Origin of the sequence: Nocardia sp. MH4 (assembly GCF_019266065.1) — a bacterium.
In the GTDB taxonomy this organism is placed as follows: domain Bacteria; phylum Actinomycetota; class Actinomycetes; order Mycobacteriales; family Mycobacteriaceae; genus Nocardia; species Nocardia canadensis.
The window spans coordinates 1-86,753 of the sequence record NZ_LPNR01000115.1 but is presented as its reverse complement, the minus strand read 5'-3'; the positions used below and the strand labels follow the sequence as shown (position 1 = coordinate 86,753).

The following is an 86,753-nucleotide window of genomic DNA, read 5'->3' as shown; positions in this document are numbered from 1 at the left end:
GGGATCGCCTGGGTCGGCGCGGACGGCAGCGGGTAGCCGCTGGCGGGCGGGGCGGGTTGGCCGTACTGCGGCGGCTGCGCCGGATAACCGTTGGCGGGTTCCAGCGGAGCACCGGCGGGCACCGGCGCGGGCTGCACCGGCGGCCACGGCTCGCCGCGCTCGGCGGCCAGCTCGCCCGGGGTCTTCACCGGAGGCTTGTCGGACGGAAGACGGTCACCGAAATCGTTGAACGCGGTGATCCGCGGCCGCTTCTCGACCCCGGCCAGCACCTCTTCGAGATCCTTGCGGTGCAGGGTCTCGCGCTCGAGCAGCGCGGTCGCCAAGGCGTCGAGCTGCTCGCGGTACTCGCTCAGGATGGACCAGGCCTCGGTGTGCGCGGCCTCGATCAGGTTGCGCACCTCCTCGTCGATCTCGCGGGCCACCTCGTGCGAGTAGTCCGACGCGACGCCCATCGAGCGGCCCAGGAACGGGTCGCCCTGCTCCTGGCCGTAGCGGACCGCGCCGAGACGCGCGCTCATGCCGTACTCGGTGACCATGCCGCGCGCGATCTTGGTCGCCTGGTCGATGTCGGAGGACGCGCCGGTCGTCGGCTCGTGGAACACCAGTTCCTCGGCCGCGCGGCCACCCATCGCGAACACCAGCCGGGCGATCATCTCCGAGCGGGTCATCAGGCCCTTGTCGTCCTCGGGCACCGTCATGGCGTGGCCGCCGGTGCGGCCGCGCGCCAGAATGGTGACCTTGTAGACCGGCTCGATGTCGGGCATCGCCCAGGCCGCCAGGGTGTGGCCGCCCTCGTGGTAGGCGGTGATCTTCTTCTCGTGCTCGCTGATGATCCGGCTCTTGCGGCGCGGACCACCGATGACCCGGTCGACCGACTCCTCCAGCGATTCACCGGTGATGACCGAGCCGTGCTCACGCGCGGTGAGCAGCGCGGCCTCGTTGATGACGTTGGCCAGATCGGCGCCGGACATGCCGACGGTGCGCTTGGCCAGACCCTCGAGGTCGGCGTCGGGCGAGATCGGCTTGCCCTGCGAGTGCACCCGCAGGATCGCGCGACGACCGGCCAGGTCGGGGTTGCCGACCGGGATCTGCCGGTCGAAGCGGCCGGGCCGCAGCAGCGCGGGATCGAGGATGTCGGGGCGGTTGGTCGCCGCGATCAGGATGATGCCGGTGCGGTCACCGAAGCCGTCCATCTCGACGAGCAGCTGGTTGAGGGTCTGCTCACGTTCGTCGTGGCCACCGCCGAGGCCGGCGCCGCGCTGGCGGCCGACCGCGTCGATCTCGTCGACGAAGATGATGCAGGGGCTGTTCTGCTTGGCCTGCTCGAACAGGTCGCGCACGCGCGAGGCACCGACACCGACGAACATCTCGACGAAGTCCGAGCCGGAGATGGTGAAGAACGGGACGCCCGCCTCTCCGGCGACGGCGCGCGCGAGCAGCGTCTTACCGGTTCCGGGGGGACCGTAGAGCAGCACGCCCTTCGGGATCTTCGCGCCCAGGGCCTGGTAGCGGGCCGGATTCTGCAGGAAATCCTTGATCTCGTACAGCTCTTCGACGGCCTCGTCGGCGCCGGCGACATCGGCGAACGTGGTCTTGGGCATGTCCTTGGACAGCTGTTTGGCCTTGGACTTGCCGAAGCCCATCATGCCGCCGCGACCACCGCCCTGCATGCGCGACATCACGAAGATGAAGAGGCCGACCAGCAGCACCATCGGCACGATGAACAGCAGCAGCTGGGACAGCCAGCTCTCCTGCTTGACCACCGTGTCGTACTTCGCGCCGGACTTCTGCACCGCGTCGAAGATCTGCGCCGACGTCTCACCGCCGCCCGGGTACTTGGCGACGATCTTGGTGTTGTTGTTCGTCGCCTCGTTGCCATTGTTCAGTTCGATGCGGAGCTGCTGCTCCTTGTCATCGATCTGGACGTTCTTGACGTTGGCTTTGTCGTTCAGCTGGCTGAGCGCCACGGAAGTGTCGACGCTCTCCCAGCCGCGCGTGTCATCGCTGAGGAAGCTGAACAGCCAGATCATCAGCATGATGCCCGAGATGATCGCCAAAGTGCGAAACACTGTCTTGCGGTTCATAGAGCGTCGGCCGGACGGCCCAGTCCTTTCCGGTTATTTCTCCGGGTGTGCCTAGCGAAGCGTCGAGATCGGCGGGTTTCGGATGCGGACATGCCACGTTACCGCGTACGGTCTAGTTCGATACATCGCGCAGTTCGGCTGCTGGTGCAGTTGCACTGGTCAACGTTCAGAGCTGGGGAACGGTTCCCGAAAGCTCCGAACGCGTTGTTGCAAGTGGCCACAATCATGTCATGCCCGCCTTATCGTGGGCGACGACACAACTACAGCGCAGGGGGTATGGACATCGTCGAGCTACGAACACCCACAGCGATTCTGCGCCACGGCAGTGGACGTCTCACCGTTCTGCGGCCGGGTACCGATGGCGAACGGGTTCTCGATGTTCCCATCGCCGACCTGCTCAAGGTGCGGCTGAACCGGCGCGCCGACGACGCGGTGGTGATCGAGATCTACCTGCGCTACCCCACCCCGGTGCTCACCGGCGTGCCCGCCGACCGCACGCCGCTACCGGTCCTCATCGCCGAACACGACGTGCCCGCCGCGCTCGGCATCGTCGACCGGATCAACGACCAGATCATGGCCACCCAGCGCATCGACGTCGCCGCGCCGGACCTCACCCCGCCCGCCCCGGAATGGGGCAAGTCGGGGCCGGTCAGGGCCGATGTCGAGCGCGCGGTGCGCCGGATGGCGCCGCGCAAGGAGGCCCGCTCGGCGATCAACGCGCTGCACCGCTACGTCACCCCCGACGAGTACGTGCTCGAGACCGCGATCGCCGTCGCCGCGCCGCCCGCGGGCAACGGCACCGGTCTGCTCGCGGCGACCACCACCCGGCTGCTGTTCATCTCCATCGGCAGCGGCGAACGCTACGCCCACGAGTTGGCCGTGGCCGCGATCCTCGGTGCCCGCACCGTCGACGGCGCGCGCTCGGCGCCCGGCGAGATCGACACCAGGCACGGCGGCTCGGGCATGGACGTCAGCGACGGCAACCGGACGCTGCATTTCGCCGGCGCCGACCGGGCCGACACCGAACGGGTGACCTGCGCGGTCAACTTCGCCGTGCGCAGGCAGGCCGCCGACGGCGCGGCCGGGCCCGCCGACCCGGGCGTCTCCCAGCTCTACGCGGAGTGGGAACTCCTGGTCGAGCGGCATTCGCTCGGCATGGTCGACGACACCCAGTTCCAGCGCTACGGGCGCGGGATCCTGCGCAGTCTGTAACCGGGGACCGCCCTGCCCCGCCCGACCGCGAGGCGGGGCGGGACCTCAGGGGCGCGAACGCGCCGACGTTGCGAGAACCTCAGCCCTCGTCGGTGTCGGTTTTCTGTTCGGGCTCGTTCAACTCGATCCGGCGCCACGGGCTGGTCGGGCGGGTCCACAGCCGTAGCAATTCCATCCGGCGGTCGACGCCGCCGTTCTTGAGCTCGGCGAGGTCCTCGGTGGCCTGCCAGTAAGTCCAGCCGGCCAGGTAGGCGTCGCCGAACTGGCGCCAGTTGCGGTAGCGGCGCTGGGCGGGCGCGAGGGCGCGCATGCAGTACTCCCACGCGACATCGGCATCGATGTAGCCGGCGGTGAACGCCATCCGGGCGACCGCGACGACGCGGGCCAGGTCCCAGGCGGAGATGTCGTTGGGCAGCGGGCGGGCCAGGTGGTCGGTGAAACCGATCTTGATGGCCTGGGCCCAGATGTCGTAGTCGCGGACCAGCGCCTCGGGGTTGTCCATGCCGCGGAACGAGCCGACCTGGCGTAGGAAGGCGCGATGGCGATCGGCCCGCTCACCGAAGCGGTCGCGTTCGCTGGCGTTGATCGAGGCCATCACCAGCGGATGCACCAGCGCGTAGAGCGGAGCGTGCATGCCATCGAGGAGCTGTTCCATCGACGCGCGCGCCTCGGTGCCGTCGGTGATGCCCCACGCGCCGGTGAGGGTGTCGATGGCGAGTTCGCGGCGATCGCCGAGCGGGTGCTCGCGCTCGGGGCCGAGCAGCATCGCGTCGTGGAAGGCGTCCCAGCGGGTGGAGTAGAAGGCGCCCAGCGCCAGCGCGCGAAGTTCATCGTCGCTCACACCGGCTCCGGACCAGTGGTCTTCCTCGCGGCCGTCCAGTTCCGGGTAGGGAAAGGTGGTCAGCGCTGGTACTCCCCTGGCAGGCATGGGGCCGAGTCTAGTGCGGCAGGTGCCGTCCTGGGCCTAGGAGCGAATCTCCTTTCTTGGCCTGCCGTGACCTGCCACACAGGTCTATGGTTCTGACATGTGTAGAAATATCACCGTCTTGCGTGGTCTGGAGCCTGCCGCCACCGAGCAGGAGATCTACGCTGCCGCCTTGCAATACGTGCGCAAAGTCGGCGGCATCTCCGGGCTGAGCAGCACCACCAAACCCGCGGTCGACAAGGCCGTCGCGGCCATCGCCGCGGCCACCACGACGCTGCTGGCCGAGCTACCCGATCGCCGGGTCCCGCCGCCCACCGAACCGCCGCTGCGCCGGATCGCGGCCAGGGACGGCGCGGTTCAGGAGACCCCGTAGGCGGCGACGCAGTCCAGCGCCACCTCCAGCGCGAGCGCGCGCTCGGACACCGGGTGTCCGAGAATCTCCTCCACCCGGGCGATCCGGTAGCGCACCGTGTTCTTGTGCACGCCCAACGCGCGCGCGGCTTCCTCCGGGCTGCGCTGTGCGCGCAGATAGGCGTGCAGAGTCGCGCGTAGCCGCGTCGCGACCGGGTCGGCGCCGGTGAGCCCGCGCAGTTCGCGCGCGATCAGCCCGCGCATCGCGGCCGTGTCGATCCCGGCCAGATAGGCGATCTCGACCTCGCGGTAACTGGTGACCGCGCCCGTGCCGTGCTCGGCGACCCGCCGTGCCGCGACGGCCTCCCGATGACTGGCCGCGAAACCGTCGACGTGCGCGCCCGGCATCCCGAACGCCACCCGTACCGGCGCGGGCACCTCGCAGCGCGCGATCCGGTCGGCGATCTCGGCGTCGTCCTCGACCGCCGCCCAGGCCCACAGCCCGCTGGCGCTGGCCGCGACGGTGAGCAGGCCGGTGGCGCCCAGCGTGGCGGCGATCCTGCTCGCGGTGCGGTCGAGCAGGCCGCCGGGTTCCTCGCCGCCCGCGTCGCCGATCCAGAGCAGAAACGCCAGATGACGTTGCGAGAGCCGGTACCCGAGGCCGATCGAGGCCTGGTCGACGTCGACCGCGGTGCCCGCCAGCAGCGCGCGCACCAGTTCGGTGCGGGTATTGAGGGCATCGCGCAGTACCCGTTCACGCTCGGCCATGAAGGTGCCGGTGAGCTGCTCGATCGACAGCCCCATCCAGGTGGTCGACCGCTCGAACAGGCGCAGCAGGACCGTGCGTTCCAGATCCGGCGGCACCTGTCCCTCGTCGACGGTCTCGGTCATCACCGCGAGGGTCTCGGCCAGGCCGGCCTGATACGCGCGCAGCAGCACCCGGATGTCGAGACCGCGGCGGGCGATCGTCCTGGCCAGGACGTGCGCTTCCTCGGGCAGGATGAGGTCGTCGCTGTCGGTGGCGAGGCCGCTGAGCACGACCCGGGCGTGCGCGCGGGTGCTGGCGGCCAGGTCGCGGCGCAGATCGGGGTCGTCGAGTTCGGGTGAGGCGGCCAGCACGGCCGCGTCGAGCCGGGCGACGATCCGATCCATGGTCTGCGTGCGCAGCAGATCGAACACGAACTCGGCGAACCAGCCGCGCACCTGTTCGCTGATTTGTTCTCCAGACACCAAAAGACCCGATTTCGTTGACGTGAACGGCCAAGAATCCGCGCTCTCATTGTGCCAGGCTGATAGATGGTGAACTGATTCACACAACGCAGTGGGGAGCACGACAGTGACCGAACTCGACCAGACCGCCGCGGCCGACGCCCAGGTGATCGCGGTGCGCAATCCGGCAACCGGCGAGCAGACCGGCTCGGTGCCGATCGTGGCGCCGGACGAAGTGGCGGCCGCGGTCCGGGAACTACGCCTCTACCAGCCCGAATGGGAGGCCATCGGGCCCGAGGGCCGCAAGAAGTGGCTGCTGAAGATGCAGGACTGGCTCATCGACAACACCGAGCACCTGGCCGCGGTCCTGCAATCCGAGACCGCCAAGCCGCGCGTCGACGCGCTCATCGACCCGGCCTTCGCCGTCGACCTCCTCGGCTACTACGCGCGCCGGGCGGGCAAGTTCCTCGCCGACGAGCATCCCTCCCCGCACAGCCCGCTGGCCCGGGTGAAGTCGCTGACCGTCGCCTACCGGCCGTACCCGGTCGTCGGGGTGATCACGCCGTGGAACTTCCCGCTCGCGATGCCCGCGATCGACGTGTTCCCGGCGCTGGCCGCCGGTGCCGCGGTGATCCTCAAGCCGTCGGAGGTGACGCCGCTGTCGGCGGTCGAGCTGGCCCGCGGCTGGGCCGAGATCGGCGCGCCGCCGGTGTTCAAGGTGGTCACCGGCGCGGGCGCGACCGGCGCGGCTGTCGTCGAGAACGCCGACTACATCCAGTTCACCGGCTCCACGGCGACCGGCCGCAAGATCGCGGCCGCCTGCGCGGAGCGGATGGTGCCCTACAGCCTCGAGCTCGGCGGCAAGGACCCGGCCATCGTGCTGGCCGACGCCGACATCGACCGCGCCGCGCACGGCATCGCCTTCGGCGGCATGTTCAACGCCGGACAGGTCTGCATCTCGGTGGAGCGGGTCTACGTCGAGGCGCCGGTCTACGACGAGTTCGTCACCAAGCTGACCGCCGCCGTCGCCGCCCTGCGCCAGGGCGAGGACGGGCGGGAATCGAACAACGACGTGGGCGCGCTGGCCAACGAGAACCAGGTGCGGATCGTGCAGCGCCACGTCGACGAGGCGATCGCGGCGGGCGCGCGGGCGACCACCGGCGGCAAGCGCACCGGGGTCGGCACCTTCTTCGAGCCGACCGTGCTCGTCGACGTCGACCATTCGATGTCGTGCGTGGCCGAGGAGACCTTCGGCCCGACGCTGCCGGTGATGAAGGTGGCCGACGAGGCCGAGGCGATCCGGCTGGCCAACGATTCCAGCTACGGCCTGTCGGCGTCGGTGTGGACCGGTGACAAGGCGCGCGGCGAACGCGTGGCCCGGCAGCTGAACGCGGGCGCGGTCAATATCAACGACGTGTTCTCGAACCTGTTCAACCCGGCGATGCCGATGGGCGGCTGGGGTCTGTCCGGTGTCGGCGCGCGCTGGGGCGGGGCGGCGGGAGTGCGCAAGTACTGCCGCGCGCAGGCGATGACCAAGCCGAAGCTGCCGACCATGAGCAAAGAGCTGTTCTGGTACCCGTACGACATGAACAAGCTCGTCGTCATGGTGAGTGCGATGCGGGTCGCCGGTGCGCGCGGCCTGCGCCGGATCGACCTGCCCGCGGTGTGGCGACTCAAGAGCGGCAAATGAGCACGGCGGTCCGCGATCTCGTCGTCGTGATCACCGGCGGCGCCCGCGGCATCGGACTCGCCACGGCCACACGGCTGCGCGAGCACGGCGCGCGGGTGGCGATCGGTGACATCGACGAGGCGGCGGTGAAGGCGGCGGGCGATTTCGCGCTGTCGGGCGCCCTCGACGTGACCGATCCGGTCTCGTTCGAGGCCTTCCTCGACGAGGTGGAGCGCACCGTCGGCCCGATCGACGTGCTGATCAACAACGCGGGCATCATGCCGACGGGCCTGCTCGTCGACGAGCCCGACCGGGTGACCCGCCGGATTCTCGAGATCAACGTCTACGGCGTGATCCTCGGTTCCAAGCTGGGCCTGGCGCGGATGCTGCCGCGTGGGCGCGGGCACGTCATCAACATCGCCTCGCTGGCCGGCGAGACCCACATCCCCGGGCTGGCGACCTACAACGCCAGCAAGCACGCGGTGCTCGGCTTCACCGACACCCTGCGCGAGGAGTATCGCGGGTCGGGTCTGCGCTTCTCGGCGGTGCTGCCGACGCTGACGAAGACCGAGCTGGGCGCCGGGGTGCAGACCAACTGGTTGTTGCAGCCGGCCGAACCGGACCAGATCGCCGCGGCGATCGAGGGTTTGATCGGGTCGCCGCGGTCCAAGGTGCGGGTGTCGGCGTTCGCGGGGTATCTGTCCCGGTTCGTGAACCTGCTGCCCGAGGCGGTCGGCGACGCGCTCGGCCGGGCGCTGGGGTCGAGCACGGTCTTCCTCGGCGATGTCGACACGGCGGCGCGGCGGGCCTACGAGGAGCGTGCTCGCGAGAGCTGAGTGGCCGCCATCCGGCCGCCCGCGCACGGCTCGCGGCGGCCGGATTCCACACACCGAAACCTGTTTGTGACGAAACTCACTGCGCGCCAGGCTTTCCTGCGCGGACAGTGGTCAGCGGTCTGTTTTCCCGCTCGCCGCGACCGCTCCGGCGCACGCCACAGCGCGCCGGTTCGTGTGAATCCCGACGCATTTTCGCTGGTCAACCGCCCAGCAAACCCGCGCCGGCCGAGCACGGCCGGTCGATCGCACACAAATGACGTCTCAATGATGCAGCGCACCATGTCAGGCCATATGCTGTGCGATACCAACCTGGTGACTGTTTTGATCCACCTACGCGAACTTCCTTGCCCGTTTTGGCTGGAATTTCCCGACCGATTCTGATAGCAAGGTGCTATGGACCCGCATTTGCGCGATCTGCGGTATTTCGTCGCCGTCGCTGAGGAACTGCATTTCACCAACGCCGCTCAGCGGCTGCACATCGCTCAGCCGACGCTCTCACGCCAGATCCGCCAGCTCGAACGCCAGCTCGACGTGGTCCTGTTCGACCGCAACCAGCGCAGTGTCGCCCTGACCGTCGCCGGTAAGGAACTCCTCGAAGGCGCACGCAAGATCCTGGAGCTGTGGGAGGTGACCAACGTCTCCCTGCAGGAAGCCGGTGAAGTACTGCGCGTTGGCATCCAGTCCGCCCTCGGCCGCGGCCTGCTCAACGACCTGGAGAGCGCCAGCGGCCACCGCCTGGCCCTGCACGCCGCCTCCTGGAACGACCCGTCCAGTGGCCTGGCGGGCCGCCAGGCCGACCTGGCCCTGGTGTGGCTGCCGCTGCCCGACCCCAACCGCTACCGCTGGCAGGTGCTGCGCACCGAGCCGCGCTGGGTGCTGCTGCCCGAGAACCACCCGCTCGCCGAGCAGGAGACGATCGAGTTCGCCGATCTGCTCGACGAGCCGTTCGTCGCCCTGCCGACCGAGGCGGGCGCGGTCCGTGACTTCTGGCTCGGCAACGACGCCCGCGGCGGCCGCGCCGCCAAGATCGGCGCCGAGGCTGCCACCCCCGAGGACAAGCTCGAGGCCGTGAGCCTGGGCCTGGGCGTGTGCCTGCTCGCGGAGAACAACGTGCCGATGTACCGCTGGCCCGGTCTGACCGCGCGTCCGGTCGCCGGACTCACCCCGTGCGAGCTGGCGGTGGCGTGGCGCGCCGACGACACCAGGCCCACCATCCTGGAATTCGCCGGTCGCGCCGTCGACGGCGGGTTCTCCGAACCGCAGCCGCAGCCGCAGCCGATCGCGGTCTAGTTCGACAGTTCCAGTTGGGCGGCGAGGCCGAGCAAGGTGGCCTCGCTGCCCGGCGGACCGGCCAGCTGCGCCGCGAGCGGGGTGTGCGCCTCGGGATGGGTGCCCATCGGCACCGACGCGGCGGGCCAGCCGACCAGATTCCAGATGCCGGTGAACGGCGCGTAGCGCACCGAGCCGAGGACATTCGCGGTCCAGCCGCGCCCACTCCACTGTTTGGCCTTGGGCGGCGGCGCCGCGAGCGTGGGGGTGATCACCACGTCGAAGTTCTCGAAGAAGTCGACCAGCCTCGCCTCGGTCCGGTCGACCTGGTCCGGGCGCACCAACCGCAGCCGCCGGATCAGCCTGCCCACCGCGAGATGCCGCTTCGTACGGCGTTGCAGCAGGTCGGGGTGCGGAAGCCGGGCGGCATCGCCCAGGCCGACGCTGGGCCAGCGCAGCAGCATCATCAGCGCCGCGTCGCCGTAGGGCAGCTCGACCGGTTCCACCAGGTGACCGGCCGCCGCCGCGCGCGCACCCGCCGTGCGCGCTGCCGCCGTCCAGTGTCGATCCACCCGGACCAGTCGCGACGGCGGAGCCACGGCAAGTCCGATGCGTAGTCGCTGGGGCGCGCGTAGCTCGGCCAGATCCGATCGGCCCGCCAGCACCGACAGCGCCAGCGCCGCGTCCGACACGGTCGTCGCGAGCACCCCGTTCTCGGCCATGCCGCCCCAGGAGTCGACGCCGATCTCGGCGGGCACCACCTGTCGACCCGGCTTGATCCCGAAGACACCGCACGCCGCGGCGGGCACCCGGATCGAACCGAGGCCGTCGTTACCGTGCGCGATCGGCACGAGTCCGGCGGCGACCGCGGCGGCCGCCCCGCCCGAGGACCCACCGGCGGACCGGCCGACATCGCGCGGATTGCGGGTGACGGTCCCGTCCTCGTCGGTCGTCGCCCACAGCCCGAGTTCGGGCATCGCGGTCACCCCGACGACGATCGCGCCCGCGGCGCGCAGCCGGGCCACCACCGGATGATCGGCCGACGCCGGTTCCGCCGCGGTCGCGGCGGAACCGGTCCTGGTCGGCACCCCGGTGACCTCGATGTTCTGCTTCACCGCGACCGGCACGCCGGCCAACGGCAGCTCGTCCAGTTCGTCGCGGTCGGTCAGCTCACGCGCCTCCGCGAGTGCCTGTTCGGCGCGCACGACGGTGAACGCGTTGATCTTGCGATTCTCCGAAGAAATACGGGTCAGTGCCTCGGTCACCACGTCGGTGGGCGTGATCGTGCCCGCGCGTACCCGGGCAGCCAGCGCCGCAGCCGGGCCGCCGATGGGGTATTCGTCGGCGGGGGGGCGGGAAGAGTTCATCGCCACCTCAGCGTCCGTCACGCCGTCGTCGTCGACGGACTCCCATGCTACCGCTGTGAGGTCATCGTGCATGTGCGGATTCGCCCCCGTCGCATGGTCGTCGAAATTCGGGTGATCTGCTCTCGAGGCGCAAAGTATCATTCGGGTACGGCTCGGGGGCCGATGGTGTCGGGTGTGGCGGAAGGAATTTCGCTCCGATCCGCGCGAACCTTAGGTCGGTTTGGATGAGCGATAACACCGGAAGCGGTGACGGGCCCGACACGAGCGCCGGTCCGGCAACGAACGTGCGCGCGGACATGGTCGAGGCGTTCGCCGCGGCATGGGGATCGACCGGCCGGCCGCCCGACATCTCCGAGTTCCTGCCCGACGCGATGACCCTGCGCAGGCAGGCACTGCACGCGCTGATCCGCGTCGATCTGCGGCACCGGTGGCTGCAGCACGCCGGCGAGACCGTCGCTCGCAAGCGCCTGGCCGACTACTGCGCGGAGTTCCCCGAACTCGCGCGCACGACCCTGCCCGCCGGGCTGGTCTTCGAGGAATTCGTCATCCGCAGGCACAGCGGCGAACGCGTCGACCCCCGCGACTGCCTGCGCGAATATCCGGATCAGGCGCCGAGTCTGCGTGGTCTGCTCAACACCGATGAGCTCGAGCAGAGCACCCACCGCACCGACGATCCCGACCCGACGGTGAACCAACCGCCCGCGTCGCGTCGTACTACCCAGGTGACCACGCCCGAGCTCGATCTCACCGCGACAGCGACCGCTGCGGCCACCGCCGCGGCGACCGCCGACGCGTCGGGACCCGGCCGGTTCGAGCCGCTGGACCGGATCGAGATCGGCCAGCGGATCGGTGATTTCGAGCTGCTGACCGGGCTCGGTGCCGGCGCGTTCGCGCGGGTCTTCCTGGCCAGGCAGACCTCGATGCAGCGGCTGGTCGCGGTGAAGATCTCCGCCGACCGCGGCACCGAACCGCAGACCCTGGCCCAGCTCGACCACGACTACATCGTGCGCGTGTTCGACCAGCAGCTGCTCGACACCGACTCGGCGCCGTCCGCGGCCCGCCGCCTGCGGCTGCTCTACATGCAGTTCCTGCCCGGCGGCACGCTGCTCGGCCTGCTGCGCTGGGTCCGCGCGACCCCACCCGAGGAGCGCAGCGGCAAGCTGCTGCTCGACGCGGTGGACACGGCGATGGAGGAGAAGGGCGAGATCCGCCCCACCGACTCGAGCGTGCGCACCGAACTGGCCGACCTGACCTGGCCCGAGACCGTGGCCTGGCTGGGCAGGCGGCTGGCCGAAGCCCTCGACTACGCGGCCGCGCACGGCGTGCTGCACCGCGATGTCAAGCCCGCCAACGTCCTGCTCACCGCCGAGGGCGTGCCCAAGCTCGCCGACTTCAACATCAGCTTCAGCCGCACCGTCGCGGGCACCAGCCCGGTGTCGTATTTCGGCGGCTCGCTGTCGTACATGTCGCCCGAACAGCTCGAGGCCTGCCATCCCGGGCTCGGCCGCAGCGCCGCCGACCTCGACACCCGCGCCGACATCTACTCCCTCGGCGTCGTGCTCTGGGAACTGCTGACCGGCGCGAAGCCCTTCGACGACAGCACCGCCGAGGCCGCGGGCGGCGGCGACGAGACCACCCTCGAGGCCATGCTGGAACGCCGCACCGGCGGCGTCGACGCGGCCGCGCTGGACCGGGTGCCCGCGAACTGCCCGGCCGCCCTGCGCCGGGTCCTGCTGACCTGCCTGGAACCCGACCGCTCCCGCCGCTGGCCCGATGGCGCGGTGCTGGCCAAGCAGTTCGACCTGTGCCTGGACGAGCGTGCCCGCGACCTGGTCGACCCGCCGCCGAAGAGCTGGCGGATGATGCTGCGCCGGTTGCCGCTGCTGGTGATGGTGATCGCCATCGGCATCCCGAACGCGCTGGCGTCCTGGTACAACATCGTGCACAACCAGACGCTGGTGGTGAGCAGGCTCAGTGAGACCGCGCAGCAATCGTTCGTGGTGATCACCGCCGGGGTGAACCTCGTGTTCTTCCCCGCGGGCACCGTCCTGCTCATCTACCTGGCCCGATTCGTCCTGTCGGTGCCGCGGGGCATGCGCCACGGCAAGCGCTACGACCCGGCGACGCTACGCCGCACCAGACACGACACCCTGCGCCTGGGCGACCGCGCGGTGGTCGTCGCGTTCTCGCTGTGGGCCCTGTCCGGCATCACCTTCCCGATCGCCCTGCGCCTGGCCTCGGGCGATGTGCCCGCGCACGCGGTCATCCACTTCCTGGCCTCGCTGCTGGTCTGCGGTGCGATCGCGGTCGCCTACCCGTTCTTCCTGGTGACCTTCTACCTGGTCCGCTGCATCTACCCGATCTTCCTGCGGCACGGCGAGATCAGCACCGACGACGCCATCTGGCTGCGCGCGCTCAGCCGTCGGTGCACCTGGTACCTGGCGGTCGCCGCGTCGGTCCCCCTGCTGGCGGTGGCGGGCGTGACCTTCCTGCCGCCCACCGACATCACCCAGGTGATCGTGGCGGTCCGGGTGCTGTGCGTCGGCGGCATCGTCGCCTTCGTCGGCTCCTACCTGCTGTTCCGTCAGCTCGAGGCCGACCTGGCCGCGCTGGAGCGGGTCGTGAGCTGACCGCCGGGATGAACCCTGCGGATGCCCGCGGCCGTACCACCCGTAGTGAGCTCCACACGCACGACCGAGGCGACCCGGCCCGCGCTCGAGACCGCGTACCCGGCCGACCGACGTGGGCTCGACCGGATCGAGGTCGGCGCGCGGATCGGTGACTTCGAGCTGCTCACCGAGCTCGGCACGGGCGCGTTCGCTCGCGTCTTCCTGGCCCGGCAGCGATCGATGCAGCGGCTGGTCGCGGTGAAGATCTCCGCCGACGCGGGCACCGAGCCACAGACGCTGGCCCAGCTCGACCACGACTACATCGTGCGCGTGTTCGACCAGCAGATTCTCGACGATCCCACCGACGGCTCGCCCCGGCTGCGCATGCTCTACATGCAGTTCCTGCCCGGCGGCACCCTGCTCGACGTGCTGCGCTGGGTCCGTGCGACGCCACCCGCCCAGCGCACGAGCGCCCTGCTGCTCGACGCGGTCGACGCCGCCATGAAGGAGAAGGGCGAGATCCGCCCGACCGACTCGGCCGTGCGCACCGAGATCGCCGGCCTGAGCTGGCCGGAAACGGTCGCCTGGCTGGGCAGCCGGTTGGCGTCGGCCTTGCGGCACGCCTCGGCCAACGGCGTCCTGCACCGCGACGTGAAACCGGCGAATGTGCTGCTCACCGCCGAGGGCGTGCCCAAACTCGCCGACTTCAACATCAGCTTCAGCCGCTCGACCGACACCAGTCCGGTCTCGTATTTCGGCGGCTCACTGGCCTACATGTCGCCGGAACAGCTCGAGGCGTGTCATCCCGGCTACGACCGCACCGCCGCCGACCTCGACACCCGCGCCGACATCTACTCCCTCGGCGTGCTGCTGTGGGAACTGCTCACCGGCGCCAAACCCTTCGACGACACCACCGTCCCCGACGACGACCTACGCCCGGAGATCGCCTTGGACGCCGCCCTGGAGCGCCGGGCCGGAGGCGCCACCGCGGCGGCCGTCGACCAGGTCCCCGCCGACTGCCCCGCCGCCCTGCGCCGCATCCTGCTGACCTGCCTGTCCCCCGACCGCGCCGAGCGGTGGGCCGACGGTGCGATCCTGGCCGCCCAATTCGACCTGTGCCTGGATCAGCACGCGCGCGGCCTCGTCGACCCGCCACCGAACAGCTGGCGAATCCGACTGCGGCCGTTCCTGTTTCCCCTCCTGGCGCTGTCGATCGCGATCCCGAACGTGCTGGCCGCCTACTACCAGCGACAGCTGAACACGACCCTGATCCACAGCAGGCTCGACCCCGCCACCCGCGCCACTCAGCGCGACGTCGCCGACCTCACCAACCTGATCTTCTTCTCGGCGGGCGGCGCCACGCTGATCTATCTGGGGCGCCGACTGCTGACCATCCCGCACCGGCTGCGCACCGGACGGCACTGTCCGCCCCGGGCTCTCGAACTGGCCAGACAGGACTGTCTGCGACTCGGCCATCTGGCCATCGCGGTGGTGTTCGTGCTGTGGGTCGCGGCGGGGGTGATCTACGCGATCACCATCGGCGTCGCGGACGGCGACCTGCCGGTCCGCACCGCGGTGCACCTGCTGCTGGTGTCCGCGATCTGCGCCGCCGTGGCGATGACGTACCCGTTCTTCCTGATCACGCTGTACCTGCTGCGCTGCGTCTATCCGATGTTCCTGCACCACGGCCAGGACTTCCGCGACGACGGCGGCTCGCTGACGGCACTGGCCGCCCGGTGCCGTCGGTACCTGGTGGTCGCGGCGTCGATTCCGCTGCTGGTCGTCGCCAGCGCGACATTCCTGCCGGTCCCGGATCTGCTGACCACGCTCACCCCGCTGCGCACGATCTGCGTGGGCGGGATGATCGGTTTCGTCGGCTCCTATGTGCTGTTCCGGATCATCGAATCCGATATCCGCGCGCTGCTGCGGGTGACCGGGTCCGGCTACCCCCGCGCGGGTCCGCCGAGATCGCGATGAACCACCCGACGGTCGCGTCCGTACCCCCGGCGTGAGCTCCACACGCACCGTCGAGGCGACCCGACCCGCGCTCGACCGCACCGGCGCGGCGCATCCGACCGATCGGCGCGGACTCGACCGGATCGCGGTCGGCACCAGGATCGGCGATTTCGACCTGCTCACCGAGCTCGGGTCCGGCGCGTTCGCCCGCGTCTTCCTGGCCCGGCAGCGATCGATGCAGCGGCTGGTCGCGGTGAAGATCTCCGCCGACACCGGCAGCGAGCCACAGACGCTGGCCCAGCTCGACCACGACTACATCGTGCGCGTGTTCGACCAGCAGGTGCTCGACGCGCCCGCTGACGGCTCACCGCGATTGCGGCTGCTGTACATGCAGTTCCTGCCCGGCGGCACCCTGCTCGGGGTGCTGCGCTGGGTCCGCGCGACCCCGCCCGCCGAGCGCACGAGCGCCCTGCTGCTCGACGCCGTCGACACGGCGATGGAGGAGAAGGGCGAGATCCGCCCCACCGACTCGCCTGTGCGCACCGAGATCGCCGGGCTGAGCTGGCCGGAAACGGTCGCCTGGCTGGGCAGCAGGCTAGCCGCCGCCCTGCGACACGCGACGGGCAACGGCGTCCTGCACCGCGACGTGAAACCGGCCAACGTCCTGCTCACCGCCGAGGGCATCCCCAAACTCGCCGACTTCAACATCAGCTTCAGTCGCTCGACCGACACCGACCCGGTGTCCTACTTCGGCGGCTCACTGGCCTACATGTCCCCCGAACAGCTCGAAGCCTGCCACCCCGGCTACGACCGCACCGCCGCCGACCTCGACACCCGCGCCGACATCTACTCCCTCGGCGTGCTGCTGTGGGAACTGCTCACCGGCGCCAAACCCTTCGACGACACCACCGTCCCGCTCGACGAGCTGCGCCCGGAGATCGCCCTGGACGCCGCCCTGGAACGTCGCGACGACGGCATCACCGCCGCCGCGCTCGCGCAGGTGCCCGCCGACTGCCCCGCCGCGCTGCGCCGGGTCCTGCTGACCTGCCTGGCCGCCGACCGCGCGGATCGCTGGCCCGACGGCGGTGTCCTCGCCGCGCAGTTCGACCTCTGTCTGGACCCGCGCGCCCGCGACCTCGTCGACCCGCCGCCGACCTGCCTGCGCGCCCGGCTGCGCCCGTACCTGTTTCCCATCCTGGCGCTGTCGATCGCGCTCCCCAACCTGCTGGCCGCGCTCTACAACGCCCGGCTGAACACCGCGCTGATCGTCGACCGGCTCGACCCCGGCACCAGGTCGACCCTGCTGACGGTCGCGGGCGTGACGAACGTGCTCTTCTTCTCGATGGGCGCCGTGACGCTGATCTACCTGGCCCGGCGGCTGTTGATCGTGCCCCGGCGATTACGGGCGGGCCTGCGGTGCTCGCCGGGCGCGCTCGACCGCGCCCGGCGCGACTGCCTGCGATTCGGCAATCAGGCCGTCGCGGTGGCGGTCGTTCTGTGGCTGTCGGCGGCCGTCGTCTTCGCCGTCACGATCGCGCTGACGGGCAACGGCCTGACCGTGCGCACGGCGGTGCACTTCCTCATCGCGGCGGCGATCAGCGCGGCCATCGCGATGACCTACCCGTTCTTCCTGATCACGCTCTATCTCACGCGCTGCGTCTACCCGCTGTTCGTGCACCACGGACAGGACTTCCGCGCCGACGGCGCGGCGCTGACGGGGCTGGTCGGGCACTGTCACCGCTATCTCATGACGGCCGCGTCGATTCCCCTGCTCGCGATCGCGAGCGCGACCTTCCTGCCGATACCGGATCTGTTGTCGACCACCACCCTGCTCCGCGCCATCTGTGTGGGCGGGGCGTTGGGCTTCGCCGGTTGCTACGCGCTGTTCCGCGCCATCGAGGGCGATATCCGCGCGCTGCTGCGGGTGGTCGGCACCCGGCCTCAGCCCGCCTGACGGCTCAACTCCTCCCACTTCGCGAGTTCGGCCGTGCGGGCCGCGCCGAGGTCGGCGACCATGTCGAAGGCCGCGTCGCCCAGGACGATCCGCTTCGGCGGCGCGTCCATGTCCACCAGGCGGATGACGACGGCCGCGGCCGCGCCCGGGTCGGCGTCCTTCGACTCGCTCCACATCTCCTCGAGCCAGGCGCGGACCGGGGCGTAGGCCGGGTGCTGGTCGGTCATGGTGAGCCCGGTGGTGAACAGACCGGTCTCGTAGCCGCCGGGCTGAACGATGGTGACGGCGATGCCGAACCGTTCCACCTCCATGGCCAGCGCCTCGCTCATCGCGTCGAGGGCCGCCTTGCCCGCGCTGTAGACGCCGGTCGCCGCGAAGCCGCCCGCCGACCCCATCGAGGACACCTGGAGGATGTGGCCGGACCCCTGCTCGCGCAGCAGCGGCACCACGGCCTGGCTCACCCACAGCGCGCCGAAGAAGTTGACGTCCAGATGGTCGCGGGCCTGCTGCTCGGTGAGTTCCTCGAGCATGCCGAGCACCACGCCGCCCGCGTTGTTGACGACCACGTCGAGCCGGCCGAACGCGTCGAACGCCCGCCGCACGCCGGCGAAGACGGCCGCGCGATCGGCGACGTCGAGCGCGAAGGCGACCAGTCGCCCGTCGGCGGCGGCGACCAGATCGTCGAGCGGCGTGACGTCTCGGGCGACGCCGACGACCCGGTCACCGGCGGCGAGGGCCGCCTCGGCGAAGGCCCGGCCGAGTCCCCGCGAGGCGCCGGTGATGAACCAGGTGCGGGCTTCGTTGTCTGCGCGGGTCATGCGAGTCCTCCTCCATGTGCGACGAGACGGTTCGTCTCACTTGCTGATGACGAGGATGGAGCATGATCGAGCGATTGTCAAGACGGAACGTCTCGTTTCATTTCGCGCTAGACTCGCGCCCATGGCACGAACCCCGGACAGCGCCCGCCGCAGCGAACGGTCCCGGTCGGCGATCCTGACCGCGACCCGCGAACTCGTCGGCGAGACCGCCTACGCGAAGCTGACCATCGAGGCCATCGCCGCGCGCGCCGGGGTCGGCAAGCAGACGATCTACCGGTGGTGGCCGTCCAAGGGCGCGGTGGTCTTCGACGCCCTGCTCGCGCAGAGCGAGAACCCCGACGGCGGCGGCGTCGAGCTGCCGGATACCGGTGACATCGCGGCCGACCTGAAGACCGTGCTGCGCGCGACGGTCGCCGAATTCGCCGATCCCGCGTTCGACGCGCCGATCCGCGCCGTGCTCACCGAGGTCATCAACGATCCCACGCTGGCCGCGCTCTATCGCGAGAAACTGGAACAGCCGGTGCACGCGGCCAAGGTCCGACGGCTGGCCGCGGCACAGCGCGCCGGACAGTTGCGGGCCGACGCCGACCTGGATCTGGTCGTCGACCTGCTCTACGGACCGATCACCCAGCGCTGGCTACCGCGCTCCGGCCAGCTGGACGCGTCCTTCGCCGATGCCCTGGTCGAGACGGTCCTGCGCGCCTTCGCGCCGGTGGACTAGGAGTAGACCTTCGGGTCCAGCGTGCCGATGAAGGGCAGGTCGCGATAGCGCTCGGCGTAGTCGAGGCCGTAACCGACGACGAACTCGTTCGGGATGTCGAAGCCCACGTGGGCGACGTCGACCGGGGTGCGCAGCGCGTCGGGCTTGCGCAGCAGGGTCACCACTTCCAGCGAGGCCGGGTTGCGGGTGGACAGGTTGCGCTTGAGCCAGGACAGGGTCAGGCCGGAGTCGATGATGTCCTCGACGATCAGCACGTTGCGGCCCGCGATGTCCTTGTCCAGGTCCTTCATGATGCGCACGACGCCCGAGGACGAGGTGGACGAGCCGTAGGACGAGACGGCCATGAACTCGAGCTGGGTGGGGATCGGCAGTGCCCTGGCGAAGTCGGTCATGAAGAAGATCGCGCCCTTGAGCACGCAGACCAGCAGGAGGTCGCCCTCGGGGGAATCCGGCGGGTATCGCTTCGCGACGATCTCGGCCAGTTCTTCGATCTTGGCTTTGATCTCGTCTTCGGTGATCAGCACCGATGCGATGTCGTCTCCGTACACGGAAGTGGGTTTCCCTTCAGTGGTGTCGATCCCGACCGGGCCGATCCATTATGTGGCATCGTTTCGCGGCTGCGCGCGTACCGTCAGCGTGCCATGCGCGCGCGCCACGACCAACCTGTGGTCCCTGCTGCCGCCGGCCACCGCCACCCCGCCCTGGCCGCGCCAGTTGCTCACGAGTTCGTCGATCGCTTGTAAATGAGCGTTCAGCACGCCGCCGATGCCCTGTTCGGCGAGCCAGGCCCGGATCGCGCGGCGCCGCAGCGCCGGGGCGGCAGTGGCCAGGATCTCGATCGACAGTGCCGGTCGATCAGTGTCGCCGGGGCCACCCTCGGGCACGATCGCCGCGCGCAGCAGGTCGGCGGTGAGCACACCGAGCACCTCGCCGTCGGCCCGCAGCTGGTCGGCCGTGCGCGCCAAGGCCTGCGCCACCCCGCCGCCGAGTACCTCCTCGAGCAGCGGAAGGATTTCGGTGCGCACCCGCACCCGGGTGTAGGCCGGATCGAGGTTGTGCGGGTCTTCCCACGGCTCGATGCCGAGATCGGCGCACATCTGCCGCGTCCGCGCCCGCCGCACCGCCAGCAACGGCCGCCCCCACGGTGCGTTCCAGGCCGCCATGCCCTGGAGCGAACGCCCGCCCGACCCGCGAGCCAACCCGAGCAGGACGGTCTCGGCCTGATCGTCGAGGGTGTGTCCGAGCAGCACCGGCCGCTCCCCGCGCACCGACTCCAGGGCCGCGTACCTGGCCGCCCGCGCCGCCGCCTCGACCCCACCGTCGCGCCCGACCTCGACCGCGAGCACCTCGGCGTCCACACACCCCAATGCCCGCGCCTGCTCGGCCGCCCGTGCGGCCACCTCCCCCGACCCGTCCTGCAACCGATGATCCACCACGACCGCCGTCACGTCTCCCGCCTCGACGACAGCGGCCGCGACCAACGCCAGCGAATCGGCGCCGCCGGAGAGCCCGACCACCACCGGCCTCGGCCCACCCCGCGCCGCGACCCAGTCCCGCACGCCCCGCCGCACGGCCAGCACCGCGGCAGTCTCCGGAAGCCGCCGCCGGCCCGTCATCGAGCACCGCGAGAGCGGCCGACCCCAGGCCGCCCCACCACCACGGCACCACGATGAGTCCGCTCCCCACCCGCGAACAGCCGCCGATTCGGCAACGGCCTGACAGCCCCGGGCATGATCCCCATGCACGCAGGCTACCCAGCCACCCGGCGCAACAGACCATCGCGAGCACCTGGGTGACGCGCCGGGGACGGGCGAACCCGCTCACGGCGGCACCATCGGCCGCCGACGAAACCCCGGTGGCGGACCGGAAATCCTGGAGCGGTGGTTACAGCACGCGAGCGATCCAGCGGCCCGGATCGTCCACCTCGTCCAGACGGGGCAGTGTCTCCGCGTTCGTCCACACCGTGTTGAACTCCGTGACGCCCACCCGCTCGACCACCGCGTCGACGAACTTCTTCCCGCGCACGTACTGGGCGACCTTCGCGTCCACCCCGAGCAGCGCGCGCAGCAGTCGCTGCACCGGGTTGGTCGGCTTCTTCCGGCGCTGGTCGAAGGCGCGGCGGATATCGGCGACGGTCGGGACGACGGCGGGTCCGACAGCGTCCATGACGTGATCGGCGTGGCCTTCGAGCAGCGTGCCGAGCATGAGCAGCCGGTCCAGCGCCTCGCGCTGCGGCGGGGCCTGCGCGGCGCGCAGCAGGCCGACGACGCCACGGCTGTTGGGGTCGTCGGCGGTGTCGCCGTTGCGCCGCTGGCGCACCTCGGCGAGCAGCCTGCTCAGCATCTCGCTCATCGGCTCCTCACCGACCTCGCTGAGGATGTCGACATTGGCGCGCATGTAGTCGGCCAGCCACGGCGCCGAGGAGAACTGCACCCGGTGGGTCACCTCGTGCAGGCAGACCCAGAGCCGGAAGTCGGCCGGGTCGACGCCGAGCGCCCGCTCCACGCCGAGGATATTGGGCGCGACCAGCAGCAGCGTGCCGTCCTCCCCGGTGAACGGGTCGTACTGGCCGAGGATCGCCGTCGACAGGAACGCCAGCATGGTCCCGGCCTGCAACCCCGCCGGCTTGCCGACGAGCTTGCCGGTGGTCGAGACGGCCTCGGTGCCGGTGAGCACGGCCATCGAATCGGCGGCGGCGGCGATCCAGCCGGGCCGATCGACGATCCTGGCCTCCGGCACCGGCCGGTCGTCGAGCAGTCCGCTGACCTCACGCACCGGCCCTTCGGCCCGCACCGACGCGGTGGCCAGCTCGGCGACGACCTGTTCGGCGGTCTGCCGGGAGGTGCGCGGTCCGGCGGGCGCGAGCACGGCGCCGGTGCGGGCGGCGAGCCGCCAGTCCACCGCACCGCTGAATCCGGAGGTCGTGCGCCCGGTCTTGTCCTCGGTCATCGCCACCCGCTCTCAGGAGCATCCGCAGTTGCGCAGGGCACCGGCCACCGCGTCGAGGGCGGGCCTGCTGACCTCCGGCAACCGATCATTGGACATCAGCGCGAAGGTCAGTACCCGGCCGTCGCGGTCGAGCACATATCCGACCAACGCGCTGGCGACACTCAGAGTTCCGGTCTTGGCCCGCACCCAGCCCGCGCCCTGGCGGTTCTGGGTGACGAAGCGCGGCGCCAGCGTCCCGGTACCGCCCGCGACCGGCAGGTCGTCCAGCAGCGGCGCGAGAGCCGCTGCGCGCGGGTCGTTCTCGGGCTTGGCCTGCGTTCCGGCCGGTGCCACGGCGGCGTCGCCGGTGGGCTCGGCGGCGGTGGCGATGATGGCGTCGAGCAGCCGCGGCGGCACCCGGTCGTCGACGGACAGCCCGCTGTTGTCGGCCAGATGCAGTCCGGCGATGTCGAATCCGGCGTTGGTCAGCGCCGCGGTGGTGGCGGCGACGGCCCCGGCGAAGGACGCCTCGTGCCCGGTCGCGACCGCCAGTTCCCGCCCGATCGTCTCGGCGAGCACATTGTCGGAGTGGATCATCATGTCGTGCAACCGGACTCGCAGCGGCGCCGATTCCACCTTGGCGATCTCGGCGCCGTTCTGCGCGGCCGGACCGACCCGCACCGCGGCGGGGTCGACGCCGAGTTCGGCGGCCAGCGCGCGTCCGGCGTCGAGCGCGGGAGTAGAGGTGCGCGGCGAGTAGTCGGCCGACGGATCGAACCGCCCGCCGTCGAGCATGATCGGCTCGATCGGGGTGATCGAGCCCTCGGGGATATCGACCGGGTCCCAGCCCGAGGCCATCGTCGGCCCGCGATAGGCGGAGGTGTCGACGACGATCGCGCTGACCTGCCTGCCGGTCGCCTTGATCCGCGCGGCCAGCTCGGCGATCCGGGCGCCGTCGGTGTAGTAGCCGCCGTCGGCCCTGGTCGTCAGGGTCGGATCGCCGCCGCCGACGAGCACCAGCTCCCCCGGCGCACCGGCGAGGACCCTGGTCGCCACCCGCTGATCGTCGGGCAGCGTGAGCAGCGCGGCCGCGACCAGCATGACCTTCGCCGTCGAGGACGGGATCATCGCCTTGGCCGGATCCTGGCTCCACAGCACCGCGCCGCTGGTCGGGTCGGTCACCTGACCGGCGAAGCTGCCCAGGTCGGGGCTGCCGACGACCGGCGCGAGCGCGGCGGCGATCCCGGCGGACGTCGGCGCGGGCGCGTCCGACTTGGCCGGGGTGACCTCGGCGACGGGCTGATCGGTGGACGGCGGCGGGGCCACGGTGAGCCCGCCGTGGCGGAACTCGGGAGTCCACGGGCGCGCGATGGCGACGAACCCGCCCGCGATCACCAGCAGGGCGACCACCACCGCCGATACCCAGATCCACGTGGACTTGCGTCGGCGCTGCGCCGTCGCTCCCGGATTGTTCTCGCTCGGACCGATCACGACCGTCGTCTCTCCCTCAACGCCGCCCGACACGCCTCGACTGCGCGCTGAGCCGCCTGCCGCACCGGTGTACCAGCACACCACACTATCCTCGTTGCGCAACGGTTCCCCAGAACGATCTGGCGATTCGGCAGAGAAGCACTCGAACGAGCAAGGAGATGGCGTGGAGTTCGACGTCACCATCGAGATCCCCAAGGGCTCTCGGAACAAGTACGAGGTCGATCACGAGAGCGGCCGGGTCAAGCTCGACCGGTACCTGTACACCTCCATGGGCTACCCGGCCGACTACGGCTTCATCGAGAACACCCTCGGCGAGGACGGCGATCCGCTGGACGCGCTGGTGCTGCTGCCCGAGTCGGTCTTCCCCGGCGTGATCGTGGAAGCCCGTCCGATCGGCGTGTACCGCATGACCGACGAAGCCGGCGGCGACGACAAGGTGCTGTGCGTGCCCGCGGGCGACCCGCGCTGGGACCACATCCAGGAACTTGGCGACGTCTCGGAGTTCGAGCTGTCGGCGATCAAGCACTTCTTCGAGCGCTACAAGGACCTGGAGCCGGGCAAGTTCGTCCAGGGTTCGGAGTGGCTGGGCCGCGCCGAGGCCGAGAAGGTCATCGACGAGTCCTTCACCCGCCTGAAGGAAGCCGGCCACTGAGCTGACGGTGCACGAAGAACGGGATGTCCGGAGCAGTTCGGACATCCCGTTCTCGTTGTCCCGGTCCGGGCCGCCGACCCCCCCGGCGACGACGCGGCTCGCTGTCGCGACAACCGGGTACATAGGGCAATCTATCGCGTGAACACTTGTGTTCGCCAGTGCCTCACGAATATTCGCGCCCCGTGATGACGCCGCTATGACGCGGCGATGATGTCCCGGCGGGCACGCAGCGCGGCGAGATGATCGTGCAGCAGCGCCATCACCGGCGCCTCCAGTTCGGCGTCGAGCCGTTCGTGGGTCAGCTGCGGATCCTGCATCGTCTCGAACGACTCCGCCGCGGCGGTGAAGGACTCCTCCGCCTCGCCCGGTTTCCCGGTGGCCTGTTTGATCAGCCCCTGGAGCACCAGCACTCTGGCCCTGGTCAGCGGCCCGATCGCACGGGTGAGCACCTGGATCGCCTCGTCGACGACGGGTTCGGCGTCGGCGGCCCGGCCTGCCATCAGCAGCACGTGCGCCAGCCGTGACAGCGCCCAGCCCAGCCGCAGTTCGATCCCGCCGGCCCGGCCGAGCGCGACCGCCTCCTCGCACAGCCGCACCCCCTCGGCCGTCTCCCCCTGATAGACCAGGGTGACCCCGAGTTCGTGCGTCGCCATCGCCTCGAGCGACCGGTTGCCCAGCTCGGCGGCCAGCGCCCGCGCGGTGACCGCGCGCTCCCTGGCCGCCGGGAAATCGCCCGCGTCGGAGTAGGTCTTCACCTCGTGGACCAGGCACGCGCACTCGATCGCCCGGTCGCCGACCCGGCGGGCCAGCCGGATCGCCCGCGCCGAATGGGCCAGCGGCGCGGCCGTTTCGGTGCCGCGCCGGGTCGAGGACGACAGCAGCTGCGCGGCGAACGCGGTGAGCCGGGCATCGCTGATGGTGCCGCGATCCAGCGACAGCGCGATGCGCTGATGGTCGCGCCCCTGCCGCAGCGCGCCGAGCGAATAGGCGAACAGCGCGCCGAGGGCGACCCGCACCCGACATTCCACCGAGCGGTCACCCGCGCACAACGCGGCGTCGAGCAGTTCCTCCAGCGCCCGTGCGACCTCGATGCAGTTCGCGCCGCCGTCGATGAGTTCGGCGGTGGCCCAGGCGATATCGGCGGCCGGGGCCAGCACCGGGCCACCGGCTTGCGCGCACTGGCGATAGAGCGAGACCAGGTTGTGCCGCTGTCCGGCCAGCCACGCCTGGGCCGCGTGCTCGTCGGCGAACCGGACGCCCGGCGCGGCGGTCGGGCGCAGGTGCTCGGGCAGCCGGGTGCCCGGATTACAGACGGCGACAGCCTGTTTCACAGTGGCGAGGTAGAAGTCGAGCAGCCTGCGCAGCGCGGTCAGCGGCGGGTCGGCGGCACCGGTGACCGGCAGTTCCCTGGCGAACAGGCGCAGCAGGTCGTGATAGGTGTAGCGGCCGGGCGCGGTGGTCTCGAGCAGGTTCAGGTCGACCAGGTCCTCGCACACCTGCTCGGCCTCGGCGACCTCGATCCCGAGGATCGCGGCGGCGCCCTCGGTGCAGATCTCCCCGACCTCGGGCACCGCCAGCATCCGGAACGCGCGCGCGTGACCGGTGTCGAGCTGGTCGTAGCTGATCCGGAAGGCCAGCTCGACGGCGAGTTCGCCGGTGCGCAGGACACTGAGCCGCTGCGCGGTGTCGCGCAACCGCTCGGCCACGATCCGCACCGTCCAAGCCGGGCGCGCGGCCAGCCGGGCACCGACGATGCGGACCGCGAGCGGCAGGCCACCGCAGGCGCCGAGCACCGCGGCGACCGCCTCGGGTTCGGCCGCGATCCGGTCGCGGCCCGCGATCCCGGCGAGCAGGCTGTGCGCCTCGGTATCGGTGAGCACGTCGAGGCGCACCGCGGTGGTGCCCGGTAGCTCGGGCAGCGCCGAACGGCTGGTGACCAGCACCGCCGAGCCGGGGGTACCGGGAATCAGCGGCGCGACCTGGTCGACCGAGCGGGCGTTGTCGAGGACGACCAGCACCCGTTTCCCGGCCAGCCGGCTGCGGAACTGGGCCGCGCGCTCGGCGGCGCCCGCGGCGAGTTCACCCTCCGGCACACCGAGCACGCGCAGGAAGTCGCCGAGGGTGTCGGCGGCGGTGGCGCCGCCGGCGTGATCGGCGGCGAAGCCGTGCAGGTCGACGTGCAGCTGCCCGTCGGGGAATCGCTCGCGCACCCGGTGCGCCACGTGCACGGCCAGTGCGCTCTTGCCGATCCCGCCCATCCCGCCGATCGCGCAGACCGGCACCCCGGTCCCCGTCGCGGTGAGCCGCGCGGCGAGCAGGTCGACCACCTCGGCGCGGCCGGTGAAGTCGACGACGTCGGCGGGCAACTGCGCGACCCGCTGCGGCGCCCGCGGCCGGACCTGCGCGGCAGGCTCGCGCGGCGTGCTCAGCTCACCGGCCAGGATGCGCCGGTGCAAATCGGCGAGTTCGCGCCCTGGTTCGATGCCGAGCTGGTCGACGAGTTCGCGGCGGGTGTCGGCGTAGACGCGCAGCGCCTCGGCCTGGCGACCGGCGTGGTAGAGCGCCGTCATCAGCAGCGCGCGGGGCCGTTCGCGCAGCGGGTGCTCGGCGCACAACGGGGTGAGGTCGGCGACGGCCTCGGCATAGCGGCCCCGGCGCAGGTCGAGTTCGGCGCGCTGTTCCAGCAGGACGAGCCTGCGGTCGGCGAGGTGGGCGCGCTGCCGCTCGGCGAAGGGGCCGGGCAGTCCGGCCAGCGGGGTGCCGGTCCAGAACCGCAAGGCGGCGTCGACGGTGTCGCCCGCGGTCTGGGGGTCGGAGTGCGGGGTGAGCATCAAGTCGTCGACCTGTTCGATGTCGACGCAGCCCACCGGCACCCGCAGCGCGTAGCCGCCGCCGAGCGCGACCAGCACCTGCGGCGGCTCCCCCGCCACGCGCCCTGGTTCGAGGACCCGGCGCAAATGCAGGATGTGATTGCGCAGCGCGCCCACGGCGCTGGCGGTGGGGTTCTCGCCCCAGACGTCGTCGATCAGTTCGTCGACGGTGGCCGAGCGGCCGGTGCGCAGCAGTAGGGCGGCCAGCAGAGCGCGCTGCTGCCGGGAGCCGAGGTCGAGCTCGATCCCAGCGCGCCAGGCACGGATCTCACCGAGCACGGCGAACGTCAGCATGCGCGGCCAATCTCTCTCACTGGGGGAACTCAGACCGACAATCTAGCCGAACACCGAGAAGGGGCACCCGGCGTCGCCGGATGCCCCTGGGTCGGACGATCAGGTAGCTCAGTACCAGATGTAGAGGTCCCAGCCGTCCCAGTTCTCGGTGCACTCCCAGTAGTAGCCGCCGGTGTAGGACGACTCGCCGTCGGCGCGACAGGCGGCGAGGGTGGCGTAGGTGCCGTAGTAGGTGCCGTACGGGCCGGCGGCGGCGTTGCCCGCGGCGACCGTCGACACCCCGGCGACGGTCGCGGCAGCCAGCAGTCCGGCGGCGATGGTGGTTTTGATGCGCATGTCGTTCGCTCCTCTGCGTTCGTTTTCGACGAGATGAACGTTATGGGCGCGCAGCCGCCGAAACAGCCACCCCTAGGGGGACTTCCGCCCCCACCATGGGCGTTTCACCTTCCCCACCCCTGGGTTGGTAGTGCTGGCACCACCTCGGATTCGGGCGCGCGCGGCATGGGCGCGGCGGGCTGGTCTTCCTACGCTCGAAACAGTCAGGCAGGCACCGTCTCAGCAGGAGGAAAGCGCAGCTCATGACCCTATTTCGCAGCAGGTCCCGCCGCATCGTCGCCGCGGGAGCGTGCGCCGTCGCGCTGCTCGCCGTGCCCGCGTGTGGTGGCGAGAGCGCGCCGCCGACGGCGCCGGGGCCCGAGGTGCGACAGGCCCTCGAAACACTGGTGCGGGCGGGCTTCCCCGGCGCCCAGGCCGTGATCACCACCCCGGCGGGCGAACGTACCGTCACCGCGGGCGTCGGCGACATCGCCTCCGGCGCGCCGATTCCCGACGGAGCCTTCGTCCGGATCGGCAGCAATACCAAGAGCTTCGTCGCGACCGTGCTGCTGCAGCTGGTCGCCGAGGGCAAGGTCGAGCTGGACGCGCCCGTCGAGCGCTATCTGCCCGGGGTCGTGCACGGCAACGGCAACGACGGGGATCGCGTCACCGTGCGTCAGCTGCTCCAGCACACCAGCGGCCTGCCCGAGTATCTGGCCAGCGGCGATCCCAGCAAGCCCACCGACCCCGGCTCCCCGCAGCTCGACATCGCTACCGAAGCCGCGCGGCGACAGCATCACAGCCCCGCCGACCTGGTGCGCATCGCGATGACGATGCCGCCGCAGTACGAGCCGGGTGCCCGCGCCGTGTACACCAACACCAACTATGTGCTCCTCGGCATGCTGATCGAGCAGGTCACCGGCCGTCCGGCGGCCGCCGAGATCGCGACCAGGATCATCGAACCGCTCGGCTTGCGCGACACCTACACGCCCGCGTCCGGCGACACCGGCCTGCGCTCCCCGCACTCGCGCGGCTATCAGGACATCGACGGCACTCGAGTCGATTTCACCGAACTCGATCCCTCCTGGGCCGACACCGCGGGCGATATGATCTCGACCGGCGCCGACCTCAATCGCTTCTTCGCCGCCCTGCTGAACGGCAAGCTGCTGGCTCCCGCCCAGCTCGACGAGATGCGCCGCACCGTGCCCTTCGATCGGATGCCCACGGCCGGTTACGGTTTGGGCCTGATCCAGCGCACCGCGTCCTGCGGGGAACAGGTGAGCGGGCACGGTGGCAGCATCCCCGGCTTCGGAACCCACACCGGCACGACCGCCGACGGCGTCGCGGTCGCCCTCATGGTGAACCAGCTGCCCGGCAGCGAGGAACAGGCGAAACTCGTCGACCAGGCCTTCGACGCGATCGTGTGCGCGGCATGAAGCGCCTGACGACGGCCGCGCTCACCGCCGCCACCGTTCTCGGATTACTCACCGCCGCACCGGCTTCGGCCGACCCGCTCGACTCCTTCCGCCGGCAGACGCTGTCCTGGCGATCCTGCGAGGACCCCCGCCTCGACCCGGCGGGCGCGCAGTGCGCCGATGTCACCGTGCCGGTGGACTATTCGGCGCCGGGGGGCGAGACGATGACCGTGGCCATCTCCCGCCTGCCCGCCACCGATCCGGCGCGCCGCCACGGCGTGCTGCTGTCCAACCCGGGCGGCCCGGGTGGCCCCGGCCTGGGCTACCCGATCGACCTGAGCGCCGGGATGACACCCGAGGTCCGTGCCCGCTACGACCTGATCGGCATGGACCCGCGCGGCATCGGCCGCTCCGCCGCGGTGAATTGCCGCTGGCAGGAGGGGTTCTGGATCCAGTCCGCCGGACTCGACGCGGGCGACTTCGCCACGAGCACCGCCCGCCAGGCTGGGCTGGCCGCCCAGTGCGCGGCGAACGAGGGTCCCCGCCTGCGCCACATCACCACCCGCAATACCGCGCGCGACATGGACCTCATCCGCTCGGTGCTCGGCGAGGACCGGATCAGCTATTTCGGCGCCTCCTACGGCACCTACCTCGGCGCGGTGTTCTCTCAGCTCTTCCCCGACCGCGCCGACCGCTTCGTCCTCGACAGCGCCGTCGACCCCGAGCACTACGGCGCGTCGGAAATGCTGCGCGCCATGGGTCCGGTCAACGAGGCCGCCTTCGACCTGTGGGCGGACTGGACCGCGGCGCGCGACGGCGAATACCGTTTCGGCACAGATCGTTCCGCCGTGCGCGAGTCGGTGCAGGCGATGGTGCGCCGGGCGAAGGAGCGGCCGATCCGGATCGGCGAATTCACCGTCGACCAGCACAGCCTGCCGACGCTGCTGTTCGCCGAACTCGACGATCCACGCAAGTATCCGCTGCTGGCCGCACAACTGCGTCAGCTCGCCGACGCCGCCGACGGCGTCACGGTGACCCCGGAACCGGGGCTGGCCGCCTCGCTGTCGTTCATGCTGACGGCCCAGCCGCGCGACCTCTCCACGGCCACCGCCGTGCTCTGCGGCGACGCGGAAGTGCCGCGCGATCCAGACTGGTACCGGCGCAATATCGAGGCGAGCCGGGCCGAGCAGCCACTGTTCGGCGCGTTCGCGAACAACATCACGCCGTGCGCGTTCTGGGCGCCGCCGGTCGAGCCGACCACGGTGATCGACAACGCTGTGCCGAGTCTGATCGTGCAGTCCACCGGCGATACGCGCACCACCTTCGCGGGCGCTCAGGTCATGCACCGGGCACTGCGCGGCTCACGGCTGGTGACCCTGCCGGACGTGCCGATCCACTGGATCTACGGCAACTACCCGAACGGCTGTGTCAGCGCTGCCGTCAACACCTACCTGCTCGACGGGACTCTGCCCGGCACCGACCTGACCTGCCGCGACGAGGCCGGGTCGCCGTCGGAGCGGCCCGGGTCCGGCGCGGTGCGGTGACGCGCGTTCACGGCCGACCGGGACGAGCGTTGAGATAGGCGAGCACCGCGAGCACCCGCCGGTGGCCGGACTCGTCGGCGGCCAGGCCGAGCTTGGCGAAGATGCTGCGAATGTGTTTGAGCACAGCGCCTTCGGTGACGACGAGTCCGGCGGCGATGGCGGAGTTGTCCTGGCCCTCCGCCATCAGCGCGAGTACTTCCCGTTCCCTGGCCGTCAGCGTCGACAGCGGATCGTCGACGCGGCGACGCACCAGCAGCTGCGCGATCACCTCCGGGTCCATCGCGGTGCCGCCGGCGGCGACCCGGTGCAGCGAATCCAGGAACCGGTCGACCTTGCCGACCCGCTCCTTGAGCAGATAGCCCACCCCGCCCGCGCCGTCGCCGAGCAGTTCGGCGGCGTAGCTGTCCTCGACATAGGCCGACAGGACGAGCACCGGCAGCCCGGGGTGCACGGTCCTGGCCCGCACGGCGGCGCGCAGGCCGTCGTCGGTGAAGGTCGGCGGGAGCCGCACGTCGACCACCACCGCGTCCGGGCGGTCGGCGGTGACCACGGCGAGGAAATCGTCGGCATTGTCGACGGCGGCGACCACCTCGATCCCGGCGGTCTTCAACAGCAGGACCAGGCCTTCTCGCAGGAGGGCGTCGTCCTCGGCGATCACGACCCGCACGGCAACTCCACGCGCACCAGCGTAGGCCCACCGGCGGGGCTGGTCAGCGTCATCCGGCCGTCGAGGGCCTCGGCCCTGCGCCGGATGCCGGCCAGGCCACCGCCCTCGGTCACCGTCGCCCCGCCGACGCCGTCGTCGCGGATCGCCACGATCAGCAGTTGCGGCGGTCCGCCCAGTTCGATCGACAGCGTCGCGGCCCCCGAGTGCTTGGTGGCGTTGGTGACGGCCTCGGCGATGACGAAGTAGGCCGCCGCCTCCACCGCCATCGGCCGTCGCGTGATCCCGTTCAGCTCCACCACACACGGGATCGGGCTGCGCGCGGCCAGCGCGGAGACGGCACTGGCCAGGCCGCGATCGGAGAGCACCGGCGGGTAGACGCTGCGGACCACGTCCCGCAGTTCGGCCAGCGCCGCCGACGCGGTGTCCTGGGCGGTGCGCACCATCCGGTCCGCCGCGTCGGGGTCGCGCCCGCGCAATTGCTCGGCGAGCCCGAGCTGCATGATCACCGCCGCGATCCTGGCCTGGGCGCCGTCGTGCAGGTCGCGTTCGATGCGGCGCAGTTCGGCGCCGTGCGCGTCGAGGGCGGCGGCCCTGGTCGCGGTGAGTTCGGCGACCCGGTCGGCCAGCAGGGCGTGCTCGTCCGGCGCCAGCAGCGCTCGCGCGAGCTTCGCCTGCGCCGTCGCCGCCTCGGGCGAGCGCAGGGCGAGGGCGCCGAACACCAGACCGATCAGCACGCTCAGGGCCGCCGTGGGCCAGGAAACGACGACCAGCCCGTTGCTGCCGGGCAACCCGTCCACCCCCGCCCACCAGAGCAGGGGGAGCACCAGATGCTGCACCGCGCTCAACGGCAGGGCCACCGCCAGCGCGGCCAGCGGTAGCCCGATCACGCCGTGCAGCACCAGCCAGGCGAGGTCGCGGCGGTTCGCCGGGTCGGCGGCCAGGGTCGCGAGCTGTTCGCGCAGGTCACCGGTCAGCGGCCGGTAGGCCGAGGTGATCGGGGTGCCGAGGCGGTGCCCCGCCCTGCGCCGTTCCAGGGTGAGCAGGGGGCGGATCAATCTCACCGCCTCCGGCAGCGCCGGGATCCCGATCCCGATCAGGCTCATGGCGGCGACGACGGCCAGCGCGGCCAGCGCGAACAGCGCGGCGAGCCCGGTCGCCCCGCCGATCAGCAGATAGCCGACAGCGGCGGGCAGCAGGCGTACCCGCCGCGCCGCCGCGCCGCTGTCGGTTCGATTCATCCCTCGATCATGCCGGGGGCGCCGCGGCCCGCACCCGGCCGCCCGCGTCGTCGGCGCTGTGGTCGGCGTCCGCGGCACTGGACTGCGCCGCCGTGTCGACCAGCGCGCCCGCGCCGTCGGCGGCCTTGGTGTCACCGGCGGCTTGGATGCCGCCCTGCATCCGCAGCGGGGCCTCCTTCCAGAACAGCACCAGCAGCAGCGCCAGCAGCGCGACCCCGGTCGCCACCAGGAACACCGTCGACATCGAATCGGCGAAGCCCACCTGGAACGGCTTGGCCAGCACCGGATTCAGCTGCTGGACGATCGAGCTGTCCTCGAGCACCTGGCCCGCCGCCGAGGTGTCGTGCGCCAGCAGGCCCTTGGCCAGCGCGGCATCGGCCGGGTTGCCGCTCTGCGCACCCGCGATCACGGCCTGCTGGTAGGCCGGATCGGTGGCCGCCTGCTGCATCCGCTCGGTGATGTTCGGGGTGAGCAGCGAGAACAGGATCGACAGGAAGACTGCGGCGCCGAGCGTGCCGCCGATCTGCCGGAAGAACGTGGCCGAGGCGGTGGACACGCCCATGTCCTCGGGCGGCAACGCGTTCTGCAGCGCCAGCGTCATCGGCTGGAGCAGGTTGCCGAGACCGAAGCCGGCCAGCGCCATGAAGATCATCGCCAGCCACAGCGGGCTGTCGGCGTCGAGCAGGTGCAGCAGGAACAGGCCGAGGGTCAGCACCGTCGCGCCGATCACCGGGAAGGCCCGGTAGCGGCCGGTTTTCGAGATCAGCCGACCCGACACGATCGAACCGGTCATCAGGCCGAGCACCATCGGCAGCATCTGCAGACCCGCCTCGGTGGGTCCCGCGCCCCGCACGACCTGCAGGTACTGCGGCAGCAGCAGCATGCCGCCGAACATGGCGGCGCCGACCACGAACGAGATCACCACGCCGAGCGCGAACGTGGTGTTGGTGAAGATGCGCAACGGGATCATCGCCGCATCGCCCATGACCTTCTCGACCGCGACGAACCCGAGGACGCCCGCGGCGCCGATCAGATAGCAGACCACCGACGCGGTACTGCCCCAACCCCATTCGCGGCCCTGCTCGGCCACGATCAGCAGCGGGACCAGTCCGATCGCGAGCACCAGCGCGCCGCCGAAGTCGATGCGGTGGGTGGCGTGCGGCTTGCGCGGCAGTTGCAGCACCCGGGTCACCACGACCAGCGCGAGCAGGCCCAGCGGCACGTTCACCAGGAACACCCAGCGCCAGCCGGTGACGCCGAGAATGGTGTCCTGCCCGGCCAGCAGACCGCCGAGCACCGGCCCGAGCACGCTCGAGATACCGAACACGGCCAGGAAGTAGCCCTGGTAGCGGGCACGTTCGCGGGGGCTGATGATGTCGCCCATGATGGCCAGCGCCAGCGACATCAACCCGCCGGCACCCAGACCCTGGAACGCGCGGAAGGCCGCCAGCTGGTACATCGACGTGGCGAACGTACACAGCAGCGAGCCGATGACGAACAGTCCGATCGCGGTGAGGAAGAACGGCTTACGGCCGAACATGTCCGAGAGCTTGCCGTAGAGCGGGGTGCTGATCGTCGCGGTGATCAGGTAGGCCGTCGTCGCCCAGGCCTGCAGTGAGTAGCCGTGCAGGTCGTCGGCGATGGTGCGGATCGAGGTCGACACGATCGTCTGATCGAGCGAGGCCAGCAGCATGCCGAGCATGAGGCCGGACAGGATGGTCAGGATCTGGCGGTGGGTGAAGCCGGCAGGTGATTCCACCGGGGCCGCGGTTGTCGTCACGAATCGTTCTCCATCGCGGTAGCGCTGAGCGCGGTCGAGCGGGTCAGCAGGGTCGGGCGGGCCACGTCGTAGTCGTCGACGAAGCGCGTCAGCAGCGCGGCGAAGGTCGCGCGATCCTCGGGCGACCAGTCCTCGGTGACGACGGCGACCGACTCGCGGCGCCGGGTTCGAATCCGCTCGGCGACCTCCCGGCCCTGGTCGGTCACCTCCAGCACGGTGGCGCGGCCGTCGTCGGGGTCGGCGACGCGTCGCACCAGTTCCCGGTCGACCAGCTGGGCCACCTGCCTGCTCACCGTCGACGCGTCCGAGTGCACCGCCTCGGCCAGCGCGCCCGAGCGCATCGGCCCGTCACAGACCAGCCGGAACAGCACGACGAAGCCCGCCGGGTCGATGCCGGAGCGGTCCTTGATCTGGGCCAGCGTCCGGTCCCGCAGCCGGTGCAGCCGGACGAGCTGGACCGCGATCGCGTCGATCGCGGGCTCGTTGTCCACCACTTCAGTTCACCTTTACTTGCATCAATCAATTAGTTGTGTGATGCAAGTATGTAGACAGAACGGTCGCCGGGGCAACCGTTTGTACTGCCTTTACTCGCCCTTGAACTCCGGCGCGCGCTTCTGGAACACCGCCGTGATCGCCTCGGTGAGGTCCTTGGACGGCAGGAACGCCGCGTTCCAGGTCGACACGTAGCGCAGGCCGTCGGCCACCGCCGGAGCGGTCCGATGCTCGAGCACGTCCTTGATGCCCTGCACCACCAGCGGCGGGTTGTCGGCGATCTCGCGGGCCATCGCGTGCGCGGCCGCGACGACGGCCTCCTGATCGGCGAACACCTCGTTGACCAGGCCGATCCGCTCGGCGCGCGCGGCGTCGATGTCCTTGGCGGTGTACGCGAGCTCGCGCAGGTTGCCCTCGCCGATGATGCCGGGCAGACGCTGCAGCGAGCCGATGTCGGCGACGATCGCGACCTTCGCCTCCCGCAGGCTGAACTTGGCGTCCTCGCTGGCCAGCCGGATGTCGGCGGCCGCGATCAGGTCGAGGCCACCACCGATGCACCAGCCGGACACGGCCGCGATCACCGGCTTGGTGCACTCGGCGACCGCGGTCACCGAGTCCTGCATACCGCGCACGACCTTGAGGAACTCGGTGCGCGGCGCGGCCTTGGCATCGTCGGCCAGCACCGGGGCGAGCATGCCGCCCATCGCCGCCAGGTCGAGCCCGAAGGAGAAGTGCTTGCCCGCGCCGGTGAGCACCACGGCCCGCACCTGCGGGTCGGCGTCGAGCTCGCGGAAGATCTCCGGCAGCTCACGCCAGAAATCGGGTCCCATCGCGTTGCCCTTACCCGGCCCGGTCAGTGTGACCTGGGCAACGTGGTCGGCGATCTCGACGGTGAAGGCCTGCCATTCAGTCATGGACCGAGTCTATTGGCGCGCCGCCAGGGATGTGCGCAGCCCCTGGGATGAACCCCAAAATCCCGCTCCCCCGGCATATTTCCCGCAATCGTCCTACTCTGGATTTCATGCGCAGGTCGTCTCTACCGGCGGTCGCATGCCGCGTCGCCGATACGCTCATCGCCCGCGGGCATCACGGCGTCATCGTTTCGCCCGAGACGCCCGCTGCCACCGCGGCCGATGCCGCCCGCGCTCTGGGCGCCCCGCCCACCGCGATCACCACCTCGCAGGTCTTCCTGCTCGACGACGACCCCGTCCTGTTGCTGGTCGCCGACCACCATCAGGTCGATCTGACGCGGACCGGCAAACGCCTGGAGGGCAGGCTCACCCCGGCGCCCACCGCCCTGGTCGAGCGCGTCACCGGCCAGCCGATCGACGGCACCGCCCCCGTCGGCCATCCCACCAATCTGCCCACCTGGGTCGACACCGCCCTGGCCGAGCACACCGAGGTGTGGGCCGCGGGTGGACATCCGAACACGGTGTTCCGCACCAACTTCCGCGAACTCGTCCGGATCACCGCCGGGCTGCCGATCGAGGTCGACTGAGTCCGAGGCGCTTTGCCACGCCGGTGAATCGGTTCGGGCGATTCAGTGTGCGGCGCAGCCGATTCCGTCGAGGACCTGATCGAGACCGGTTTCGAACTGCCATCGCAGGTCGTCTTTGCGGTCCGCCGCCTGGGCGTAACGCTGGAAGGTCGGATAGCGGCCGGTGTCGAGAAGCCACCGCAGGTGTGTGGCGAGACCCGCGCGGGCATCCGCGCCGGTGGTCCAGCCGCGATCGTCCATGAGGTCGCGCAGACCGATTTCGGCGCTGGTCGCGCCCTGGACATACATGGAGACGGTGCGACAGGCCGCCATCGCGGTATCGAGGTCGAGGCCGAGGTCGTCGTGGAGTGCGGCGAGAGCCAGTTCCGTCAGCGCCATGCGATGCGGTGTCAGCTCGTAGACCAGCTGCGGGGCCGACAGGCGGGTGAGCCACGGGTGGCGCAGGATCAGAGCGCGGACAGCCAGTGCCATCTCGCGCAGGGTCGTGCGCCAGTCGATCCCGGCGGACAGGTCGATCTCGCCGTAGACGAGGTCGACCATCAGTTCCAGCACCTCGTCCTTGTTCGCCACGTGGCGGTAGGCGGCCATGGGCGCGACGCCCAGCTCGGCGGCGAGGCGGCGCATGGTGATCGCGTCGAGTCCGTCGGCGTCGGCAACGGCCACCGCCGTCGCGGCGATGCGCTGAGCGGACAGAGCCTTACCCGGTGCGCCGGTGGCCTGCGCAAGCCGTTCCCAGAGGAATGTCACGCCTGATTCTCTCTCGTGTGTACTACGTACGCACAATCCGTGTACGTTGTACACATGAGTATACGTTGTACGCATGCCATGGTGGCGGCGGGTGCGACCGGTCCCGTTCTCTTCGTCCTGACCTATCTCGTCAACGGTGCGGTGCAGCCGGACTACGACTCCTCGCACGACACCATCAGCACGCTCAGCCTTGGCCGGCACGGCTGGATACAAATCGCGAACTTCGTCGTCTACGGCGTGCTGACCCTGTGCTTCGCCGAGGCGCTCCGGCGTTCGGCGGCCATCCGGACTTCGGGATATGTGTCGCTGCTCGTCGCGGGAGCGGGGCTGGTCCTGATCGGCGTTGCCCCCACCGACCCTGCGCTCGGATTCCCCGCCGGTGAGTCCGACGCCGTCACCGCGATCGGCACGGTGCACAGCATGGGCGCGCTGGTGGTTTTCCTGGCGTTCCCGGTAGCCGCGTTCGCCGCCGCGGGTCGCCCCTTCCGCGGCTGGGCAGCCTTCTCGGTCGCCACCGGCGTGCTGTCGCTGGTGGCAGTCGGCGCGTTCTTCGTTGCGTTCGAAAGCACCGTGGCGGGTGCGGATTCCTCCGCCGGGCTCTATGAACGGCTGCCCACCCTGTTCATCGGGTTGTGGCAGGTCGTGTTCGCGTTCCGCGTGCTCACCGAAGACAAGGCCGGCGCGATCGGCGCACAGCGCGACGACCGGGCGATGGGTGCGGTCGCGCCGCAGGCGTAGTTTGGGGCGGTGGGTGATGCGCGACGTATTCCGGCCGAACTGGTCGTCCCCGATGATCTGAGCGGGATCACGGCTGAGCAGTATCGGGCCTCGATGCGGCACTATCCGGCCGGCGTCACCGTGGTGACGATCGGAGCGGACTCGGGCCCCGTCGGCTTCACGGCGACGTCCTTCGCCTCACTGTCGCTGGAACCGCCGCTGGTGTCGTTCAACATCGCCCACACGTCCTCGAGCATCGAGGCCCTGCGCGCGGCCGACTCGGTCGTCATCCACTTCCTCGGCGAACACCAGCACCACCTGGCCCACCGTTTCTCCCGTACCGCCGCCGACCGCTTCACCGACCGCTCCCTGTGGACCACCCTCGACACCGGCGAACCGGTCCTGCACGGCACCCCCATCTGGCTCCGCGCCACCCTCCACCAACTCATCGACATCGGCGACCACACCCTCGCCGTAGGCCTGGTCACCCGAGTCCACGACGACACCAGGGAATCCCCGTCCGCCGCCCCCCTCCTCTACTACAACGGCAGATACCACCGCCCCACCGCCCTCGACACCTGACAGCGCCGCTGCGCGAGCCGGGGCGCCGATCGGCAGGTCAGCCCCTGTCGCAAGCGATACCGTCACCGTCGGCGTCCAAGCCGGATCTGTAGCCGGGCTCGCCACGGTGGAGCGGCGCCGCGCCCGCGGCGCGCGCGGCAGCGCAGTTCTTGCAGGGATCACCGGGGCACATTCCCGATGGGGACAGAGCGGTGCGGCCGGACACGCACGTCCGACCGCACCGTGGCGGCTCAGCCGATGAGGCAGGGGGCGGCGCCGGTGAGGGCGTCGCCGGAGAGGGGGCGGGTTTCGGGAGTGGGGTTCCAGAGGCCGTCGGTGGCGGCGTAGGTCCAGGTGGGGCCGGATTCGACGAGGGTGGCGACGGCGGTGATCAAGCGGTCCACGTCGTCGGCTGTGGTGCCGAGGCCGATGCTGGCGCGCAGGGCGGCGTCGAGGCCGAGGGCCGCGAGGAGGGGGTGGGCGCAGAAGCGGCCGTCGCGGACACCGATGGCGTGTTCAGCGGAGAGATAGGCGGCGACCTCACCGGGGGCATAGCCGGCCACGGTGAAGGCGACGATGCCGACACAGTCCGGGCTGTCGGACCAGATGCGGACCAGCTCGACGCCCGGGATCGCACCCAGCCCGTCGCGCAACCGGTCGGCCAGGAACCGCTCGTGGGCGACGAGCTCCTCCGGATCGATCGCGGCGAGCGCGTCGCAGGCGGCGGCGATGGCGGCCGCGCCGAGCACATTCGGCGAACCGGCCTCGTGCCGCTGCGGCGCCGCGGCCCAGTCGACCTGCGCCACACCGACTTCGCGCACCGCGCCACCACCGGCCAGGTGCGGCTCGCCGGCGTCGAGCCAGTCCCGCCGACCGACCAGCACACCGGCGCCGAACGGCGCGTACAGCTTGTGCCCGGAGAAGGCGAGGTAGTCGACGCCGGTCTCGCGCAGGGAGATCCGGCGATGCGGCGCCAGCTGCGCCGCATCGACGAGAATCCGCGCGCCGCACAGGTGGGCGATGGTCGCCAGCCGCTCCAGCGGCAGCACCTCACCGGTGACGTTGGAGGCGCCGGTCACCGCGAGCAAAGCGGCGGGCTTGCTGCACAATTCGGCGACGACCCGGCGAATCGTCTCCTCGACGGTATCGGCGGCCCGCACGACCCGGCGCCCGTGCGCGGTCCACGGCAGGAAGTTCGCGTGGTGCTCGATATCGAGCACCACGGTCTCGCCGGGCACGCAGCCGGCCAGCAGGTTCAGCGAATCGGTGGTGTTGCGGGTGAACACGACGACCTGGTCGTCGGCGGCGTCGAGGAACCGGGCGACCGCGCCACGGGACGCCTCGTAGCACTCGGTGGAGATCCGCGAGGCGTATCCGGCGCCGCGATGCACGCTGGCGTAGTACGGCAGCAGCTTGGAAATCCGGTCGGTGACCTGCTGCAAGGCCGGTGCGCTCGCGGCGTAGTCGAAGTTGGCGTAGTCCTTGGTCCCGCCCTGCACGAGCGGAACCCGCAGGTCCGCACCGGAGACGGTGGCCAGGGCACAGGTGGGGTCGATTACTGCGGTCATGACGAAATCCCGTCGGCTCAGGGACTCGTTCCCGAAAAGGGTGCTGCGAGTCCGCGCTTGCCGCGCCCACTGCGGACGGCGGCCTGGTCGTCACCCGGAGCACCCCACCGCGGAGGAGGGTTGCCGACCAGCTAGCCGGGGCTTGTCGCTGGTACTCGTGACCTGTTTCGAGAGTGGCAGACGATCCGGCGAGCTGTCAACCACCCACGATCGGCCCGTCGGAACCGGTGGCACCCGCCGCGCTCGCGACGGCGACGACCCACCCCACCGACCCGCGCCGTGACCGGTTCCGACACCCGAAAGGTAATCCTCACGGCCACAAAGGAATCGGACATCCCGGCCGAGACCCGATTGCCGCCGGATTGCCGCCCGCCCGCGAATCGCCCAACAATCTGCCTCATCCATGATGGATGACTCAAATGATTGAGTTCCCCCACTATCTGTTAGGGTTGCCGATCATGTCCACGAACTCGAACCCCGTCCGCGGCCTGCCGCGCTATCCGGTGTACGCGCTCGGACGGCTCACCAAGGCACTGCACGCCGAGATCGACGTCCCGCTGCGCGATCACTGGGTGCTCACCTTCATCGAGGAGAACGCCGACCTGACGCAGAAGAAGGTCGGCGACGCCCTCGGCATCGACCGCAGCGAAGTCGTCCGGCTGATCGACGCGCTGGAACGCGCCGGCCTGGTCGAACGCACCCGCGACGGCAAGGACCGCCGCAAATACCGGCTGCGGATCACCGACGCCGGGCGCAAGCAGTGCAAGCGCACCGACCGCCTCATCGCCGACGCCACCGCACGCGTGCTGGAGCGGCTCGATCCCGAGGAACAGCGCACCCTGCACCGGCTGACGCTGACCGCGCTCGGCGAATCACCGGATTCGCCGTCGTGATCGGCGCCGGCGGCACGCCTCGCGCTGCCGTCCGGCCACACCTTCTCCGAGTACCGTTGGCATCTGGTGACCATCCCGTTTGCCCTCCGGTAACCCGCCCGTGAAACAACAAACACCACCGATGGGGGTCGACCGATGAGAGGTGGACTGAGCGCCATGCTCGAGCCACGCACTGAGGACCCGGCGAGCCGGTTGCGTGATCCACTCCTGCGCGCCGATCTGGCCGCGCCGCCGCGCACCCTGGTAGACATCCTGACCAGCACCGCCCTGGCCCACCCCGACGCACCGGCGATCGACGACGGCACCGTCGTGCTCAGCTACATGGAGCTGATCGCCGCGATCGAGGCCAGGATGACCGAGCTGACCGCCGCGGGGGTGCGCCCCGGCGACCGGGTCGGCGTGCGGATGCCCTCGGGCAGCGCCGCGCTGTACGTCACGATCCTGGCCGTCCTCTACTGCGGCGCCGCCTACGTTCCCGTCGACGCCGACGACCCGGAGGAGCGGGCCCGGCTGGTCTTCGGCGAGGCCAGGGTGAGCGCGCTGGCCACGGCCGCGGGCATCGAGTCGGCCACCGCCGCCGCGGGCCGCACGCCCGCCTCGGACTGGAACACCCTGCCGACTCCCGCCGACGACGCCTGGATCATCTTCACCTCCGGCTCGACCGGCACCCCGAAGGGCGTCGCGGTCACCCACCGCAATGCCGCCGCCTTCGTCGACGCCGAGGCCCGACTGTTCCTGCAGCGCGCCCCGATCGGCCCCGGCGACCGGGTGCTGGCCGGGCTGTCGGTCGCCTTCGACGCCTCCTGCGAGGAGATGTGGCTGGCCTGGCGCCACGGCGCCTGCCTGGTCCCCGCCCCGCGCGACCTGGTCCGCACCGGCGCCGACCTGGGCCCGTGGCTGATGCGCCGCGAGATCAGCATCGTCTCCACCGTGCCGACGCTGGCCGCCACCTGGCCCGCCGAGGCGCTGGACTCGGTGCGCCTGCTGATCTTCGGCGGCGAGGCCGTCCCGCCGGAGCTGGCCGAACGGCTCGCCGGCGGCGCCGATCGCGAGGTGTGGAACACCTACGGCCCCACCGAGGCCACGGTCGTCGCCTGCGCCGCGCTGCTCGACGGCGGCATGCCGATCCGCATCGGGCTGCCGCTGGACGGCTGGGACCTGACGGTCGTCGACCCGCAGGGCAATCCCGTGCCCGAGGGCGAGACCGGCGAACTCGTCATCGGCGGCGTCGGCCTGGCCCGCTACCTGGACCCGGCCAAGGACGCCGAGAAGTACGCCCCGCTGCCTTCGCTGGGCTGGGAACGCGCCTATCGCAGTGGCGATCTGGTTCGCAACGATCACCAGGGTCTGATCTTCCTCGGCCGGGCCGACGACCAGATCAAGATCGGCGGCCGCCGCATCGAGCTGGGCGAGATCGACAACGCCCTCCAGCATCTGCCCGGGGTCAGCGGCGCTGCCGCCGCCATCCGGACCACCAAGGCGGGCAACAAGATCCTGGTCGGCTACCTCACCGGCGCCGGCCCCGACTTCGACGTCAAGAAGGCCAGAGAGATTCTGGCCGAACAGCTTCCGGCCCCGCTGGTGCCCCGCCTCGCGGTCGTGCCCGACCTGCCGACCCGCACCTCGGGCAAGGTCGACCGCGACGCGCTGCCCTGGCCGCTGCCGAGCACCGAGGAACCGGCCCCGTCCGGTCTCGCGGGCACGGCGGCCTGGGTGGCCGGGCTGTGGGACGCCATCCTCGGCGCCGAGGCCGCCGATCTCGACGCCGACTTCTTCGACCTGGGCGGCGGCTCGCTGGCGGCGGCCCAGCTGGTCGGCGCGTTGCGCGAGCGGTATCCGCACGTCACCGTCGCCGATCTCTACGACCATCCGCGCCTGGGCTCGCTCGTCGAACTGCTCGACGGGAGCGCGCCGGTGGCGGCCGTCGACGTACGCGTCGTCGCGCCGACGCCGTTGCGCGCGCAGATCACCCAGGTGCTGGCCACCCTCCCGCTGACCACCCTCACCGGCTTGCAGTGGGTCACCTGGCTGGCCGCGGTGTCGGCGATCGCGGGCTGGTCCGCCTCGCTGCCGTGGCTGCCGCGGCTGTCCTGGTGGTGGATCGTGCTGGCATTCGTGCTGTTCATCTCGCCGCTGGGCCGGATGACGCTGTGCGTGGCAGGCGCGCGCGTGCTGCTGGCAGGCCTGCGCCCCGGCACCTATCCGCGCGGCTCCTGGGTGCATCTGCGCCTGTGGGCGGCCGTACGCCTGTCGGAGGCCAGTGGCGCCGAAAGCCTGTCCGGCGCACCGCTGATGGTGCCGTTCGCGCGGGCACTGGGCGCCAAGATCGGCAAGGGCGTCGACCTGCACACCCTGCCGCCGGTCACCGGCATGCTCGAACTGGGCGACGGCGCCAGCGTCGAACCCGAGGTGGATCTGTCCGGCTACTGGGTCGACGGCGACGTCGTGCACATCGGCGGCATCACCATCGGGGACGGCGCGGTGATCGGCGCGCGCTCGATCCTGCTGCCCGGCACCAAGATCGGCAAGAAGGCCGAGATCGCCCCCGGCTCCGCGGTATCGGGCAAGGTCAAGGCCGAACAGGAATGGGCGGGCTCGCCCGCGACGAAGGCGGGCAAGGCACCACGCCGCTGGCCCGATCACTCCCCCGAACGCGCCAGGCACTGGCTGATCGTCTTCGGCCTGTCCTCGATGGCGCTGGCCGCGATGCCCGTGCTCGGCCTGGCCGTCGGCGGCACCTTCATCGCCTGGTGGGTCCGCGAGGAGACCACCATCGGCGCCGCCGCGCTGCGCGGTTTCGCCATCCTGCCGGTGGCCACCCTGCTCAGCCTCGCCGTCTACGCCGCCGCGACCGTGATCGCCGTGCGCCTGCTCGGCATCGGCCTGCGCGAGGGCTACCACCCGGTGCGCAGCCGGACCGGGTGGCAGGTGTGGGCCACCGAACGCCTGCTCGATTCGGCCCGCACCTTCCTGTTCCCGCTCTACGCCAGCCTGCTGACCCCGCTGTGGTTGCGCCTGCTCGGCGCGCGGATCGGCAAGAACGTCGAGGCGTCGACGGTGCTGCTGCTGCCCAAGTTCACCGTGGTCGCCGACGGCGCCTTCCTGGCCGACGACACCATGATCGCCAGCTACGAACTCGGCGGCGGCTGGCTGCGCATCGGCGAGGCCAAGGTCGGCAAGCGCGCCTTCCTCGGCAACTCCGGCATGACCGCGGTCGGTCGGCGGGTGCCCAAGAACGGCCTGGTGGCGGTGCTCTCGGCCGCGCCGAGCAAGGCCAAGGCAGGCTCGTCGTGGCTGGGCAGCCCGCCGGTGCGACTACGCCGGGCCGCCGAATCCAGCGACACCTCACGCACTTTCGATCCGCCGCTGCGGCTGAAGGTGGCCAGGGCGATCGTCGAGACCTGCCGCTTGATCCCGGTGATGGTGACCTTCGCCATCGGCCTCGGCGTGCTGTTCGTGCTGGCCCTGATCGCCCAGCATTCCGACTACCTGGTCGCGGCGCTGCTGTCCGGCCTGGTCCTGATGGCCGCCGGCGCGGTGGCCGGTGCCATCGCGGTGGCCGCGAAGTGGTTGCTGGTCGGGCGGATTCGGGCCGTGGAGCATCCGCTGTGGAGTTCGTTCGTGTGGCGCAACGAGGTCTCCGACGCCTTCGTCGAGACCGTCGCCGCACCCTGGTTCGCCCGCGCCGCCACGGGTACTCCCGTGATGAATCTGTGGCTTCGCGGACTCGGTGCCAAGATCGGCCGCGGGGTATGGTGCGAGTCCTATTGGCTTCCGGAGGCAGACCTCGTGACACTCGGTGACGGCGCGACCGTGGAACGCGGCTGTGTGGTGCAGACCCATCTGTTCCACGACCGCATCATGTCCATGGACACGGTGACACTGGACGCGGGCGCCACTCTCGGCCCGCACTGCGTCGCCCTGCCCGCCGCCCACATCGGCGCGGGCGCCACCATCGGACCGGCGTCCCTGGTGATGCGCGGCGACGTGGTCCCGCCGTCGACCCGCTGGTGGGGCAACCCCATCTCGCCGTGGACCGGTACCGCCTCGACGTCGGAGTCGAGGCAGCGCGGAGCCGCCTGATGCGGAGCAAGTTCTACGAGGAACCGATCGACGCCTACCTGCCGCAGAACGGCAATCGCGGCTACCGCGTGTCCAGGTACGAACTAGAGCTCGGCTACCGGCCCGCCAGCAATCGACTGACCGGGCGCGCGGTGATCATCGCGGTCACCACCGCGGTGCGGCCCTGGTTCACCCTCGATCTGTCGCAGGCGCTGACGGTGTCGAAGGTGTTCGTCAACGGGGCCAAGGCCGCGAAGTTCAGTCATCAGCAGGGCAAGCTGGCGCTCACCCCGCAGCAGAAGATCCCGGCGGGCGGCGTCCTGGAGATCACCGTCCAGTACGCGGGCACGCCCCGACCGGTACGCGGGCCGTGGGGCGAGGTCGGCTGGGAGGAACTCACCGAGGGCGCGCTGGTGGCCAGTCAGCCCAACGGCGCCGCCTCCTGGTTCCCGTGTGACGACCACCCGAGTTCCAAAGCGTCCTACCGGATCTCGATCACCACCGACAGCCCGTTCTACGCCCTCGCCAACGGCACCCTGGTCCGCAAGCAGGCCAAGGCCAGCCAGACCACCTGGGTGTACGAGGCGCCCGAGCCGATGGCCAGCTACCTGGCGACCATCCAGATCGGCGCCTACCGCAAGCACCGGATCGGCGCGCCCGGGGAGCCGGTGCCGATGCAGGCCGTCATCCCGCAGCGGCTGCGCGCCAACTTCGACCACGACTTCGCCCGGCAGCCCGAGATGATGGCGCTGTTCACCGAGAAGTTCGGCCCGTACCCGTTCGAGAACTACACCGTGGTCGTCACCGACGACGAGCTCGACATCCCGATCGAGGCACAGGGCATCTCGGTGTTCGGCGCCAATCACTGCGACGGCAAGCGCGGGTCGGAGCGGCTGGTCGCGCACGAGCTGGCCCACCAGTGGTTCGGCAACAGCCTGACACTGAAGCAGTGGCGTGACATCTGGCTGCACGAGGGCTTCGCCTGTTACGCCGAGTGGATCTGGTCGGAGGCCGCGGGCGGCCCGACCGCGGACCAGCTGGCCAGGGCGGCGCGCGCGAACCTGGCCCGTCAGCCGCAGGACATCATCGTCGGCGATCCCGGCCCCAAGGACATGTTCGACGACCGGGTCTACAAGCGCGGCGCGCTCACCCTGCACGCGCTGCGGCTGGAACTGCGCGACCACCTGTTCTTCGAACTCATCCGGGAATGGACCGCGCGCTATCGCCACGCCTCGGTGACCACCGAGGAATTCGTGGATCTGGCAGGCCATTACAGCGTGTCGCCGCTGCGTCCGCTGTTCGCGGTCTGGCTGGGCACGAAACCGCTGCCGCAGCTACCGCCGCTGGGCGGCCAAGCGCATCAGAAGACCAGGTAACGCTGCGCGAGTTCCTCGACGAGCGGATCGTCGGACGGCACCATCTCCAGCGCCTCGAGATCGTCGGCCACCGAGATGCTGCGGGAGTCGTCGCGTTCGGGGTCGGGGCCGTCCTCGGCGAGCTGACGCATCAACTTCTGTCGGACTCGATCCTTCAGTGAATCGCGCATGCCTCCAGATTGCCCGCCGATCCGCGCGCGCACCAGTATCAAACGGGGGTGAGCCAGGTTCCCCACGGCGTGTTGCGCAGGACGGTATAGACGGCGAGCAGACCGAAGAACGACCACACCAGCACCGGACTCAGCCCGGGTACGCGCCAGCGTTGTCCGCGCCGGGCGCGCAACAGCCAGTCGACGACGAACACCGCGAACGCGACGACCAGCGGCAACACCAGCAGATTGCTGTGCAGTGAATCGATGATCCGGCCGTCGGTGAGATTGTGCATCGCCCGCATCCCGCCGCACCCGGGGCAGTACACCCCGAGCAGCGCGTACACCGGGCACAGCCCGTAGGAACCCTCGACGTGCGGATCGCGGAAATGCAGCAGCGCGAGCGTGCCGACGCCGAGTCCGGCCGCGATCAGCGGCGGGGCGAAACGCTGCCAGGCCGGGCGTGCCGGTTCCCGGTGCGGGGCGCCGGAGAAATCGGCCATGACGGGCGTGCTGTCCACGCTCCTACGGTAGCCGCGCCCGCCCGGGGCCGCCAGCATGCCCGGATCGCGCTGCCACGCTGTAATTTTCCGGCGATCTCGGGCGATTTCACAATGACGGCGCGGCTGGTGACCCAGTTCACAACAAATGGGACACTGTGACCCGCTAACACTAGCTAGCACCCCAGCTCGCACTGTACGGTGGCCTACGACACAAAGGAGTGCCGACATGCTTGCAAAGTCGATGATGACGGTAGGCGTACTCACCGCACAGTTCCGTGCCGGGCTGCGTACCCGGAGCTTCGCGACAGCGAAACTCAACGCCCCCACCGTGGCCCACCAGGTCGTCCCGGTGACCACCGCGGACGGCGCCGACCTCCGGGTCCACGTCTACGGCCCCGAGACCGCGCCCACCCTGGTCCTCATCCACGGCTGGGCCTGCAGCATCGAATACTGGAACCCGCAGATCACCGCCTTCGCCGGTGAGTACCGCGTGGTCAGCTACGACCAGCGCGGGCACGGCGAGTCCACCCTCGGCACCGTCGCCCCCAGCGAGCACACCCTGGCCGGCGACCTCGCCGCCGTCCTGGACGCGACGCTGCGCCCGGGCGAGCAGGCGGTTCTGGCCGGGCACAGCATGGGTGGTCTCACCATCCAGGCCTGGGCCAAGCATCACCCCGAGCAGGTGTCCGAGCGCGCCGCCGCCGTGCTGCTGGCCAATACCGCCAACGGCGACATCCGCTGGGAAACCGATCTGCTGCCGGTGCTCAACAAGCAGCTCACCGTCGCCGAGTACCCGGTCACCGTCCTGGGCGCGCCGGTGCGCATGCCGCAGCCGGTCAGCGAGTCGCTGCTGTTCGCGCCGCTGCCGATCCCCGGCGGCTGGTTCACCGAGCAGCTGTTCCGCTACCGCATCCTCACCCCCGAGGCCACCGCCGAGGAGATCGACTTCGCGGTCGGCATCATCCGCTCCTGCCGTCCGCTCGCGCGTGGCCGTCACGCCGCCGCGATGGCCGACATGGACCTGTCGGCAGGCACCGCCAACCTGACCGTGCCGACCACGGTCCTGGCCGGCGCGCAGGACCGGCTGCTCCCGCAGCGCATGTCCCGCTCGATCGTCGACATCCTGCGCCGCACCGGCCACCTGGCCGATTTCCACGTGCTGCCGCACGGGCACCTCAGCAATATCGAGGACACCGCCGCCTTCGACGCGATCCTGCGTCAGATCATGCTGTCGGCCACCAACTCTCGGGCCACCCGCCGCAACGTCGCCGCCCGCTGACCCGAGTCGGTTCTCCTGAGCCGGTCAACGGCGCTCGACTCGGGAGAAACTCGAAGAATGGCCCCCGACCACCAGGTCGGGGGCCTTTTTCGAGCCCGGATCGAGTAGTCGACTACGCGGGACCCGCACCGATTCTCCGTGCCACAGTCACAACCCCACGGTTGTTTCGATGAGGAGGATCCGATGCGTACACCCCCCGACCAGGAGCCGCACGGCAACGGTCACCACGAAGAACCCGCCCCGGTCGAGGAGCCCGGCTGCGTGATCCCCGCGCTGCCGACCCGCCTGCTGGAGCGGGCGGCCGAAGTCGCCACGCTGCTCAATCCGGTGAACGCGCCGCTCACCCAGAGCGCGGCCACCGAGGGCGGCCTGCCGCAGGTCGCCGAACTGGCGGTGCTCACCTCGAAGTACTGGGGCATGCAGCGCCGCACCCTGTCGGTCAGCTTCATGGAGGCGACGGCCAGCGACCTGAAACAGCGCATTCTCACCCATATGAACGCCTGGGGCATCGGCGTCACCTTCGTGCTGACGAACGGCACCGGTCAGGTGCGCATTTCCCGCTCCGGCCAGGGCTATTGGTCCTATCTCGGCACCGACGTCCTGCTGATCCCGCAGCACCGCCCCACGATGAACCTGCAGGGCTTCACGATGGCCACGCCGGAGAGCGAGTACAAGCGGGTCGTGCGCCACGAGACCGGCCACACCCTCGGCTTCCCGCACGAGCATCTGCGCCGCGCGCTGATCGGCAGGCTCGACGTCGCCAAGACGATCGCGCACTTCCGTGACACCTACGGGTGGAGCGAGCAGCAGACGCGCTCGAATGTCCTGACCCCGCTGGACGAACGCTCGATCATGGCCACGCCGAACGCCGACCAGGACTCGATCATGTGCTACCAGCTGCCCGGCACGATCACCACCGACGGGCAGCCGATTCGCGGTGGCCTGGACATCAATGCCGCCGATCGCGTGTTCGCCCGTTCCATCTACCCGACGCTGTGGCCGTTCTTCACCGAGACCGCGGACTGGGACGAGGGCGAGGACGTCAGCGTGGAATCCGCGCTCGCACAGGCGCATGCCACGGCTGGTTGATCTGCGCGCTGGTCCGATCGGGACACGGTTGGAGCTCGCGCCCGGCGACATCGCGCTGTTGCCCGCCGCGGGAGCCCGGGCGATCTCGGGCGCGACGGTCGAGGTGCTCGGCGTCTACCGGGACGCGACCCCGCTCCCGGACGGACGGGTGCTCGCGCCCGAAGGTCCGCCGGATGTGGTGGTGCTCGCCGCGCTGACGCCCGGCGACTCGACAGTACTGCTGATGACCGGCGATCCCTTCCACGGCGCGACGCCACGGGAGTTGTCGGTGACCGTCCAGCGAGGCTGAAAAGCGGTCTCGCCGTAGCCGAATCAGAAGAAAGGTGAAGTTCATGACCGCCGAACCACAAACGGGGCAGCTCGCTGCGGCGCAGGCCCCGGCCGTGCGCGAAGTGGGTGCGTACACCTCGGAAGATCATCGGGCCGAGCGCCCGGAAACGCCCGCGAGCGCGGGTGCGAGTGTGGCCGCGCCGTTCCACGAGGCCGCGAGTCTGCCGGCCCCACCACTCGAGCAGAAGGGGTAGTCCGATGCCTTGGTTGGCCTTTCGCAACAACTACCACCTGGTGGTTTCCGTCGCGGTCATGCAGGTGGACCCGGATTCCTGCCCCGGCCAGTACGGCGGCTGGGCGACGCACGGCTGGTGGAATCTGAATCCCGGCGAATCGAAGACCGCGATCTGGACGAAATCCGACGCCGCGTACTACTACGCCAGAGCGGGCAACGGCGCGTGGTGGGGTGACGTGAACGGCCCTCGGGTCTACGTCAATCCCTTCGACCGGTTCGACTCCTGCCTCCTGATCGGAACCTCCACGTGGGACATCGTGAACATGAGACGGGTGTTCGTCGGCTCGAATCTGCACAACACGCACACCGTGAATCTCAACCCCTGAACCCCGATCCGGAAGGTCCCGACCAGCAGGTCGGGACCTTTCGCGTTCCTCAGGGCAGCAGCAGTCCCCAGTACACCGCCCACAGCGTGAATCCGGCACCGCCGCAGACCAGCAGCGCCCAGCGGACCCGGCCGCCCGTGCCGACGCCGTCGAGCAGGCGTTGCCGCCGCGCCACGACGACGCCGAGCGCCACCACCGCGCACACCGAGACCAGCTGCAACGCCACCCAGGGCAGGGTGCGCCCGAACAGCAACGGGCCGAACGACGTCGCCTTGGTCGAGGCAACGAACACGAACAGGGCGATCGTGCCGAGCATCCCGATCCCCGCCGCCGTCACCAGGATTCGCCCTGGCAGGCCATGGGACAGTCGCCAGCTCCGGGCGAAGCCGGTCACCGCGTACCCGCCGAGCGCGAGAACGGTCCCGAGCAGCAGTGCCAACTGGACCCCGGTGGACTCCCACCACGCCAGGGGCGGCAACGGCGTCACCGAATGCCTTTGCGCCGCAGGTCGATCCGCCTGCGCGTGCGCCGATCCCGGCAACCCGTTCACCCAGTCACCCATGAGCTCGGCGTAGCCGGGCGCGAGGCCGGCGCCCTTGTCGAAGCCATCGGTCGTCGTGAAGGCGGCGTGCTGGGCGTTCGGCAGTGTGCGCAGCGTGTAGTTCACCTTGCCGACCCGATCGAAGACCGCCTGGAAGTCGCGCAGGCTGTCGCCGGGCGGGGTCAGCCGGTCCCTGTCACCCCAGATCGCGAGCACCGGCTGCGGGATCCGTTCCAGCACCGGCACCGGGTCGTAGTCGGCCTGGGCGAACTGACCCGCCCCGGCGAGCTGGCGGATTCCGTTGCGCGCCAGCACCTCGATCATCGATCCGCGCACGCCCGCCGCCGCGAATCTGGTCTCGTTGGCCCAGGTCTGCTGGGCGGCGGGCGCGCCGGAATTGGCGCCGATGGTGATCAGGAACGCGACGTCGGCCGAGCGCGCGGCCGCCAGCGGCGCGACCCAGCCGCCTTCGGAGAGTCCCCAGAGCCCGACCCGGGCGGGGTCGACCTCGGGCCGGCCCCGCAGTGCGGCGATGCCCGACAGCGCGTCCTCGGCGAGCAGGGAGAAGTCGCGGTGGGCGGGCGTGTAGTCCTCAGCTCGCTTGGTATAGCGCAACGCGACGATGCCCGCACGCGCGAAAGCATCGGCGGCCAGGGCGTATTGGGGACTGGGCGCGGTGCCGGAGCCGTGCACCAGCACGACGCCCGGCCGTCCCGTGGCGCCCGCGGGCGCGTGGACGGTGCCGGGCGTGGTGGTGCCATCCGAGCGGGTGATCGTGATATCGGTGGTGGCGGGGTCCTGCGCGGCGGCCGTGGGAGCGGTTGCGACGAGGGCCGCGATCAGGGTGGCGAGCAGTGCGATACGAAGCAACACGGTGAATCCCTACTCGCTGTCGGTCATCCCCGGTGCCGGGAACGCGATGAACCGGGTCAGCACCCGGCGCGCGCCGGGCCTGCCCGCGGCATGGGTGGCCTGAAAGCGTTTGAGCAGCGCGAGGTACTCCTCGCAAAAGGCGTCGAGTTCCTCGCGAGTGGCGTAGATCGCGCCGCGCGAGAACGGCATCGTGTCGGCCCAGTCGCCGAGCTCGGCGCGTTCGGCCCGGAACCGCCCGAACAGCTCGACATCCTCGGCGATGTGCTGGGCGACCAGCCCTTCCAGCAGCTCGCGCAGCTCCGGCGGCTGGTCCTTGTCGAGCCGGTAGCGCAGGTCCTTCGGCGGCGAGCGCCACCACCGCTCCTTCCCCTTCGCCAGCTCGGGCGCCTCCTCGATGAATCCGTGCTCGGCCAGCTGACGCAGGTGATAGCTGGTCGCCCCGGTGTTCTGACCCAACTGCGCACCGAGCGCCGTCGCGGTGGCCGGCCCCTTCTCGGCCAGCGCGCGCAGGATGCGCTGCCGGAGCGGATGCGCCAGCGCGCGCAGCGCGGCGGGATCGGCGATCTCCCTGGGCGGTACCTCGTCGGCCATACATGCACAGTACTCTTTGCATAATTTCTTGTGCAAAGAGAATTGTGCAACTAGGCGGCGTACCGCGAGTAGACGACCGAGCCGTCCAGCACGCGCGATTCCACCAGCCGCAACCGGGCCGCCACGTACCCCTCGGGGAACAGCCGACGACCGCCGCCCTGCACCGTCGGGTAGACGAACAACCGGTACTCGTCCACCAGGCCCGCCCCGATCAGGGCGTGACAGAGCCGAATGCTCCCGGTGACGACGATGTCGCGGCCCGGCTGCCCCTTCAGCGCCGCGACCCGCGCGACCGGATCCCCGGCCAGCACCGTGGAGTTCTCCCAGCCCGGCTCGGTCATGGTCGCCGACACGACGTATTTGCGCTGTCGGTTGAGCGACGCGGTGATGCCGGTCCGGTCATCGGTCTGCGCCGGCCAGAAGGCGCGGAAGTCCTCGAAGGTGCGCCTGCCGAGCACCAGCGCGTCCGACGCGGCGGTCTGCCGGTGCAGTTCGGCGAGCTGTTCGGCGTTGTCGGCCTGCGGGTCGAACCAGTCTCCGAGCATTTCGATCGCACCGTCGGCGGTGCTGTTCTGGGTGATCGCGAGTGTGCGCATGCCGACCTCCTGATCTCGACGACTCCTGGTGATGCAGACGGCATGAGCAGCGCGAATTCATCGGCGTGGCACCATCGAGGCAGCGCTCGACTCTGCCGTCGGACGGAGGCCGGTGTACGTCTACACGAACCTATCCGCCGCGCTGCGCGACACGTCGTCGCCGCTGCGCGAGTACCTGCACCAGCAATTTCCGCACACCCGCGGGGTGCAGGCCGAGTATCGGCGCGGAGCCGGACCACTGCTGGTCGACACCGGCGGCGCCAACCCCGCCACCCTCGGCGCCGCCTTCGACTTCGCCGTGCGCTTCCTGCTGGTCCCCGACCACGAGCCGGTACTGCCGCTGCTCGGGTTCTTCGGCCATCCCCGGGAATCGGCCGTCGTGGCGTCGGTGATCGATACCGCCGGCGCGGCCGTCGCCCCGTCCGCGGTCGACGTCGACCTGCTCAGCCGCGCCTGCTGGGCCCTGGCCCTGTGCACCGACGTCTACCGCCGCGGCCTACGCCGCGATACCGCGCTGGCGAATCTGCTCACCACCGACCGCTTCACCGTCGACCACCTGCTCGCCCTCGCCCCCGCCGACGCGATCCGCCAACTCTGGGAACTGCGCGGCATCGCCGACGAGCACCTGCTCCCCCACCTGCGCCCACCCACCGTTCCCGGCCCCACCTTCGACGCCTCGGTGCTGTGCAACGCCGACGCCGACATCATCAGCGACGGCCTGCTCCTCGACCTCAAAACCCACCTCGGCCCGAAGAACCAGCGCACCGGCCACCGCACCGACGCCCTCAGCGCCACCGACCTCTACCAGGTCATCAGCTACGCCCTCTTCGACCACACCGACACCTACCGCCTCACCGATGTCGGCATCTACTCCGCCCGCTACGGCCACCTCACCACCTGGCCCCTCCCCACCCTGCTGACCGCCCTCGCCGGCGCACCCATCGACCTCACCACGGAACGCGACACGGTCTGGACCCTCCTCGGCGGGTGACCCGGATCAGTGCTGAATCAGGCCGCCGACCGCCACCGGAGCGACATGGCCGATCTCCGGCAGCGTCCGCGCCAGGGCGAGACCGATACCCTCGGCGGTCACGCCCCGCGCGAGCAGGACCCGCCCGTCCTCGATACACACGGCGTAGACCGCCAGCTTCCCGGACGCCGCGTGGGTCGCGAAGACGTACATCACCACCGGAAAGTGGCCGACCGGCGAGTGACTACCGCGTCGCCAGAAACCACACAGGCCCTTCCCGGATTCCCGGAAAGGGCCTGTGACCTTGGAGCCGCCTGGGGGAATCGAACCCCCGACCTTTTCATTACGAGTGAAGCGCTCTACCGACTGAGCTAAGGCGGCGTGCCGTTAGGCGACGCGAGTCTATCGCGGGAACGGCCGGAACGCGAAAACGGGTGGTCAGGTGGAGCGGGCGGCGATGAGGGTGGCGACCATGGCGGCGACGGCGAAGCGGGGTTTCACGTTGAGGTCCAGGGCTTCCCGGCACTCCAGCACCGCGTCGATGCTGCGGAGCAGGCCCTCGGGGCGGACGTTGGTGGCGAGGTCGGTGATCTCCGCGGCCATGTCCGGGTGGGTGAGGGTGATGGCGACCCCGCGGCCGGCGAAGCGCATGGCGAGAGCGTCGCGGTACATCCCGGCCACGTCGATTAGGGCGCGGTCGAGGGCATCGCGGCCGGTGCGGGTGGCGCGGGACTTCTGGCGGCGCTCGAGTTCCTTGAGCACGCCCGCCGAACCACGGGTGGCCGAGGCGGCGCCCTTGCCGGTGCCGCCCGCGCCCAGGGCGGTGGCGAGTTCGTCGCGTTCGCGGTCGTCGCGTTCGGCGCTCATCTGCTTGGCTTCGTCGTCGGCCGACTTCACCAGCTCGTCGGCGGCCGCGTAGGCCGCACCCGGCCGTTCGGTGGCGCTGACCAGGGCCAGCGCCCGCTGACGTCGCTTGCGCGCGTCCTCGTCGGTGGCGAGGCGACGTGCCCGGCCGACATGACCACCGCTCACCGAGGCCGCCCACTCGGCGGTCTCGGCGTCGAGCTGATCCCGCTCGCGCAGGACCTGCGCGATGGCGGGGACGGTCGGGGTCACCAAATGCACGTGCCTGCATCGGGATCGCAGGGTGACGGAGATGTCCTCCGGGTCGACGGTCGGCGCGCACAGCAGGAACACGGTGCGGTCCGGCGGCTCCTCGACGACCTTCAGCAGGGCGTTGGCCGCGCCTTCGGTGAGCCGGTCGGCGTCCTCGACCACGACGATCTGCCAGCGGCCGGTGCTCGGTCGCCGGGACGCGATCTGCACGATCGCGCGCATCTCCTTGGTGCTGATGCTCAAGCCCTCGGGAATGATCCGGCGCACGTCACCGTGCGTGCCTGCCATCGTGGTGGTGCACGCATGGCAGCGACCGCATCCGACGGCGTCGGGGTCGGTGCATTGCAGGGCAGCGGCGAAGCACAGCGCGGCGACCGACCGACCGGATCCGGGCGGACCCGTGAACAGCCACGAATGCGTCATCGCCCCGGTCACGACGCCCGCGCGGGCCGCCGTCGCGGCAGCCGTCAGTTCGGCCTCGACCACGTCCTGGCCGACCAGTCGATCGAAGACACCTGCCACGCGCTACACCCTAGCCGCGTGGTCCGACATCGATCCGGACGGCCGGACCGCCGCGGCCCGGACCGGCCGCCACGGTAGCGCTTGTTCGCCCATCATGACCGCTGCGACGAACACCCGCGTGCCATCACAGCGGCGCCGAGAGACCGACCGCGCGGCCGAGACGCTCGCCTGGACCGATCCGACCAGCCGCCGGGAACCCGCCCCCTGTCCGCGCGCGGTGTCAGTCCGCGTCGGTACCGGCAGTTTTCGACGCCGCCTTCTTCGCGGGCGCCTTCTTGGCCGCGGTCTTCTTCGCCGCGGTCTTCTTGGCCGCGGTCTTGGTGGCGGTCTTCGTCGCGGTCGACGTCGCCGCCGCCTTCTTCGCCGGCGCCTTCTTGGCGGCCTTCTTCGCGGTCGTCTTCTTGGCCGCCTTCTTCACCGGACCACGGGCCCGGCGATCGGCGAGCAGCTCGGACGCGCGCTCGTCGGTGATCGACTCGACCTCGTCGCCCTTGCGCAGGCTGGCGTTGGTCTCACCGTCGGTGACGTACGGGCCGAACCGGCCGTCCTTGATCACCATCGGCTTGTTCGTCGCCGAGTCGTTGCCCAGCTCCCGCAGCGGGGCCGCGCTCGCCGCCTGCCGACCGCGCCGCTTCGGCTCGGCGTAGAGCTTGAGCGCCTCGTCGAGGGTGACGGAGAACAACTGTTCCTCGGTCGCCAGCGAGCGCGAATCGGTGCCCTTCTTCAGGTAGGGCCCGTATCGGCCGTTCTGCGCGGTGATCTCCTCGCCCGAGGTCGGGTCGTTGCCGACCACACGCGGCAGCGAGAGCAGCTTGAGCGCGTCGTCGAGGGTGATCGTCGCCAGATCCATCGACTTGAACAGCGAGCCGGTGCGCGGCTTGACCTCGGCCGCTTTCTTGGCGGTCTTCTTCGCCGGCGTCGCGGCCGGATCCGGCGCGGGCGGCTCGGGCAGCACCTCGGTAACGTACGGGCCGAAACGGCCTTCCTTGGCGACGATTTCGTGTCCGGACACCGGGTCGACGCCGAGTGAGCGGCCCTCCTGAGGCGTCGAGAACAGCTTCTCGGCGACCTCTCGGGTCAGCTCGTCCGGCGGCAGATCGTCGGGCAGGTTCGCCCGCTGCGACACCGGATCACCGTCCGGGTCATCGGGATTGACGATCATCCGCTCCAGGTACGGACCGAAGCGGCCGACGCGGACCACGACATCGCGGCCCTCCTCGTCGACGAACATCTTGATCGAGTTCACTTCGCGGGCATCGATGTCGTCGAGCTGCTCGCCGACCATCTTCTTCAGGCCACCCGAGCGCGCCACCGAACCCTCGGCGCCGTGATCACCGCCGAAGTAGAAGCTGGACAACCAGTTTCCGCGCTGCTCACGGCCACCGGCGATCGCGTCGAGGTCGTCCTCCATCGCGGCGGTGAAGTCGAAGTCGACCAGTCGCCCGAAGTAGGCCTCGAGCAGGCCGACCACCGCGAACGCCACCCACGAGGGCACCAGCGCGCTGCCGCGTTTGTAGACGTAACCGCGATCGAGAATCGTCTTGATGATCGAGGAGTACGTCGACGGGCGGCCGATGCCGAGCTCCTCGAGCGTCTTGATCAGCGACGCTTCGGTGTAGCGCGCGGGCGGGTTGGTGCTGTGCCCGTCCGGGGTGAGCTCGACGGCGGTGACGCCCTGGCCCTCTTCCAGTGCGGGCAACCGGGATTCGGCGTCGTCGGACTGACCGCCCGCTTCCTCGTCGACGCTCTCGACATAGGCCTTGAGGAAGCCGGGGAAGGTGATCGTGCGGCCCGAGGAGGAGAACACGCACTCCTCACCGGTCCGGGCGGTGCCGGTGATCCGCAGGGTCAGCGTGGTGCCGCGCGCGTCGGCCATCTGCGAGGCGACGGTGCGCTGCCAGATCAGCTCGTAGAGCCGGAACTCGTCCTGGTCGACCTTGGACGCCAGCTGGCCAGGGGTCATGAACGTGTCACCGGACGGGCGGATCGCCTCGTGCGCTTCCTGCGCGTTCTTGACCTTGCGGGTGTACTGGCGCGGCGTCGGCGAGACGTACTCCGCGCCGTAGAGCTGCGTGGCCTGCGAACGCGCGGCCGCGATGGCCGACTCCGACAGCGTGGTCGAGTCGGTACGCATGTAGGTGATGTAACCGTTTTCGTACAGCCGCTGCGCCACCCGCATCGTGCGCTCGGAGGTGAAGCGCAGCTTGCGCCCCGCTTCCTGCTGCAACGTCGAGGTCATGAACGGCGGATACGGCTTGCGCGAGTACGGCTTGGCCTCTGCGGAGGAGACGACCAGGTCGGCGCCGTCGAGCGCCTCGGCCAGCCGGTTCGCGTAGGCCTCGTCCAGCACGACGACACCGGTCGCCGACTTGAGCTGACCGTCGGAACCGAAGTCACGACCGGAGGCGACCCGGTCGCCCTCGACCTGGACCAGGCGCGCGCCGAACGTGCGCGGGTTGGTCGAATCGGAGTTCTCGTCGACGCCGGCGTCGAGCTTGGCGGCGATGTCCCAGTATTCGGCGGAGCGGAACGCCATGCGCTCACGCTCACGCCGCACGATGACGCGGGTGGCCACGGACTGCACGCGGCCCGCCGACAGGCGCGGCATGACCTTCTTCCACAGCACCGGACTGACTTCGTAGCCGTAGAGGCGGTCCAGGATGCGGCGGGTCTCCTGCGCGTCGACCAGATCGTTGTCGAGTTCGCGAGTGTCGGCGGCGGCCGCGAGGATGGCCGGCTCGGTGATCTCGTGGAAGACCATTCGGCGGACCGGGACCTTCGGCTTGAGCGTCTCGAGCAGGTGCCAGGCGATCGCCTCGCCCTCGCGGTCGGGGTCGGTGGCGAGATAGAGCTCGTCGGCGTCGGCCAACAGGCTCTTGAGCTCGGAGACCTTGGCCTTCTTATCCGGGCTGACGACATAGATCGGCTCGAAGTCGTGATCGACGTCGACGCCGAGGCGCGCCCAGGACTGCCCCTTGTATTTGGCGGGCACGTCCGCGGCGCCGCGCGGCAAGTCACGGATATGACCCACCGAGGCTTCGACGGTGTAGTTGCGGCCCAGGTAAGGCGCGATCTTGCGGGCCTTCGTCGGGGACTCGACGATCACGAGACGACGCAGGGGACGCCCCTGGTCGGCTGAACTGCGGTCTCGTGTTGCCACCGGCGAACACCTTCCTTCTATATCCGCGCGTCGGGAGGTCCGCTCGGTGCGCGGCTGGGGCAGACGGCGCGACGTTCGGACATCGCCACCAGTGACGTTTATACCTTGCGCACTTGGGTAGCTGCGTCCACGGCGGCTGGCGCCGCGGGTTTCCGGCCTGCTCGGCCCGGAGAACTTCTGGGCGACCTTACCCCTGAAATGGCTCGTCCCCCACCTCCGCGTAGGAGGTGGGGGACGGGCGTTGTTTCGATTCGCAGCTCAGGAGAGCGCGCGAACGCCGGTGGCCTGCGGGCCCTTGGTGCCCTGGCCGACCTCGAACTCGACCTTCTGGTTCTCCTCGAGGGTACGGAAGCCCGTGCCCTGGATCTCCGAGTAGTGGACGAAGACGTCAGCGGAGCCGTCCTCGGGCGCGATGAAGCCGAACCCCTTCTCCGCGTTGAACCACTTCACAGTTCCCTGTGCCATTCTGTTCCTTCTCTTTCTTACCGGAACGGCGGACAACTGGGTTCGTCCACCGGGTCCGTTCCGACCGCTGTACTGTTGGTCCCCCTGCAAGGAAAGCCTGAGCACGGCGTTCGCAACATCGATCCTGCTGATGGTTTGGACTTTCGATCCGTCCCTCGAACACAGAAGCTTGCGACCGAGACCCAGTGAACCATGTCCACGAGCAATTCAACAGTCGAGTTACCGACAATTTGCAAAATTCTTGATCTTGCGAATGCGCAGGTGAGGGAGAGATTGGGTGAATCCGTACTTCCAGTCTGTTTGCTTCACGATAACCGGGTGAGCTTCCAGCAAACCTGCTGTGACCCAGGTCGCTATTGGGTTACGAAATCGCAGGTAGCGCTCGCCGCACACACACGTTTCACACTTCCGGCGTGGCGCGAGAGGGCGATGGGATGAATCCGGCAGAGCGGACCGAGGTCCAGCCGACGACTTCGGGCGAAAGCTACGGGCGATCGTTGCTGAATCGTGTCCTGGTCGAGGCTGCCGCCGGCGGCAACCCCCTGACCTATGTCGCCGAGCTGCCCGCCCGGCCCGCACGGACCACCGACTGGCCGGAATGGGTGCCATCCGCGCTGGTCACAGCGCTGGACGCGGCCGGGATCGACCGGCCGTGGGAGCACCAGACCCGCACAGCCGAGCTGGCGGCGGCCGGAAAACACGTCGTCGTCAGCACCGGGACCGCGTCCGGGAAATCTCTCGGCTACCTTCTGCCGGTCCTCACCGCCCTGCACGACGACCCGCGAGCAACCGCGCTGTACCTGTCCCCCACCAAGGCGCTCGGCGCCGATCAGCTGCGCGCGGTCGGCGGGCTGATCCATGACAATCCCCTGCGGGAGGCCCATCCGGCGAGCTACGACGGTGACACCCCCGCCGAGATCAGGCAGTGGGTACGGGCCAACGCCCGGTGGATCTTCACCAATCCCGACATGCTGCACGTCGGGATGCTGCGTTCGCATCAGCGCTGGGCGCGCGTGCTGCGCAATCTTCGCTACGTGGTGGTCGACGAATGCCACTCCTACCGGGGCGTGTTCGGTTCGCATGTCGCCCTGGTGCTGCGCAGGCTGCGCAGGCTCGCCGCGTTCTACGGCGCCGACCCGGTGTTCGTCCTGTGCTCGGCCACCAGTGCCGACCCCGGGGCTTCGGCGACGAGGCTGATCGGCGCACCGGTCACGGCCGTCACCGCGGACGCCTCGCCGCACGGCGCCAGGACCGTCGCCCTGTGGGAACCACCGTTGAGCACCGCGGTGACCGGCGAGAACGGCGCGCCCGTGCGCCGCACCGCGACCGGTGAGGCCGCCAAGATCATGGCGAGCCTGGTGACCGAGGGCGCCAGGACACTCACCTTCGTCCGCTCGCGCAGGGGTGCCGAACTGATCGCGCTCGACGCCCGCCGCGTCCTCGCCGAACGAGCCCCTGAGCTGCAGGAACGGGTCGCGGCCTATCGCGCCGGCTACCTGGCCGAGGACCGCCGGGAGCTGGAGCGATCGCTCTCGGAGGGCACCCTGCTCGGCGCCGCCAGCACCAACGCGCTCGAACTCGGTGTCGATATCGCGGGCCTCGACGCCGTGGTCATCGCGGGTTTTCCCGGCACCGTCGCCTCGTTCTGGCAGCAGGCCGGGCGTGCGGGCAGGCGGCTGCAGGGTTCGCTCGTGGTGCTGGTCGCCACCGACGATCCGCTCGACACCTATCTCGTCCATCACCCGGAAGCGCTGCTGGACCGGCCGATCGAGGCCACCATCACCGACCCCTACAACCCCTATGTCCTGGGGCCGCAGCTGCTCTGCGCGGCCATGGAGTTGCCGCTCACCGACGACGAGGTGACCGAGCTCGGCGCCGGTGCTGTGCTCGCCGACCTGGCCGAAGAGGGGTTGATCCGGCACCGCCCCGGCCCTGGCGGCGGGCCGGGACGGTGGCACGTCACCGCGCACACCCATCCCCACGACGCCGTGGACGTGCGCGGCGGACTCGGCACGCCGGTGGCCATCGTCGACGCCGAATCCGGGCGCCTGCTCGGCACGGCCGACGCGGGCCGGGCACCCGCGACCCTGCACAACGGCGCCGTGCACCTGCACCAGGGCGAGACCTACCTGGTCGACGAACTCGACCTCGACGGTGGCGTCGCCTTCGTCAACGAGGTGGACCCCGGCTTCACCACCAGTGCTCGTCAGGTCACCTCGATCACCATCGACGCGGTGACCGAGGAGCGCGTCTTCGGCGCCGTCACCACCGCATCCGCGCAGGTCGCGGTCACCAATCAGGTCGTCGGCTACCTCCGCACGCTGGTCACGGGCGAGGTGCTCGACCAGGTCGAACTCGATCTGCCCGCCCAGACGCTGCACACCAAGGCCGTCCTCTATACCGTCACGCCCCGACTCCTGGCCGCCGCCGGGATCTCCGACGACGAGCTCCCCGGCGCTCTGCATGCCGCCGAACACGCCGCGATCGGCATGCTGCCGCTGGTCGCCGGCTGCGACCGCTGGGACATCGGCGGCGTCTCGATCGCCGAGCACCCCGACACCGGCGCGCCGACCGTGTTCGTCTACGACGGGCAACCCGGCGGCGCGGGCTTCGCCGAGCGAGGATTCGCCCGGCTGGACGACTGGTTGGCCGCCACACTCGGCGTCATCCGCAGTTGCGGGTGCCAGGACGGGTGCCCCTCGTGCGTGCAGTCACCCAAGTGCGGCAACGGGAACAATCCGCTGGACAAGGACGCGGCGGCCCGGCTCCTGGTCGCCGTCCTCGGCGAGTTGCGAGCCCACTCCGGCACAGCGGTGAAGTCGTGATACCGCCGCGCCGGTGACGTGACCGGCGCTACACCTCGCTTCAAGAATGCTGGTCGCCCGACCATTTTTGCGTTGACCAGCGAGGACGCCGACGCCGCCCGTGGTATCCCGATTAAAAAGGATAACTCTTCTGTTAACTGGTGCATTGCCGACGGACGCCCCGGAGTAGGCCACATCATTATTTTCGTTTAGTTCTCTCCTCATAAAAGAATGTGCATGAAATTCAGGGAATAGAGCTCGGCGGAATTGTGGATTAGTTCGGTGCGGAACAACCACCGACCAGTGATAACACTTCCGCGTCACCCACTCTCGTCCACCGGTCCAGCGCGTGCCGCGGCCGCGATGGTGCGCGCGCCGAACACTCCGAATGACGCATTCGCCTCCACCGCGACCACCACATCCCACTGCTCGGCAACACACCGCGCCACCCGCACACCCATCCTCCGCCCGACCTCCACGGCCTCGGCGCACGCCGCCTCGGCCCCCTCGGCCAGCACACTCGCCGCACCCAACGCGCCGAGGTCGGCCGCCGCCTGCGCCCGGTGCCGACCGACCACCACCGCGCCCACCTGACCGATCACCAAGGTCAGCGCGATCAAGGCCGCGAGCGCCGTGCACGCGAACACCGTCGCCCCGCCAGCATCACCGGCCGGGACCCGCACTCGCGCGCCGGTCATCGACCGACTCCCGGCTCGGTGGTCGCGACCGCCTCGGCACGCAGCCGCAGACCGGGCAACAACGCGGTTCCCACGGTGACCACCGCCACCATGCGGTCTCCGTCACCCCGGACCTCGACGGTCGCACCGGGCGGCGCGACGCTCCGAGCCGCCGCGAGGGCGTGCGCCGCGTCGCCACGGGCGGCCAACCTCGCCGCCTCGCGTGCCGCGTCGACACAACGCACCTGGGTCGATGCGGCCAGCAGGGCTCCGACGCACAGCACCACCGCGCACACCAGCGCGGCGAGCGCGATGGCGGCCTCGACCGTCACCGCACCCGCTTCGTCACCGAGAATACTTGTGCCGCACCGTTTTACACATTCGTGTTGAGCGCCTTGTCGATGATCTGGGTCAGCGCGTTGACGATGCTGTCCCCTGTCACCACCCCGTAGAGCACCGCACCGAACGCCGCGGCCGCGATCGTGCCGATCGCATACTCCGCGGTGGACATACCGTCGTCGTCGATCAGCAGGCGCGTGATCCGCGTCCGCGCTCCTATATATACGGCGCGTACGAACGTCATCGTGATCCCCTCTCCTTCCACACCACCCGGCCGATCCGTGTGGTGACGATTCGTCGGCCCTGTCGAGGCCGGTCACAGCAGGCCGCCGTCGCCGAGGACCCGATCCGCCAGGCCGACCACGACTGGGACGATGCCGAGGCAGACGAAGGCGGGCAGGAAGCACAGCCCGAGTGGCCCGCCGATCAGCACACCCGCACGTTCGGCCCGCGCGACCGCGGCGTCCGCCACCGCCTCACGCCGCTGATCCGCCAGCTCCCCGACGGCAGCCGCGAGTGAGGAACCGGAGCGTGCGGAGCGCCGCGCCATCCGTGCCAGCGATTCGACCTCGTCCGCACCAGCCGACCCCACCGCATCCGCCGCGGCCCGTTCCCAAGCCGTCGCCGCATCCGCACCGAGGGCCAGCAGATCAGCCGCCCGGAGCAGTGCGGCCCGCAACACCGGCGGCGCCGTCCCCGCACCAGCCCGCGCGGCCGCGGCCAAGGGCAGCCCCGCCCGGAGGCACGCCGCCAGCAGATCGAAGGCCGAAGCAGACCCCAGCGGGTCGGGCTTCGACTTTCCCCGCCCCACCTCGCGCGCCGCGGTCGGTGCCCGCCCGAGTGCCCGCACCCGTCGGCTCACCGCCACTCGACCGGGCAGCAATGCCACCGCCATCGCGGCGACCAGGAGCGCGGCAGGCGATGGCGGTCCTTCCGAGTAGTACACAGCAGTCCCTCCCCACGATGCATTCGTTTCGTACTGCTGGCACGTGCGCTGAAAACACACGCCAGCAAGGCATTACGCGCTGGTCCCGCGACGCCACCTGAGCCGGTCGGCGTGGCGCTCAGCGATGTCGCTGGACCACAGGAGCCCCGAATTGCGCTGGTCTCGGGTGCGATCTCCCAGGTCGAGCTGTTCAGCTCCGGTCACGCCGCGCCCTCGACGGCTCTGCCCGAACGCATTTCGCCACAAGACGCTCCGTTGCCTATGCGGACCGCGATGCTGTCGTTCTCTCGAGGCTCGTGCGCATAAGCGCCGCATCCCACGGGCCTCCGATCCTGATCACCGTGATCGCAGGCCGCATCCCGCGTTCCACCGCCGTGGCGATCGGTTCCCGAGGAGGGCGTCGGCGTCGATACGTGCGGCCGAGTGTGGCGACGGGGGCGGTCATGCCGTTCCCCGTCGGGTGATGACATCTGTCCACAGCAATCCACAGCAGGCCAGGCCGGCGCCCAGTGGGAGGAGCAGTTCACCGGCGGGGGAACCGAACAGGACCGAGAGCGGTGCGGCGCCCATCAGCTGGCCGAGGCCGATGCCGACCAGGGGTAGACCGGCGAGGACAGAGGCCGACGCCCGAGCTCCGGCGAGGGCTGCCTCGGTGCGGTCGCGGAATCGGATGCGGCCGAGGAGATCGGTCCTAGCCGCGGACAGCAGCTCTGCCAAGGCGAGACCGTGCTCCTCGGCCACCCGCCAGGCGGTGGCGACGCGCGACAATTCCTCAGCGACCGGTGATTCCGGGTGCAACCAGCCATCGGCTCCCGAGCCGCCGAGCCGGCTGCGGCCCGCGCTGATCGCCAGCACCCGAGCCGCTTCCCCACGGGACTCCGCGGCCGCGGCTTCGGCGGCAGCACTCGGATGCGCACCGACTCGCAGCTCACCGACGACCGCCTCGAGACCGGCCAGCAGATGGCCGCACTCCGCCCGCCGAACGCGCTCACCACGACCGCGCCGATTCCGTACCGCGACGGTGACGCCCACCATCAGCACCGCCAGCCCCGTCCCGACTCCCCACGCGAAGGCCATGCACCCCAACCCGATTCCCACACCCCAGGTCACCGGTATCCGTCGCACCGCGCGCGCACCGCCCACATCGAACAACCGCCGAAAGCGCCGCCGATCGCCCGCCGCGGGAAGCATCAGCACCGCCGCCGCGCAACAGAGCAGTCCGACCACCATCGCTACCTCCGTGTCGTCCTGTCGCATGGCACCGCTGACTGTTTCGCGTCGATCCCGCCTCGGACACCAGTGCCACTTCGCCCGCCGACGAGGGCGGAGCACTCCCCTGCACCATGGTCAGGTCCGGTGCAGTCCCCTGCGCCAACCCACCGGCCGGCACCGCTTCCGCCTCCGCGAACGCCACATCGATGGCGAACTCGACCTGGTGATCTGGGCCGACGATCCCCGCACCCGGGCGATCCTGACCGTTGATCTCCTCACCCGAGCGAACCGAGCCGCAGAGCTCCATACCCGAGCGATTGGGCCCGCCGACCTCCCCGTCCGAGCAATCCGGAGCACCGGCCCCCACGCCCGAACGACCCGGCCCGCCGACCTTCACGTCCGAGCGATCTGGCCCACCGGCCTCCTCGCCAGGCGAAGCCGTACACAGACACACGCTCGATCCCGTCGATGGAGAACTCACCTGATCGGCGGGCAGCACCACAGCAGGTTCGCTGCCACCTCGCCGACCGCGTCCCCAAAGCCATTTCGACAGTGTCACTTCGACTGTCAGGCGAACGGCCCGCGACACCACTCCACGCAGCCGAACCGATTTCCTAGTTCCGACCGCACGACGACCTCGCACCCCGTCGCCTCGCGCTCCCTGTCCTCGCACCCCATCGGCTCGCACCGACCCATGGTCTCCAGCCCGTGCGAATCCGGGGTCGGCGCGAACCGGCCACATACCGGCACCTGTGGCCGATGACCCAGGCACACAACGAGACCCAGCCGACGTGCTGACCCGCGCCGGGCCGCGAGCGCGGACCGAATGATTCCGGGCCTGCGAAGACGTGCCACTTCCGCCGGTCGGCGGAACAGCGGCACCCGCGTCGGGTAGGTCGACCGCTTGTCCTCGACCCGTCGCCCCGCGGAGACCACTGCCCGCCGGCGACGTGCCGCCCCAATGCACCGGCCACACGCCGACGCTCGTGCACGGCATCCCAGCCACCCGCCGATCGCTTGTTGAGCCAAGGTCCCGGGCCGAGCGATCGTCGACCTTCGAGAACACATCGGTCTCGCGAACCGGCCACGTCTCGGCATGCGCGCCAGCGGGTTCATCGCCGCTGCGGTCGGCGGGCTCGCTGACGGTGCTGCCGCAGCACAGTGCGTGGGCTAGGTCATCGCGTCGGGCCGGGCTCGAGTCGTCGACCTGCGGGGAACCGCCGTCGATGCGGACCGGCCATGCTCCCGCGCCTGTGGTTCTCATCCGAGTCGCACCTCGATCAGGCGGGCGAGTTCGGCGGCGGCGGGAATGGGGGCGTCGTCGGAGCGCCAGGCGGGGGTGATGCGGATGCCGGTGGTGGCTCGTTCGAGGACGCCGATTTCACGGAGGCCGCGGGTGCCGTCGGCGCGGCGGTGGACATGGAGGACGACCTGGACCGCGGCGGCGAGCTGGCTGTGCAGGGCGGCGCGGTCCATGCCGCCGAGGGCGGCGAGGGCTTCCAGCCGGGCGGGCACCTCCTGCGGGGAGTTCGCGTGCACGGTGCCCGCGCCGCCGTCGTGGCCGGTGTTGAGGGCGGTGAGCAGGTCGACGACTTCGGCGCCGCGCACCTCGCCGACGACAATGCGGTCGGGGCGCATGCGCAGCGACTGGCGAACCAGGTCGCGCACCGTCACCGCGCCGACGCCCTCGACATTGGCGGTGCGGGCGACCAGCCGCACCACGTGGGGGTGGACAGGGGCGAGTTCGGCGGCGTCCTCGACGCAGATGATCCGCTCGGCCGGATCCACCGCGGCCAGCAGCGCCGAGAGCAGGGTGGTCTTTCCCACTCTGGATTTAAGACACCATTTCGTGATGGATGTCACGCCAATGTCATGCCGCTGTACTGCTGACTCCGTAGCCTGGGCACATGGACCTTGGGGAACGGCTCCAGTCGGTTCGGAAGCGGCGGGGCCTCACACAGCGACAGCTGGCGGAGCTGTCCGGCGTCTCCCTGTCCCTGATCCGCAAGATTGAACAGGGCGAACGCGACGACACCCGGATGGACACCCTTCGCAAGCTGGCCGTTGCGCTGGGCTGCCCGCTGTCCAAGCTGCTGGGTCCGACGCCCACCCCGCCGGAGAGCAGGGACGGGGCCGCGCTCTGGACGCCGACGCGCGCCGCGCTGGAGTCGATCGGCCCGACGTCGGCGGAGCCGGTGGACGCGCGGAGCATGGAAGCGGCCCTGTCGCACGCCACGAAGCTGTACCACGACAACGAATACGAACGCCTGGCCCAGGTGCTCCCCCGGCTCATAGACGACGCCAACGCCGCGCCGCCGCTGCTCCGGTCGCGCACGCTCCAGCTGGTCGGTTCGGTCATGGTGCAGACGCGCCAGCCCGCCGCCGCGCGTATCGCGCTGGACCAGTCGCTGGCCGACGCCGAATCGACGGGCAACGTCCTGGACGCCGCTTCGGCCATCATCACGCTGTGCTGGCTGCTGATCGTGGAACGGCAATTCGAGACGGTCCGGAAGCTGGCCACCGAATGGGCCGACCGGGTGGAACCCCGGCTGTCCCAGGCGACCACGCGGGAGATATCGACCTGGGGCTGGTTGCTGCTTCGCGGATCGGCGGCGGCGGTGCGCGACAACCGGCCGGATGAGGCCGACGACATGATGAGGCTGGCCGCCGCCGGGGCTGTGGCGCTCCGGCCGGAATCCGGTCCCTATCACCAGTACTGGACGACGTTCGACCCGGCCACGGTGGCCATGAAGCGCGTGGAAAACGCCGTGGTGGACGACCGGCCGGACGTGGCGCTACGCCTGGCGCGAGAGATACCGCCGGACCTCCGGCCGACGTCGGACAACCGCAACCGGCACCTGATCGACGTCTCAGCCGCCCATCTCGAGCTACGCCACTACGATGCGGCGTTCGACGTCCTGGCCGCCCTGTCGCGCGATGCGCGCCCGTGGCTGGTCGAACAGCGCTCCGCGCGGGATCTGTTGGGGCGCATCATCACCAAGCGCCGGACGCTCACGCCGGAGATGCGCGAACTGGCCGACATGGTGCGGCTCGAGTACTGATCCCCCTGCCCCCGTTGGTACTTCGGGAACCAGCCCCCGCGAAGTGCCATTGTCGGTAGCCCCTGCCCGCTGTGACGCTGGTGTCAGCCCCGCCGCCGGGCCGAACTCGATTCCCCGGCGGCGGGTGCAAACCAGCCGTAGAGCGGAAGGGGCGGGCTGTGAAGCTACCCGCACGGATGGACGACGAAGACCGGCGGAAGCTGGCCCTGGCACCCGAAGACGGGCCGGGCCGCTACCTCCACCAGGACGACGGCCTGGCGGTGGTGGATGAAAACGGCTGGCCGGTAGGACTCGAAGAGTTCCTGGAGCTGCACGCCGACGTCACGGCCGCGCTGGAGGCTGTGGAGTTCGCCCCGGTGGACGTGGACCTACTGGCCGAAGTCCACCAGGGCTTGCTGTCCATGCCGACAGTGATCGACGTGGACCCGCTGTCCGTCGTGGACCGGGAGACGGGCGCATGATCGCGCTGGGCTTCGTCGTGGCCGTGGGCCTGCCGCTGGTCGTGCTGGTCGCGTGCGTCTTCTGGCCGGAGCGGATACCGCCGGACCGCACGGTGGAAGCGATCCGGGCGCGCATCGAAGACGAAGACGGCTACTAGGCCGCCAGGCCCTCCAGACAGGCCGAAGGCCCCAGCCTCGACAGTGAACGCGTCCGGCTGGGGCCTTCGGGTCTTGCGCTACGCGGACGTCAAGTCCGCCTTGACGATGCCCAGCGGCTGGTACAGCTCCACGTTGGCGCGAATCTCCGCACGCGCCTGAACCTGGTTGTGCTTGAACAGATCCCCGGACCGGTCCCACTCCACGGCCAGCTGGTTGTCGGAGCCCAGGGCCACGCCGTCCACGGCGTTGAACACGAAGCCGGTGCCGACGGGCACCTTCAGCGAGGTGACCACCTCCATGGACCAGATGCGCTGTTCGGCCAGGTCCACCGGTACGCCGATATCGGTACGCGGCTCCATCTGGAAGCGGTCCTGGCCGTCCCGGCTCAGTTCGATGTCGGCCCAGTCGTTCGGGTTCAGCGCGATGTGGGTAGGGATGTAGCCCTGGTTCTCCGCCTTCAGCCGCGCCCGGCGGATGGTGACGAACAGGTCCGTATCCCATGCCTGGATCTGGACGCCGGACGTGTCGTTCATGGCGTCCACCACGGCTTCTTCGAGCCGGAGCCGCACGGCGTCCACCAGCTCGAGCTGGACCAGGGTCTGGGCCGCCACACTGTCGTCCATGACGAACTTGTCCACCGGCTCCGACAGGACCGCGAAGACCTCCAGCGCGGCGTCGATCGGCTCCAGCTTCAGGCCCAGGGTGGGCTTCAGGCCGCCGGGTGCCACGATGTCGGCCCCGCCGGTGCGCGCGGTCTGGCGCATGTACCGGTAGGCCGCGCCGCGCTGGATGGACAGAAGGACGTCGATCAGGCCCAGCGGGGTGACACCCATCCGCTTGGGCTGGTCCACGGTAATGATGTCGCCCAGGTAGGTGCCCGGGGTCGCGCTGATGTCCTTGCGCTGCACGCCGGGGATGTCCTGGCCGGTCAGCGCGCTGGCGATTTCGCCCGTCTTGGCGCTCTTGACGCCCAGGTCCAGGTAGCCCTTCACACCGCCGCCGCCGTAGGTGGTGGTGTACTGGCCGCCCGGCCCCATGCCGACGCCGACCAGCGGCTGGCCAGCGGTCAGGCCCTTCATGGCATCGGCGTTCTTCAGGCCGGACAGCGCGGCGTCGATTTCCTGGACGTTCTCGATGGCGGCCTGGAACTCCCGTTCCTGGTCGGCGGTCGGGGCGTCGCCCTTCGCGGAAAGGTCGGCGCTGATGCCCTGGGCCTTGGACAGCAGTTCGGACCGCTTCGCCAGAAGCTGGCCCTTGGTTTCCTTGCCCGTCAATACGAACATGGTGAATCCCCTTGCTACACAGTGGTTTTGGAGGTTCACGACGCCTCTACAACGGACGAATGAGCGGGGCCGCCGGTGCCGCTGGGCCTGCACCCAGGGCGGTGGCTGGCGGGCTCTGTCGCGGGCCTAGTGCCAGTCGTGGGGTCCGTCGCCCTGGACCGGAGCAGCGCCGGACTGGTGGGCCGCCCCCTCCCATGCGCGAAAAGGGCTAGCGAACCAGTCCGGCGCTCCCGGCTCCGAGAAAGGAACGGAACACCACCGCCGACGCTACAGCGCCGAAATAGCGTCTGTCACTGTCACTTTCGATGTCACGCGGGTGTAGCGGTGTGGCCTTCGCACACCAGCAGGAAGCGACGAAGGGCGGCTTCGGGCGTCTCGTCGGCGGAGTTCCCGGCCAGGGCGGCGGCCAGGGCGAAGCTCAGTAGCTGAATCAGCCGTGGCAAGCGGTCCTCCGGCGCGCAACCGAGCCGGGCGGCGGCGTCATCGAAGGCCAGCTTCCGCAGCTCCATGGGCAGTTCTCCGCCATCCACGACGTCCACCGCGATGCGGATAGCGGCGGCGTACTCGGTGGACGGGAAGATGTCGAACAGGCTATTGGGCATGGCGTCACGGTAGCTGTGTCGAAACTGGTTGCGCCACTACGACATTCAGCGATACATCAGGCACGACATGGGCCACACATTCGATGGACAGAATTCGCAATTAATGGCGTCCCCGGACCGCCGCCAGGGGGTCGGATAAATGGCGGCTGGGGCCTGAATTAATGGCTCTGCCGGGCCGAATTAATGGCTGAATTACTCGCCCTATTTATCGAATTAATGGCTCCACCAGGGGCGGATTAATGGCGACTAGCGGGAAATGGACTCATTTCCTAAGCGAATGACCCGTTGTGAGCGCGTATGAATGATCGCGGAAAGACGGTCGCCTTCCGGACCCCCTTGTCAAGACTCCACCACCCCCCGGGTGGGGTCAAAAACACCATCTGACCTGCAGTTATGCTGAGGTCACAAAGTCGTTATAAAACTTTTTTGAATTACTTTTAATTGTAATTCAATACCATTCTTTAAGCGCCATTCTTTCGTGCACGAATTTCGACCCCTTCCGAGTAATTCGCCGGGCACCCTCCAGGCGGGCTAATTAATTGCCCGTCGGAGGGTCCGAGTAATTCAAGCGCACCCGATAAATGGCCCCGCGGTGGAATAGCAATTACTCGAATTAAATGGCTTCGAGTTATTCAGTGCGTCGTCTGGTTGCCCCCGGCCACCGCCGACTGGTCGCGTGTGCTGTGGTCTTGCTCTGATGATGGTCGGCACACAGAGACTGGAGGTTGTCCCAGTCCAGCACGGACCCGCCGTCGGACAGTTCACGCACGTGGTCCACGTCGTCCGCGATGGCCTTGCACCCCGGCCACTGACACACCGGGTGTTCGTTCAGGTAGGCGCGCCGCTGTGTGGCCCACTGCCGCTTCGTGACGCCCTGGGCGGCCAGATGGTCGGCCCAGCGGCTCCCGGCCCACACAGTGCAGGGACAGCGGGTCTTCCCGGGCCGTACGCGGCGGCACATCGGGCACAGCGTGGAGGTAGCCCAGGGCATGAGCTACGCCGCCGCCTTGTCGGCCCGGCGCTTGCGCCTGTCGGCGGGAAGGCGCATCGGGCGGAGCGGCGGCGTCCCCAGCCTTGCCGCCTTGCGGTGCCGCTTGACCGCCTGGTCCAGCCTGTAGCTGTCCATGGGGCTCCAGGTGGTGTTCTTGCTGGTGCGCATCCACAGCGCACGGGTAGCGGACTCCACCGCCGCCAGAGAGCAACCCAGGTACTCCGCCACCTGTTCGTCGGTGCGGTAGGGGCCGTGCAACAGCTCCGCCTGAATACGGGCACGCATACTGTCCCGCCGCTTCGTGCTGGTCCTCATACCCCCGAAGGGTAAGCAACTCTGGTACGCCCGTCCAGCTCTCCCATGGCCCCGGCCACAGCCTCCAGTCGTGCCACACGCTCCCCTATATCTCCTGGGGTTGGCGCAACTGGCGCAACTGTCTTCTACCTGCACATATACAGTGGCGCGACTGTAAGACGGATATGGCACGACTTGGCGCAACTGGCTGTGAGCTGGGGGAATACGTGGCGCGACTGGAGGGCACACACGGGGGTGACACGGCCATGACAGCGGGAGACATAGGGACTACGGAGCCGGGGGCCGGGGGTGGCACGACTGCCCAGTGGTGCCACCAGTAGCGCCACATAGGCGCGACTGTAAACGTGCAGGTCAGAAGGGGTAAATCTCCAGTCGCGCCAGTTGCGCCAGATATACGGGTACACCCTGTCACGACTGGCACTGTGTCACATCGGATGTCACGCCTATGTAGACGCGGTGTCACTCGAATGTATTGCAGCCCAACGGATTACGTGGCGGCGGTGTTTGCGCCGTAGCCCATATGGCGCTAGGTTCGATGTCGGGTCGCTCCACTCATTCCATCTCACTCCACACCAGGCGAAGGCCCCGCCGCCGACACCGGCGCGCGACGCCCGTTCTCCCGTGGGGTTCCCATGCCTTCGACAGACCTTCCCCTGTCCACCCAGGTGGCCCGCCACAAGGCGCGCCTGGCTTCCGCCGCCGCCCATGGCAATACCGCCGTGCAGTACGACGCCCGGCGCGCCCTGGCCGCCGCCAAGATTGCCGCTCACGCCGAAAAGGTGCTGGCCGACGCTCCGCCGCTCACCGACGAACAGGCCGACGAAATTGTGGCCATCATCGGCCGTCACTCCGTGAAGGGGGCGGCGTGAGCTGGGCCGCCTGGGGCGGCGCTAGTCCCTTGGACTGGTACCGCCTGATCGGTGACGCCGAAGAATTCCGCCAGCGGACCGGCTGGGGCCTGGGCGGACTCTGGGGCCTGATCAACCAGCAGAAATACGAGTCCGCACGGGCGCGCATGGATGAGCTTCTGGCGATTCCCGATCCACCGCGACGTACCCGCCAGCTGACCACCTGACCGTCTGAAACCCCGTCCCCATCCCACGGGCGAAACACCTTGCCCCACCACGGGAATGGCCCCCCAGATGCCCATTCCGGGGGGCCTGTGACCCATCACCTAGACGGGAAGGACGGACACCCATCATGTCCACCACCACGCACAACGATACCGCCGACTACCGGCGCGCGTGCCGGGCGGAACCCAGGCTGGCCCTGGTCGAATCCGTGGCCCGGACGCACGATTTCGATTGCTCCGGGTGCGCCTGGGAACTGGACCTGAAGGCCCGCGTGACGCCCCTGGTGGGCTGGGAGCGCGCCGACAGGACCGACCCCTGGCTGTGCTCCATGGACGCCTACAGGGCCGTGGTGGACCACATCGTGACCCTGGCGGCGGCGCGCGTTCGTGGCCGCCAGCACACCGCCCGGAAGGGGGCCTGATCATGGCCAACGAAACACGTAGCTCTGAACCGTCGTTCTGGGATGAACTGGGCAAGCCCCAGACCAACGGCCACGGCGGCGGCACGGTGACGAAGCCACCGCCCCCGAACCAGCGCGACCGGACCGCGAAGCCGTCGGCGGGCACCCGGCGGACCGGTAAGAAGGCTGTGGAGGCTCCCAGCGACGAACCGCCGGTGCGCGTGTGGAACGCCCTGGACATGGACACGTCGCGCCAGATCGAATGGATTGCGGCGCAACGGCTTCCAGAGAATTCCGTGTGCTACATGCTCGGGGCGGAGGGTATCGGCAAGTCCCTGTTCCTGGTCTGGCTGACCGCGCTGCTGACCACCGGCAAGCCCTCCCCAGAGTTCGGTATGCCCGCGCGCGACCCCCAGACCGTCGTCTGGGTGATCACCGAAGACGACTGGGTGATGGTGGCGCGGCCCCGCATGGAGCTGGCCGGGGTGGATCTGGCCCACGTTCGGGTGATCTGTGCCGACCAGGACGGTTCCGGCGCGCCGGAGTTCCCCCGCGACATCGGGCGCGTAAGCGAAGCCGTGGCCGACGGGGCCGCGCTGGTGATCGTGGACGCCTGGGCCGACACCTTGCCCGGCGGGCTGTCGGTGCGCGATCCCCAGCAGGCCCGCCAGGCCCTGCATCCGTGGAAGGACTTGGCCACACGGGCCGGGGTGTCGGTGCTGCTGTCCGGGCACACGAACCGGGAGAAGGGCGGCAACGTCCGCAACGCCTACGGCATGACCGGAGAGATTCGGAAGAAGGCCCGGATGACGATGCTGGCCCAGGCCGACCCGGACGAACAGGGCGTGCTGACCATCGGCCCGGAGAAGTCGAACCTGGCCCCGGCCGTCCCGGCGTCGCGCTTCCGTATCGAGGCCGTCCAGGTCTTCGAGCCGACGCCGACCAGTGACGGCATGGTCCCCCGCCTGGTGTGGATCGGAGATTCCGAGCACTCCGCGCGTGACCTGTTCACCGCCGCCGCCGAAGACGAACAGGAAGACCGCCGGGACCGCAGCGAAGCCGAAATGTGGCTGGAAGACTTCCTGACCGCCGCCGGGAAGCCGGTCCCGTCGGCGGAGGTCATGAAGGCGGCGGCGGAGCGGAAGGACGGCAAGCTGTCACGCCGCACGGTGCAGCGCGCCCAGGAACGCCTGAAGCTGGTCGTCTCCCACGTGGGCTTCCCCCGGACAACGATGTGGTGCCTTCCCGGGGACCAGCTGAAGACCATCGACCACCCCAGGGCGGCGGGGTAGATCAGGCGGCGGTCCCGGTCTTCCAGTCGAACCGGACGCCCTCCGGATCGAAGGCCGGGCCGCGCTTGACCGTCTTCAGTACCGTCACGGTCACCAGGGCCTGGAGGATGGCCCGCCGCTTCGCCAGTGGCAGGCCGTCCGACCGGTCTTCCTTCGTGCCGAACCACAGCGTCCGCACGTCGTCGGCGGCGGCCACTTCGTCCAGGGGGCCGCGCTCTCCGATGGCGGCCAGCTGGGCGGTCAGTTCGTCGGCGCGCGTCTCCAGGTCGGCCGTCATCGTGGCCAGCTGGCGGCCGGTGATCTCCCGCCGGGTGAACATCAGGGCGGCTTCGTCCTGCTGCTCCCGGATGGCGGCCTGTTCGGCCACCATGGCGTCCACGTCTACGCCCTCCCCGTGCTGCCGCTTCGTCAAGCGCTGCAACAGATTTCGGTTCTGGGCCATGTAGCCCACCACGACTTCTTCCACGAAGGCGTCCAACAGGTAGGCGTCCCGGTTCACGTGCCCGGTCTCCGCGTAGAACTCCCGATTGCTGCACCGGTACGGCCGGATCACCTTCTTCAGGCTGTTGGTCTTGCCGGAACTGGACTTCGAGCTGACCCGAAGCGCGGCCTTGCCGCACACCCCACATACGTAGATGCCTGATCCCAGCCACGCCGGACCACGGCCACGGCCCCCGTTCGTCCGGCGGGCCGGATCGGTCAGGATGGCGCGCGCTGCCCGCCAGGTGGATTCCGGCACGATGGCGGGCCACTGGGCCGTCCCGACGACTTCGCCCAGGTGCGACGACAGCCCGGCCGAACGGGGGCTTACGAGGAAGTCCCGCACGGCCTGGGACGACCACATGTACTTGCCCGGCGGCAACTCTTCGCCCTGCTCCACCAGGTTGGCCGCCTTCACGGTGAGCACGCCGCGCGCGTTCAGGTCACGCACCAGCGCGCGCAACGACACCCCGGACACCACAGCTTCGGCGGCCGTGCGGATTTCGGCGGCTTCGTAGGGCCGCAGCGTCACGCCGTCGCGCTCGAAGCCGAAGGGCCGCATACCGCCGTGATGCTTGCCAGCCTTGGCGGCCTGCACGCGGGCGGCCCTGATTCGGTCGCTCTTGTGCTCGGACTCGTAGCGGGCCGCCGCTCCGATCATGCGCGCGACCATCCGGCCCGACGGCGTGGACAGATCCCAGCGGCCCGCGCGGACCGTGTGCGTGATGACGCCCTGGCGGCGGGACTTCGGGGCCGGGTCCGATAGGTCGATGTAGCTTTCCAGCTCGAGCGGGGACCGGTGCAGGCGGTCCGGGTGCCAGGCCAGTACGCCGTTGATCGCGCCCGATTCGATTGCGGCCAGTAGCTTTTCGTAGCCCTTGCGCCGCTTGCCGCTGTACGCGCTCACGTCGTTGTCGATGTAGACGGCCACCACGGTGCCACCCAGCTGGGCCGCCAGGGCGCGGCAATCCGTTTCTTGGCGGTCCACACCCAGGCCAGCGCCTTCACGATCCTGGGATATGCGCACGTAGATGGCCCATCGGCGGGCCGTGGTGTCGGTCATGTCCTAATGGTGTCATAACTCAAGTGCTGTTTTGCCCGCGCCGGTGCCGCCGACGACGAGGAAGGCCAGCCGGGCGCGCACGATGTCGGTGAGCAGCCGGAGCGCGGACGGCGGGACCGATCCGGCGGCCGACAGGGCGGTCAGGCCCTGGGTGGCGGGGCGCAGGACGCGCAGGGACAGGCAGGTGCCGTCGTGGGCGACGGGCGCGAGGACCGCGTGCAGGCGGACACCGAAAGCGTCGCCGAGCGTCGCCTCGGTACCGGCGAGCTTGCCGTCGACCCAGGGCTGGGCATCGTCGAGCCTGCGGCCCGCGGCGAGGGCGAGCCGCTGGGCGAGCCTGCGCACTGCGGCCTCGTCGGCGAACTGCACCTCGGTCCGCTCGAGTCCGTGACCACGGTCGATCCACACCGAGTCGGGTCCGGTGACGAGCACATCGGCGACCCGGGGATCGTGCAGCAGCGGCTCGAGCAGACCCGCTCCGGTCATCTCCGTCTGCAGCAGACGCAATGCGCGCAGCAGGTCGGTGTCGGCGAGCACGCCGCCCGCTTCGGCGCGGATCGCGGCGGCCAGCTGCGCCGCGTCGGGGGCGCCCGCGTGCTCGGCGAGCCGTTCCCGCACCCGCTCGAGCAGGTCGACGGTGACGAAGGTGGTCATCGCGGCGCCCCCACCATCGACAACACGGCGTCGGCGGCGTCGCGCAGCGGACCGCGCCTGCGCACGCTGAGCCCACCACGTTCGAGCCGCGCGGCCAGTCCGGCCTGCCCCCGCACCGCGGCCAGCAGCGGCAGTCCGAGCACCTCGGCGACTTCGGCGCCGCGCAGTCCGCCCGGCGCCGGTCCGCGAACCACCAAGCCGCGATTGGGATTTCGCTCCCCGAGGTAGGCCGCGACAACCTCGGCCGCGGCGACGGCGCGCAGCCGTGCGGGGACGACGAGGACCACCAGATCGGCGGCATCGACCATCGCGTCGGCCGCGGGGCCACGTTCACTGGAGACATCACAGACGACCAGATCCCCTGCGGCTCTGCCGGATTCGATGACCGCACGCACCGCGGCGGGAGTGAGCTCGGTCGGTGGCAGGCCCGCGCCGTGCCGTCCGCACGACAGCACCGCCAGCCCGGCCGTGGCGGCGGGCAGCGCGTTGTGCAGCGCCGCCGCGGAGACCCGACCGTCCTCGATGACCAGATCCGGCCAGCGCAATCCGGCGACGTTCTCCATCCCGAGCACCAGGTCGATGCCGCCGTCGAGCGGCGCGCCGTCGATCAGCACCGTGTCCGGCCGCAATCCGCGAGCGGCCGCGCGCAGGGCGATGGCCGCAGCGAGGGTCGAGGCTCCGGCGCCGCCGCCTGCCCCGGCGACCGCGACGACCACGCCTTCCCCGGTTCTGGACTCGGCGTGCTCGGCGAACTGCTCGACCAGCGCGACCGCGCAGGCGGGCAGCGCGACGACTCGCTCCGCACCCACCGCCGTGGCCGCCTGCCAGTCCGGTACCGCGGGTTCACCCTCGGTGACGAGCACGATCCCCGGCCGTCGCGGGCAGCCCGCCGCGGCGGCGACGGTGGCGGCGGCGGTGTCGAGGATCACCAGGCCCGCTCCCGACCACGCGTGCCGCCCGACAGGCATGCTGCGCTCGTCGGTGACCCGCTCGGCGGCCGCGGCGACCCGGCGCACTTCGGCACGCAGCCTCGGGTCACGCACGAGCACCAGAGCGGGAGCGAGTCCGGCGGTTGAGGGGGCCGCGAGGAGGTTCATGCAGCTCAGCGTGGCCGAGCCCGACACTTCTCAACAGCGGCCACACGGCGATTGTGGATAACTCGGGGGTGTGGAGAACTCGGGCGATCTACCCGGAAATAGAGGACGGCCCCAGCCGGGGGGGAGGAGGCTGGGGCCGTCGGGTTCAGCCCCGGGGGGTCGGGCTGAACGCGCCTGGACCATGTCCAGGTGCCAGCAATACTACACCCATCCCCCGGCGCAGGCGCAAGTAGCGTTCGCCACCATCTTTCGGCGATTCGCGGCCTCCGGCGTCCCCGGGGCAAACTCTCGAGCCGCCCCGGACGGGCGGTTCCTGCGCGCCGCGGGCGGCGTGCCTATTCTGTTGTCGTGACGGCCGAACGTGACCAGACTCCGCTTCCGGACACAAGACTCGCCGCGTCGGGCCGAGCGGCGGTGCCGGGCGGACGCGTCGCGGCCTTCTTCGATCTCGACAAAACGGTGATCGCGAAGTCGAGCGCGTTCGTGTTCAGCAAACCGTTCTACGCCCAGGGTCTGCTCAACCGCCGAGCCGTGCTGGAGAGCAGCTACGCGCACTTTTTGTTCCTGCTTTCCGGGGCCGATCACGACCAGATGGAACGAATGCGGGCAAACCTCGCCAACATGTGCGCGGGCTGGGATGTCGAGCAGGTGAAATCCATTGTCGCCGAGACGCTTCACGATCTCGTCGACCCGCTGATCTACGCCGAGGCCGCCGATCTGATCGCCGACCACAAGATCCGCGGCCACGACGTCGTGATCGTCTCGGCCTCCGGCGAGGAGATCGTCACGCCGATAGCCGAGGTACTCGGCGCCTCGCATACCGAGGCGACCAGGATGGTCGTCGAGGACGGCAAGTACACCGGCGACATCGAGTTCTACTGCTACGGCGAGGGCAAGGTCGCCGCGATCGAGAAGCTGGCGGCCACAGAGGGTTACGACCTGTCCCGCTGCTACGCCTACTCCGATTCGGTGACCGATCTGCCGATGCTGAGCGCGGTCGGTCATCCGACGGCGGTCAACCCCGACCGCGCGCTGCGCAAGGAGGCCGTCGCCCGGGGCTGGCCGGTGCTCACCTTCTCCAATCCGGTGTCGCTGTGGTCGCGCTTCCAGGCGCCGTCGACCACCACCGTGGCCGCCACCGCGGCCGTCGGATTGAGCGCGATCGTCGCCGGCGCGATCAGCTATCGACTGCTGCGGAAACGTCGCTGACCTGCGAATCCCCAGCATGAATCGCCCGCCGACACGCCGAAAATAGTCTTATCCGGTGATGCCATCGATACGCTTGCTGTGAGTGCCATCACAGTGTAAGAATGGAGTCACGGAAGGACGGAAGGCCAAGACGGAGCCGGAAGAGAAGGTTTCGCCTCCCATCCCACCCTTCCCAGCACGGACGCCAGGCACCCACGCGGAGCGCGCCGCGACAAGGGCAGAAGAGTTGTGGGCCTGCGAAATTCGGGCAGTCGTCGGCGAACGCCTCGCACAGGTTGCGGGGATGAACCGGCGGGGTTCGGATGATCGCCGAGGCCACCGAACACAACCCACCGAGCACGCTTGGTAACCGGGTGTTCCGTGCTAGCGGGCGGTGAGGCCGAGTAATCGGCACGCCGCCCGTTTCGATGTGTGGGGAAGACTCAGCCCGCGGCCGCGTCGGCGATCGAGTTCGCCTCCCTGGCACCGTCTTCGAGCGCACCCGCGCAGAACAGCACCCAGCCGCCGACCCCCTCCGGCGTGCCCATGCCGAACCCGGCCGCCGCGTCCAGGTAGGCCTGGCGACGTCGCAGCCAGAACACCTCCGGTACGCCGAGGCTACGCGGGTCGAGCCCGCTCGACACCGTCACCAGGCGCGACGCCGCCCGCGCGACGACACCGTCGGCGGTGCCGAAGGGCCGCAGCGACAGCAGCTCACCGTGCACGACCGCCGCGATCACCGGCGCGGGCGCCTTGCTCGCCTGGACGGTCTGCACCAGCATGTCCAGCCGCTCGGCGACGCCGGGCGTCGCGCGCGGCCTGCCGAGCTCCTGCTCGTCGGCGACCAGGTCGGCGGCGGCGAGCAGATGCAGCCGGGCCAGCGCCTGCAGCGGCGCGCGCTGCCAGGTGCCGACCAGGTTCGTCAGCGCGTCACCGTCGAGTGCCTGGCCGACGCGCAGCGCGCCGGCCAGCACCGGATCACCGACCTTCCCGTCGGCGGGCAGGTCGGTGCTCGCGCCCTCGATGGCGGCCGAGGACCGCGCGGCGCGCACGGCCGCCTCGGCGGCGGTCGTCGCCCAGCCACGGCGGTTCGACTTGTGCCGATGCACCGCGGCGAGCGCGTCGCGGGCCTTGTCGGCGGCCTCACGCACGCCGGGCAGGTCGACCAGGGGCTGCAGCGGATCAGTCACGGCATACGAGGCTACCGGCCGACCACCGCGCCGCCGACGACCACGTGCAGTCCGCGCACCCCGGGCCAGGTGCGGTCCGGCCACAGTTCCTCGGCCAACCGCTTGGCAGCCGGGGTCAGCGCCCGGCGCCTGCGCGATTCCAGCTCGGCCTGCCGTTCGGCCTGAATGCGATCCATCGGCGTCTCCTACCCCTGCGCTCCACACCGCACCACCTCGGACCCCGCTCACGGTACGCCGGTGAACTGCGCGGACGCGGCGTTTCGCCCGGCTGGAGCCGGACCGGGAACGCCCGCCGAACCTCACCCCGTGAGCAGCTCCCGTCCCGGAATCGCCTCCAGCAGCGCCCGCGTGTAGTCCTGCGCGGGCGCCGCGAACACCTCGTCGGTGGTCGCGGTCTCGACGACCTTGCCCGCCCGCATGACGAGCACGTTGTCGGCGATCTGCCGGACCACCGCCAGGTCGTGGGTGATGAACAGATACGTCAGGCCCAGCTCGGCCTGCAGATCGTTGAGCAGGGTGAGGATCTGTGCCTGCACCAGGACATCGAGCGCCGAGACCGCCTCGTCGCAGACCACCAGCTCGGGCGAGAGCGCCAGCGCCCGCGCGATCGCGACCCGCTGACGCTGCCCGCCCGAGAGCTCGTTCGGATAGCGGCGCAGCACCGACGACGGCAGCGACACCTTGTCGAGCAGATCGCGCACCGCCTTCTCCCGTTCGGCCGGGGTACCGATCTTGTGCACCCGCAGCGGCTCCTCGATGGTGCGGAAGATCGAGTACATCGGGTCGAGCGAGCCGTAGGGGTTCTGGAAGATCGGCTGCACGCGGCGGCGGAAGGCGAACGCGCCCTTGGTGTCCAGCGCGGCCACGTCCTTGCCGTCGAAGACCACGCTGCCCGCGGTCGGTTCGAGCAGGCCGAGCACCAGCTGGGCGATGGTCGACTTGCCGGAGCCGGACTCGCCGACGATCGCGGTGGTCGTCCCCCGGTCGACGGAGAAGCTCACGTCGTCGACGGCCACGAAGTCCGTGGACTGCCACGGCCGCTTGCCGCGAATCTTGAACGCCTTGGTCAGGTTCCGCACCTCGAGCACGGTGTCGCCGACGTTGTCGCCCGCCTCGGCCACCTCCACGGCCTGCGCGCGCACGGCGGCCCGCTGCCGCGAGGACGACATCCGCTGCGCCGCCAGCGACGGCGCCGAACTGACCAGCTTCTTGGTGTAGGCGTGCTGTGGATCGCGCAGGATCTGCAGCGCCGGTCCGGATTCCACGACCCGGCCGCGATACATCACCACCAGGTGTTCGGCCCGTTCGGCGGCCAGGCCGAGGTCGTGGGTGATCAGCAGCACCGCGGTCCCCAGCTCGGTGGTGAGCTGTTCGAGATGGCCGAGGATCTGCCGCTGCACGGTGACGTCCAGCGCCGAGGTCGGCTCGTCGGCGATGAGCAGCTTCGGCCGGCAGGACAGCCCGATCGCGATGAGCGCGCGCTGGCGCATACCGCCGGAGAACTCGTGCGGATACTGGTTCACCCGCCGCTCGGCATCCGACATGCCCGCCTCGGCGAGCAGCTCGACCGCGCGTCGGCGGGCCGCGTCGCCGGTGGCGATGCCGTTGGCCGCCAGGGTCTCCCGGATCTGGAAGCCGATCTTCCACACCGGGTTCAGGTTCGACATCGGGTCCTGCGGGACCAGGCCGATGCCGTTGCCGCGGATCGCGACGATCTCCTTCTCCGACGCCGTGGTCAGGTCGGTGCCGTCGAACAGGATCTGCCCGCCGGTGACCTTGCCGGTGCCGGGCAGCAGGTCGATGATCGCGTGCGCGGTCGTCGACTTGCCCGACCCCGACTCACCGACGATGGCGACGGTCTGACCGGGGAAGACGGTGAGATTCACCCCGCGCACGGCGGGCACCGGCGTCCCGTCGGTGGTGAAACACACGTCGAGGTCGCGGATCTCGAGCAGCGGGGTGGCGTCACTCATCGGGTGCGCTCCTTCGGATCGAGCGCGTCGCGCACCGCGTCGCCGAGCAGGATGAAGCTCAGCACCGTGATGGCCAGCGCGGCCGCCGGGTAGAACAGGATCGGCGAGGTACGGATCTCGTACTTCGCGCGGGCGATGTCGGCGCCCCAGGCCACGATGTCGGGCGGCAGGCCGACGCCGAGGAACGACAGGGTCGCCTCGGTGACGATGAAGACGCCGAGCCACAGCGTGGCGACCACGATCAGCGGACCGGCCGCGTTGGGCAGCACATGCCGCACCAGCGTCCCCAGCCGCGACACTCCCAGTGCCTTGGCCGCGGTGACGTATTCGCTGTTCTTGGCCTCGATCACCGCGCCGCGAGCGATGCGCGCCGCCTGCGGCCAGGTGAAGGCGACGAGGATCAGGATCACCGTCAGCACCGTCGTCGGCCGCAGCAGCTGCAACAGCACGATCGCCGCCAGCACCATCGGGATGGCGTAGAAGATCTCGGCGATCCGCGAGACCACGGTGTCGAGGAAGCCACCGTAGAACCCCGACAGCGCGCCGAGGACCCCGCCGACCAGCAGGAACAGCATGGCCGCTCCGACACCGACGCTGACCGAGGCCCGCGCGCCGTAGATGGTGCGCGCGTAGACATCGCAGCCCTGCTTGTCGAAACCGAACGGGTGGCCGGGGCGGGGGCCGTCCATGCCGAACTCGCCCAGGCACAGCTTCGGATCCTGGCTGGTGAACAGCGACGGCCACACCACGACCAGCAGCACCAGCACGATCAGCACGACCGCGACCAGGAACACCGGATTGCGGCGCAACCGCCGCCACGCGTCGCCCCAGATGCTGGTCGGCGTGCCCGCCTCGACCACCCGGTCGGTGGCCAGCACCTCCACCTCGTCGGCGGGGGCCACGAAATGCTGTTGGCTCTCATGCATAACGGATCCTCGGGTCGAGCGCGGCGTAGAGCAGGTCGATGATCAGGTTGGTCACCAGGAACACCACGACGAGCACCGTCACGAACGACACCACCGTGGGCGGCTCGCCGCGGGTGATCGCCTGGTAGATGGTGCCGCCGACGCCGGGAATGTTGAAGATGCCCTCGGTGACGATGGCGCCCGCCATCAGCGCACCGAAATCGGCGCCGAGAAAGGTCACCACCGGGATCATCGAATTCCGCAGGATGTGCACGGTCACCACGCGCCTGCGGCCGAGCCCCTTCGCCGTCGCGGTGCGCACGTAGTCGGCGGATTTGTTCTCCGCCACCGAGTTACGCGTCAGCCGCAGCACGTAGGCGAACGACAGCGACCCGAGCACGAACGCCGGAACGAGCAATTCCCCCAGGCTCGCGTTCCCGGTGACGGTGACCGGCGCGATCCCCCATTTGACGCCGAGGAAGAACTGCGCCAGATAACCGACGACGAACACCGGCAGGGCGATGATCACCAGGCTGGCGATCAGCATCGCCGAATCGAAGAGCTTGCCCTTGCGCAGGCCCGCGATCAGGCCGAACACGATGCCGAAGAAGCCCTCGATGAGCACCGCGAGAAACGCGAGCCGGATCGTGATCGGGAAGGCGCGCTCGAGTTCCTCGCGCACCGGCCTCCCCGAGAACGAGGTGCCGAAATCGAGGGTCAGAATCCCCTTCAGATAGTGCAGATACTGCACGATGAACGGCTGATCGAGGTGATACCGGGCGCGCAATGCCGCCTCGGCCGCCGGGGTCAGCGGTTTCTCCCCGGCCAGCGCCTTGATCGGGTCGCCGGGGATCAGGAACACCATCGCGTAGATCAGCAGCGTCGCGCCGAGGAAGACCGGGATCATCTGGAGCAGGCGCCGAACTATGTACCAAGCCATCATTCCTCCGAAAACGACTGGGGCCGAGCCACGGAAGTGGCCCGGCCCAGTACCGAGTGGTTACTTCTCGATGTTCTCGAAGTCGAACAGACCGTTCCAGGCCAGTTCGGCCTTGGTGACCCGGTCGGATCGGCCCGCGGCGGCGACATAGTCGAACACCGGGATGTCGGCCATGTCCTTGATCATGATCGTCTGCGCCTGGGCGATCAGCTTGTAGGACTCCTGCTGGGTCGGCGCGGCCATGGCGGCGTCGAAGAGGCGGTCGACCTCCGGGTTGTTGTAGTCGACGTTATTGGTGTCGGAGTAGCTGTAGTACTGCGAGGACAGGAACTGCATCATCGTCGGGTAGTCGCCCTGCCAGCCGTAGCGGAAGGCAGTGCCGATGGTCTTGGCGTTCACCGCGTCACGCACGTTCTTGAACGTGGGCACCGGGTTGGCGACCGCGTCGATCCCGAGGGTGTTCTTCACGCTGTTGGCCACGGCCTCGATCCAGGCCTGGTGGCCGCCGTCGGAGTTGTAGGTGATCGTGTACTTGCCCGACCACGGCGAGATCGCGTCGGCCTGCGCCCACAGCTTCTTGGCCTGATCGGGGTTGTAGTCGAACACCTCCGAGCCGGGCAGGTTGCCGTCGAAGCCGGGCAGCGTCGAGGCGGTGAAATCGCGGGCGGGAATGCGCAATCCGTTGAAGATCTTGTCGATGATCTGCGGGCGGTTGATCGCCATCGAGATCGCCTTGCGGCGCAGCACGCCTTCCTCACCACCGAAATGCGGCACGGTGGTCTGGATGCCGATGTGCTGGTTCTGCGCGGTCGGCTTGGTGATCGCGCGGTCGCCGAGATCGCTCTTGTACGAGGTCAGCGCACTGTCGGGAATGGTGTCGAGAGTGTCGAGATTGCCCGCCTGCAGATCGGCGTAGGCGGTGTCGAAGGACTGGTACATGACGAACCGCAGGCCCTTGTTCTTGGCCGGGCGGCCGCCGGGGTAATCCGGGTTGGGCTTCAGGTCGATCTTGACGTTGTGTTCCCAGGAGCCGAAGGCGTAGGGGCCGTTGCCGATCGGGTTCTCGCCGAAGGCCTTCATGTCCTTGAAGGCGGCATCGGGCAGCGGATAGAACGGGGCGTAGCCGAGAGCGCTCTCGAAATCGATCGAGGGGGATTTCAGCTCCACGGTGAAGGTGCGGTCGTCGACCACCTTCAGACCCGACATCGTCTGCGCCTTGGGCTGTTCGGCATTCACCTCGTCGAATCCGACAATGGGGGTGAACACGTAACTCTGCAGCTGAGCGTTGGAGGCGAGCGCGCCGTAGTTCCACGCGTCCACGAAGGACTTGGCGGTCACCGTCGTGCCATCGGTGAACTTCCAGTTCGGCTTGATGGTGATCCGGTACGACTTGCGATCGGCGGTCTCGATCTTCTCCGCCATCTCGTCGTGCGCCTCACCGGTGGCGTCGTAGTACTTCAGCCCGGCGAACAAACGGTCGACGACGCGACCACCCATGTTCTCGTTGGTGTTGGTCGGCACCAACGGATTCTGCGGTTCCCCCGCGTTGGTGGTGACAATGCTCGCGTCAGCACTGTCGTCGGACGAGCACGCGGTCAGGCCGAGGCTTGTGGCCGCCAGGCCCGCTGCGATCAGCGCGGTCGCTCTGATGAATCTCAACGCTCTCTCCCGGTTCGATTCCCGTGGCATAACGCTCGGAGGTTAGCCACTTCGGCCCGGTTTTTCAGTGAACCGAGCCTTTTTCGCTTCACATGTATCAGTACGGTTACTCGACGGAAACGCAGGAAAAAATGCCGAACCCCTCATGTTCGGCAGAAAAATATGAACAATTCTCGGAACCATCAGCTGAACGGTTGATTTAAAACGATAGCCCGCGACCGGCCGGTCTGTCCGCGAAGTCATCGGATGAACCGGCGCCGATTGACCGTGCCGAAACCTTGCCGACACAACGCCGACGAGAGCGCGACCGGGTTGACTACGCTCGAGGGAGCAGGGGTGAGCCCCGCCCGACCGACCCGACCGCACCAGGCATGTGAGGCTGATTCGACATGACCGAAACCGCTGCAGGACACCAGGACTCGTATCCGCCGAGCGCGGAGTTCGCCGCCTCCGCCAACGCGGGCGCCGACCTCTACGAGCGCGGCGAGACCGACCGTGACGGCTTCTGGGCCGAGCAGGCCAACCGGCTGCACTGGCACACGCCGTTCACCCAGGTGNCGCCTACAACTGCGTCGACCGCCACGTCATCGACGGACACGGCGACCAGGTCGCCATCCACTGGGAAGGCGAACCGGGCGACTCCCGCGACATCACCTACCGCGAACTGCTCGAGGAAGTCTCCCGCGCCGCCAATTACCTCACCGAACTCGGCCTCGAGGCGGGCGATCGCGTCGCGATCTACATGCCGATGGTGCCCGAGGCGATCGTGTCGATGCTGGCCTGCGCGCGGCTGGGTCTCACCCACTCGGTGGTGTTCGCCGGCTTCTCGCCGACGGCGCTGCGCCAGCGCGTCGACGACGCCGAGGCCCGGCTGATCATCACCACCGACGGTCAGTGGCGACGCGGCAAGCCCGCACCACTCAAGGGGGCCGTCGACGAGGCGCTCGCCGCCAAGGGCGATGTGCCGTCCTCGGTCGAGCACGTGCTCGTCGTGCGCCGGGTCGGTACCGAGGTGCCGTGGACCGATGAACGCGACCTGTGGTGGCACGAAACCGTCGGGACCGCTTCGCCTTCCCACGAAGCCCAGCCCTTCCCCGCCGAACACCCCCTGTTCATCCTCTACACCTCCGGCACCACCGGAAAACCCAAAGGCATCCTGCACACCACCGGCGGCTA

General features: G+C 69.9%; 78 protein-coding genes, 1 tRNA gene, 3 pseudogenes and 1 riboswitch. Of the genes and pseudogenes, 34 read left to right on the top strand and 48 right to left on the bottom strand.

Annotated features, from left to right (window positions below; all coding sequences use genetic code 11):
- A partial coding sequence (ftsH, locus tag ATM97_RS25600; RefSeq protein WP_255588392.1) for an ATP-dependent zinc metalloprotease FtsH occupies window positions 1–2,084 on the bottom strand: 2,084 nt, incomplete at its 3' end.
- Window positions 2,085–2,360: 276 nt separating this feature from the next.
- Here ftsH and ATM97_RS25595 point away from each other — a divergent pair.
- The gene (locus tag ATM97_RS25595; protein WP_218720743.1) at window positions 2,361–3,296 is read left to right on the top strand and encodes a hypothetical protein; all 936 of its coding nucleotides are present in this window, start codon (window positions 2,361–2,363) and stop codon (window positions 3,294–3,296) included.
- Between the two features lie 79 nt (window positions 3,297–3,375).
- Here the strand turns inward: ATM97_RS25595 and ATM97_RS25590 are convergent, their stop codons facing one another.
- Window positions 3,376–4,224 (bottom strand): DUF1266 domain-containing protein, encoded by an 849-nt coding sequence (locus ATM97_RS25590; protein WP_218720742.1) that lies wholly within the window; start codon window positions 4,222–4,224, stop codon window positions 3,376–3,378.
- A 97-nt stretch (window positions 4,225–4,321) separates the two neighbouring features.
- Here ATM97_RS25590 and ATM97_RS25585 point away from each other — a divergent pair, with 97 nt between their 5' ends.
- Window positions 4,322–4,594 (top strand): DUF2277 domain-containing protein, encoded by a 273-nt coding sequence (locus tag ATM97_RS25585; RefSeq protein ID WP_189029638.1) that lies wholly within the window; start codon window positions 4,322–4,324, stop codon window positions 4,592–4,594.
- On the opposite strand, the gene ATM97_RS25580 is transcribed toward ATM97_RS25585, so the two are convergent.
- Complete coding sequence (locus tag ATM97_RS25580; RefSeq protein ID WP_308248611.1) at window positions 4,579–5,802, bottom strand: helix-turn-helix domain-containing protein; 1,224 nt, start codon at window positions 5,800–5,802, stop codon at window positions 4,579–4,581. The genes ATM97_RS25585 and ATM97_RS25580 overlap by 16 nt on opposite strands.
- 106 nt (window positions 5,803–5,908) lie before the next feature.
- Here ATM97_RS25580 and ATM97_RS25575 point away from each other — a divergent pair, with 106 nt between their 5' ends.
- From ATM97_RS25575 to ATM97_RS25565, 3 genes are all read left to right on the top strand, one after another.
- Entirely contained in the window at window positions 5,909–7,471 is a 1,563-nt protein-coding gene (locus ATM97_RS25575) for an aldehyde dehydrogenase family protein (RefSeq protein WP_218720741.1), read from the top strand.
- Complete coding sequence (locus tag ATM97_RS25570; RefSeq protein WP_218720740.1) at window positions 7,468–8,286, top strand: SDR family oxidoreductase; 819 nt, start codon at window positions 7,468–7,470, stop codon at window positions 8,284–8,286. The genes ATM97_RS25575 and ATM97_RS25570 overlap by 4 nt, the downstream gene beginning before the upstream one ends.
- 393 nt (window positions 8,287–8,679) lie before the next feature.
- On the top strand, window positions 8,680–9,576 hold the full coding sequence (locus tag ATM97_RS25565; protein WP_218720739.1) for a LysR family transcriptional regulator: 897 nt from the start codon (window positions 8,680–8,682) through the stop codon (window positions 9,574–9,576).
- Here ATM97_RS25565 and ATM97_RS25560 read toward each other — a convergent pair.
- Window positions 9,573–10,922 (bottom strand): amidase, encoded by a 1,350-nt coding sequence (locus ATM97_RS25560; RefSeq protein ID WP_218720738.1) that lies wholly within the window; start codon window positions 10,920–10,922, stop codon window positions 9,573–9,575. The two genes, ATM97_RS25565 and ATM97_RS25560, sit on opposite strands and share 4 nt — an antisense overlap.
- A gap of 224 nt (window positions 10,923–11,146) precedes the next feature.
- Here ATM97_RS25560 and ATM97_RS25555 point away from each other — a divergent pair, with 224 nt between their 5' ends.
- From ATM97_RS25555 to ATM97_RS25545, 3 genes are read left to right on the top strand one after another with little or no spacing between them, the layout of a single operon-like run.
- Window positions 11,147–13,552 (top strand): serine/threonine-protein kinase, encoded by a 2,406-nt coding sequence (locus ATM97_RS25555; protein WP_218720737.1) that lies wholly within the window; start codon window positions 11,147–11,149, stop codon window positions 13,550–13,552.
- A 45-nt stretch (window positions 13,553–13,597) separates the two neighbouring features.
- Complete coding sequence (locus ATM97_RS25550; protein ID WP_308248610.1) at window positions 13,598–15,508, top strand: serine/threonine-protein kinase; 1,911 nt, start codon at window positions 13,598–13,600, stop codon at window positions 15,506–15,508.
- A gap of 31 nt (window positions 15,509–15,539) precedes the next feature.
- Window positions 15,540–17,441, top strand: a complete 1,902-nt coding sequence (locus ATM97_RS25545) for a serine/threonine-protein kinase (protein ID WP_218720735.1) — start codon at window positions 15,540–15,542, stop codon at window positions 17,439–17,441.
- Here the strand turns inward: ATM97_RS25545 and ATM97_RS25540 are convergent.
- Window positions 17,429–18,259, bottom strand: coding sequence for an SDR family NAD(P)-dependent oxidoreductase (locus ATM97_RS25540; RefSeq protein WP_218720734.1), 831 nt, complete (start codon window positions 18,257–18,259; stop codon window positions 17,429–17,431). The genes ATM97_RS25545 and ATM97_RS25540 overlap by 13 nt on opposite strands.
- A 121-nt stretch (window positions 18,260–18,380) precedes the next feature.
- Here ATM97_RS25540 and ATM97_RS25535 point away from each other — a divergent pair, with 121 nt between their 5' ends.
- A complete protein-coding gene (locus tag ATM97_RS25535; protein WP_218720733.1) occupies window positions 18,381–18,980 on the top strand; it encodes a TetR/AcrR family transcriptional regulator in 600 nt (199 codons plus the stop codon).
- Here the strand turns inward: ATM97_RS25535 and hpt are convergent.
- From hpt to dacB, 4 genes are all read right to left on the bottom strand, one after another.
- A complete protein-coding gene (hpt, locus tag ATM97_RS25530) occupies window positions 18,977–19,528 on the bottom strand; it encodes a hypoxanthine phosphoribosyltransferase (protein ID WP_218720732.1) in 552 nt (183 codons plus the stop codon). The genes ATM97_RS25535 and hpt overlap by 4 nt on opposite strands.
- Before the next feature lie 48 nt (window positions 19,529–19,576).
- Entirely contained in the window at window positions 19,577–20,596 is a 1,020-nt protein-coding gene (gene tilS / locus ATM97_RS25525) for a tRNA lysidine(34) synthetase TilS (protein WP_218720731.1), read from the bottom strand.
- Between the two features lie 268 nt (window positions 20,597–20,864).
- On the bottom strand, window positions 20,865–21,929 hold the full coding sequence (locus ATM97_RS25520; RefSeq protein ID WP_218720730.1) for a zinc-dependent metalloprotease: 1,065 nt from the start codon (window positions 21,927–21,929) through the stop codon (window positions 20,865–20,867).
- A gap of 12 nt (window positions 21,930–21,941) precedes the next feature.
- The gene (dacB, locus tag ATM97_RS25515; protein WP_218720729.1) at window positions 21,942–23,399 is read right to left on the bottom strand and encodes a D-alanyl-D-alanine carboxypeptidase/D-alanyl-D-alanine-endopeptidase; all 1,458 of its coding nucleotides are present in this window, start codon (window positions 23,397–23,399) and stop codon (window positions 21,942–21,944) included.
- Between the two features lie 163 nt (window positions 23,400–23,562).
- Between dacB and ATM97_RS25510 the strand changes: the two genes are divergently transcribed.
- Entirely contained in the window at window positions 23,563–24,051 is a 489-nt protein-coding gene (locus tag ATM97_RS25510; protein WP_218720728.1) for an inorganic diphosphatase, read from the top strand.
- A 194-nt stretch (window positions 24,052–24,245) separates the two neighbouring features.
- Here the strand turns inward: ATM97_RS25510 and ATM97_RS25505 are convergent, their stop codons facing one another.
- On the bottom strand, window positions 24,246–27,215 hold the full coding sequence (locus tag ATM97_RS25505) for a BTAD domain-containing putative transcriptional regulator (protein ID WP_218720727.1): 2,970 nt from the start codon (window positions 27,213–27,215) through the stop codon (window positions 24,246–24,248).
- A 108-nt stretch (window positions 27,216–27,323) separates the two neighbouring features.
- Window positions 27,324–27,551, bottom strand: a complete 228-nt coding sequence (locus tag ATM97_RS25500) for a hypothetical protein (protein ID WP_218720726.1) — start codon at window positions 27,549–27,551, stop codon at window positions 27,324–27,326.
- 242 nt (window positions 27,552–27,793) lie between these two features.
- Here ATM97_RS25500 and ATM97_RS25495 point away from each other — a divergent pair, with 242 nt between their 5' ends.
- Entirely contained in the window at window positions 27,794–28,966 is a 1,173-nt protein-coding gene (locus tag ATM97_RS25495; RefSeq protein ID WP_218720725.1) for a serine hydrolase, read from the top strand.
- Window positions 28,963–30,489, top strand: a complete 1,527-nt coding sequence (locus ATM97_RS25490) for an alpha/beta hydrolase (protein ID WP_255588387.1) — start codon at window positions 28,963–28,965, stop codon at window positions 30,487–30,489. The genes ATM97_RS25495 and ATM97_RS25490 overlap by 4 nt, the downstream gene beginning before the upstream one ends.
- A 7-nt stretch (window positions 30,490–30,496) precedes the next feature.
- Here ATM97_RS25490 and ATM97_RS25485 read toward each other — a convergent pair whose 3' ends face one another.
- From ATM97_RS25485 to ATM97_RS25465, 5 genes are all read right to left on the bottom strand, one after another.
- Complete coding sequence (locus ATM97_RS25485) at window positions 30,497–31,156, bottom strand: response regulator transcription factor (RefSeq protein ID WP_218720723.1); 660 nt, start codon at window positions 31,154–31,156, stop codon at window positions 30,497–30,499.
- Window positions 31,144–32,394 carry a sensor histidine kinase gene (locus tag ATM97_RS25480; protein WP_218720722.1) on the bottom strand — a complete coding sequence of 417 codons (1,251 nt, stop codon included), beginning with the start codon at window positions 32,392–32,394 and terminating at the stop codon, window positions 31,144–31,146. Before ATM97_RS25480 ends, ATM97_RS25485 begins: the two co-directional genes overlap by 13 nt.
- A 7-nt stretch (window positions 32,395–32,401) precedes the next feature.
- On the bottom strand, window positions 32,402–34,174 hold the full coding sequence (locus tag ATM97_RS25475; RefSeq protein ID WP_218720721.1) for an MDR family MFS transporter: 1,773 nt from the start codon (window positions 34,172–34,174) through the stop codon (window positions 32,402–32,404).
- Complete coding sequence (locus tag ATM97_RS25470) at window positions 34,171–34,668, bottom strand: MarR family winged helix-turn-helix transcriptional regulator (protein WP_218720720.1); 498 nt, start codon at window positions 34,666–34,668, stop codon at window positions 34,171–34,173. The genes ATM97_RS25475 and ATM97_RS25470 overlap by 4 nt, the downstream gene beginning before the upstream one ends.
- 90 nt (window positions 34,669–34,758) lie before the next feature.
- A complete protein-coding gene (locus tag ATM97_RS25465; RefSeq protein ID WP_218720719.1) occupies window positions 34,759–35,580 on the bottom strand; it encodes a crotonase/enoyl-CoA hydratase family protein in 822 nt (273 codons plus the stop codon).
- Window positions 35,581–35,687: 107 nt separating this feature from the next.
- Here ATM97_RS25465 and ATM97_RS25460 point away from each other — a divergent pair, with 107 nt between their 5' ends.
- Window positions 35,688–36,164: a YbaK/EbsC family protein gene (locus tag ATM97_RS25460; protein WP_218720718.1), complete on the top strand. Its 477-nt coding sequence runs from the start codon at window positions 35,688–35,690 to the stop codon at window positions 36,162–36,164.
- Window positions 36,165–36,206: 42 nt separating this feature from the next.
- Here the strand turns inward: ATM97_RS25460 and ATM97_RS25455 are convergent, their stop codons facing one another.
- On the bottom strand, window positions 36,207–36,911 hold the full coding sequence (locus ATM97_RS25455; protein ID WP_218720717.1) for a TetR/AcrR family transcriptional regulator: 705 nt from the start codon (window positions 36,909–36,911) through the stop codon (window positions 36,207–36,209).
- 39 nt (window positions 36,912–36,950) lie between these two features.
- Here ATM97_RS25455 and ATM97_RS25450 point away from each other — a divergent pair, with 39 nt between their 5' ends.
- Window positions 36,951–37,649, top strand: coding sequence for a DUF998 domain-containing protein (locus ATM97_RS25450; RefSeq protein WP_218720716.1), 699 nt, complete (start codon window positions 36,951–36,953; stop codon window positions 37,647–37,649).
- Window positions 37,650–37,742: 93 nt separating this feature from the next.
- Window positions 37,743–38,210, top strand: a complete 468-nt coding sequence (locus ATM97_RS25445; protein ID WP_255588399.1) for a flavin reductase family protein — start codon at window positions 37,743–37,745, stop codon at window positions 38,208–38,210.
- A 37-nt stretch (window positions 38,211–38,247) separates the two neighbouring features.
- On the opposite strand, the gene ATM97_RS25440 is transcribed toward ATM97_RS25445, so the two are convergent.
- Together ATM97_RS25440 and ATM97_RS25435 are read right to left on the bottom strand one after the other, a co-directional pair.
- Window positions 38,248–38,382 (bottom strand): excalibur calcium-binding domain-containing protein, encoded by a 135-nt coding sequence (locus ATM97_RS25440; protein ID WP_255588383.1) that lies wholly within the window; start codon window positions 38,380–38,382, stop codon window positions 38,248–38,250.
- Between the two features lie 58 nt (window positions 38,383–38,440).
- Window positions 38,441–39,757 carry an aminotransferase class V-fold PLP-dependent enzyme gene (locus tag ATM97_RS25435; protein ID WP_218720714.1) on the bottom strand — a complete coding sequence of 439 codons (1,317 nt, stop codon included), beginning with the start codon at window positions 39,755–39,757 and terminating at the stop codon, window positions 38,441–38,443.
- A gap of 48 nt (window positions 39,758–39,805) precedes the next feature.
- Window positions 39,806–39,920: riboswitch (SAM riboswitch) on the bottom strand.
- A 295-nt stretch (window positions 39,921–40,215) separates the two neighbouring features.
- Here ATM97_RS25435 and ATM97_RS25430 point away from each other — a divergent pair.
- The 3 genes from ATM97_RS25430 to ATM97_RS25420 all read left to right on the top strand — a co-directional run bounded on the left by ATM97_RS25430 (window position 40,216) and on the right by ATM97_RS25420 (window position 46,088).
- Complete coding sequence (locus tag ATM97_RS25430) at window positions 40,216–40,650, top strand: MarR family winged helix-turn-helix transcriptional regulator (RefSeq protein WP_218720713.1); 435 nt, start codon at window positions 40,216–40,218, stop codon at window positions 40,648–40,650.
- Between the two features lie 156 nt (window positions 40,651–40,806).
- Window positions 40,807–44,733, top strand: a complete 3,927-nt coding sequence (locus tag ATM97_RS25425; RefSeq protein ID WP_218720747.1) for a Pls/PosA family non-ribosomal peptide synthetase — start codon at window positions 40,807–40,809, stop codon at window positions 44,731–44,733.
- Window positions 44,733–46,088 carry a M1 family metallopeptidase gene (locus ATM97_RS25420; RefSeq protein ID WP_218720712.1) on the top strand — a complete coding sequence of 452 codons (1,356 nt, stop codon included), beginning with the start codon at window positions 44,733–44,735 and terminating at the stop codon, window positions 46,086–46,088. The genes ATM97_RS25425 and ATM97_RS25420 overlap by 1 nt, the downstream gene beginning before the upstream one ends.
- On the opposite strand, the gene ATM97_RS25415 is transcribed toward ATM97_RS25420, so the two are convergent.
- A complete protein-coding gene (locus ATM97_RS25415) occupies window positions 46,073–46,258 on the bottom strand; it encodes a hypothetical protein (protein WP_218720711.1) in 186 nt (61 codons plus the stop codon). The genes ATM97_RS25420 and ATM97_RS25415 overlap by 16 nt on opposite strands.
- Before the next feature lie 38 nt (window positions 46,259–46,296).
- On the bottom strand, window positions 46,297–46,758 hold the full coding sequence (locus tag ATM97_RS25410) for a DUF2752 domain-containing protein (RefSeq protein ID WP_218720710.1): 462 nt from the start codon (window positions 46,756–46,758) through the stop codon (window positions 46,297–46,299).
- Window positions 46,759–46,966: 208 nt separating this feature from the next.
- Here ATM97_RS25410 and ATM97_RS25405 point away from each other — a divergent pair, with 208 nt between their 5' ends.
- The 5 genes from ATM97_RS25405 (at window position 46,967) to ATM97_RS25385 (ending at window position 49,999) form a co-directional block, all read left to right on the top strand.
- Window positions 46,967–48,019 (top strand): alpha/beta fold hydrolase, encoded by a 1,053-nt coding sequence (locus ATM97_RS25405; RefSeq protein WP_218720709.1) that lies wholly within the window; start codon window positions 46,967–46,969, stop codon window positions 48,017–48,019.
- Window positions 48,020–48,202: 183 nt separating this feature from the next.
- Complete coding sequence (locus ATM97_RS25400; RefSeq protein ID WP_218720708.1) at window positions 48,203–49,108, top strand: peptidase M12; 906 nt, start codon at window positions 48,203–48,205, stop codon at window positions 49,106–49,108.
- Window positions 49,092–49,397 carry a hypothetical protein gene (locus ATM97_RS25395; protein WP_218720707.1) on the top strand — a complete coding sequence of 102 codons (306 nt, stop codon included), beginning with the start codon at window positions 49,092–49,094 and terminating at the stop codon, window positions 49,395–49,397. Before ATM97_RS25400 ends, ATM97_RS25395 begins: the two co-directional genes overlap by 17 nt.
- 43 nt (window positions 49,398–49,440) lie before the next feature.
- A complete protein-coding gene (locus ATM97_RS25390; RefSeq protein ID WP_218720706.1) occupies window positions 49,441–49,632 on the top strand; it encodes a hypothetical protein in 192 nt (63 codons plus the stop codon).
- A 4-nt stretch (window positions 49,633–49,636) separates the two neighbouring features.
- The gene (locus ATM97_RS25385; protein ID WP_218720705.1) at window positions 49,637–49,999 is read left to right on the top strand and encodes a DUF1036 domain-containing protein; all 363 of its coding nucleotides are present in this window, start codon (window positions 49,637–49,639) and stop codon (window positions 49,997–49,999) included.
- A 49-nt stretch (window positions 50,000–50,048) separates the two neighbouring features.
- Here ATM97_RS25385 and ATM97_RS25380 read toward each other — a convergent pair whose 3' ends face one another.
- The 3 genes from ATM97_RS25380 to ATM97_RS25370 are packed head-to-tail and all read right to left on the bottom strand — an operon-like array spanning window position 50,049 to window position 52,600.
- A complete protein-coding gene (locus ATM97_RS25380) occupies window positions 50,049–51,413 on the bottom strand; it encodes a S9 family peptidase (RefSeq protein ID WP_218720704.1) in 1,365 nt (454 codons plus the stop codon).
- Between the two features lie 9 nt (window positions 51,414–51,422).
- Window positions 51,423–52,004 carry a helix-turn-helix transcriptional regulator gene (locus tag ATM97_RS25375; RefSeq protein WP_218720703.1) on the bottom strand — a complete coding sequence of 194 codons (582 nt, stop codon included), beginning with the start codon at window positions 52,002–52,004 and terminating at the stop codon, window positions 51,423–51,425.
- Window positions 52,005–52,054: 50 nt separating this feature from the next.
- A complete protein-coding gene (locus tag ATM97_RS25370) occupies window positions 52,055–52,600 on the bottom strand; it encodes a dihydrofolate reductase family protein (RefSeq protein WP_218720702.1) in 546 nt (181 codons plus the stop codon).
- Window positions 52,601–52,712: 112 nt separating this feature from the next.
- On the opposite strand from ATM97_RS25370, the gene ATM97_RS25365 reads away from it, so the two are divergent.
- Window positions 52,713–53,591 (top strand): hypothetical protein, encoded by an 879-nt coding sequence (locus ATM97_RS25365; protein WP_218720701.1) that lies wholly within the window; start codon window positions 52,713–52,715, stop codon window positions 53,589–53,591.
- A 6-nt stretch (window positions 53,592–53,597) separates the two neighbouring features.
- Here the strand turns inward: ATM97_RS25365 and ATM97_RS25360 are convergent, their stop codons facing one another.
- The 5 genes from ATM97_RS25360 to ATM97_RS25340 all read right to left on the bottom strand — a co-directional run bounded on the left by ATM97_RS25360 (window position 53,598) and on the right by ATM97_RS25340 (window position 58,833).
- Window positions 53,598–53,786 carry a hypothetical protein gene (locus tag ATM97_RS25360; RefSeq protein ID WP_218720700.1) on the bottom strand — a complete coding sequence of 63 codons (189 nt, stop codon included), beginning with the start codon at window positions 53,784–53,786 and terminating at the stop codon, window positions 53,598–53,600.
- A gap of 89 nt (window positions 53,787–53,875) precedes the next feature.
- Window positions 53,876–53,951 (bottom strand) — tRNA-Thr (locus ATM97_RS25355).
- A gap of 57 nt (window positions 53,952–54,008) precedes the next feature.
- Window positions 54,009–55,208: a DNA polymerase III subunit delta' gene (locus tag ATM97_RS25350; protein ID WP_218720699.1), complete on the bottom strand. Its 1,200-nt coding sequence runs from the start codon at window positions 55,206–55,208 to the stop codon at window positions 54,009–54,011.
- Window positions 55,209–55,428: 220 nt separating this feature from the next.
- Window positions 55,429–58,314 (bottom strand): type I DNA topoisomerase, encoded by a 2,886-nt coding sequence (topA, locus tag ATM97_RS25345; protein ID WP_308248612.1) that lies wholly within the window; start codon window positions 58,312–58,314, stop codon window positions 55,429–55,431.
- A gap of 312 nt (window positions 58,315–58,626) precedes the next feature.
- Entirely contained in the window at window positions 58,627–58,833 is a 207-nt protein-coding gene (locus ATM97_RS25340; RefSeq protein ID WP_019044597.1) for a cold-shock protein, read from the bottom strand.
- 434 nt (window positions 58,834–59,267) lie between these two features.
- Here ATM97_RS25340 and ATM97_RS25335 point away from each other — a divergent pair, with 434 nt between their 5' ends.
- Window positions 59,268–61,658, top strand: coding sequence for a DEAD/DEAH box helicase (locus ATM97_RS25335; protein ID WP_218720697.1), 2,391 nt, complete (start codon window positions 59,268–59,270; stop codon window positions 61,656–61,658).
- 299 nt (window positions 61,659–61,957) lie between these two features.
- On the opposite strand, the gene ATM97_RS25330 is transcribed toward ATM97_RS25335, so the two are convergent.
- The 6 genes and pseudogenes from ATM97_RS25330 to ATM97_RS25305 form a co-directional block, all read right to left on the bottom strand.
- Window positions 61,958–62,335 carry an Rv3654c family TadE-like protein gene (locus ATM97_RS25330; RefSeq protein ID WP_218720696.1) on the bottom strand — a complete coding sequence of 126 codons (378 nt, stop codon included), beginning with the start codon at window positions 62,333–62,335 and terminating at the stop codon, window positions 61,958–61,960.
- On the bottom strand, window positions 62,332–62,646 hold the full coding sequence (locus tag ATM97_RS25325) for a TadE family type IV pilus minor pilin (RefSeq protein ID WP_218720695.1): 315 nt from the start codon (window positions 62,644–62,646) through the stop codon (window positions 62,332–62,334). The genes ATM97_RS25330 and ATM97_RS25325 overlap by 4 nt, the downstream gene beginning before the upstream one ends.
- Before the next feature lie 41 nt (window positions 62,647–62,687).
- Window positions 62,688–62,897: a DUF4244 domain-containing protein gene (locus ATM97_RS25320; RefSeq protein ID WP_218720694.1), complete on the bottom strand. Its 210-nt coding sequence runs from the start codon at window positions 62,895–62,897 to the stop codon at window positions 62,688–62,690.
- 72 nt (window positions 62,898–62,969) lie between these two features.
- Window positions 62,970–63,548 carry a type II secretion system F family protein gene (locus ATM97_RS25315; protein WP_218720746.1) on the bottom strand — a complete coding sequence of 193 codons (579 nt, stop codon included), beginning with the start codon at window positions 63,546–63,548 and terminating at the stop codon, window positions 62,970–62,972.
- Window positions 63,549–64,040: 492 nt separating this feature from the next.
- Complete coding sequence (locus ATM97_RS25310) at window positions 64,041–64,829, bottom strand: type II secretion system F family protein (protein ID WP_218720693.1); 789 nt, start codon at window positions 64,827–64,829, stop codon at window positions 64,041–64,043.
- A 1,242-nt stretch (window positions 64,830–66,071) separates the two neighbouring features.
- Window positions 66,072–66,635: pseudogene (locus ATM97_RS25305) on the bottom strand (CpaF family protein); the annotation flags it as partial.
- An 83-nt stretch (window positions 66,636–66,718) separates the two neighbouring features.
- Between ATM97_RS25305 and ATM97_RS25300 the strand changes: the two are divergent.
- The 3 genes from ATM97_RS25300 (at window position 66,719) to ATM97_RS25290 (ending at window position 68,471) form a co-directional block, all read left to right on the top strand.
- Window positions 66,719–67,873 carry a helix-turn-helix domain-containing protein gene (locus ATM97_RS25300; RefSeq protein ID WP_218720692.1) on the top strand — a complete coding sequence of 385 codons (1,155 nt, stop codon included), beginning with the start codon at window positions 66,719–66,721 and terminating at the stop codon, window positions 67,871–67,873.
- A gap of 176 nt (window positions 67,874–68,049) precedes the next feature.
- On the top strand, window positions 68,050–68,334 hold the full coding sequence (locus tag ATM97_RS25295; RefSeq protein ID WP_218720691.1) for a hypothetical protein: 285 nt from the start codon (window positions 68,050–68,052) through the stop codon (window positions 68,332–68,334).
- Window positions 68,331–68,471: a hypothetical protein gene (locus ATM97_RS25290; RefSeq protein ID WP_218720690.1), complete on the top strand. Its 141-nt coding sequence runs from the start codon at window positions 68,331–68,333 to the stop codon at window positions 68,469–68,471. The genes ATM97_RS25295 and ATM97_RS25290 overlap by 4 nt, the downstream gene beginning before the upstream one ends.
- A 78-nt stretch (window positions 68,472–68,549) precedes the next feature.
- On the opposite strand, the gene ATM97_RS25285 is transcribed toward ATM97_RS25290, so the two are convergent.
- The 4 genes from ATM97_RS25285 to ATM97_RS25270 form a co-directional block, all read right to left on the bottom strand.
- Complete coding sequence (locus ATM97_RS25285; protein WP_218720689.1) at window positions 68,550–69,755, bottom strand: phage major capsid protein; 1,206 nt, start codon at window positions 69,753–69,755, stop codon at window positions 68,550–68,552.
- 308 nt (window positions 69,756–70,063) lie between these two features.
- A complete protein-coding gene (locus ATM97_RS25280; protein WP_218720688.1) occupies window positions 70,064–70,357 on the bottom strand; it encodes a hypothetical protein in 294 nt (97 codons plus the stop codon).
- A 628-nt stretch (window positions 70,358–70,985) separates the two neighbouring features.
- A complete protein-coding gene (locus ATM97_RS25275; RefSeq protein WP_218720687.1) occupies window positions 70,986–71,318 on the bottom strand; it encodes an HNH endonuclease signature motif containing protein in 333 nt (110 codons plus the stop codon).
- A 33-nt stretch (window positions 71,319–71,351) separates the two neighbouring features.
- A complete protein-coding gene (locus ATM97_RS25270) occupies window positions 71,352–71,663 on the bottom strand; it encodes a hypothetical protein (RefSeq protein ID WP_218720686.1) in 312 nt (103 codons plus the stop codon).
- Between the two features lie 632 nt (window positions 71,664–72,295).
- Here ATM97_RS25270 and ATM97_RS25265 point away from each other — a divergent pair.
- The 4 genes from ATM97_RS25265 to ATM97_RS25250 all read left to right on the top strand — a co-directional run bounded on the left by ATM97_RS25265 (window position 72,296) and on the right by ATM97_RS25250 (window position 74,428).
- Window positions 72,296–72,532, top strand: a complete 237-nt coding sequence (locus tag ATM97_RS25265; protein ID WP_218720685.1) for a hypothetical protein — start codon at window positions 72,296–72,298, stop codon at window positions 72,530–72,532.
- A complete protein-coding gene (locus ATM97_RS25260; RefSeq protein WP_218720684.1) occupies window positions 72,529–72,738 on the top strand; it encodes a hypothetical protein in 210 nt (69 codons plus the stop codon). The genes ATM97_RS25265 and ATM97_RS25260 overlap by 4 nt, the downstream gene beginning before the upstream one ends.
- A 125-nt stretch (window positions 72,739–72,863) precedes the next feature.
- Window positions 72,864–73,157: a hypothetical protein gene (locus ATM97_RS25255; RefSeq protein WP_218720683.1), complete on the top strand. Its 294-nt coding sequence runs from the start codon at window positions 72,864–72,866 to the stop codon at window positions 73,155–73,157.
- Window positions 73,158–73,159: 2 nt separating this feature from the next.
- Window positions 73,160–74,428 carry an AAA family ATPase gene (locus ATM97_RS25250; RefSeq protein ID WP_218720682.1) on the top strand — a complete coding sequence of 423 codons (1,269 nt, stop codon included), beginning with the start codon at window positions 73,160–73,162 and terminating at the stop codon, window positions 74,426–74,428.
- 1 nt (window position 74,429) lies between these two features.
- Here the strand turns inward: ATM97_RS25250 and ATM97_RS25245 are convergent, their stop codons facing one another.
- The 3 genes and pseudogenes from ATM97_RS25245 to ssd all read right to left on the bottom strand — a co-directional run bounded on the left by ATM97_RS25245 (window position 74,430) and on the right by ssd (window position 77,722).
- The gene (locus ATM97_RS25245; protein WP_218720681.1) at window positions 74,430–75,971 is read right to left on the bottom strand and encodes a recombinase family protein; all 1,542 of its coding nucleotides are present in this window, start codon (window positions 75,969–75,971) and stop codon (window positions 74,430–74,432) included.
- 21 nt (window positions 75,972–75,992) lie between these two features.
- Window positions 75,993–76,625: pseudogene (locus ATM97_RS25240) on the bottom strand (ATPase, T2SS/T4P/T4SS family); the annotation flags it as partial.
- Window positions 76,622–77,722 (bottom strand): septum site-determining protein Ssd, encoded by a 1,101-nt coding sequence (gene ssd / locus ATM97_RS25235; RefSeq protein WP_218720679.1) that lies wholly within the window; start codon window positions 77,720–77,722, stop codon window positions 76,622–76,624. The pseudogene ATM97_RS25240 and the gene ssd, both read right to left, overlap by 4 nt.
- Before the next feature lie 348 nt (window positions 77,723–78,070).
- Here ssd and ATM97_RS25230 point away from each other — a divergent pair, with 348 nt between their 5' ends.
- Complete coding sequence (locus tag ATM97_RS25230; protein ID WP_374104900.1) at window positions 78,071–78,931, top strand: HAD-IB family hydrolase; 861 nt, start codon at window positions 78,071–78,073, stop codon at window positions 78,929–78,931.
- Between the two features lie 422 nt (window positions 78,932–79,353).
- Here the strand turns inward: ATM97_RS25230 and ATM97_RS25225 are convergent, their stop codons facing one another.
- From ATM97_RS25225 to ATM97_RS25200, 6 genes are all read right to left on the bottom strand, one after another.
- Entirely contained in the window at window positions 79,354–80,100 is a 747-nt protein-coding gene (locus ATM97_RS25225) for an oxidoreductase (RefSeq protein WP_218720678.1), read from the bottom strand.
- Between the two features lie 11 nt (window positions 80,101–80,111).
- Complete coding sequence (locus ATM97_RS25220; protein WP_218720677.1) at window positions 80,112–80,276, bottom strand: hypothetical protein; 165 nt, start codon at window positions 80,274–80,276, stop codon at window positions 80,112–80,114.
- A 123-nt stretch (window positions 80,277–80,399) separates the two neighbouring features.
- A complete protein-coding gene (locus ATM97_RS25215) occupies window positions 80,400–82,073 on the bottom strand; it encodes an ABC transporter ATP-binding protein (RefSeq protein WP_218720676.1) in 1,674 nt (557 codons plus the stop codon).
- Entirely contained in the window at window positions 82,070–82,999 is a 930-nt protein-coding gene (locus tag ATM97_RS25210; protein ID WP_218720675.1) for an ABC transporter permease, read from the bottom strand. Before ATM97_RS25210 ends, ATM97_RS25215 begins: the two co-directional genes overlap by 4 nt.
- The gene (locus tag ATM97_RS25205) at window positions 82,992–83,918 is read right to left on the bottom strand and encodes an ABC transporter permease (protein ID WP_218720674.1); all 927 of its coding nucleotides are present in this window, start codon (window positions 83,916–83,918) and stop codon (window positions 82,992–82,994) included. The genes ATM97_RS25210 and ATM97_RS25205 overlap by 8 nt, the downstream gene beginning before the upstream one ends.
- 60 nt (window positions 83,919–83,978) lie before the next feature.
- On the bottom strand, window positions 83,979–85,607 hold the full coding sequence (locus tag ATM97_RS25200; RefSeq protein WP_218720673.1) for an ABC transporter substrate-binding protein: 1,629 nt from the start codon (window positions 85,605–85,607) through the stop codon (window positions 83,979–83,981).
- Window positions 85,608–85,966: 359 nt separating this feature from the next.
- Here ATM97_RS25200 and ATM97_RS25195 point away from each other — a divergent pair.
- Window positions 85,967–86,753, top strand: a pseudogene (locus ATM97_RS25195) (AMP-binding protein); the annotation flags it as partial.

Coding starts and splice junctions, on each gene's coding strand:
- ATM97_RS25555 (WP_218720737.1), top strand. CDS start 11,147: ATGAGCGATAACACCGGAAGCGGTGACGGGCCCGACACGAGCGCCGGT.
- ATM97_RS25370 (WP_218720702.1), bottom strand. CDS start 52,600: ATGCGCACACTCGCGATCACCCAGAACAGCACCGCCGACGGTGCGATC.
- ATM97_RS25540 (WP_218720734.1), bottom strand. CDS start 18,259: ATGACCCGCGCAGACAACGAAGCCCGCACCTGGTTCATCACCGGCGCC.
- ssd (WP_218720679.1), bottom strand. CDS start 77,722: ATGAACCTCCTCGCGGCCCCCTCAACCGCCGGACTCGCTCCCGCTCTG.
- ATM97_RS25400 (WP_218720708.1), top strand. CDS start 48,203: ATGCGTACACCCCCCGACCAGGAGCCGCACGGCAACGGTCACCACGAA.
- ATM97_RS25310 (WP_218720693.1), bottom strand. CDS start 64,829: ATGGTGGTCGGACTGCTCTGTTGCGCGGCGGCGGTGCTGATGCTTCCC.
- ATM97_RS25395 (WP_218720707.1), top strand. CDS start 49,092: ATGCCACGGCTGGTTGATCTGCGCGCTGGTCCGATCGGGACACGGTTG.
- ATM97_RS25445 (WP_255588399.1), top strand. CDS start 37,743: ATGCGGCACTATCCGGCCGGCGTCACCGTGGTGACGATCGGAGCGGAC.
- ATM97_RS25215 (WP_218720676.1), bottom strand. CDS start 82,073: ATGAGTGACGCCACCCCGCTGCTCGAGATCCGCGACCTCGACGTGTGT.
- ATM97_RS25340 (WP_019044597.1), bottom strand. CDS start 58,833: ATGGCACAGGGAACTGTGAAGTGGTTCAACGCGGAGAAGGGGTTCGGC.
- ATM97_RS25250 (WP_218720682.1), top strand. CDS start 73,160: ATGGCCAACGAAACACGTAGCTCTGAACCGTCGTTCTGGGATGAACTG.
- ATM97_RS25220 (WP_218720677.1), bottom strand. CDS start 80,276: ATGGATCGCATTCAGGCCGAACGGCAGGCCGAGCTGGAATCGCGCAGG.
- ATM97_RS25435 (WP_218720714.1), bottom strand. CDS start 39,757: ATGACCGCAGTAATCGACCCCACCTGTGCCCTGGCCACCGTCTCCGGT.
- ATM97_RS25405 (WP_218720709.1), top strand. CDS start 46,967: ATGCTTGCAAAGTCGATGATGACGGTAGGCGTACTCACCGCACAGTTC.
- ATM97_RS25415 (WP_218720711.1), bottom strand. CDS start 46,258: ATGCGCGATTCACTGAAGGATCGAGTCCGACAGAAGTTGATGCGTCAG.
- ATM97_RS25335 (WP_218720697.1), top strand. CDS start 59,268: ATGAATCCGGCAGAGCGGACCGAGGTCCAGCCGACGACTTCGGGCGAA.
- ATM97_RS25330 (WP_218720696.1), bottom strand. CDS start 62,335: ATGACCGGCGCGCGAGTGCGGGTCCCGGCCGGTGATGCTGGCGGGGCG.
- ATM97_RS25565 (WP_218720739.1), top strand. CDS start 8,680: ATGGACCCGCATTTGCGCGATCTGCGGTATTTCGTCGCCGTCGCTGAG.
- ATM97_RS25320 (WP_218720694.1), bottom strand. CDS start 62,897: ATGACGTTCGTACGCGCCGTATATATAGGAGCGCGGACGCGGATCACG.
- ATM97_RS25245 (WP_218720681.1), bottom strand. CDS start 75,971: ATGACCGACACCACGGCCCGCCGATGGGCCATCTACGTGCGCATATCC.
- ATM97_RS25460 (WP_218720718.1), top strand. CDS start 35,688: ATGCGCAGGTCGTCTCTACCGGCGGTCGCATGCCGCGTCGCCGATACG.
- tilS (WP_218720731.1), bottom strand. CDS start 20,596: ATGACGGGCCGGCGGCGGCTTCCGGAGACTGCCGCGGTGCTGGCCGTG.
- ATM97_RS25315 (WP_218720746.1), bottom strand. CDS start 63,548: ATGGCGGTGGCATTGCTGCCCGGTCGAGTGGCGGTGAGCCGACGGGTG.
- ATM97_RS25495 (WP_218720725.1), top strand. CDS start 27,794: ATGACCCTATTTCGCAGCAGGTCCCGCCGCATCGTCGCCGCGGGAGCG.
- ATM97_RS25465 (WP_218720719.1), bottom strand. CDS start 35,580: ATGACTGAATGGCAGGCCTTCACCGTCGAGATCGCCGACCACGTTGCC.
- ATM97_RS25490 (WP_255588387.1), top strand. CDS start 28,963: ATGAAGCGCCTGACGACGGCCGCGCTCACCGCCGCCACCGTTCTCGGA.
- ATM97_RS25275 (WP_218720687.1), bottom strand. CDS start 71,318: ATGTGCCGCCGCGTACGGCCCGGGAAGACCCGCTGTCCCTGCACTGTG.
- ATM97_RS25500 (WP_218720726.1), bottom strand. CDS start 27,551: ATGCGCATCAAAACCACCATCGCCGCCGGACTGCTGGCTGCCGCGACC.
- ATM97_RS25280 (WP_218720688.1), bottom strand. CDS start 70,357: ATGCCCAATAGCCTGTTCGACATCTTCCCGTCCACCGAGTACGCCGCC.
- ATM97_RS25535 (WP_218720733.1), top strand. CDS start 18,381: ATGGCACGAACCCCGGACAGCGCCCGCCGCAGCGAACGGTCCCGGTCG.
- ATM97_RS25560 (WP_218720738.1), bottom strand. CDS start 10,922: ATGAACTCTTCCCGCCCCCCCGCCGACGAATACCCCATCGGCGGCCCG.
- ATM97_RS25585 (WP_189029638.1), top strand. CDS start 4,322: ATGTGTAGAAATATCACCGTCTTGCGTGGTCTGGAGCCTGCCGCCACC.
- ATM97_RS25300 (WP_218720692.1), top strand. CDS start 66,719: ATGGACCTTGGGGAACGGCTCCAGTCGGTTCGGAAGCGGCGGGGCCTC.
- ATM97_RS25285 (WP_218720689.1), bottom strand. CDS start 69,755: ATGTTCGTATTGACGGGCAAGGAAACCAAGGGCCAGCTTCTGGCGAAG.
- ATM97_RS25390 (WP_218720706.1), top strand. CDS start 49,441: ATGACCGCCGAACCACAAACGGGGCAGCTCGCTGCGGCGCAGGCCCCG.
- ATM97_RS25270 (WP_218720686.1), bottom strand. CDS start 71,663: ATGAGGACCAGCACGAAGCGGCGGGACAGTATGCGTGCCCGTATTCAG.
- ATM97_RS25295 (WP_218720691.1), top strand. CDS start 68,050: ATGGACGACGAAGACCGGCGGAAGCTGGCCCTGGCACCCGAAGACGGG.
- ATM97_RS25420 (WP_218720712.1), top strand. CDS start 44,733: ATGCGGAGCAAGTTCTACGAGGAACCGATCGACGCCTACCTGCCGCAG.
- ATM97_RS25255 (WP_218720683.1), top strand. CDS start 72,864: ATGTCCACCACCACGCACAACGATACCGCCGACTACCGGCGCGCGTGC.
- ATM97_RS25430 (WP_218720713.1), top strand. CDS start 40,216: ATGTCCACGAACTCGAACCCCGTCCGCGGCCTGCCGCGCTATCCGGTG.
- ATM97_RS25200 (WP_218720673.1), bottom strand. CDS start 85,607: ATGCCACGGGAATCGAACCGGGAGAGAGCGTTGAGATTCATCAGAGCG.
- ATM97_RS25505 (WP_218720727.1), bottom strand. CDS start 27,215: ATGCTGACGTTCGCCGTGCTCGGTGAGATCCGTGCCTGGCGCGCTGGG.
- ATM97_RS25570 (WP_218720740.1), top strand. CDS start 7,468: ATGAGCACGGCGGTCCGCGATCTCGTCGTCGTGATCACCGGCGGCGCC.
- ATM97_RS25520 (WP_218720730.1), bottom strand. CDS start 21,929: ATGACCGAGGACAAGACCGGGCGCACGACCTCCGGATTCAGCGGTGCG.
- ATM97_RS25205 (WP_218720674.1), bottom strand. CDS start 83,918: ATGGCTTGGTACATAGTTCGGCGCCTGCTCCAGATGATCCCGGTCTTC.
- ATM97_RS25385 (WP_218720705.1), top strand. CDS start 49,637: ATGCCTTGGTTGGCCTTTCGCAACAACTACCACCTGGTGGTTTCCGTC.
- ATM97_RS25290 (WP_218720690.1), top strand. CDS start 68,331: ATGATCGCGCTGGGCTTCGTCGTGGCCGTGGGCCTGCCGCTGGTCGTG.
- ATM97_RS25440 (WP_255588383.1), bottom strand. CDS start 38,382: ATGTGCCCCGGTGATCCCTGCAAGAACTGCGCTGCCGCGCGCGCCGCG.
- ATM97_RS25375 (WP_218720703.1), bottom strand. CDS start 52,004: ATGGCCGACGAGGTACCGCCCAGGGAGATCGCCGATCCCGCCGCGCTG.
- ATM97_RS25210 (WP_218720675.1), bottom strand. CDS start 82,999: ATGCATGAGAGCCAACAGCATTTCGTGGCCCCCGCCGACGAGGTGGAG.
- ATM97_RS25425 (WP_218720747.1), top strand. CDS start 40,807: ATGCTCGAGCCACGCACTGAGGACCCGGCGAGCCGGTTGCGTGATCCA.
- ATM97_RS25595 (WP_218720743.1), top strand. CDS start 2,361: ATGGACATCGTCGAGCTACGAACACCCACAGCGATTCTGCGCCACGGC.
- ATM97_RS25265 (WP_218720685.1), top strand. CDS start 72,296: ATGCCTTCGACAGACCTTCCCCTGTCCACCCAGGTGGCCCGCCACAAG.
- ATM97_RS25590 (WP_218720742.1), bottom strand. CDS start 4,224: ATGCCTGCCAGGGGAGTACCAGCGCTGACCACCTTTCCCTACCCGGAA.
- ATM97_RS25480 (WP_218720722.1), bottom strand. CDS start 32,394: ATGAATCGAACCGACAGCGGCGCGGCGGCGCGGCGGGTACGCCTGCTG.